Below are 115,343 nucleotides of genomic sequence, written 5' to 3' on the forward strand. Positions count from 1 at the left end.
TGAGTCTCTTTCAACTTGGCTTACGATTACTCGATCACCTCTTGGATTATGAATTACCTATCCCGGTACTATTTTATTATGCATTTGAGGCACGATTATGAAAATGTGTCCGGTAGTGAGATAGTATCCTTAAATAGTATCCTTATACGGTATTCATCGCTAAAACGTCCTTCATATCATAGAGCCCGGCAGGCTGCCCGGCTACAAACAGGGCTGCCCTGACTGCGCCATAGGCAAAGGTCTGGCGGCTGTGGGCCCGGTGGGTGATCTCGATCCGCTCGCCGTCTCCGGCAAACAGCACCGTATGCTCTCCCACGATATCGCCAGCCCGCACCGCATGGATACCGATTTCTCCGCTGGTTCTCTCACCCGGCAGACCCTCCCGGCCATACCGGGCTGCTTTGGCAAGATCGAGGTTTCGCGCCTTGGCCAGAACCTGAGCCATCTTCATCGCTGTGCCGCTGGGGGCATCCTTTTTCAACCGGTGATGGGTTTCCATGATTTCTATATCGTAACTTTCACCTAAAACCTGAGCAATCTGAGGCAGTACAGTGAATAATAAATTCACCCCTACGCTCATATTCGGAGACTGGACCACCGGAACATGCCCGGCCAGTTTCCTGATTTCGGCCAGCACATCCTCCGGCAGGGCAGTAGTCCCGATGACCATCGGCTTTCGATGCTTCTGGGCTGCCAGGACCATGTTTCTCGTTGATTCAGGCGAAGTGAAGTCAATAATCACCTCCGCTGGGCCGATAATTTCTTCCAGCCGGTCGCTGATTGTGACCTGGAGAGGGCCAACTCCGGCCACTGCTCCGGCATCCTGTCCCACTGATTTATGCCCAGGCTGCTCCAGGGCCCCAGCCAGCCCGATCCCTTCCGTATCATGAATTGCCCGGATAATCAAACCTCCCATCCGGCCCGCTGCACCGCAAACCAGAGCTTTAACCATGCTCCTTTCTCCTTGTTGAGTAGATCTTTAATGGTTTTGTCCCTTTTCATAAAGGACTTTTCCGAATTTATGCGCCGGGTAAATAACAGTACCGATAATGTCTTTGTATACCTCAAATTCATGAGGGGTTTTCACGATTACATCCACCGGAATTAATGAATCAGCAAGTAATTTCCTCACCATGTGGTTTTGCAGACGGGCGGGCAAGTCGCTGTCTTTGATTATCAGAAGATCCAAATCACTTTCCTCTGTAGGTGTTCCATAGGCGTAGGAGCCAAAGAGAATTATTTTTTGCGGGTGGAAATTTTCCACAATCTTATTGGTGATTTCATCTATTTGCTCCTGCGTTATCATGATACACCCGGCAAGCAACTGTGCAGGGCGGGGCTTTCGCCCCACCAAATATCATACTGTCTTTCCTCCAGATAATACTTTTATTCCTGTCCTCCCGGCAGCAATTGATATTTAATCAGCACCTCTTTCAGTTTACTCAGGTTCCATTCGGACATGGAGCAGAGCGGCAGCCGGAATTCTTCCCGGATCATCCCCATCAGCCAGAGAGCTGTCTTGACCGGGATCGGGTTGGTCTCATAAAAGAGGGCCTGAAAGAGCGGATAGAGAGAGAGGTTCAAATCCCGTGCCCGTGCACAGTCTCCCTTGAGGAAGGAATTTACCAGATCGGCCATTCGATCCGGAATAATATTGGCCGCCACGGAGATTACCCCTTTGCCGCCCACGGCTAAAATGGGCAGGGTCAGGGCATCGTCACCGGACAGGACGACCATTTTATCTCCGCATCGCTGGATGATTTCCGTGACCTGGGCCAGAGAGCCGCTGGCTTCCTTGATACCGACAATATTTTTTATCTGGGACAGCCTCTCCACGGTTTTCGGCTCAAGGTTCACACTGGTCCGGCCAGGTACATTGTACAGAATAAGCGGCAGGTCGACAGCTTCAGCCACCGCCTTGTAGTGCCGGTACAATCCTTCCTGGGTGGGCTTGTTATAATAGGGCGTAATCAGCAGGGCTGCATCCGCCCCGGCTGCCTTGGCCTTGCGGGTCAACTGAATGGCCTCTTCCGTGCTGTTGGAGCCGGTACCGGCAATAACCGGGACTCTTCTATGAGCCGCCTCGATAGTCAGCGCCACCACCTGGCTGTGTTCCTCATGACTCAGGGTGGCTGATTCTCCTGTCGTACCACAGGGGATAATGGCTGAGGTTCCCTTTTCAATCTGAAAGGCTACCAGTTCCTGCAATCCTTTCTCATCCACAGCCCCTTTCAGAAAGGGAGTCACGATAGCCACCATTGATCCACTTAACATCTTTTTTCCTCCTGATCGTCTTTGTTTATATCCTACTTGTTTTTTCTCTTAAAACCTTTGCCTGAACCTTTGCCTAACGGTATTTTCTTCGCCTGTTGCTGGTAAGCTAAAATCATCTCGTTGAGAGTATCCTGTACCAGTACCCGACAATCTTCGATGTCTTTCCCTTCAGTAACGATTTCTGGCCACTCAACCAGTTGCCCCATATAACCGGAGTCAATTTTTGTATATTGAGCAGTGTAATTTCGCAGCTTATTGCTCAATGCTCAATTCCTCAAGCCAGAGGTTCCCTTCAGCAATAACGCGGGCTTCGCCCTGCAAGTAGATATTGCCAAATTCACCGGCTGTCTGCTTATAATATACCTTCAATACGCAGCCGCTTCTGGTCACGACGGATACGGGCGAAGCCACCTTGCCAAGGGAGGCACAGATAATGCTTGAGGCAATGGAGCCGGTGCCGCAGGCCAGGGTTTCATCCTCCACACCCCGCTCGTAGGTCCGGATGGCAATTTCCCGGGGGCCAATCACCTGGATAAAGTTTGCATTGGTTCCCTGGGGCTGAAAATGGGCATGATACCGGGTTGCCCGTCCCACGCCGATCACGTCTTCCTGCTCCAGGTCCTCCACCAGGTAAACGGCATGAGGGACTCCGGCTTTCAGGAAGAATACCTGACGATCCTCTCCATTCACCCTGAGCGGGAATGGCGGTGCAGGGTTTAAAACATAATCCATCTTCAGCTTTACCTGGGGGCCATCCACTTCAGCCTCGATCATGCCTGCCTGGGTTTCAAAGGTCATCCGGGCAGGGCATACGCCATTCAGATAGGCAAAACGGGCCAGACAGCGGGCACCGTTGCCGCACATTTCAACCTCCCGGCCATCAGCATTGAAAAACCCCATGCCAAAATCTGCTGCCTGAGACGGGCGCAGAAAAATCACTCCATCCGCACCCAGAGCAATCCGTCTGCGGCAGACTTTCTGCACAAACTCCGAAGCCCCGGCATTATCCAGCAGGTTTTGCCGGTTGTCAATCAGGATAAAATCGTTCCCGCAGGCACTCATTTTAAAAAACCGCAGCGTTTTCGTCATAGCCTTTGTTCCTTCATCAGCCTTTGTTCCTTCTCCGCTACCAGGCGGGAACCACTTCTTTGCGGGTCAGATCATCATAGGTTTCCCGCTCCCGGATGATATACGATTGATCCCCTTTGACCAGCACTTCCGGCACCCGGGGCCGGGAATTATAGTTGCTGGACATGGCAAAGCCATAAGCCCCGGCACTCATGACCGACATCAGCTCACCGGCGAAAAGTTCGGGCAGCTCGCGATCCCGGGCCAGAAAGTCCCCGGATTCACAGATCGGCCCGACCACATCAGCCACCATTTTCGGCCGATCTTCCCTGCGGACCGGCAGTATCTCGTGATAAGCCTTGTAGAGACTGGGGCGGATCAGGTCGTTCATCCCTGCATCCACGATCAGGAAATTCTTGTCATCTTTCCTCTTCACGTACAGCACCTGGGTGACCAGGATACCGGCATTACCGACAATCACCCGGCCCGGCTCCGATATGATCTTGACCCCAAGCCCGTCAATAACCGGAGAGATGGCCTGCAAAAATTCCTGCGGTGATGGGGGAACCTCGTCCCGGTAGGTGATTCCCAGTCCTCCGCCGATATCGATGCAGCGGATACCGATCCCCTCAGCATCGAGCTTTCCGATCAGATCAATGACCTTGACCAGGCTGTCCACAAAGGGAGTAACCTGAGTAATCTGAGAGCCGATATGTACATGGATACCGGCAAGATCGATGTTTTTCAGCGACCTGGCCCGTTTATATTCTTCAAGAGCCTGATGAATGTCAAGGCCGAATTTTTCGCGCCGAAGGCCCGTGGAGATATAGGGATGAGTATCGGCGGCAATGTCCGGATTGACCCGCCAGGCTACGGGAGCTTTCACCCCAAGCTCTCCTGCCACCTGATCCAGAAATTCCAGCTCCGGCCAGGACTCCACATTGAACATCAGAATATTGGATCGAAGGGCGGATTCCATTTCCTGTCGCATCTTGCCAACACCGGCATAGACAATTTTCTCCGGCGCAATACCCGCTTTAAGGGCACGGTGCAATTCTCCTCCGGAAACAATGTCCGCACCGGCACCCAGTTTGCCGAGAAGGTTCAGGATCGCCAGATTGGAATTGGCCTTGACCGCAAAACAGATCAGGTGATCGATATCACCAAAGGCAGAATCGTAGGCCTTGAAATGCCGCTCCAGGGTCTGGTAACTATAGATGTAAACAGGAGTGCCTACCCGATCGATAATCTCCCGGACCGGCAGCCCTTCAGCATAGAGTTCATTGTTAATATACTGAAAGTAATTCACGATAACCTCACTTTATATTTTATTGCTCTGAAAGCCGCAATGGCTGCTGACTGACTTTCGTTGGCTTCAGGATACCGGGGCTTGAGCGGCCCCTTTTTCCCACAGGAAGCGCACGAGAGCACCAGAAGCACGATGAACAATCCACCCAGGCAATCCTTACGAAAGCTTCTCATCCTGCAATACCCTCTCTGCCTGCTCCAGTGCTTCCCTGACCCGGCTTGCGGCAGTGCCGCCCAGGGACTTTTTAGCCTCGACCGAGGCTTGCAGACTCAAAGCCTCAGCCACATCTTCGGTAAAGAAAGAGGAAAATTGCTGCCATTCAGCCAGAGACAATTCTGAAAATTTCCGCTGCTGCTTCAGACAATACGCCACTGCCTGTCCGATGATATGATGTGCCTCGCGGAAAGGAACACCCCGACGCACCAGATAATCAGCCAGATCCGTGGACAGCATCAATTCATCGCCGGCTGCCCGCAGCATGCTTTCCGGCCGGACCGACAGGTTCTCCCATAAGGGAGTGATAACCGAAAAGATCGCTTTTACCGTGTCCACGGTATCGAAGACAGCCTCTTTATCCTCCTGAAGGTCCCGGTTATAGGTCAGGGGCAGGGATTTGAGCAGGGTCAAAAGCCCCATCAGATGGCCATAAATGCGGCCGGTCTTTCCCCGGACCAGCTCCGGCACATCCGGATTCTTTTTCTGGGGCATCAGGCTGCTCCCCGTGCAAAAGGCATCCGGCAGGTCCACAAAGGAAAATTCCGCCGTGGACCAGAGGATCAGCTCTTCACTCATACGGCTGAAGTGCATGGCCAGGAGGGATGCACAGGAGAGAAATTCTATGCAAAAATCCCGGTCACTTACCGTATCAAGGCTGTTTCTGGTGATAGCCGGAAAATCGAGGGCCTGGGCCACAAACTGCCGGTCAATCGGCAGTGTGCTGCCCGCCAGGGCACCTGCCCCCAGGGGGCAGACATTCACCCGCTTCCGGCAATCCCGCAGCCGTGCTTTGTCGCGCTCCAGCATCTCGAAATAGGCAAGCAGATGATGGGAGAATAAAACCGGCTGCGCCCGCTGCAAATGAGTATAGCCCGGCAGAATGACCCCAAGCCACTCGCGGGCCCTGGATACCAGGACCGCCTGGAGGCCTGATGCTGCCTCGATCAACTGCCTGATCTCTTCGCGCAGGTAAAGGCGAAGATCGAGCAGCACCTGATCGTTGCGGCTCCTGGCCGTATGCAGCTTTCCGCCAACCGGCCCGATTTTTTCCAGGAGGCGGCTTTCAATGTTCATGTGAATGTCTTCCAGTTCCGGACGAAAGGAGAATTTCCCCTCTTCGATCTCGGCCCTGATTTCCTGAAGGCCGCTTTGGATTTTCTGTGACTCTTCCGGCCTAATCAGGCCTACGTGCTCCAGCATCCGGCAATGGGCTATGCTTCCCTGGATGTCGTAACTGTAAAGGCGCTGATCGTAGGTCACGGACACGGTAAAGGCTTCCACCGCCCGGTGCGTGGACTCCTGAAACCGCCCGGACCAGGGCTTGCCTGATGATGAGGATTTTGGTTCCTGAGGTGGATGTGACATTGGAGATATGGCCCTTTATATTTGCTCTTTATTATGGGTAATTCCCTGTTAAGTGCACCTCCATTTTAATAAAATACCTGAGTGAGTACAAGGCAAAAATGATGGAAATGTAGAGTCGTCAATTAATGGATTGATTTTCGTTTATTCTCATCATTACTACCCTGCCATCAACCCCTCTTGCAATCGTTTCCTGAATGCGTTATCTTTCATGGTAGAGGCCGCGAGGAATAAATGCCCTACGGAGAGTGACGAAAATGTATGGAGAGTAGAGCGTATGCAGAGTGATGAGAGCAATGATCTTGTTCGGGAAGGAACTACTCCGGAAGGAGGAGAGGGAGTTTCTACTGACTTCTGTTTGATTTTCCCCTGGTGAAATTGGTGGATTACCGGGCAAGGATTAAAGAACTTGAGGCCAGCACTAACCCTTTTGGTATCATTGTCCTGGCTCATCTTCGCAGCCTTGAGACTAAAAAGGATATGATGAGCGGACTATCCTGGAAATTGAGGCTGGTCAAGATGCTCTATGAGAAAGGATACAGCAGGCAGGATATCTTAAATCTATATCGATTTATTGATTGGCTGATGGTACTGCCGGAAGGACTCGCCCTCCGGTTTCACGAACAAATCGAAGCTTATGAGGAGGAAAAGAAGATGGCTTATGTGACTACCGCCGAGAGAATAGGCAGACAACGGGGAATTCAGGAAGGGATTCAACAAGGAATTCAGGAAGGGATTCAGCAGGGCATGCAGAAGGGCATGCAGAAGGGATTAAGGCAGGGGCTGCTCGAGGCTGTTGCCCTGGGGCTGGAATTAAAGTTTGGCGAGGATGGTTTGCGGCTCTCCGGGCGGATTGATCAGATAGACTCGATCGAGCAGTTGGAGAAGATTAAAGAAGGCATCAAAACAGCCGCGAGCTTCCATGAAATCGAATCCCTGATCATGCAAAGCTCAGGAGGCGAGAGCCGGAAAGGGTAAAAAGGATACTGATACCCCTGTTTTTATAGGAGGTGAAAATAATGCAGTGGAAAAAGTGGCTCGAAAACTGGGATATGACATCCCTCAAACTGACAGCACCATTTTTGGAAATGGAATGGCAGCCAAAGGACGAGGATAAAAATGCGGCATGGGAGCTGTATATCGAGTTGCTGACACGAATTGCCACCCAGAGACTTCCGGAAGAGCATGGTAATGAATTGACGGCCCTGAATAGCATTTATTCTCTGTTTGGATTAACGAGAGAAACAATCAAGAGAAATGGGAGACATTGCATTGAATTTGCAAAAATAGCAATTGTTGTCTTGAATCAAAAGATTAGACCATTTACAGCGAAATGGCACCGGCTTGCTGTTCAGGGTGCATTCAATGAAAAAGAGAAGTGCAAAGAATTCAGACGGGATTTGGCAGAGCTTCAGACTGTATTGAGGAATTACACAAAAATGCTGGCTGATATGGCAGGAGTTGAAGATTTAACGTCGTTAGAAGGAAATAACGTCTAATCAGGTACTCCGCCAGTAGGGGCCACAGATGTGGTGGAGGACTTCACCACCCCGATGCGTGCTCCTGAGCCCAGCCCGGACGACCCAGGGTTTTCACGCCGGGTGGGATTTTGGTTCCTGATATGAGCGAATAAAATTTTGACAAAATTTTCCAAGAGAACCGATAGATTTATATACAACCTGCCGACCCTATTACAAATCGGCCCGTACAGATTTTTCTGTTATGCTGGTGACCGTGATGAGCCATGCCACGTGCACGTTGAGCGTGATAGTAATACGGCCAAATTCTGGCTTAATCCTATCAGACTTCAGCATAGTAGGGGCTTCAGCAGAAACGAAATCAACGGGATACAAAAGCTCACTGAGGAAAACAGAGAGCTTTTATTGAGGAGATGGAATGAATATTTTAACGGCTGAAATACAGGCTGCGAGAGCACAGTATATTAGTGTTACCCAAGACACTATAACTATTGACCTTACTGATGGACGCACCATCTCAGTACCCCTTGCCTGGTATCCCCGTCTTTTTCATGGTCAGCCAGAGGAGCGGAATAACTGGCATCTTATAGGGGAGGGAGAGGGTATCCACTGGCCTGATCTTGATGAAGACATTAGCGTTGAGGATGTATTGTTAGGAAAGCCTTCCGGCGAAAGCCAGCTTTCGTTTACCCGATGGCTGGAAGCGCGTTCAAAATGCAATAAGAGCGATCCAATATAACAGAGCAGCACCGCCTGAGTAATCTGCCCCCTCCTTCAAGACATGCGGCCTGCACTTCGCCCAAATGCCCCTTGCTTACACCTGCTCGAAGTATTCCCTGACTCCCAGCTCCATGCTTCGGCCTTGCAGTCCGTAGAGGCCATCCACCGGGTCGTAGTAAAGGATATTATCATGGACCAATTGTCCCAGGACCTCGGCTGGGGCATCCATAAGCTCGCTTGCCCGTACTGCGGGCTTCTCCCTGAACATCCTGAGCAGCGGCTCTCGCCGTTCACGGTCCCGCCGGATAATGTCCACAATCGTAGCCACCCGCTCACGCCTGAGCCTGGCTACTACCTCGGTCAGAGATTTTTGAAAGAGCTGGCCAAGAATAGATTGGATCTCCCAAGGGCTGCCTCCCACCGTGTCCCAGATAATCTCAATCTCATCCTGACTGAGCGTATAGTCTCTGATAGCGCTGTAGCGCTCAAGGTTATTGAGCCACTCATTTACCTGCTCACGATCAAAGTAGTCGAGTTTCAGGAATTCACTGGTTTTACGGAGCGTGCTGTCCACATAGACTTCCTCAATGAAGAAGGCATCAGAGGAGGCAATGATCACCTGGCAGAGGTGATTTTCCTTGGTCATGGCCACAAAGAAATTCATCAACTCATCAATCAGCCTGCGCTGACCATTGGCCATGTATACTTCCCTCAATTTATGGAATTCGTCGATGATGATTACCGGCTGCTTACCCTTTTTAACCAGGGAGGAGAGTTCCTTTTTCATTACCAGGAAGGGGTCTTCTTCCTTTTTTTTCAGCACCTTCTCGGTAAAAGCATCGAGATGGAAAAGGCCAACCAGGCTGTATTTTCGTCTGGTGCCAACCGTAAGACCACTCACCTCTTCTCCTGCCTTGAAGAAAACCTTCAGGAAGTCGTCGTAGTTTTCCAGGAAAATTTCCCGCAGGTTAAGGAACTTGATCTCGTAGCGGCTCTCTTTCTCCATCTCAGCACACAGCCGGTAGAGAAGGGTAGTCTTGCCGGAGGACTTGGAGCCATAGAGGAAAAGAATGGCTTCGGGCCGGGTTTCCAGATAATTCTTCAGCTCTCCCATCTCTCTTTCGCGATCAACGAAGGCTGGTTCTTTCTTGAATTCTAACTCTTTCATCTGAAGTTATTCCACCCCTTTATCAATCACCTTCAGCCTTGACCTGAGCAGCCAGCTTCAGGGGTAATCCCCAGAGTTTGCAGAAATATTCACCGCCCCGGTGATCGAAGATATCTTTCTGGGTGTAGGTGGCAAGGTCTTCACTATAGAGGGAAAAGGGGGATTTTCTTCCCACGCAGGTGCACTGTCCGGGGAGCAGCCTCATCCGGACCTGGCCGCTGACCAGCTCCTGCAGGACCTTTGAAAAAGCATCCAGGGCCCGCCGGAGCTCGGAATGCCACAGGCCATAGTAGACAATTTCCGCATACCGGGTGGCTATTCCCTCCTTGAAGTGCATGGTTTCCCGGTCAAGGACCAAAGACTCCAGTTCTTTATGGGCAGCAAGAAGAATGGTAGCTGCCGGGGCCTCATAGATCTCGCGGGATTTGATGCCTACCAGGCGGTTTTCCACCATGTCGTATCTGCCGATGCCGTATTCTCCTCCGATCCTGTTGAGCTGCTTCACCAGTTCCACCGGACTGAAGGTCTGGCCGTCAATGGCTATTGGCGTTCCGTGGTCGAAGGTCAATTCCAGATACCGTGGAGCAGACGGGGCCTTTGACAGGGATTGGGTGATGAGATAGGCATCTTCGGGAGGCTCGACCCAGGGGTCTTCCAATACCCCGCATTCGATGCTGACGCCCCACAGATTCATGTCAATGCTGTAGGGTTTCTCTTTAGTGGCCGGTACCGGGATGCCATGCTCCTTGGCGTACTGAATTTCCTCTTCACGCGATTTGAACTCCCATCCCCGCACCGGAGCGATGATTTCAAGACGGCTGTCAAGGGCCATAATCGAAACATCGAACCGCACCTGATCATTTCCCTTGCCGGTTGAGCCATGCACCACGGCCCTGGCTCCCTCCCGCCTGGCAACCTCGACGAGTTTTTCGGCAATCAGGGGACGGCCCAAAGCGGTAGCCAGAGGGTACTTCCCCTCATAGACTGCATTGGCCCACAGGGCCGGGAAACAGTAGCGGGTGAGAAATTCCTCACGCAAATCCTCCACATAAACTTTTGAAGCTCCGATCTGGATGCCCTTGTCACGAATTTTGCCAACATCCTCTTCCTGCCCAAGATCTGCAACCAGGGCAATGACTTCTGTCTGGTATTTATCGATCAGCCACCTGATGATGACCGAAGTATCCAATCCGCCTGAATAGGCCAAAACAACCTTATCGATTTTGCTGCTCATAGGGTTTATCAATCCTCACACTCATAAATGGTTTTTTCGGTTTTTTTCTGGTGTGCTTCCCAGGGATGCACCCGCCAGGAGCTTGAGCAGGACAGCCTGCTGCAGGTAAAGGCGATTCTCTGCCTGGTCAAAAACGATTGAATTTCTGCCCTCCAGCACATCTTCCGTGATTTCCTCTCCGCGGTGGGCTGGCAGGCAGTGCATGACCAGGACATCTTTCCGGGCTTTCTTCACCAGGGCCCGGTTGATTTGATAGCCATCAAAAGCCCGCCTTCGCTCTTCCTTTTCCGCTTCCTGCCCCATACTGACCCAGACATCCGTGTACAGGACATCTGCCTGATGGGCCGCTTCCTGCGGATCATGGGTAATCACGATCCGCTTTTTGGCTATGCCCTGCGAGACATCGGCTTCCCTGATCACTTCGGGGTCAGGCTCATATCCGGCCGGGCAGGCAATCCAGAGGTGAAGATTCAGCAGTGCTGCCGCCTGGATCCAGGAATTGGCGACATTATTGCCATCTCCGATGTAGGCAATCTTGAGATCGCTGAAGCTTCCGATTTTTTCCTTTATGGTAAATAGATCGCTCAGAATCTGGCAGGGATGGAATTTGTCGGTCAGCCCATTAATAACCGGAATAGTCGCATAGCGGGCAAGCTCTTCGATTTCCTGCTGCTGAAAGGTCCGGACCAGGACAGCATCGACATAGCCGGAAAGAATGCGCGCCGTATCCATGACCGGCTCTCCCCTGCCTATTTGCAGGTCATTGGCATTCAGGTAGAGAGCATATCCTCCCAGGTGAATCATGCCCACCTCAAACGAGATGCGCGTCCGGGTGGAGGATTTTTGAAAAATCATGGCCAGGGTTTTCCCCTTCAGCGGTGCAAAGTTGATGTCCTGCTGCTTCTTCCGCTTGAGCTTCAAGTCAAAGCTTAAGGCAAGGAGACTCTCAAAATCCTCACGGTTGAGATCTTTCATACTCAATAGGTCTTTGTTCATGAGTCGATTCCCAAGCTGTTATTGACTGACATTATCTGCCTGAGAGAGTACCGCATCCAGGACAGCAAGCCCTTCATCAATCTCTTCCCGGCTGATAACGAGAGGAGGCAGAAAGCGAAGGACATTACCCATGGTGCAATTAATGATCAGGCCCTTTTCAAGGCAAGTGCGGACAATCCGGCTTCCATCTCTATCCAGCTCCATTCCCCACAGGAGCCCTTTTCCCCGCACTTCTTTGATGAAGGGATACTTTCGCTGAAGGCCCTTGATACCCTCACTCAGGTGGTTCCCCGCTTTTTGGCAATTCTCCAGGATCCCGTCCTCCACAATGGCTGAAACCGTGGCTATGCCTGCTGCACAGGAGAGTGGATTACCGCCAAACGTGGTGGCATGACTTCCGGGAACAAAAGCCCGGGCTACCTCATCCCTGGCCAGGATTGCCCCGATCGGCACTCCAGAGCCCAGGGCTTTGGCCATGCTCACAATGTCCGGCTCAAGGTCTGCATGCTGATGGCAGAAAAACCGTCCGGTCCGGCCAATGCCGGTCTGGACCTCATCGAGAATCAGCAAAATCCCCTGCCGGGTGCAAAAATCCCGAAGACCGGCGAGATATTCGATTGTGCCGACATGGACACCGCCCTCTCCCTGGATCGGCTCGATCATCACGGCAATGGTCGCATCATTCGCCGCCTCCCTGACCGCTGCCAGATCATTGAAGGGGACATGCCTGAAACCGGAAAGAAGCGGCTCGAAGCCCTTTTGAACCTTCTCCTGGCCGGTGGCGGTAAGAGTGGCCATAGTCCGTCCGTGAAAGGAGCGATAAGCGGTAATGATCTCACCCTGCTCTATACCCCGCTCTTTCCTGGCATAGATCCGGGCCAGCTTGATGGCCGCCTCGTTTGCTTCGGCTCCGCTGTTGCAGAAAAACATTTTGCCGCTGAATGCCTGCCGGACAATCATCTGCGCCAGTCTGGCCTGCTGGGAAATGGTGAACAGGTTGGATACATGAAGCAGCTTTTCCGCCTGCTCCTGAATAGCCTTGACCACCGACGGATAGCCATATCCCAGGCTGTTTACCCCCAGGCCGCTCACAAAATCCAGGTATTTTCTGCCTTCAGTATCCCACAGCCGGCATCCCTGCCCCCGCTCAAAGACAACCGCCTGCCGATTATAAGTAGGAATGAGGTATTTTTGCGTTAAATTGATAATTTCCTCTGTATCAGGCACGCTCAATTTCCTTTCACGTTCGGGAATGGTAGATCTTTACAGGATGTATCTGCTGAGGTCCTCATCCTTGATAATATCCACCAGCTTATCATTGACATATTTGGCATCGATAACTATTTTCTGCTCTTCCATTTCCGGAGCATGGAATGATATATCTTCCAATACCTTGTCCATTATGGTATGCAATCTCCTGGCCCCGATGTTTTCGCCCTTGTCATTAACCTGGGTGGCCAGAGAGGCGATCGCCTGAATGGCTGATTCCTCGAACACCAGATCGATCCCTTCGGTTTGCAGCAGGGCTTTGTATTGCTTGATCAAAGCATTTTCCGGCTCGGTCAGGATCCGGATAAAATCCTCTTTTCCCAGAGGAGCAAGCTCAACCCGGATCGGAAACCGCCCCTGGAGCTCCGGAATTAAGTCGGAGGGTTTCGAAACGTGAAAAGCCCCGGCGGCAATGAACAGAATATGGTCTGTCTTAACCATGCCGTACTTGGTGGTTACGGTGGTGCCCTCCACGATCGGCAGCAGGTCCCGCTGCACACCCTCACGGGAGACATCCGGCCCGCTCGTGCTCTTTTGACCGGCGATTTTATCGATCTCATCCAGAAAGATGATTCCGGACTGCTCTACCTGGTTGATCGCCTCGGCAATGACCTCATCCATGTCAATCAGCCTCTGGGTTTCATCCTGGAGGATCAGTTTGCGGGCATCCTTGAGCTTCATTTTTCTTTTCTTGACCTTACTGGGGAAGATGCCGGAGAACATCTCCTTGAAATTGATATCCATTTCCTCAAGGCCGACATTGGAAAAGACCTCAATCATGGGCATATTCCGTTCTTTCGACTCAAGCTCAATGACTTTTTCCTCGAATTTTCCAGCCCGCAGCTTCTCCCGTATTTTTTCCCGTGTGCCGGTCATCGAGAATGGAGCACCAGGCACTGAAAAACCCGGACCGGAGGCAGGTAACTCTTCTCCACTCTCAGGAGGAAACTGGCTTTCAGCACCAAATCCCTGGGGCTGAGGCTGCTGGGAAGGGGGGAGAAGAATGTCCAGAAGCCTTTCCTCGACCAGGGCTTCCGCCTTGTCCTTGACCTTGTCCCTGGCTTCAGATTTAACCATATTTACCGCCAGGTGAGTGAGGTCGCGGATCATGGATTCGACATCCCGGCCAACATAGCCGACCTCCGTATATTTGGAAGCCTCAACCTTCAGAAAAGGGGCATTGGCGAGCCGTGACAGTCTTCTGGCAATCTCGGTTTTGCCTACTCCGGTGGGACCAATCATGATAATATTTTTCGGAGCGATTTCATCGCGAAGATCCGGGGCGAGCTGCTGCCTCCGCCATCGGTTGCGCAGGGCAATGGCCACGGCCTTCTTGGCTGATTCCTGCCCGACAATATACTTACCCAGTTCGCTCACGATTTTTCTTGGAGTTAATGCATCTACGCTGAGCTCAATATCCATATTTTTACTTATTCTTCCTTGTTGCGTTTTTCTTAGATTTCCTCAATGGTTAAGAAGCTGTTCGTGTAAATACAAATAGAGCTGGTAATCTTCATGGCCTCCTCGACGATTTGTCTGGCTTCCATATCCGTGTGAAGCAGCAATGCTCTGGCTGCGGCCAAAGCATAAGCTCCCCCTGATCCGATGGCCATAATCCCCTCGGACGGCTCAATCACATCTCCTGACCCGGAAATAATAAAGAAGTGCTCTTTACTGGCCACGGACAGCATTGCCTCCAGCCTTCTCAACACCTTATCCATCCGCCACTCTTTGGCCAGCTCTACCGATGCCTTGGAAAGGTTGCCGCGGTATTCTTCCAGTTTGGCTTCCAGCTTTCCCAGCAGGGCAAAAGCATCCGCCGAGGTTCCGGCAAAACCGGCAACGATGGAATCCTTGTACATCTTGCGCACTTTTTTGGCGTTGGCTTTCATAATGGTCTGGCCGAAAGTCACCTGGCCATCACCAGCCATAACGACTTTTTCATTTCTCCGCACGCACAATATTGTGGTAGATCGTATTATCGGCTCATGCCGTTGCTCTGTCATGATCTTAAATTTCCTGTTTTTATGCTCTTCTATGCTTTAGGATGAGATTTATCATAAACCTGCATGAGGTGATCCAGGCTCAGGTGAGTATATTTCTGGGTGGTCGCAAGGCTGGCATGCCCCAGCATTTCCTGAATGCTCCGCAGGTCGACACCGGCATCGAGCAGATGCGTGGCAAAGGTGTGCCGAAACGAATGCGGACTGGCAGTATCGGATATTCCGTTTTCCCGAAAGTACTTCTTGCAGATTCTGGCCACACTGCGGCTCGATAATCGGGTTCCATATTTGTTAATAAACAGGGGAGTTAAATTTTTTTGTCCCATTTTCTGCTGAAATTCCCGTTTGCACGGGATGTATTCCCGCAGCGAAGATGCAGCCCTGGTTCCCAGCGGGACCACCCGCTCTTTCTTTCCTTTCCCCAGAACCCGGATCATCCGGCTGGCGAAATCAATGTGTTCTTCATTTAAAGCAGTAAGCTCAGACACTCTCAGTCCACAGGCATACAAAACCTCGAAGATGGTTTTATCTCTCAGTTCCCAAAAGCCGGGGGTAAGAGAGTCGAGAAGCCTGAATATTTCATCGATGGTCAGAAAAGAAGGTATCTTCACCCCCACCTTGGGCGATGAGAGAAGCACTACCCTGCTTTCTACCGGCATTCCTTCCCTGATGAGGTATTTATAGAAAGACTTGATAGCCGAGATTTTCCTTACAATGGTGGTTCTGGCAAGCTTTCGGTTGAAAAGCTGGTTCAGATATTCTCTCACCTGCGATAAATCGACTTTCTGAAGCTCTTGGTACAGATTATTGGTATCTTCTCCGTCCTGAATACCCAGAGCATGAAAAAACTGAAGCAGGTCGTTCCGGTAAGCCCGCAGAGTATGATTTGAATAGTTAAGCTCCACTTGGAGATAATTAAGAAATTCTTTCACTTTTCCATTCCAGACCTGGATCAAAAAGAGTTAACAGCTCCTTAGATTATAATCAAAAATTAAAAGTTAGCACTTTTTTTTTAAATTGTCAAGATCAGCAGTGGACTTCAGCGATTCAGAGAGTGGGTCGTCAGAACGAATATTCAGCGACCTGAATATCTATTGGGAAGGAAGTGCCAGACCGTTTCGAGAAGGTTCTGGCGATGGGGCCTGGAGGAGTCTACACCGGGAAAACCTATGGAGACTATCTGGCAGTATCACAGCAGTTTGCCAGGGCCATCTTTGAGGTATATCTGGAAGGCGACGGATCCATCAGGGTAAAGGCGTAATCAATTCCGTATTTCCTCGTCAGTTTATTGATAACCTGTCTTTTAATACTACGAAGAGTTGAATGTTCAACATGTTCGGGGTTAGAGCTCAGAAATGAGGGGAGAACCGAAAGCCTTTATTCTGGCTCCTGACTCCTGGATTCTCAAAAAAATTTTGAATTTTAAGCCACTTACAGTATATTATTTCAAAAGGGGGTGATGTCGAGAGAGGTAATATATGGCCTGGGAACCTTCTTGATGAATATCCCCGGCTCCTTCCTGACTACCGAATTAATAACCGCTGACCATCGGTCGATGTAACTTTAACTTGATTGATTAACCAGGAAATGGTGGAGGAGAAGCTATGAGAGACCTTAGCATGAAAAAGCTTTTCTCGATTTTGCTGGCAGCGTTCTGCATTCTTGTTTCGGCAGCAGGACTTGCCTCAGGGGCAGGACTGGCTGGCAGTGCCTGGCCTTGCAGAGGGCATGACGCCCGGCACACGGGGTGCAGTTCATATCGTGGATCACAAAGCGGCAGCGTAAAATGGAGTTATGAGGTCGGCAAGTGGATAGATTCTTCACCCTCTCTTGGTGCTGACGGTACGGTCTATGCGGGAAGTAATGATGGCAGAATCTATGCTCTCGATCCCAATGGCAAACTCAAGTGGGGCTTCCAGACCGTATCGAGTGTCAGCTCTTCACCCGCCGCAGCCGATGATGGCACGGTCTATGCCGGAAGTAATGACGGCAAAATTTATGCCCTCGATCCCAACGGCAGCCAGAAATGGGTCTATCGGACCGGAGGAGGAGTCCACTCCTCACCGGCTGTGGGCACTGACGGCACGATCTATGCCGGGAGCCTTGATTATAAGCTCTACGCCTTGAAACCGGATGGCACCCTGAAATGGAGCTATCCGACCGAAGGGGGAATCCATTCCTCACCGGCTGTCGGTCCTGATGGCACCATCTATGTCGGGAGTTATGACTATAGGCTGTATGCTGTTAATCCTGATGGTACCCTGAAATGGCGCTTTCCGACATCGTTTTATGTCTGCTCTTCACCCGCTGTCGGTGCTGATGGCACGATTTACGTCGGAGGCGGATGGTGGGGAGATGGAAAGGCGGACGGCAAAATCTATGCCATAAGGCCTGATGGCACTTCAAAATGGAGCTACCCGACTGGGGCTGATGTTTATTCCTCACCGGCCATCGGTCCTGACGGCACCATCTATGTCGGGAGCAATGATGGTCAGGTCTATGCCTTACGGCCTGACGGCACACTCAAGTGGGCCTGCAAAACCGGCGGTCCGGTCCATTCTTCACCGGCCGTTGGTGCAGACGGCACGGTTTATGTCGGCAGCGACGATGACAAAGTTTATGCCTTGAATCCTGAAGATGGCAGCGTCAAATGGAGCCACCAGACCGGCGGCGATATCTATTCCTCGCCAGCTATCGGTGCTGAGGGTGTGGTTTACATCGGCAGCCGGGATGGCAGGTTGTACGCCTTCGGCGACACTGTCTGCATGAGCAGCGCTCAGTGCGCCAGCGGGGAGTATTGCCGGAAAGAGGAAGGAATGTGTAATCAGTTGGGAATTTGCGCTCCCAGACCGCAAGAGTGCATCACGCTCTCCGATCCGGTCTGCGGGTGTGATGGTCATCCCTATTCCAGTTCCTGCGAGGCGGCTCAGCAGGGGGTGAGTGTGAATTATCGGGGAGCATGCTCATCGGGTGCTCCTTTCGACGCAACGCAAAGCCCCTGGCCGGTCAAGGGATACGATATCCGGCGCAGCGGCCAGAGCCCCTACCTCGGAGCCCAGACAAATAATCTCAAATGGAGCTCCCAGGCAGTCTACTCGATCGATTCTTCCCCGGCCATAGGAGCTGACGGCACGATCTATGCCGGAAGTTATGACGGGAAGGTTTATGCTTTTGACCCCAATAACGGCAGCCAGAAATGGGGCCTTCAGACCGGGGGCAGGATCATTTCTTCACCGGCCATAGCTGCCGATGGCACGATCTATGTCGGAACCGAGCATGGCCGGGTTTATGCCGTAAATCCCAACGGCAGCCAGAAGTGGGTATATTCCCTGCTTCCTCCCTATATCTCCCAACCGGGGCCTGCCATTTACTCCTCACCAGTTATCGGCGCTGACGGCACGGTCTATGTCGGGACCGGAGATGGCAAGGTTCTGGCCCTGAATCCGGACAGCAGTCTGAAGTGGTCGTTCAAGGCCGGTGACAAGGTCGATTCTTCCCCGGCCATAGGAGCTGACGACACGATCTATGTCGGCAGCTATGACCGCAGGCTCTATGCTCTGAAACCTGAGGACGGAACCCCGAAGTGGAGCTTTCTGGCCGGGGACCGGATCAGTTCCTCGCCAGCCGTCGGGACTGATGGAACAATCTATATCGGCAGCCTGGATGGCAGGTTTTACGCTGTCAGCCCGCAAAATGGCAGCCAGAAATGGGTTGTTCAGACCGGCGGAGGGATCTATTCCTCGCCAGCCATTGCTTCTGACGGGACAATTTACTTTGGAAGCAGCGACAGCAAGGTTTATGCTCTCCGGCCAAATGGCAGTCTGAAATGGAGTCATGCTGTCGGAGGCGCTGTCGATTCCTCCCCGGCCCTTGGATCTGACGGCACGGTGTATATCGGCTGCCGGGACGGCAATATCTTTGCACTCAACCCGCAGGATGGCAGCCAGAAATGGAGCTATCAGACCGGCGATACGGTCTTTTCCTCCCCGGCCATTGATGCCGATGGCACGGTCTATATCGGCAGCCGGGATGGCAGGCTCTATGCCTTCGGCAATCCATCCTGCACGGACAATACGCAGTGCTCATTTGGGGAGTATTGCCAGGTGAAAAGCGGCACCTGCCAGGGGAAGGGAACCTGTACCCGTCTGCCCTCTGCATGCCCTGAGTATTACGCTCCGGTCTGCGGATGCGACGGTGTGACCTATTCCAATTCATGCGAGGCGGCTGCCAGGGGAGTGAGCGTGGCCTCCGAGGGAGAGTGTTCGGCCTCCTCCTCCGGCGGGCTGGCCAAAAGCGCCTGGCCCGCCAAGGGGTATGATACCCGGCGCACCGGTCAGAGCCCCTATTCCGCTGCCCAGACCAACACCCTCAAATGGAGTCGCCCGACCGGCTACCAGGTTGATTCCTCACCAGCCATAGGGATTGACGGCACCATCTATGTGGGAAGCTCCGATGGAAAGATTTATGCTCTCGATCCCAACGGCAGCCAAAAGTGGGGCTATCAGACCGGGGGCAGGGTCATCTCCTCACCAGCCATAGCTGCTGACGGCACGGTCTATGTCGGCAGTGAAAACGGCCGGCTTTATGCCATGAATCCCAACGGCACCCAAAAGTGGGTTTACACCGTCCCCCCGACATCCGCCTACCAGCCGAACCCGCCGATTTACTCCTCCCCGGCCATTGGTGCTGACGGCACGGTCTATATCGGATGCACGGACGGCAGGATGCTGGCTGTCAATCCGGATGGCAAACAGAAGTGGACCTACAAGGCCGCAGACAGAATCGATTCTCCGCCAGCTATCGGCAGTGACGGCACGGTCTATGCCGGAAGCCATGACTGCAAACTCTATGCCTTCAGGCCTGAAGATGGCGGCCTGAAGTGGAGCTCTCCAACCGGGGACCGGATCACGTCCTCTCCAGCCATAGGGAGTGATGGAACGATCTATATCGGAAATTACGACGCCAGGGTCTATGCTTTTAATCCGGATGGCACCCTCAAGTGGACAAGCCGGACAGGATCATGGATATACTCCTCACCGGCCATCAGTGCTGACGGAACTATTTATATCGGCAGCACTGACGGCGCACTCTATGCGCTTTCCCCCCAGAACGGCGCCATCAAATGGATATATCAGACCGAAGGGCCGATTGCCTCGACTGCGGCCATTGGAGCTGACGGCACCATTTATTTCGGCAGCCATGATGACACTGTCTACGCGCTTAAGCCCGATGGCAGCCTGAAGTGGAAATACAAGACCGGGGATGATATCTATTCTTCGCCAGCCATAGGCTCTGACGGCACGGTTTATATCGGCAGCCGGGACACCAGAATCTATGCCTTCTCCGGCACCAGGGGATGCATCAATAATAGCCATTGCTCAGCCGGGGAGTTTTGTCTGAAAGAGGCGGGACAATGTGACCAGTCGGGAGTCTGCACTGCCCGGCCCCAGAATTGTATCATGCTGTATGATCCGGTCTGCGGATGCGACGGCCAGACGTATGGAAATTCCTGTGTAGCCCAGAGTCAGGGTATCAGCATAGATTACCGGGGAGCTTGCGCAGTCACTCAGACCGAAGAGTGTGATGGTCTTGACAATGACAAGGACGGACGGATTGACGAGGACCTCACGAGGCCATGCTCCACGGCTTGCGGCACAGGGACGGAAATTTGTCAGGCAGGCCAGTGGATTGGCTGTACCGCTCCGCAGCTTCAAACCTTTTATGCTGATGCTGACGGAGATGGCTACGGCAATGCATCCCGGAGCGTGCAGAACTGTGCTGCCGCTAACGGCTATGTTCTCGACAGGACTGATTGTGACGACAACGACAGAACCGTTCATCCCAATGCACAGGAAATCTCCTGTAACGGCAGGGATGATGACTGCCTGGGCGGGGACAACTGCGGCTACCAGCAATGCACGGAGCAGAATTCAGGAATGCTGGACATTGAAGGGACCAGGGGAACCATGGGGCAGGATGTCAGGATCCCGGTGAGGATCCAATCCGCACCTTCCGAGGTTTACTCCTTTGGTTTTGATGTGGTTTTTGAAGCGAGCGTTCTGGAATATACAAGCTTCGAAAAAGGCACCCTGACTGCTCAGGCCACCTATCTGGATGCCCCCCTGGCAGGCACCGGCAGGATACGGGTAGGTGGATTATTTACCGGCCAGGCCATTCCGAAAGGAGCGAGCGGCCCGGTAATCTGGTTGAAATTCCGGGTAAAAGGCGGCCAGCAAAACGAGTGTTACCCGGTCAGACTGGATACCGTAAAAGACGGTTTTGCTCAATTTTCCAGAACCGATGGATGTTTCTGCATTGCCAAAAAATGCACCGGCGACCTTACCGGAGATGGAGAGATTACCCCGGCGGATGCTCTACTGGCTTTTCGATGCTACCTTGGAACTGCTGGATCCGGTTCCTGTTCTGAATGCACCGACGTGAATGAAGATGGCGACACTACTCCAGCCGATGCTCTCTGTTTATTCCAGAAATACCTGGGAAAACCCACACCTACCTGCCCTGGCCTTAATTGATGGTAATAACTCACTCCACCCTCTTCCCCTTTTGGGGAAGAGGGTGGAGTGAAAAGAGGGAATATTTTTGACTTCTTGCCGAAATATAGGATATACTATAATAGTAGCCAGCAAGGAGAAGAACGCCATGCCAGAAGAAAAACCGGAACACGAATACTTCGATAAATACCTCGACGCCCGGTTCACTCATATTGATGCTACCATCCAAGCAGTTAATACTACTATGAGTGACCTGAAAACTCAATTCCTTACCCTTGAGAACAAATTCGATGATTTCAAGAAGGAAATTAAAGAAGAGAACCGGGCCACCCGCTGGTGGGTAGTAGGTACCGGCATGAGCGTAATTTTTGGCATCGCCGCCATATTCTTCTATTTCGCCCAAGTGCAGACATCCTGGATGCAGCAGGTTATGTCCTTCGCCATACAGGCAATAAAATAGGCTCAAAGGGCAAGCTCGGATCACTGTCTGAGTTTATTATCACCTCGACTCGCTCCACGCCTGGCGTACAAGAGGTATGTCCCTCCCTTTTCTCATATTCATGGTACTTGACTTTATAAGACGTTACCACTATCCTGTTTGTATAATCTTAATAAAGGCTTGGATATGCCAATAGTTAACAGCGAAAACAGCCTTAAGGATATTAATCTTCGTGAAGAAGAAGAAAGCATATTGCGAGAATTAAAGAAAGAACTTCATGGATTAGCAGGTAATTCTTTGGAAGGATTATTTCTTTATGGATCAAAAGCACGAGGGGATTTTAGTGACCAGTCTGATATTGATATAATGATTATTGTCCGAGGTCTGACAAGAGAATTAAAAGATAAAATACTTACCAGGATTGCTGACCTTGAATTTGAGTATCTTACCCCTCTATCAGCCATTGTGATCTTAAAAGAGGACTTTGACAACCTTAAAAAAAAGGAAAGAAGATTAGCGCTTGATATTGAAAAAGAGGGGATTGCCCTCTGAGGGTTTCTCAATATGACGGAAGAAAATCAAAAGATAAATATTCGAGAAGAGGTTGAAAGAGCGGATCAGACAATAAAGGCTGCCCGCCTTTTATATGAAAACGGTTTTTTTAATGATGCAATTTCGAGGTTATATTATTTTCTCCTCTATTACATAAGGGCATTACTTTTAACAAAGGGATTAGAGCCCAAAAGTCACGAAGGAGCATTGAGGCTTTTTAGTCTTCATTTTGTAAGAACAGGCTTTTTCAAGACCGAGTCTTCTCATATATTTTCAAAGATGATGAAATATCGAGAGGAAGCGGATTACAACCCTTCTTATCTATTCACAAAGGAAGACTTCATTACCTTTTCAAAAGAATCTGAAGAATTAACTGCCAGGATCAGAGATTACCTGAAAAAAGAAGGATACCTTTGATTACCCAGGCTTTGCAAGGGATGGAACATGGATCACTGCCTGAATCTCCTCCCCACTTGATTGGCCAGAAGATCAAACTCCCGCATGACCGTATCCATGCCGATGGATCTCATCATGTCAGCGGGTCCCTCCCGCATGCCCAGCACTTCCCTCATCCCTGCATTCAGCTCTTTCTCGGAAGAGACGTTCCGCGATACACTGTGCAAAAAGCCATTGAACAGCGCATAAAGAAGCCTTTTCTGGATCATTGATTCAGAAGCGTCCTGTTCTGAGGCCTGGAACGAATGTTTTTGATACGGGTTCAGGTAAAATTCGCGGGAATCATCTTCCATTTTCTCTCCATGATAGACAAAGAGTCCTCTTCCGCAGTCTCTTCCCATCCGCTCCTGCAGGATGAGTTTATAGAGCAGATCGGGTATGGGCATGCCACTTTTACGCACCTTGACCGTTATCTCGGCGGTTTCAATGATCAGCTTGCTTCCAATGATATCCGTCGATTCGCAGGGTCCGACCCGGAAGAAATTCAGGGCTGCCTTATCAATTTGCGAAGGAGCAGCCAGCCCCTGTTCGAGCATGTAGTATCCTTCGAAAAAATGGTAGGATAAAATATCATTGATGCCGGAAGCGGGAGCATCATTAATAATGATCGGCATCTTGCCAAGCTCACGAGCGAATGATGTAAGGAAATTTACTGTCTCGCCGGATACCCCGTCCCATTTAATGACCTCGATGAGATTTACCAGCGGAATAGGGTAAAAAAAATGGAACCCGCAAAAGCGCTCGCCATGATCAAGCTCTCTGGCCAGTTGGTTGATGGACAGAGAAGATGTGTTGGTAAGCAGCAGGGCCGATGGAGAAAGGATTGACTCCAGCCGTTTGAGCATACTCACTTTCTCATGAAAATCTTCAGCGATGGATTCAACGACCAGATCGCATCCTCTCAGGCTCTCGAGACGATCGGTAAAGGTGAGTGTGGATAATTTTTCCTGAAACTGGTCCTGATCGATTATTTCATTCTTCAAAGCTCTCCTGAGCTTTCGCTCGATCTGGATTTTAGATTCCCGGACAATCTCGCTCTTTCGCATCCAGACAATGATTTCATGGTCAAGCGAAGAGAAGAGATTGAAAATGCCCTTTCCCATTTTGCCGTAGCCTACAAGCCCTATTTTCATTTACGGTTTTCCCTCGTGAAAAGTATAAACTTTGAAGTTTTGATTGATATACCTGGACATCTTGGCCAGGGACTCTCCCGGCCCTGCCTCATAACCTTCTCCAATGTCATAGTGATTGACCAGCTCATTTATCAGGCTTCCCCACCGTACCGGAGAATAGAGATTTCTGACTATCTCATGGGTAATGGCATTCCTGCCGATCAGGCTCATGTCAAGAGGAGACAGTATCCTGCAGTGCGGCTCGAAGATCTCGCAGCTATCGAGGAAGGTGGAGAGCTTGCCGATGTTTCCCTGTAAAAAGGAGGTATGATACCCGAATTTCGTGTTAATCTGGATGGTCTTTAAGGCACCGAGCTTTCCCGCCAGGTCCAGACCCTTTCCTATGGCCTGATGCTCACCAACGATAACAAAGCTTCGCTCACCGTTCAGACAGGCAATTTCAAGAAAATGGTCGATCTTGTTGAAAATAAGGTCGATTATCTCCTGCTGGGTAAGCCCGATAACCACTCCCATCCCAAACTTCCGTTTCCTTGACGTATAAACCTGTTTTACCACCTTGAAAGCCTCTCTGAGGATCAGGAGCCCTGTTTCAAAGCTGTACGCTCCGGCAGCATAGAGAGCGCTGTAAATACCCAGGCTGTAGCCTGAGACCATTGCCGGGACGATATGCCGGTTTTGATAAAGGTCACAAATCGAGCAGCAGATTGTGTAGATAACCATCTGATTATGCAATTCACTGCCGGCTCCGGCACCAGCCTCGGCAAGGTTAAGCCGGTACCCCAGTTTATATACTTTAGCAAGGTTCTCTCTGAAGGTATCCTCCCGGCCTATTTTCTGCAGGGTTTCCCGGTAATCAATATCATTTCCCGGAAAGAGAAAAGCTGCCTTGGTATCTGGTTCCATACTATTCCCCTTTAGAATGAATGGCACTTACATAAGAATTAGTAATTCTCCCGCAGAGACGCTGAGACGCAGAGGATATCATTGAAAAGTAAAAGTAAAATAAGTTCCTCCTTGTGCCTTTTTACTTTTTGCTTGCTTCCAGGCCGTTGACACATCGATATATCCCGACTTTCATCAGGACCTTGCCGGATTGGTTGTTCTCTGCGTCTCTGCGTCTCTGCGGGAGATCTTTTTTCCCTGTGTGCTTTGTGTTCTCTCTATATTATAAGCTTGGCTTATGTAAGTGCCATTCCCTTTAGAATACATACCGAATACTGATCCATGTCCGATCGTTTTTTTCAAACTGCCTGAAAACCGATTCATCATTTCCCCAAATGAAATCAAGTCCCAGCTTGAATTCCAGCACATCATAGGGGCTGTATTGATATTCCAGTCGCAGGATATCATTCGATGTCTTTTCGAATGACCACAGATTGCCGATCTCAAAACTTGAAGAGCTGGTCAAAGTAGAGCTTAGCCGTGAGAAGAGCGAATTTTCAAAAATACGGACAAAGTCGAGAATGAGCAGATCTTCATTGACCGGTTTGTCAATCTCGGCACAATTCATATACTCACTGCTCACTTTAACGTCTTTACAAAACCACCCATCGAAGGTATAGTTCAAGCCCAGCAGATATTGAACGAACCGGCCATAAACTTCCTTCCGATCCATATCATGATACGTCGCTCCTCCGTGGAGCTCCACCCGGTCGGCCACAGTCGTTGACCATTCGATTGCCATGAGGTTCATCTTCCGGTATTTCTCCACCAGACCGGCAGAGCCAGAGCCAAAGAATCCGGCAGGAGCAAGTCGCGGAGCAGGAGCGATCATCATGCCGGGAGCGACAAAGAGATCGGATGAGTTTATGTGCAGCGGTCGAGGATTGAGCAGCAGCGTTGGCAAATCTTCCGCTCTTCTCATATAGATCATATCTATGTCCAGATTTTTCAGATAAAGGGAGTATCTGGAGGCATAGCTCTCGATTTCGGGTATCTCTTCTTCAATCTGCATATCCCGGTCAAACGCTGCCCACCGGGAGCCGGAAAGATAAATCCTGCTCCGGGTAAAGGATGGTATATAGCAGGCTTCCAGTTGTGAATTCCTGGTGAAGGAGAGCTTGAATCCGCCTAAAAAAACACCCATTTTTTCATTATCAAGAAAGTCTGTGTAATCCTTCGGATTTATTCTGTCAGCAGGATTAAAATGGTCACTCTTCCCCCAGGCAAGTATTCTCCTGCCGCAATAAAAATCAAACCATCCCAGCCGATACTCGATGAATCCCTCATGAAGGTCGAACATCCTTCTATGTTGCCCGTTATCTTCAAGGCCATCGATGGCATCCTCTGATCTCTTATCAGTATCCGCTTGAAAACGGCTGGATAATCTGAAAGATAACCGTCTGAACAGGGTCTGGCTGTACGCCAGGTCAATTCTGGTCTCCGCACTGGTATTCTTCTCTTCCCTGCCGACCCTGGGGTTAGCTGCAAAGTAGGCATAAGCCCTTCCCAGCGTATTGACATCGAACGATCCCAAAGCCCCCTCCAGGCACCGGGCATCTTGAGGGTGACTGAGGAAGAGAAAAATCGCACTCCACACAATGATGATGGTTTTTGTTTTGCTGTTCATTCTTTGGTAAGGAGTCAGAATTCAGGAGTCAGGAGTCAGAATAAATGTCTTTTGCTTTCATTCTGAATTCTGAATTCTGACTCCTGACTCCTGTCTCCTGTCTCCTTAATATTCTTTCGTCAACTCACGCTGGGTGAAAATCGAATCCTCCAGGGTATCACTGGTTACCCGCTTTTTGACCACGAGAATGGTACACTGATTTTCCCTGACCTTAACCATTTCCTCCCTGTTTGCCCGCCAGCAGTTACCCTTGACATTGGCTAAATCAGAGGCCACCCATTTTTTGAAGAACTTCCCATCCCGGTCGTAATGGTGAATCTCCACCGGAGTATAGACATCCTTCCTGATAAAGATGACCCGCTCTTTATAGCCGCTGCTTTTTGCCCTTCTCTCCAAAGGCATCGCTCTGACGACAAAACAGTCGTGGTTATCGATTTTCTTCTCACCCTGAAACTCGTACTTGAAATCGTCGATATTTTCGGCGCTCAAATCCTCAAAGGTATAATCGGTTCCCACAAACTCGCTGGTCTTGGCGGCGGCTGCTATCCGCTTGCTTTTGCGCAGGATAGGCAGGTACAGCCACTGGTCGTCTTCCTCGCCGGACTCACGCTCCAGGGAGAGCAGGCTGGTATTTCTCACCATCTGAGGGCTGGTAAAGCGCATCAGATTCCTGCGCTTTCCGCTTCTGCCATATTCATTCCAGACCTCGAGGGTTCTCTCCCTTTCCTTGCCTGCCGGGTCACGGATAATCATATTCATCTGGATATGCTCAGCCACTGACTTGGCCCTTCTTTCCACTTCCTCCATAATCGAGCGTCCCTTTTTGAAAGCATCCTGCTGGTCAGCATTTCCCTTCGGCTGTCCCCATACTATCGGAGCGGGGTCTACTGTCAGGCAGAGGAGCAGGGAAATGACAATCAAAACAATCGAAAAAGAACTGACCATGCCTGCCGCTGTCTTATTCATTGGCCATGATCCTCTCTTTTGCCGAATAAAAGCTGCAAATATCCGACAGGTTTTTTCTCTTCTTTTTCAGTGCGGTATTGTTACCATCGAGCGGATAGCCGATGGGCAGGTAGGCTATAAGTTCTCCCCTCAGGCCAAACTTTTCCGCGCACTTTTCGGAACCACTCAGACTGGCCATGAGCCAGACCATCCCCAGGCCCAGAGAGTGAGCCATAAGCCACATATTCTGCACAGCGCAGCCGATGGATACCAGTTCCGCCCGTTCATAGTTGCGGCTGAAATTCTCTCCTATCAATCCCTCGATTTTTTTTAGCCGGCTTGAAAAATGCTTCATATTCCAGGCAGTAATGATATGAGGGGCCTGGGCGGTGATCTGGGCGGATTGGAAAATAATGTCCCTGTACCCTGGCACGATCAGGCTTTGTGCTTCCTCGGAGAGAAGCTCGGATATCAGTTTTGTGTCCTGTCCGGTAAATATGGAGAAGTACCACGGCTGGCTGTTGGTCGGCGAGGGAGACATCCGGCCGGCATCGATCACCTGGTACAGAAGCTCTTCAGGAACCGGTTTATCCGAAAATTTCCTGATGCTGCTGCGGCTGTAGATAATCTCTTTCAGGCTTATTGCATCTTCGGTTTTCATGGGTATCGCTCCAGCACCAGTGAACAATTATGTCCGCCGAATCCAAATGAATTGCTCATGGCCGCCTCCAGATTTTTAACCTCTCTGGCTTCGTTCGGTACATAATCCAGATCGCATTCAGGATCCGGCTCCTCATGGTTGATCGTTGGCGGGATAATTCCCTGAGAGAGAGAAAGGGCAGTAGCCGCGCATTCAAGAACTCCGGCAGCTCCGATGGTATGACCGATCATGGATTTTTGGGAACTGACAGCCAGCCGGAAGGCATCTTCCCCAAAAACCATTTTTATGGCTATGGTTTCACACAGGTCATTATGGTGGGTGGACGTGCCATGAGCATTGATATAGCCGATCCTGGCCTTGTGAACTTTCGAATCCTGCAGGGCCAGAGACATGGTTTTGGCCATTTCCCTGCCGCTTGGCTCAGGAGACATGATGTTGAAGGCCTCCGAGGTCACTCCATGGCCGGAGATCACGGCGTAAATCCTGGCTCCTCTCCGGCAGGCCTTTTCCAGCCCCTCCAGGATGAGGGAACATCCGCCGTTGGCCAGAACGAATCCTCCCCTTTTCCGGTCAAACGGACGGCTTGCCTTTTCGGGGAATTCATTTTCCTCGGACAGGGCGTGCAACTGGTTGAAGCCATTGATACTTTTTGGGGTCAGCATGGTATCGACACCGACAGCTACCGCCATATCTCCCTTGCCTGAGCGCAGATAATCACAGGCGGCCGCTATGGCGTGACCGCCGGAAGCACAGGCAGTCGAGACATTGTATGAAGGTCCCTTGAAGCCGTATTTGATCGATATCCAGGCGGAGATGGCATTAACCATCGTCTGTAAGACCATGAATCTGTTATCTGCGTCCGCATCCTGCGGCTCTTTTCCATCCTCAAAGCTTGCTCCACCCGATCCGGTAATGACTGCACAGCGGTAAGGATCGAGTTTTTCCATTTCCAGCCCGCTATCCGCTATGGCTTCCTTCGCGCTGAGTAATCCTATCCGCGTAGCCGCGGTCGTTTGCTTGCGAAGCCTCTTGGGAAATTCCTTCTCTTCCAGCTCATAGTATTCCAGGGGAAGCTCGCCGCCTATTTTGGTTATGCAGCCGGAGGTATCAAACGAGGTAATCCGCTTGATACCCGGCTTGCCTGCAACCAAGTTTTTCCAGCATTGTGATGTAGTTATCCCCACCGGGCAGATCATTCCAATGCCGGTAATAGCTACTGCCTTGTCGCTTATCCCGCTCATGCCAATTCGACTCCTCCGGCCAGTTCTTCCCCTTCAGTCTCCTCTTCTTTCCTGGCGATCAGATCTTCTCCCCGCTCGATAATGTCATAAACGGCATTAGCTACCTCTCTTACGGTATATACCGGATGGGCGAGTATGTATTGACCGATGACTCTGACTTCGAGGCTGAATTTGTATTTCTTCTTGAACTCCTCGATCATCTCCAGATAAATGAGCGAGTCCCCTCCCAGATCATCAATGATTCTCGTTTCCGGGTTGATCTTGTCCAAAGCCACTCCCAGCTCCTCAGACAGAATTTCTCTCACCTCTTCATAAATAGTCTTTTTCTCCTCATCGCTCAGTATTTTCTGCATCTCTTCCTCTCCTCACCTGGGCACGATAACCCAAAAGCTCTATATAAAATTTTCTCATTAATCGTTTTTGGTAAACCTTCTCTTGAGTAATTCCCCCACTTTAATGAAAGATTCCCGGAGAAACAACTTGGCCATAAGCTGCTGAGCAAGCGAATGAGAATGAAAGTGCCGGTACAGGTCACCAATCCTCTGGTAAAATTTATCTTCAGGCATGGCCGTCGGGAGAACCGCGTTGGTCAGGGTATAGTAGTCCAGGTCCCTGATGATGATCCGGTCTTTCATCCGCTCGTACAACGCGGTCCCCGGCATGGGGGTCAGTACCGAGAATCCCGGGCTTTCGATTTTGTTTTCTTCCACGTACTTCCTGAGATTGTCAAAGTTTTTTTCCTGGTAATCAGGGGAAATAATAAAATCCCCAATAACAATGATGCCATTATCGTGGAGTATCCTGATGGCCTCGGTGTTGATCTTCAGGGATGTCCTTTTGTTAAAATCCGTAAGGTGCTCATCGCTGATTTCCTCAAGACCGACGACCACCAGCTTCAATCCGGCTTTCCGCCACAGGCTGATGAGCTGCGGGAAGTTTACGATCGTATCCGCCCGCGCATCGGCAATAAACACCTTGTTGATACCCTGCTGCATGATCAGCGAGGCAATCCGCTCGGCCCTTTTTTTATCCCCAAAGGTATTGGCATCAACCAGCCGGATAAAGAAATCGTCATTCGACAGCTCGATGTCCCTGACCACCGCCTCCGGACTTCTGGCCAGATACTGCCCCTGGGTGCTTTTCCACAGGCAGCAGAAATTACATTTATTCGTACATCCATAGGCTGTATCCACTGCCCCGATGGTTATCTTTGCATTGTCCAGGCGGTAGTAGGGCCGGTATTTCCTGACCAGCTCTTTATTGGGGGGAACATCGTCCACGAGGTCATCGGCGAGGAATTTGCGGTGGGAGATCTGGAATTTCCCGTCGGGGAAGCTTCCCACCCCCGGTATCTTTCTGACATCTTTCTTCTCCCGAATTCCCCTGACCAGGTCCGAGAAGGTCTTTTTCCCTAATCCCACAACAACATAGTCTACCGAAGGGTGATTGAAAAACTCCGGATCATTGCTCGCATGTACGCCGCCGACCACGGTAGTAATTCCGGAATCATACTCTTTGGTCTGTTTCATAAGCTGCAGGGCGGTCTGGGCCTCACAGGTCATGCAGGTTATCCCGACGAGGTCCGGTTGAAATTCCGACAGTTTCCTCTCATAGGAGGTGCTGTCTGCCTTCATATCGAAAATCTCAACCGTCTCCGATCCGACCACACCGGCAAGAAGCTCAAGCGACAGGGGCTCCTGCTTGAATACCTGGCGAATGATATCTACGCCATACTTTTCGATAATGATATTCTTTCCGCTATTCGGCGGGTTGACGAGTAATATCCTCAAGGCCGCTCCTTTTGGCTGCAAAACAGATATTGACAAAGCTATCGATTACTGCACTGATATTTTCCTGTTCACTTTTATTCCCGGAATTCCTGATAAGCCGGATGACATCCCGCAGGCGGTTTCGATCCGCCATGAGCAATGTCCTGGCCAGGCCAAGGACATGGCGCATAAAGTCCTCTCTGGGCAGGACCCTGTTGACGAGGTTGATCCGCAGGGCTTCGGAAGCTGAAATGACATCCCCCAGGGCAATCATCTCAAAGGCCTTGGCCTGTCCGACAGCTTTTGTCAGGCGGTGGACTCCCCCCAGTCCGGGGATAATACCCACCGATAATTCCGGAAGTCCCAGACGGGCCTTTTCCGAGCACAATCTCAGGTGACACACCAGGGCCAGTTCCAGCCCCCCTCCAAGGCAGTGACCATTGATGGCCGCAATCACAGGCTTTTCCAGACTCTCGATAAAGGCATAAACCTTATTGGTAAAAGCCAGATGCTCCCTCAGCACCTGAGGATCGCTGCAAGCCCGGATGAGACCAAGGTCAAACCCCTTGGAGAACCAGTTCCCCCGGCCGGTAAAGATGATAAGATCAACGTCCGGTGACAAGAACAGGTATCGGCAGGTATTAAGCTCCAGAAAAAGCTCGTTGTTCAGCTTGTTCTCCGGCGGATTGCTGAGGGTAACGATGAGAATCCGATCTTCCTGGGCCAATTCCAAAAACTTCTTCTGTTGGACGGGCATTTTCACTCCTGATAGTCCCAAAAGTAATAAATTGCTTTATCCGGTGTAACTACTTAGGTTCAAAGGCTGAGCAGTTATGATTTTATACATAATTAACCAACGGATTATTATTCGGCATTATCAAGGAAACTCAGCTCATTTGACACAAGTTCAACAGAGCAAAAGCTCCATCAGGAATTGCATCCTACTGCTTCACTCCCCCGATATGGCATACCGGCCCGTTCTCCGAGATCGAGATAAACCCGATGTCTGCCTGGCGAACAATGCGGGCAAGCTCATGCCGATCAAGGAAATCCCTGCTCCCGATCCAGTACACAAGGACGGTCCAGATGGAAGATCCATCGACCAGGGAAACTTCCTCTCTTATATCCCTAAATGACACCCGCCCATTACCGTCATAGATAGCCAGGGTGCCGCCGGGTTTCAGGACGCGGCATGATTCGTGGAGCCCTCGTAACGGGTCCCGCCAATGGTGCAGAGAACCAAAGCTTATGACCATATCAAAGCTGTTGTCGGCATAGCTCAGCTTATGTACATCCTGAACCTGCGGGTCGATTTTTCCGCTCAGACCATGCTGCTCGGCCTTACGCCGGGCGCGGGCCACCAGGTCCTGCGAGATGTCTGCGGTCACGATCCTGGTAAGGTGTGGATACCGCCTGGCCAGGGCGATAGCCAGCCTGCCGTCTGCTCCTCCAATGTCAAGGAGTGTACTGGCATGCTGCGGAACGGCTATTTTGCGGGCAGCCTGCGCATAGGCAGGCTCCATCAACCGTGCAAAAAACCTGCTGTAGACTGCGCTCATCGGCCAGTGAAATTCGCGGGGTTCCATCAATCCCCTCCTCTCTTTATCCATCCTTCATGGGTCCACTCATTCATCAACCACTCATTCATTGATCCTGTTTCTCATCGTCCCGGTTATATCGATGCTGCTGGCGTACCTGATGCAATACCAGGCCACGCCTGCCATCAGAACGATCATCGGAATAAATATCTTCAGGTAATCCACCAGCCTGATCTGAAGATGAAGGACGATTGAGGCTTGGGCGATTTTGCAGCAGAAAAATTTTATTATCAGGATACTGATGGGAATCGCTGCCGTAATCACGATGATCACAATAGCCAGGACTTCCCAGAAGATCATCAGGCCGATTTCCCTCTGTCCGAATCCGTTGGCCAGGAGAACAGCATACTCACTCTTTCGGTAAATGGTATTGAGGTAAAGATTGACAAAAATAATGCATATTGACAGCACAAGGCTCAACAGGCTATAGGTGTGGATAAAGGTCGAAATTTTCTTCATGTTGATATGAAAGGTCTTTCGGGCATCGTCCTTGCGGACGATGTAGCCGACAAAATCCAGCTTCTGCAGACTGCTCCTGATCTTTTCAAAGGGTAAATCAAGGGCAAGGAAAACCCCTGCGAACCGGTCCCTGTTTTCACTGATGTCCTGGGCAAATCCAGCCGGTACAAAAGCCTGTCCCAAGGTAAAGTTATTCATGATTCCAACGAGCTTACAATTCGCTTTCCTCCGGTTTCCCGCCCATACTTCCACCTGATCACCCACTTTCAAGCCATACTTGTCCCTCATCTCCATATTCAGGATAATTTCCCTGGCATCGTTGGATGAAAAAAATCCTCCCTCGATGATATCCGGCCTGATGAGAGAATGCTCTCCGGCGATACCGACTAGCTGGTAAGGCTCTCTTTTCCGGCCAATGTGCAGGGTAACCAGTTCCTTCCGGAACGGGCTGACCCGCGATATTCCCTGAATCTGTTTGATCCTGTCTATTCTTTGTCCTTCCACCAGGCCGGTAAAGGGGATGAACAGGTCCCATTTTTCCAGTCTGAAAAAATCGTCAATGGTCCGGTAAATCGAGACATTAGCGGTCAACAGCGACTCGGCAAGGGCAATACCGAGAACGATACTGAAAGCGGACAGGAGAAAAAATAGTTTTCTCCTCCACAGGTTGCGCATTCCCATTTTGAGAATGGAGCCCCGCTCAAGCACCGGATTCCCCTGACAGGTCACCGGAACGGGGCCGGTTGTGTCGGCCTTTGTCTTTCTCCTGAAGGACCATGGTTTTTCCATGGTTCTTCCCAGCATCTCGGCGATGCTCAACCTGCGGATCTGCATCAGGGAAAAACCGGCAGCTATCATGGGCGCTCCAAGGCTGAAGAGAAAGGCGATCAGGAAAGATTTCCCGTTATAATAGCGGAATACGAGCGGAAGGCCGGTTCCGGATGCATAACTGGTAACATTGATATCAGCCATAAAGTTTGATCCTGCGCAGCCGATAAGATACCCGATGAGCCCCAGCAGGGCCGCTGCACCCAGGTAAGCACTGACGAGCTGAAAAGAATTGAACCCACAGGCCAGTAAAGTTCCCAATTGAGTCATTTCCTGCTGAATCATCCGGCTGAGCGAGAAAAAGAGAATCAGGAAAGAAACCAGAATGAATATCCCGACAATGGCAGGCAGGACCATGAAAAATGACCGCATGTCACGTTCGATTACCTTGACACTGAAAAGATCGCTCTGCAAAAGCACACTGTCCAGCGCAAGGCCATGCCTGGTGAGCAGTTGACTGAACGCTCTCCTGATATCCCGAATATCGGCTCCCCGGGAGCAGGTCAGCGAGAAATTGTTGTATATCCGGTAGCCGAAAAGCTCCTTGATCATGCCCATCGGTATATAGGCGATACCCAGGGAATTCTTGACCGGCATATAGTAGTCCGGATTGGCGGCAGTCAGCAGATGTTCCGCGTTGACCACAAGCCCGCTGACGGTAAGCTCGGAAAAAAAACCCTGCACTCCCAGGGTGATCTTATCGCCGACCTTATACCCGCGCTCTCTGGCAAAGGTATAATCGAGGAGAACACAGTGGCAGTCTTTGCCCTGGAAATACGAGCCCTTCATGATTTTCAGGCTGTTGACCTGCGGCTCTTTCTCTTCATCGAGGACCACGAGCAGGGTAGCAATCAGCTCATCGTTTTTGGCCTCGATGCTTCCGGGGAGAATGAGCCGCTTTTCCAGGCGTTCGATGCCTGCAATCCGCTCGTGCGGTCTGCATGGCAATTCATCTTCGGTGGCAGGAATAAAATTGAACTGGAGGTCGGAAAGATGCATCTCCCGGTACAGCCTGGCACAGGTTTCATTGATGCTCTGCAGCGAGGTATGGGTTCCCGTGTGAATGGCTACACTGATGGCAATAGTCAGGATGATGGCCATGGTCCGGTATTTTATCCGCCAGAAATCTTTCACTATCTTGCCGAAGATTCTTTTGGGAAACATCATGCCAGACCTTCACCATGAAATCCGTCCAGGCTGTTTTCAACGATCCTCCCGTTTCGGATAACGATAACCTGGTCAGCCAGGCTGACTGCCTTCTCGTTATGGGTAGCCAGGATAAAGGAAGTCCCGTTTTTCGAGGCCATTCCCCGGATCAGGTCCATGATTACCTCATGATTAGCCTCATCCAGGTTTCCGGTAGGCTCGTCGGCGAGGACCATAACCGGATTTTTAACCAGGGCCCTGGCTATAGCCACCCTCTGCTGCTCTCCTCCTGAAAGCTGATAGGGAAACCGGCAGGCTTTATCCGCCATGTTCACGGTTTTCAGGTAATGCATGCAGCGCTCCCGCTTTTCCTTCTTACTGCCGGAACTCAGATCCAGAATAATCTCCAGGTTTTCCAGGGCAGTCAAGGTTGGCAGCAGATTATAAAACTGGAATATGAATCCGATCTTTTCCCTGCGGTAGAAGGTGAGCTGCCGGGGATCGTGAAAGGGTATTTCCTTCCCTTCAAAGAAGATCCTGCCTTTGCTGGGAAAGTCCAGCCCTCCGATGAGATTGAGCAGGGTGGTTTTGCCGCATCCCGAAGAGCCCAGAACAACTGCCAGACCTCCCCGGATGGAAAGAGTTAAGTCATGCAGCACCTTTACTTCTACCTCTCCTCCCTGGTATGACTTGGACACGTTCTCGAGATTTACCATGCACTCCTCTTTCAGTACGGGTGAACCGGCTTTAATCCGGTCGCTCTTATGGGAAAGACGACACGGCAGTGTTGTATTTCTCCCGCAGAGACGCTGAGACGCAGAGGATATTATTTTCAGTCATTCTCTGCGCCTCTGCGCCTCTGCGGGAGATCATTCTTCTATCCTTAATCAGTGTACTCCAGGATGAATCCTGCCTGCATCCATTTGCTCGATTCAGTCACCAGGCTCATCAGAAGATCACCCCGCTCCAGTTTCTGCTCCTGGCTATGCTCCTGGAAAAACTCATCAAGGGCGATTAAAATAGCAGGCGCTCCCTGATACCCCCTGTCCCCCAGCTTGGTATAGAAATTCACCTGCGGTACCTTATAGGTTTTTTTCAGACCGGCGATGATGAGATCCATAAAGTGCCTGGTTGGGATATTGGCCAGGAAGTATTTCACCCTGTTCATATCCAGGCCGGTTCTGGCCAGCATATTATCCATCCCCTTCTTGCACAGGGATGGGGCTACCTTGGCCACATTGGTGATGTTCTGGGTCAAATGGTGCCAGCCATGTTCATAGGCCTCCAGCGGCTGAGCCCGGTGGCCGCCAAAAAGGGCGTACATGTCAGGGCCTAAACCGGCCCCCACCGATTCCAGATAGGTATCCACAACCCTGAGATTAATCCCCCCCGGATTCTTTTTGTTGCTCAACACCACTGCACCGGCCCCATCGCAGAGAAACCAGCGCAGGATAACCTGATCCCTCTCAAGGATTTTCTGGTTGTAGTGCCTGGCGGACAAAAATGGAGAAGATAACTGAGAGCTCATGAGCAAGGCACTCTGATAGCGGCCATTGGCGATTAAATCCGTCCCGACCTGCAGGGCCTTATAGATTGAGGTGCAATTGGAATGAATGGACATCTCGGCACAATAGGGGATATTGAGCTTGTCCTGAATCAGGGTGCTGGTAGGCGGAGCAACCTGCTCCATCATGGCACCGCCGTAAATGAGAAGGTTAATGTCCGAGGCTTTCATCCCGGCCATGTCCAGAGCTTTTCTGGCAGACTTGACACACATGGAAACATTATCTTCAGTCGGCTTTTTCGTTACCGGATCAATGGCATAGTGGAAGTACTCCATACCCAGCATTTCCTTCATGGTAGGCTGTACCTTTTTGATCCACTTCATGAGTTTCGGGGGGGCATCGGTGATTTCACCCAGAACACCATCAATACGGTCAAACGGGATCTTGTCCCCTGGCGAAAACGAGCCTATGCCGGTAATGTAAACATCGGTTCCTCTCTGATTCATGACAATATATGCCTCCACTAATTTTCTATCGCACTATCGCAATAATGATAAATCTCCTGAGAAAGAGAGTACCAGTATTCTCGTAACTTACCTGGTTCAACTGGCTCAGTAGTGATTTAACTGTACCCGCAACTTAACTGCTTGAGTAACTAAAAACGGCGCGTCTTAGGCAGCATGTTTTTCTGCCTGATGTTAAACGTCTGCTGCCTGATGCCTGGTTCATATGAGAGTCTAACTCTTGATTTACAAAAAATTGCCTATATTTTTAATAAAAACTTATCGTCTGAAACATTAAAAATGTATTAGCAGTTTACTGATAAGGGGTAAAAATATTGGAAGGTTTATGCCCTCTGACTCCTGCCCCTGCAATCCGGCATTCCAATTGCATTTCCTCTCCGCGGAGATGTAGTTTCAGGTTTTCAGGTTGGCTCAGGAAAGGCAGAGGTTGCGGGAGAGATCTTCGAAAGAAATCCTGTAAAGAGAGATGAACAAGAAGGCTGCACGGCCGCTTGAATGCTCTAAGTATCCCATTGTTTCAAGGAGAGAATTTCATCATGAGAGAAGAGAACTCCGCCTTCCTGATGTCTCCGTCTGTCCGGATGACCATTTCATTCACCCTCCTTTTTCTTGCTGTTCTGCTCCCGGCCACGCGGCAGAGTCAGGCAGCGATCATCTACCCGTATGGCATTCGAATATTGCAGCCCCGCTATACAATCAATGGGGTCAGGCCGATAACCGCACCTCAGGAAGTGCTGATAAAATTTAGACCAGGGGTGATAAATAATCAGATCCTGGCTGTCCTCATCCGCTATCAGCTCACGGAGATTTCCTTCAGCCCCTATTCGGGGATCAGAAGATGCCTTCTCCCTGCTCAGATTCCGATCAACCAGGCCGTCTCTTCCCTGCGGGCAGAACCCTCGATCCTGTATGCGGAGCCGAATTGGCTGGGATATGCTCACCTTATTCCCAATGATCCTTTTCTGCCCTACCAGTGGCACCTGCCCATGATGAACATCAATGCCGCCTGGGACATCAGCATCGGCGGAGGGGTTGTGGTGGCGGAGCTGGATACCGGGGTGTCTTTTGAAAACTTCGATATTTACGGACTGGCTCCTGACCTGGCCGGGACCAGTTTTGTGCCGGGTTATGATTTCGTGAACGACGACCCCAACCCGGATGATGACGAGGGACATGGAACCCACATCGCCGGAACCATAGCCCAGACAACCGGCAACGGCCTGGGGTGCGCGGGAGGAGCGTTCGGAGCCACCATCATGCCGGTAAAGGTCATGGACAGCACCGGAAGCGGGACCCTGACCGACATCGTGGACGGGATCTACTATGCAGCCAATAATGGAGCGAAAATTATCAACATGAGCCTTGGGTTTGGTGACAATCCCACCCTGGCGCTGGAAGATGCGGTGAATTATGCTTACGATAGCGGCTGTCTGCTGATTTGCTCCGCCGGGAACGCCGGGACCAATACGCCAAACTACCCGGCATCCTATCCGGCTTGCATATCAGTCAGTGGAGTCCGGTATGACCTTACCCTGGGCAGTTATTCCAATTACGGTCTGGATATCGATCTGTGTGCTCCGGGAGGGGATTTGACCCTGGATCAAAACCTGGACGGCTACCCGGACGGCATCCTGCAGCAGTCCCACGACGGCACCAATTTCACGAACTTCGGGTTTTACATGGGCAGGGGAACCTCATGGGCTGCGGCTAATGTCACTGCCGTGGCTGCCCTGGTTATTTCGGCAAGCGGGGGAATCCTTGCTCCGGCTGATGTAAGGTCGATCCTGGAAACCACGGCCCGTGATCTGGGGACTGCCGGATGGGATGAGTACTTCGGCTGGGGGCTGGTGGATGCATATGCTGCTGTCAATGCGGCTGTGGCTGCCGCAGCTTCAGCTCAGGTGCTGGGAGCCCGTATTCCGTTTACCCTGAGAGCTCCGGCAACTTCACTTTTGACTGCCGCTGCCCCCTGGATATCAGCGAACAGCCTGGCGAACCGGCAATGGCAGCTTCAGCAGGCTCTCCAGCAAGGGATCCAGCAGGCAGGCCAATGGCCCTGGCAGGTGAATCAGCAGCAAGGGGGCTGGGGGATATCTTCGGGGACTTCTTCCGCGGCAGCCCGGTTCGAGGCTTCGTCCTCCCTGGCCGCGGCCCAGATCCTTGGACTTTCGGACTGGCTCTTTCCGCTGAGCATGACCGGAGTAGGAGGCCTTACGAATGCCGGTGCAGGTTCACTTTTCCTGAATTCAGCAGGCAGTCAATCGCAGAATCAATCCCGGTCCTCTTCGGCCAGCCAGCTCTGGGGGAGTCAGGGGATATTTTCCCCCTTGTCCTGGTCCCCCTTATCCTGGCCGCTCGGTTATTCCGCTGCTCAAAGTTATCAGGCAATCGATTCGATTTTCTGGCCTCTTGCGCCTGGTCAGGGCCTGGCCCTCATTCCGGCTCAAGGGTATGCAAGGCTCTTTTAGGGGAGAAACCTTCCCCGTTGCCTGTTATCAGCAAAAATGCTATCATAAGAGCATGAAAATCGATATTAAAAACCTTACGTTTCCGGAACTTGAGCAGCTTTTGGCAGACATTGGAGAAAAGCCCTATCATGCCCGGCAGATCGCCCTGTGGATTTACCAGCGGGGTGCGGTGGATTTTGCGGCCATGACGGACCTTTCCAAGTCCTGCCGCCATAAACTGGAGGAAGGGTATTATATTTCCGAGCTTCCCCTGGTTGAGGTCAGAACAGGGGAAGATGGCTGCTCCAAGTACGTTTTTCGCCTGCCGGAAGGCCTGGATATCGAGAGCGTGCTCATTCCGGATCAGGAGCGCCTGACCCTGTGCATTTCCACCCAACTGGGATGCAGGCAGGGCTGCCGCTTTTGTCTTACCAGCCGGATGGGATTTATCCGCAATCTCCTGCCTCATGAAATCTGTGACCAGGTGCTTCAGGTAAAAAAGCGCCTTCCCGACGACCGGAGAACCCTGAACATCGTCCTGATGGGCATGGGAGAGCCGCTGGACAATTATCAGAATACCGTTGCAGCCATACGTCTTTTGACTTCTCCTTTCGGGCTGAACATATCCCCGCGCCACATAACGCTGTCTACGGCTGGCCTGGTGAGGGAGTTGTATCAGCTGCACAGGGAGAAGCTGGGCATCAATCTGGCTGTCTCGATCAATGCTCCCTCTGACGAAATCCGCAGCAGGTTGATGCCGATCAACCGGCACTATAACCTTGAAGCTCTCGTGCAGGCGCTCAGGGATTTTCCCCTCCCGGCCCGCAGGAGGTTTACCATCGAGTATATCCTTATCGGCGGGGTGAACGACTCAGCCGAAGCAGCGCGGCAACTGTGCCGGATGCTGCGGGGAATCCCCTGCAAAGTCAATCTGATCCCCTACAACCCCAACCCCTTTCTCACCTTCCGGGAATGCCCGGAAGCCAGTCTGGAACAGTTCCAGCAGATTCTGGTTCAGCATCACCTGACGGTTACGGTCCGAAGAAGCAGAGGCCGGGATATCGGGGCAGCCTGCGGTCAGTTGGGCTATGTCCGCTATCGTGCCCATTGCGCTGAATCAGAGAAAAAAACCTGCATCTCGTAACCGGGCAGAGAAACTCAGCCGAAATTTGGAATTCCGGATCTTAAAATCTGGAATTATGGCCTGGATTGTATGGCCTGGAGAGTGAAGGAAATGACTTGCTGTATCCCAAGAGGTTTGGATCTGAGCGAGGGAAAAGAAAATGGCAGCGAACGGGAAAATTAAAAAAGGCCCGCTTCATCAGAATATTCACCTGAATGAAGCGGGCCTTCCGGTTTTATTGTGCAGGGTTAGATCAGGATTAGATCACAGTTCCCCCGATTAACGAGCCGTTGGTGGAAGCGGTACTGGTGTCGGTTGTACTGCTGCTGCCAGTCCCCGGAATAAAGAGCGAGGGGAAAAACTGACTATAGAGAGAGCCGATCCCTAAACTCGATGCGATCTGGAGGAACGGTACCTGGTACTGGATGCCGCCAGGTGTGGTAATAGTATAGTACAGGTTCTGAATGCCGAAGGGGCTGCCGAGAGAACCCAGCCCTCCAAGACCGTAGGAACCCAAAGATGAACCAAGCCCTCCGTACAACCCTCCCAGGCTGGCCAGACTGCTCAATCCTCCAAGTCCCCCCAGGCTCCCAAGGGTGCTCACCCCCCCAAGGCTTCCCAGGGCTCCAAGGCTTCCGAGACCACCGTATAACCCCGCGGCCGCCAGGCTATAGGCAGCGTACGGCAGCAGTCCATAGCCGATGCCGAGGCCATAAACCGACCCGCCATATCCCCCATAAAGCCCGCCATATGTCCCGTAACCAGCATAGTAGAGCGGAGAATAGCCTCCGTAGTAGGAACTGGCACCTCCGTAATAGCTGCTGCCGTAAAGGCTGCTATAGCTGGAGCTGGATGGATAGCCGTAGCTTCCATAGGTGCTGCCATAGGAAGAGTAGGCTGTTGAAGGATAGGTGCTGTAGGAGGAATAGGCCAAGGGAGTATAACTCGAAGTCGGATAGGAATAAGCGCTGCCATAGGCACTGGTGCCTGTATAAGGTGATGTATAGTATGAATAAGCCGGTGACAGTCCACATAACCACATTGTCAGCAGAAAAACGAGTACCATCCCGCCAGCCACTGAGGTGAGCTTCAAAAACCAGTTTTTTTTCATGTTCTTAGCCTTCTATAGAGTGTTAAAGAGAACACAATATACACAAGAGACACAATAGACAGATTGAGCCGCATCAATCAGGGAACGTATGTAAACGCACACAGAGGAATACGCCTCAGCAGGCTTGCATACTTCAGCCTGTCAGCCTGATATGCCAGGTGCTGAAAATCAGCACACAGAAACCTGAATACCGTAAGAATAAGAATGAGACCGAGAAAGAGAGACAAGCCCATCCGGGGCCCGCTGGTGCCTGGATAGAGTACTTTGGTATGACATGGTTGATCAATCACCCCCCCGAAATAATAAGGCCATGAGAAAATGGCTCCGGGAAAGAATCAGTGCCGGATATTCTCAATGGCAAATTGAATTTCCTTGCTTATGATAGCTGCAAACCCTGTGCCATGCCTGGCCGGGGGCATCCGGCAGGCATGGCGGGAATTATCAGGGCGGATATGGATAACCGTAAATGCAGGACAAGGTGCTCATGAATGCAGGGCGGGGAAGAGTGGTCATTAATCTCCATTACTGGAGAGGGTGACTATGACATATTTAGCACAAAGAGGCTCTACTATGAATAAATATTCATAGTATGCAATAAGTTTCAACATGCAGGCGACGCCTAACGCACCGCAACCTACGGCATCACAAATATATGGCCAGAGTGGAAAATTTTATTACCTGAAAAAGGTGTATATAATGTCCGCATATTCGGTTCTGTAGCGCGGGGTGAGGCAGGGCCGGGAAGTGATGGGGATGTCCTTGTGGAATTGGAATCCGGACGCAGTCTCTTCGATCTTGGTGGTTTCTTAATGGATATGCAAGACCTTCTGGGCTGCAAAGTAGACGTGGTGACCGAGAAGGGTCTGCACTGGTACATACATGACCGGGTAATCAAAGAAGCAGTACAGCATCCATATCTATGAGTGTATCACCCGCATTGAGGGGTATATCATGGGGGGTAAAGATGAGTTTATGGCTTCCACACTCCTTCAAGATGCCGTAATACGTAATCTTCAAATCATGGCCGAGTCCACCCAGTGAATTTCGGACTCCCTGAAGTCCTCACATCCTGATGTGCCGTGGCGAGATATCTCTGGTTTTCGGAACATGTTAGTACATGATTACCTGGGTCTGGACCCCGAATATATCTGGCAGATTGTTGAAAAACATCTGCCTCTACTCAAGCAGCGAATTATGATGACGATAGTTAAAAAATGATAAAGTATATCTGCCCCCTACTGCTCCAGCCCCCCCTGCTGCATCTGCCGGGCTCTTTCCAGCAACTGGGCAGCCATGACAAAATCCGGTTGCAGGCGCAGGGTTTCCTGATACTCCTTGATGGCCTGATCAATCATGCCCTTGGTGTCATAGGCTGTCGCCAGGTTGAAATGGGCCTGGGCATAGCCGGGAGCAATTTTGACCGCCTTCTGATACACGGCAATGGCCTGGTCCAGGGCCTGCTGGTGAAAGTAGATGGTGCCGATATTCATATAGGCATCGGCATAGTCCGGCCTGGCTTTCAGTGCCTTCTGGTAGGCATCGAGGGCTTTGTCCGTCTGGCCTTTCTGGCCGTAGGCCACACCCAGGTGGAAGAAGGCTTCAGGGTTGTTTGGATCGAGGGTCAGGGCTTTTTCGATTTCCATGATGGCCTGATCCTCCTGATTGAGGCTGTAGTAGGCAATCCCCAGATGGATTCTGGGCTTGACCTGATCAGGCTGCAACTGGACTGCCTTTTGAAGCTCGGTGACTGCCTGGGCAGGTTTTCCGGTCATCAGATAGATATCTCCCAGCTCACTGGAAATGGTCTGATAGGCGGGCTTGATCCGAAGAGCGGTCTGAAACTCTGCGATTGCCAGGTCAAATGCCCTCGTTCTGGAGAAAAGGAGCCCTAAATTATAATGGGCATCGGCAAAGTTGGGGTCAAGGGCCAGGGCTTTTTGGATTTCTGTCCTGGCCTCATCGAACTGCTGCCTGAAGAGGTAAACGCCGCCCAGCAGATTAAGTACCTCCTTGTGATCCGGATTGAGGCGAAGCGCTTCCTGAAATTCGGCCAGGGCGCGGTCCAACTCTCCCTGTGCGGCAAAAAGCGTTCCCAGTTGCCGGTGGGCATCGAGGTAGGCGGGATCAAGGCGTATAGCCTCCTGGTATTCCTGCAGGGCAAGGTCGGTCTTCTGCTGCTTCTCATAGACCAGGCCGAGCATGAAGTGGGTGGAGATGTCTTTGGGGTTCGCCTTCAGGACCTGCTGAAAGGCCTTGACCGCCTCGATGAATTGTCCCTTCGAGTAACAGGAAAATCCTGCATCGGCCTGATCCGCCACCAGGATAAAATCTTTGGGGTCGGGAAGGCTTTCCCCTTCGGGGGCGGGATTTTCGCTCCAGACGTAGCCAAGGCTTTGCAGCCTCTGCCTCTGCTCGCTGCTGAGTGCCGTCTGGGCATCTGATCCTGCCTGAAGAGCAGCGATGGATTTTCGCATCTCAAGGAGCCTGGCCTCGAGTTTTGTTGCCTGGTCAGGCTGATTGGCCAGAAGGTTGTTGATTTCCCCTGCATCCTGCCGGAGCTGATAGAGCTCCGGTTTTGGTGCCTGAATGTATTTCCAGTCCTGGGTGCGCAGGCCAAAGAGGGGACTGAGATGATGATTTAGCCTGGGATACAAAGACTCGCAATACAGATCCATATCCCGATTCAGAGGCTTGCGGTCCCTGTCTGCCGCCATTGCCGGATACAGGCTCACTCCCTGCATCTTGAGCCCTGCCGGGCTGCTGCTGCTGGTATTCCCTGCCGATACCTTCAGGACATCGAGAATGGTCGGTACAAGATCGATGGTCCGGACCAGGGATGTGACCTTGAGGCCGCGGGAAAGTCTGGCCGGATAGCGGAAAATCAAAGGAACCCGCAAGGTGGAATCGTAGATGAAAAAGGCATGGGTCCGCTCCTTATGCTCTCCGAGGCCCTCGCCATGATCGGCGGTGAAAACGACCAGGGTGTTATCGAGCAGATCGAGCTGCTCCAGTTTGTCCAACACCCTGCCCAGGCACTGGTCCGTGTAGGCGATCTCGCCGTCGTAGGGGTTTTTCTGATACCGGCTCCGAAATGGCTCAGGGGGAGAGTAATCCGCATGCGGATCGAAGTAGTGGAGCCACAGGAAAAATCTTTCCTGATGATGTTCGTCCAGCCACTGGAGCGCCCTCTGGCTGGTGTTTTCCCCGATGCGCTCATTATGAAGGATAGAGGGGCCGCCGCTCTGGTTCTGCGAGCAGTCATCGTCGTAAAACTCGAATCCCTGATTCAGCCCGAAGCATGAGTCCAGGGTATAGGAGCTGACTATGGCTGCGGTCCGGTACCCCTGCTGCTGCAAAACTTCAGCCAGGGTAGTTGCGGACTGGTCCAGGGTAAAGGTTCCGTTATTGCGCACGCCGTGTGAAGGTGGATACAGGCCGGTAAAAATCGACACATGCGATGGGAGGGTAATGGGGACCGGCGTAAATGCCCGGGTAAAGAGCACGCCATCTTTGGCCAGCCGATCTATCCGGGGAGTTTCGACCTGCGAATAGCCATAACACCCCAGGCGATCGGCCCGCAGGGTGTCAATGGTAATCACCAGAAGATTTGTCCGCTTCTCAGGCTGCGGCTGATGCCGGGAGCAGGAGAGAAGGAAAACCAGGGCCGCCATACCAGCCAGAGTAATCAAAGAATTAAAAGTGTCAAAAGCTTTCCGCCATCTCCTGGCCATAGTTTTTTCCTCCTCGTTCCACTCTTAACCTTACAGTCGGCATGGGTCATCCAGTTTCAGGGGCCGGTCAACCCAGAGCGCCTCGCCATATTTGACGTTAATCAATGAGCCAAAGTAGCGGCACCTCGACTCCACATGAAATGCATAATCGGAAACCCCTATGGTCCGATAGGGGAGCTGGCTGTCTTCTCTGGAAGGGAATATCTGGGACCGGTAGGACGAGAGGGCTTCCACCTTCCGGGGAAATTCACTGGTGATATCCACCACAAAGGTGGGAATCAGGGGCTGGTGGCAGGGGTAGTAGTAAATCCGCCGGGGGTAATGGGGCGGATAACCAAGGTCGAGTTTGGCCAGCCTGGTTTGAAAAAAAGCCTGCTTGACGATCATGCCTGCGGCTGCATGATCCGGATGCCAGTCCTCCCAATAGGGGGCAAGGAGAATCGAGGGCCGCAGCTTCCGGATGATGCGGGCTGCGGCCAGGATATTTTCGTGGCTTGCAGTAAGCCGGGTATCGCCAAGGTCCAGATTTTCACGCACATCCACGGCAAGCAGGCGGGTGGCCTCGGCCATCTCCCGGGCACGGATTTGGGCCGTTCCCCTGGATCCCATCTCGCCGCGGGTCAGATCCGCAATGCCTGTCCGGTAGTCCTGGTTTTTCATCTTGATGAGTAATCCTCCGACGCACATCTCCACATCGTCCGGATGAGCGCCAAAGGCAAGAAGGTCAACTGCAAAGGTACCAGCCTCCTGGGGCTGGAGGTCTGTAGTCATGATATCTCCTTTTGAGAAGTCAGGAGTCAAGGAGCCAGAATAAAGGCTGTCTTTTCTTCTGACTTCTGACTCCTGACTCCTGACTCCTGACTCCTGACTCCTGAATATATTATGTTCACGGCTCTGCTGAAATTTCAAGCTGATAATGGGAAAAATAATCTTCAGTCTCAAGTGTCTGGACAGCGGGTAAAAAGTCCGGGCCGTAGTGACTGAGAGGATAAAAGATATTGAGTTTTCGTTCCTGGGGATAGGTATCCTGAAGGATACCGGACCGGGCATCATGCAAAGTTGCGCTGAGGCGGGGCAGGATAATGGGCATTTTGAGCTCGAAATAATCATAGACGCCTTTAATCTGAGCAAAGTATCCAGCTTCGCCGGGGCCGGCAAAATAGCAGAGGGTGGGGAACAGGAATTCTGAAAAAACAGGCCGAAGGTAAACATTCGGGCTGAACCGCTCCGGCTGAAGCTGAATCAGCTCCAGCATCTGCTGCCGGGAATAGTCATGGTTTTTCGTGTGAAAGAGCCGTCCATCCCAGGTCACTCCCTCCCGGCCCTGATTCTCATAGAGGAAGAATGGGCACTGGTGCGGGTGAAAAGGCAATTGCCGCCGGAAGCCGCATTGCTCAAGCTCCCGGCCTGCCTGATCGACCACTTCGGGCAAATCCAGGGGATCAGCCAGTACCTTTTCCCACAGGGGGGCGGCCAGCCGCTTGATTCCGGCATGGTTGGGTTCAACCAGGATCAGGCCGCAGCGCCCGAAAAAGGTCAGCATCAGGCGGGCAAACCACTCACCCAGCGTGCCGGACCGGTTCAGGGTACTGTGAATGATGTGCGCAGCCTCTTGAGAATACCTGGCTGGTGAAAGCGCTTTTTCCAATTCCAGCATAAATGAAGATAATTTCTTTCCTTTCAGCGGAAGGAGCCCGGCCGGCTGCTTGAAATGGCCCCGCCTGGGGCGGATGGATAACACCCGGTACCCTCCGCCTTCAGTCTCAGGCCAGGAGACTGAAGCTGACTCCTCCAGGTTATGATCTTCCGAAGCGATCCAGAATACCGGAATACAGACCAGGCCGAAAGTCTGCCGGATCCGCTGCATCTGCCGCAGGCAGGAGACAGTTTTATAGATCGTGTACAGAGGGCCGGTTAGAAGGCCCGGTTGCTGACCGGTCATGATGACCAGGGTCCGGGGATCGTTCAGGCTGGCAATATGAGCCAGGGTTTCAGGCGGTGCATCAAGATTCCGGTGGTAGTCATGGAGATATTCGACCACAGCTTTCCGATGGGGGAACGACTGACTCTGGAAAGAGGCGATCTTCTCGCCTTCCTGACCTGGATGAAAGTGCAGAAATGATGAGAAGCCGGTTGGATCCCTGGCGTAGTCACTGAGGAATGTACCTTTGGGGAGGATTTGGGAAAAATCGATCTTTGCTTCTATCCGCAACTGCATATGAGCCTTATAAAGAAGGTATCAGTTTCAGCTATCAGTTTTCAACTTTTTGCCTGGCGCACACTGGCCACTGACCACTAATACCTAAACCTTTCCCCCTTTGCGGGCATCATTGGCCAGTTCGATAATTTTGCGGTAAACCGCATCGAGAAAAGCCGGAACGTCCTTAACTTCAAATTTCAATGACTTTACGATATCCAGTGCCTGATTCAAGCACCATTCCCTGTTCATCCGCCAATCTTCAACCTCCGGGACTGCACAGGAAGGCTCCGGATGTCCGGCTTGTGAGGGGCCTTGAGATGGCTCAAGAGCCACTCCCTGAGATGGCTGCTGGCTGCCTTGTTGTGTAATACCCGGCTGTGTGCTTTTTTCCTCGTTCATGGTTTTTCCCCTCTCGTTATAAGCTTGTAAAGCTTCATCTTCTCCCTTGTCCACCTGAGGGTTCAGTAGCGGACAGTTTTAATTTATCCGGAGGCAGCCCCTTACTTTTTATGCCATGATGGGGCGCATGCGCCTACTAATCCCTCCCCCTATTGAGGGGGGATGTTAGGTGGGGGTGAACAAATTTGTGCCTGAGTAGTTACGGTAACTATTATATAACCATATTCCCCTGACTGACAAGAGGTATAAATACCCGGCTGGAGTTCCCTTTCTCTTTGGAACGGCTGCCGGGCGCAGGGATCGCACGGGACTCTACTATTTTTCACGATCCTGAATGGATATTTGACGATAAAATAAGGGAAGGGTAGCCTTTCGAGCAGGAATCTCTAGGGGAGTTACTGTGGAGGGCGACGGCTATCCTTCGTGCCGCTCACATCCCCACCCGGGAGGAGCGGCTTTTTGTTTCTTGAGTATAGGGGGATTAAGTTCGCACACCAGGCGGATGTTCTTCAGCCTGTTTTGGCTCACTCAACGATCCTGCCCCGGTCGTTTTCATTTTTCTTGATCACAACCTTCTCTTTGTGATATCTTAAGTGACAGTGTTTTATCAGAAGGGAGAGTATTCGAAGATGCGTACTAACATTGTTCATATCGGTGCCGGAGAGCTCAGTTACGAGATCCGGGGGATCGTAACCATAGCTCAGAAGCTCCAGAGACTGGGAATTAAAATCATCTGGGAAAATATCGGTGATCCTGTGGCCAAGGGAGAAACCATTCCTGACTGGATAAAATCCATTGTCCATGACATCGTCCAGCAGGATTGCTCTTACGCCTACTGTCCCACCAAAGGTCTTGACCATACCAGAGAGTACATAGCTGCGTTAAACAACAGCCGGGGCGGAGCCCAGATCACAGCGGACAATATCCTGTTTTTCAATGGTACAGGCGATGCCATCACCAAGGTTTACAATCTTCTGAGACGGGAGGCACGGGTCATCGGCCCTTCGCCTGCCTACTCAACCCACTCTTCGGCTGAGGCTTCCCATGCAGGGATGCCGCCAATTACCTATAAGCTTGACCCTGAGAATAACTGGTACCCGGACATCGATGACCTGCGGAACAAGATCAAGTATAACAGTGCCATCTCCGGCATATTGATTATCAATCCGGATAATCCCACTGGCGCGGTTTACCCCAGGGAAATCCTTGAGGAAATGATCGGGCTGGCTAAAAAATATGACCTTTTTGTCATCTGCGATGAAATTTACCAGAATATTGTTTACAATAATAAAGTAAATGTTCCTCTCTCCCTGGTGATCGATGATGTCTGTGGCATATCCCTGAAAGGGATATCCAAGGAAATCCCCTGGCCCGGCTCCCGGTGCGGCTGGATGGAAGTTTACAATGCTGGCAAGGATCCGTGCTTTGATCGCTATATCGAAAGTATTCTCAATGCCAAAATGGTGGAAGTATGCTCCACAACCTTGCCTCAGAAAGCTATCCCCAAGATCATGCAGCATCCCAACTACCGAAGCTATCTGACAGAAAAAAATGCATTTTACGAGCAGGCTTCCAATCTTGCCTACGAAATTCTCTCTCCCCTGCGAGATATAATTATCGTCAATAGAACCAACGGGGCTTTTTACATGAGTATCGTTTTCCGGGAGGGTGTATTAAAACCCGGCCAGCGACTTCCGATCCCCAACTCGATGGTTGAGGAGTTTGTGGAAGGACTGGTAGTCAATGTCCCTCTTGATAAGCGATTTGCCTACTTTATGCTGGCTTCAACAGGAATCTGCATTGTTCCGCTTTCCTCCTTTTGCACCGATCTGTTCGGTTTTCGGGTTACCCTTCTTGAGAAGGACCCTGCTGTCTTTCGCTCTACTTTTGAAACCCTGAAAGAGAACATCGATCGTTATGTTCACTCATAATGCCTTTATCTTCAGGCTTTGTAATGCCGAGGAGGAATCCCCATGACCGCTGACGAACTGACCATAAATTATGAAGAAGATGGAACGGTGAAGGTGAAAGAGCTCGATAAGGTCTTTCTGTCGAAAGGGGCCTGGACCACCATTATGTTCCTCTATCAGGAGCTCGACACCCGGACTGGTCAGATGAGTGAGCCGAAAATTTCGATTCGACGATATAAAAAGTCCGGTGATGTCTACCGGCAGCAGAGTAAATTCAACATCACGAATCAAAAGCAGGCTTTCCAGATCGTTGACTGTATTAAAAAATGGTTTGGGACGTGAAAGCCAAAGGGTAACTGTTTCCCTGAAAAAACCTGCACAGGCAGTGAATTCTGATTTTGAGTGATAAGTTCTTAAGTAAGGATTTTTCAGAATTATGCCGATATTATTCTTGCAGTAACAATTACCATCAATGGGAATATTCCCGGGTTATGTTAGAATAAGCAGGAGGAATTATGCGTTACCTGTTGGGAAACTTTATCGAAAAAATAAGCTTAAAAAGCAGCCGATTAAAAATTATTGATCATTCCACGTTTCACCTTCTCCATTTAGAAAGAATTCCCCAGGAAAAGAAAATCCTTAAGACCATCGCGAATAAAGACCGTTATAACCTGGAAACCTATTCACTGCAAAACAGATAAAAACATGGGGAATTGAGCACAACTACTCAGGCTGAGAGAAAATTAAAGTCCAGCAGGGGATATCTCCTCATTTGCTATGAGGGAGGGGCTTATTCGCAAGCCTCTCCTGCTGTTTGAAAATAAGACAGGATGTCAGATTAAAATTTATACAGAATTTTAAAATCTATACAGAATTCCCAGACTATCCCGTGCTTTTTACCCTGAAAAACCATCCATAATTTCTCCTCACTCCGCCCTGTATCAGGGTCTGCACCACTTATCTCTGCATTTTGGAAGACCTGGAATATTTCTTGAAATACTCAAATCCAGCTCTTGAAATTACTGCTACGGTCATACGAGCTACAGCCCTAAAACAGCAAAACGCGGGGTAGTCAGAAAAGGGCATTGAGGGAGAAAAATCAATGCTGAGTAATACCACTCTCGGTGTACTTGCTGCTTTGTTTTCCATAGGGATTTATGCTGGCGTGCTCCTGGCCGGTTATTTTGCCGGTACCCTTTTGAAAAATTAGGAGGTAATCTACGGGGTCGCAACGTGATCAAACGGTTTTCCACTGGTAACTTTTATGACTGTCTGAATAATTCTTATGAATTATGAATAAGGTTCCAAGGCTCTTTTCTGACTACCCCTGAATACCAGTAAGCTGGAAAAAGAGCATGGTCTTTACCGGGATGGAGACCACGCCGATCAAGGCTGCTCCGTCTGAAACCGTTCAGGATGGATGGCGCGGCAGCACTTGCATTTAAACCGGAAATCCAGGCCGTGCTCAAGAATCAGATTCCGGTCAAAGAAGAAATCCTTCATCGAGCAATCCCGGATAATCTGGCCGCTGACCATGATCACTACCCGCTGACAGATCTGAAAGAGGATAGGCAGATCATGGCTGATAATGATCTTGGTGCAGGGCAGGGAATTAATCAGGTCAAGGAGCACTTTTTCGTTCTGCGGGTCCAGATTGGCTGTCGGCTCGTCCATGATCGCTACTTTGGGATGCATGGCCAGAGTGGCGGCAATAGCTACCCGCTTCCTCTCACCACCGCTCAGATGATGAGCGGGTTTCTGAAGAAGGTGATAAACATTCATGGTCCGGGCTGATTCGGCTACCCGGGCCTGAATTTCCCGGTCTGACAGTTTCATGTTAATTAACCCGAATTCGATCTCCTCCCTGACAGTCGGACAAAAGAGCTGATCTGCGGGATCCTGAAATACCAGGCCGACCAGGTCACGGATGCGGTTCAGGGTGCGGGTGGAAACTTCGATGCCGTCAACGGCGACTGAACCGGACTGAGGGAGGTGAATGCCGATGAGGTGTTTGACCAGGGTCGATTTTCCTGCCCCATTCGGGCCGATAATGGCCACGGATTCTCCCTCGCGGATCTCGAGGTTAACACCATCCAGGGCCTTTTTCTGATTTCGGCTATAGGCAAAGGAAAGATCGTGGACGTGAATCAGCGCTTTTTGAGTCCTGTGAGCATCCATAGGTTATCATACACAGCTTGTTGAAGGTTCGGAAGTTTTTTCCATCGGGTACTCCCCGGTAAGGTAGTGATGATGGTCACGGTCCTGACAGCAATCGCACCGGAAGGTAAAATCCAGCCCATTGTTTCTGAGCAGATCGACATCGGAAATAAAGTCTTTCATGGAGATAATCTGATCTACCTTTCCCCCCTTCATGATGACCACCTTTTGACAGGTTTGATAAAGAATGGGCAGATCATGACTGATCAGTATCATGGTAGCGGGGAGGCTGCGAAGGATATCGGTCATGATGGCTTCGTTTTTCGGATCGAGGTTACTGGTCGGCTCATCGAAAATCATGATTTTCGGCCGCATGGAGAGAACCGTGGCCATAGCTGCCCGCTTTCGCTGGCCAAAGCTGAGATCATGGGGTGGACGGTCCATCAGCTCCAGAAGTCCCATTTTATCCAGCGCCTCCCGAACCCTCTGCCTGACGAGTCCATCTTCCATGTCCATGTTGATTGGCCCGAAGGCCACGTCATCGTAAAGCGTAGAGCAAAAGAGCTGACTGTCCGGGTCCTGGAAGACCATGCCCACCCGTGCCCGGATTTCCTTGAGGTTTTCCCTGGTAACCGCAAGGCCATCGACCATGATCTCTCCTTCCTCAGGCCGATAAATGCCATTGATATGCTTGATCAGGGTAGACTTGCCCGATCCGTTCTTTCCTACCAGGGCAATGGTCTCACCCGCAAAGACTGTAAGGTCCACTCCTCGTAAAGCCACAGTTCCGTCAGGATAGGTGTAGTGAAGGTTTTTTATGGTAATTATCGGCGTTTTCTTTTCCAAGATCAGAACCCTCTGAAAAACCGGTCAAAGTAAATAATACCGAAAACCGTTATAAAAATCAAACTGCTCTTTATCAAGTCCCGGGGACGCGTCCGATAGTCAAAGCGGGTTTTCAGAGTACCCGTATACCCCCTGGCCAGCATGGCCTGGTAAACATCCTCAGCCCGCTCGAAACTTCGCACCAGCAGCGTACCGACAAAATTCCCATAGGTCTTCAGGGTATGAAAATTGGTGGAGGGAGTGAATTTGCGAACCCTCATGGCCAGGGACATACGCTTTAACTCAGCCAGAAAAACAAAAACGTACCGGTAAGAAAAAAGGATCATCTGAATAATGCTGTTTGGAACCTTCAGATGCTCAAGGGCCTTGATCGATGTATCGAAGCGGCTGGTGCCAAACATGGGGACCACCAGGAGAACTATGGATACCGCCTTGAGATATACCCTGCTGGCCAGAACCAGCCCGCGGGCATTGATTTCAAGAAAACCCAGGTGCGAGAAAAAGTACAGGGTATCACCCGGCTGTGCCTTGATGGTCAAGGGCATGACGAGGAAGAAAGGACCGATGAAGGTAGTCACTGCAGCCAGGCGCTTCAGGGAAAAGGAGAGGGGAATTCTGGTCAGCCGCAGCACAATGCATGATATCAGAAGGCAGCCCAAAATCGTCGGCAGACGCTGGGCTGAAGAAATGGTAAAGGCAAGAACGAGCAACGACAGGATTTTCAGGCGGGGATCCCAGGAATGGATCGGGGATTTCAATTCCCAGTAACGATCGATATCCGGCCTCATGACTCTATTCCCTTGTGCATGACTCAGTCTCCTTCGTGGTGAGTTTATTCCGGGTAATAGCGCTCCTGCCGAGGCTCAGTGATCGTTGTCCTCGTGGTGAAAAATTTCAATAATCCCCCAGGTGATCAGGGCAATTCCGAGAAGAACGAAAATGAGATAATAAGTTGGCAACTCGATACGGGTCACTCCCAAAACCTGGCTGCTCTTTTCAAGAGCATAAACCACCTGTGCCCCTCCGGGAAAATCAAGAATCGAGAGAAACAGAAGAATTAAGGCAATCATTTTTCAATCTGACTCCAATAAGGTCTGGTTTTACTTTCAAGAGAAAAGCCACGGCGACTCCGGTCACCGCAGCCTCGATGATTATTACTGGTACATGGGCGGCCAGGGCAACCTTGGCCACGCCCAGGAAATTTTCCCCTGCTGTGACAAGAAGTAAAGCAAGTATTATGCCAGCCAAAAGCGTTCCCAGTGCTCCGCACAGGGCACCGGCAGCGATGATCAGCTTGCGGTTGTTCGAGCGCCTGACCTGATGGAATATCAAGCCGGCAGTCAAAGCCGGGATCCCCATCATCAGGGTATTGGCTCCGATCGTGGTCAGCCCTCCGTGCTGAAACAAAAGGGCCTGGAGGATGAGGCCGAGCATGATTGACGGAAAGGCCATGGCTCCCAGGGTAACTCCCACAAGACCCGGCAGGATCAGGTGCACACTGGTAGGTCCAAGGGGCACACTGATGATCGAAGCTACAAAAAAAACCGAAGTCATGACCGCAATCTTGGGAAGGTCCTCAGATTCCATCGTTTTCCTGATACAGATGGCTGCTGCCCCGATGGCGACCAGGTAACCTCCGATGCAGACCGGATTGGATAATACTCCATCAGAAATGTGCATAACCGCTCCTTATCAAATTAGTGGCCAGTGGCCAGTGGCCAGTGGTCAGTAAGAAACTGAAAACTGGTAATTTCTCCGCTCATGTGTGTTATGCAGCACACAGGTAAAAACCTTCAATCCCGTCATTCCCGCGAAGGCGCGGGAATGACAAAGAATGAATGCAGTGGCTATCCCGGATGAGCGAGCTTCTTTTTCAAGGCTTAGGCCTTCTTCTTGGTAAAGAACAGTATCAGGCCAACGAGGCCGAAAATATAACCGATCCCGCCAAAAATCTGAGTAGGAGATACTTTTTCCTGCTGGGCCCTGGCCAGCTCCCGAATGATCGGAGCCAGCTTCTGGTCCAGGGACTGATCGATAATTTTTTTGATTTCCTGGACATCCACCTGCCCGGAGGCCGGGCCGGTACTGACTTCGGCGCTGGCAGGCTGGCCGCTCTCCTGCGGGGCTGCAACTTCGGATGTCCCCTGGCCGCCCTGAACAGTGCCTGACCCGCCTGCCGCTCCTTCAGTGGATGCAGCGGTGCCGGTAATACCCGACAGTTCTTCGGCTGAGAGGAGGTAGCTGTTCTTATGGCCCATGGTGGCAATCAGGACGATCTTTAAATTATCCTTCTTGGGAGGGACAAAATTGAATTTTCCTTCCCTGTCGGTGGTGCCGGTGAGAAGCTTGTTCTCCTGACTGTCGTAAATCTCTATGGTTCCTCCCTCAACTTTGCGGCCATCGGGAAAGTAGCTCTCCGTATAAACCTGATTTCCTTCCACATAAGCAAAGATGTTCACTTTATGGGCAAAGGAGGTTGAGCTTATGATCAGCAGGATGAAGGTGAAGGCTGCAAATCCGAGGAACTTTGTGCCTTGAGCAGCGAGGAATTTGTTCATAGATTATCTCCTTCAAAAATGCAGTCCTGGTGGGGCATATGCTGCCCCACCATTCTGTAAGGCATTGCATCATTCATGAAAGATAATTGCATCATTCATGAAAGATAAATGTAAGACAGGTCATGTCCTTTATTTCATGGCTGCGGCTTTTACCCAGTATACGGCACCGATTTCGACGGATTTTGATTTGCCGTCCGGCCCCTTGATTTTCTCAGAACCCTCGTTGAGGGCGGCAAATCCCCACCATCCAGCTTTGGGCATGGCGTAGGTGAACACACCATTTTTGTCCGTCTTGACGACCTGGGTTACATAGGGATCGGAAGGAGTTGGAAGAACTCCACCTTCGGCAGCTTCATTGAGATATTCGACCTCCACATCACAATTCGGGACCGGCTTGCCATCAACCAGTACTAAGCCGGTAAAGACATTTCCTGCCCAGAATCCGTAGGGTCTGGTCAGAGGAACGATTTCCGTTTTTAAGCCTACCGGCTTATCCCATCCCTCTTCCAGTCCCAGCGCATCGACACAAACCTTGGTGTAGTGGATGATAAAACAGTCCTCAGCCGGTTCCCAATAGGGGGCAGGTTCAACATAAAAGGTATAGTCACCGGGTCTCTTAATTGTATAATCGGCTTTCCAGAAGGTAAACTCCTGTTTCTGGTCTGTCCATTTTCCCCTGGCAGAATTCAGACTGCCCAGAAGATCGCTTTTCTGGCCGCCAACCATAACCCCGAACTGCTTGGGTTTGGCCATTTCCATGTAGTGTCCTTCGTGGGGATGAATGAACTTTACTTCGAGCTGGATGGTCTTTTTATCCTCCTGGGTGATGATATCATCCGAAGGTTTTACTACTCCGAAATGGGCAGAAGCCAAATTGGCTGCCAACAAGGCGAATACCAAAACACTGATACTGAAACCTGCTTTTTTCCCTTGGTTCATGATGAACTCCCCCAATAGGTTTTTCATAGTCAATATTCCCGTTTTCCGGAATTGTCTGGATAGAAACGCCACCATACCGAGAATTAAACCCTGCCTGATAGATTATCTTGCTCAGACCACCTCCTTTTTCGAAAAAAAAACCACGAAAGTCCTTACTGCATTTTTATCAGGACCTTCGTGGTTCCTATTTTTTATCGATACTAAAAGCGTGTACTGACCTGCCCTAATGGAAAAAACTCTTGTTTGTCACGCTGGCTTCCTGCCAGCATTTCCTTCCACTGTACATACAGGCTGAATTAATTATTACCTCGACTCAGGAATTCTGTCAAGGGAATTCTTCAATCTTCAGATGTTCCCCATCTTGTATGAAAGCCTCCGTAACTCCCCTCCCCCCTGAGGGGGGATGCCTGGGTGGGGGTGTTAGTAATAATAATACTGGCTTATTTCATCCGGCTTCCAAAGGTGTATTTCCCGGGCATTCAAGTACGGATAACGATATTCGATTTTGCCAAGTGGCATTACTTTCTCTCCCTCGATAATTCCGGCAACCGTAATTATTTCCCCTTTTCCGTAAACAGCCGGATCCAGAAACCCCTGATAAATTACCAGGAACCGCCCTTCGGGCTTGCTGTCTCGAAGTGGCTGCTCAGAGCGGTCAAGAGGTTTTTGCAAAACTGTTACCAGGGTACCTTCCGGCAGATTCTGAGTCTCGATAATCTGCCCTCCCCAGATCACCATGATTCCCCGGTATCGTTCAGGATTTTGAGCGATCCACTGAAACGGGATATTTTTAGCAGCCAGTCTGCGGGATTCATGCGAGATCACATGGGCACACCCGGCGATAAGGAGAGCCACGAGGGTAAAGAACAGGAGAAACCTGTTATGTTTTTTCATCGTAACTTCACCTCCCTAGTTCGATTATAGCACCTTTTGATGGTTTCAAGGTAGAGACAAGAGAAAATTTCACCAGTGGCTCTTTTTCCTCTTGACATACCACTCGTACGAGTGGTATTTTTGACGAATGAAAGATCTGACTCCTATCCAGAAGTATCTCTTAGGGATTATTCAGCAATATAATGACGAAGGAAAGCCTGCTCCGACCTACCGGGAGTTGTGCCGTCAATTCGGCTGGACATCCACGGCCACAGTCAGAGATCATCTGAAGGCTCTGGAAAGAAAAGGCTATCTTCACTTATCAGGGGGGCGCGCCCGTTCTCTCGAAATCGTCCGCTCACCCGGCAAGCTTCTGCTTGAATTCTCTCTCTCTTCTCCGATATCTGCTCATCCTCCTGATGATGCAGGAGGGTTTCACATTGTAAAAAACAACCGGAAATGCTATGCGGTCCGGGTATCTGACAGTTATGTGGAGGAGTTTGGCATCGGACAGGGAGACCTGGCCGTCATTAATACGGAAAGGGATTTCAGGGAAGGGGATATTATCCTGATTGAGTTCGACACCGACCAGGTTTTTCGGCGGATTCAGATGCAGATGGGGCGAGCCGCGCTCTATGATTTTCTTACCCGGAAAACAGAGAGCTTTTTAGCCAGTCAGGAGCATGTTATCGGTGTTGTAGTCGGGTTTATCAGGTATCTGAATATAGATTTTTTCAACAATAAGTAAGGTAAAGCGCACAAGCTGTAACATAATATAACTTTAATGGAGGGTAAAATGCCGGTATACGAGTATAGATGCAAAGACTGTGGTTGTACTTTTGAGGCTGAGCAGCGAATTATTGATCCGCCTCTGAATGCCTGCCGGATGTGCGGCGGATCTGTCGAGCGGCTTATTTCCCGCTCCTCTTTCGTCCTGAAGGGAGACGGGTGGTATGTATCCGAACATCCTTCAACCGCCAGGAAGAAAGCCCTGGAAAAGGAAAAGAAGCCGAATGGCACATCGGACAGCACGGGTGGAGACAAGATCAAAGAAGCATCATCATGCCCGGCTCCGACCGCAACTCCAGCTTGAATCAGGGACCAGTAAAAGCAAGTGGTCAGTGAAGAGGAGTTAAAAGGCAGAAAGACCGATAGTCCTTATCGAGAATCGAAGATCGGGGGCTGGCGCATTCTCTGTGCGCCAGCCCCCGATCCCTTTACTGCACGGTGTCTGTTTTTCAGCTCTTAAGCGAAATCATACAACAGGTGCACCCAAGGTAGCATTAAAGCTTCCGGTATCGATAACCGAGGAGCTATTCGTCATGGTATAGGTACCGGTCATGGTCGTGGTTGAGGTCAGTGTGCCGACTATATCAAGACCAATGGTCTGGCTGCCGATACCAATACCTGCTCCATCGAGGAAAATCTGGGCGTTCAATTGAGTACCAGTAACATCAACCAGGGCTCCAAGATAGGGGTTACCCAGCAACTGGACGTAGCCGCTCAGAGTTCCAAAAAGCGGGTCCGCGACCAGGTTAAGAGTTATGGGGCCGTTGACCAGGCCTGATGTCCAGGTTCCTGACCAGGTACCGGTCTGCTCAGTACCTGCCGGAACGCCAGCATTAAATAAATTGGGGAACAGAGAATTGTACAGCCCGGCCACGCCAAGCATCGGAGCGATTTGCAGGAAAGGCACCTGATAGGATAATCCTGTTCCTGTCGGGATCGAATAATACATATTCTGTAACCCAAAGGGATTGTACAGGCCGCCATACAATCCGCCATAGAGGCCGCCGCCGTACAGTCCATAGAGGCCGCCGTACAGGCCATAGAGGCCGCCATAAAGGCCGCTCATGCCATAAAGGCCGCCCATCAGGCCATAGAGGCCGCCGCCGTACAGGCCATAGAGGCCGCCATATATTCCGCCATACAATCCACCCAGGCCATAATAGGCATGGGCTGTTCTCTGTAATCCAGCAAATACCAAAACGACTAAGAATAAGGGAACCATCAGGGAAATTTTAACCTTAGACAGACTCATAGCAGGACATTCCTCCTTCTCTCCCAACCCGCAGTTGTAAGAACATGAATATGCAAATACTTGTTATACTGGAGAAACATAAGAACATAGAGTATAGATACAATTGTATTGCGCGGATACTCACCTCCTTAACCTGATCTGAATTAAATACTGGCTCCTGTCTGAAATCACAAGCAGCCAATAATCGAGCTATAATGGACCTCCAGCAAATTAACTCTCCGGAACCATTTTTGGCATTGATTCATAACAGGGATAAGCAACTTCCATGCCTGAAAGAAGATAGGCACAAACAAAAAGGATGATGAAAGGATCATACGCGGAAAAGCCTTGCAGCCCATAAAAGTCTTAACCGCTCGAAAGAGACACTACCAGAATAAAGCAAGCAGGACCAAGGGAAAGGGATCATGAAAGAAAAGGTCAGGATAGGACCTGACAGGGGGCAGGGTGGAACTTGGTTCAGGATATCAAAGGGTTGCAGCAGCATAAAAAGTATGTGGCGAGTGTATAAGCTTTACATATTCTTTTATCGAGTCTGGAAAAACTGATTGAACCAGGGGAGCAACTGGTCGCCGTAGAACCGATGGCCGCCCTCTCTGATGACCAGTTTTACCTTGTCTGCATTTCCCGACCGGGTGTAGGCATTGTTAACCTGCTCGAAAGCTGTCCTGGCCATTTCAGTCGGAAATTCCCGATCGGGGGTTCCGTGCTCGATGAGTAATGGCCGGGGAGCAATCAGGGCTGCCACGTCGGCCAGTTCGCCAAAGGTTTTGATGCCGGGGATATAGTTGTCGGTACTCTGGCGCACGGCCATGATCGTTCCCTCGTAAGTGCCAAAATAGCAACTGATATAGGAAAGCTTGATTCTCTCGTCGATGGCGGAAAGGTAAAGAGCGAGTCCTCCGCCCATGGACCATCCAACTACGCCGATCCGGTCAGGATCGGCCTGATCGTGATTTCGCAGGAAGGTGATGCATCGCAGCATGTCACTCAGCCTCTCTCCGGTCAGAGATTTCCCGATCAGCAGAAGATTCAGCCCTGCCGGATCTTCAAGCCGCCATATATCCTGTGAGTACCGGACATCGGGAATAAGCGCCATATAGCCATTATTGACCAGGGTATATCCATAATTAATATTGAACGGAGATGGAGTTATGCCGGCAACATTTTCCTTGGTGGAATGGTGGCCGTGAATGCACAGGGCGGCTGGCAGTTTCCGGGAAGTTGAGGATTTGGGGATAAGCAGATAGGCAGCCAGAGGTTCACTGTTTCCCTCGCCGGTAAACTCCAGGAGTTGCTCCGTGTAGGTCGCATGATCGGTTGTTTTCTGGATCTGAATGCGGGACCAGGCTGTAGCTCCCGATGGATTCAGGATCGCTTTCAGCTTCTTTCGCTGCATGGTTTGCTGGGAGACAAATCCGTTGAGAGCGGCCTGGTAGAGGCTGTATTTGCCCTCAATCAAAACTCCCAGGCCAAAGGCGATTATTGCCAGGAGAAGAGACAGACCGGTCAGGCCGGTCCTGGGTTTTGGGGTTGCCGAAGTTTTCTGGTGGTCTTCTTTTTTCAATTTTTTCCCATTCCTTTTCAAGATTAACCACGATCAATAACTATATCAGAAAACGATGAGCAAGACAAATTGATTTTTTTCTCTTCTGTCCTGCTATTTCTTTAACATAAAATCAGTGCTGAATTCGGCAAAGAATTGCATACCCTTCTCCAGTGTTTTGATTATTGCTTTTTTCCCCGATTGCTGATAGAATAGCAAAAGCGCAGCAAATTATATAAGGAAAACAATCAACTATAGACTCTCACCGGGACCTCAGCGGGGTTTTTCACTTTTTTCGGCTCATTTGGGTTGTGGTGTACTATATGCAGAATTGGGAAACTTTACGGCGATCAAGGATTGAGAACATTCTGATAATCCGGTTGTGGTCGGCGGCTGAGATTCTGGCTGCTACTCCGCTGGCCAGAGTTCTTCGGGATTGCTTCCCTGAAGCCCGCATCAGTTTTTTGCTGGAAGAAAGGTTCTCGGAGCTTTTAGCAGGCTGTCCCTTTATCGATCAAATCATCTCCTGGCGGGTACGGGGAGAGCAGCAGACGATAAAAGAATTTTTTGATCTCTACCGGAAAGTAAAAAAGCAGCACTATGATATAATTATCGACTTGCAGGGAGAAAAGCGAAGCCGTCTGCTCACCTTTTTAAGTCGCGCTGGGTTCCGGATAGGATACGAATCGCCGGACCGGGGCGGCAAAGCCTATAACATCAGGCGGGAGGTTTCCCCAATCAAGAAGCACCTGGTTTTATCCTATCTTGATCTGGTCAGGGAATTGATAGGATGCAGCGGCAACCCTTTGGATTTAAGCCTGTTTGTGGCCCAGGACAGGGAGAACCAGACAGTGCCGGCAGCTCAGGATATCCCTGAGGGGGGAAAAAGAGTCCTGATCCATCCTGCGGGGGAAAGACCAGCCGAGGTCTGGCCAGGCGAGAAATTTGCCCAGTTGGCAGACCGCCTCATTCAGGAATATGGAGTCAATATCATCATTGCAGGTTCGGATGAGGATGGAGACCGCGAAAGGGTCAAACAGATCAGCCAGTTGATGTCACTGGCGGGCCATATAACTTATCATTCTACCTGGCGGCAGTTAATCTCTCTGCTGAATACCGTGGATATTTTCGTCGGTCACGACAGCGGCCCGATGCATATAGCCGCTGCCTTGGGGAAGCGGGTAGTGGCCCTGTTCGGGCCTTCTGATCCCAGGGTGCGGCATCCCTGGGGAAGCGGGCATGAAGTGGTCTGGCATCAGTTCCCCTGTTCTCCCTGTGACCGGAATGACTGCTTCAAGGGAGCGGGAGGTTGTATGGCCAGCATCGAAGTAGCCGAGGTGCTGGAGGCAGTGGCTGGATTTTTGAGCAATGCATAAGCAGTCAAAATTTTAAAGATAAAAGACAGAAGACAAAAGACAAAGATATCACCAAAGACACAGAGGCACAGAGAAAAGGAGAGAGTTACAAATTCCTGTGTCTTTGACATAAATGCGGGGAGAAAGAGATGGGGCAAAAGATTATTCTCGTATTGGATTCAAATCCGACCATTCAAAAGATTATCGGATTGGCCTTTGCTGACACTGAATACCAGGCCATATCCCTGAATGTGAATCTGGCTTCAGCCGAGGATGCTCTGGAAAAAATTCATAACATTTCGCCCCACATGATTCTCCTGGATATGGATCTGCCTGGCATTGGAGGGAAGAACCTCTGCAGGAAAATTAAAGAGGATCCCTCTTTGACCCATTTGCCGGTGATTTTACTGGTTCGGGAGCTTGACAGATACCCGCTCGAAAATTTTCAGGAGTATGGCCCGGCAAGGGTCCTGGGAAAGCCCTTTGAATCCGCTGATCTGATCCGGGTGGTGGATGAGTGCTTCCATCCGGATAAGCGGGGAGATACTGCCGACCGGCTGCCGCCGGCCGTAAGCCTCGATGTTGAGAAGTGGCTTCGTCAGGTTATCGAAGACAAGGTGGAAGAATTCCTCCAGGCTCATCTGGAAGAAATCATTGCTGACCGGGTGGACAGGTTTCTGCAAGGTGATTCCTGTTCCCGCCAGCTTCAGGCAATTTTCACCGAGGAAGGCGTTACCCGGCGCATCATGGAGAATTCTAAAAATATCATTGAAAATATTGCCGGAAAGGTTGTCCCTGAGCAGGCCAGGGTGATGATTCAACGGGAAATTGATCGGATTAAAAATGGCGGATAACCTTAATCAGGAGCCAGAAGCCAGGAGCCAGAAGAAAAGCATGAATTCTGAATTTCGAACCAGAGGAGGACAATTACTTTTTATGGAGAACGAATCCTTATCGAAAGCATATAACCCCCAGGATATCGAAGGGAAATGGTTTACCTTCTGGATGGAGAATGGCTTCTTCAAACCCGACATGGAAGACCCGGGCAGGGAAACCTATTCGATCGTCATTCCTCCTCCGAATATTACCGGATCACTGCATATCGGACATGCCTTGAATAACACCCTGCAGGATATTCTCATCCGGTGGAACCGTCTTTCGGGGAAGAATACCCTGTGGCAACTGGGCATCGATCATGCCGGCATAGCCACCCAGAACGTGGTCGAGCGGCAGTTGGCCGCTGAAGGGCTGCGCAAGGAAGACCTTGGCCGGGAGGCCTTTGTTCAGAGGGTCTGGAAATGGAAAGGCGAGTCGGGCGGCACGATTGTCGAGCAGCTCAAGCGGCTTGGCTCATCCTGCGACTGGGAGCGGGAGCGGTTTACCATGGATGAGGGGTTATCCAGGGCTGTGCGGGAGGTGTTTGTCCGCCTGTATGAGGAGGGGCTGATTTACCGGGGTGATTACATGATCAACTGGTGTCCCCGGTGCCGGACCGCTCTCTCGGACCTTGAGGTGAATTTCGAAGAGCAGGAGGGGCATCTGTATTATCTGAAATATCCTCTCCTGGCCGATGAGAGCCGGTCGATCACCGTGGCTACCACCCGGCCTGAAACCATGCTCGGAGATACGGCCGTGGCTGTCCATCCGGAGGATGAGCGCTATGCTGATTTGATTGGCACAACCATCCGTCTTCCCCTGATGAACAGGGAGATTCCGATCATTGCTGACACCCGCGTGGACCGTCAGTTCGGCAGCGGGGCAGTCAAGGTAACTCCTGCCCACGATTTCAATGACTTTGACATGGGCAATCAACACCGTCTGCCGATGGTCAAAGTAATCGACGAGCAGGGGAATATGACTGCTGAGGCCGGTAAATACCAGGGACTGGACCGGTTTGCCTGCCGGAAAAAAGTGCTCAAGGATCTGGAATCGTTAGGCTACCTGCTCAAGACCGACGCCTACCGCAACGCTGTAGGCCACTGCTACCGCTGCCAGACGGTTGTCGAACCCTTGATTTCCAAACAGTGGTTCCTGAAAATGAAGCCCCTGGCCGAGCCGGCCATCGAGGCGGTGAAAGAGGGGCGGGTCCGCTTTATTCCCGCTCATTGGGAAAACACCTATTTCGAGTGGATGAATAACATCCGGGATTGGTGCATCTCCCGCCAGATATGGTGGGGCCACCAGATTCCTGCCTGGCACTGCCAGGATTGTCAGGAGATTACCGTAGCCAGGGAGAATCCTTCTGCCTGCCGCTCCTGCCACAGCACCAACATCAGGCAGGAAACCGATGTCCTGGACACCTGGTTCAGTTCCGCCCTGTGGCCCTTTTCAACTCTCGGCTGGCCGGACCAGAGCCGTGAGCTGGCGCTTTTCTATCCTACCTCGGTCCTGGTTACGGCCTTTGACATTCTGTTCTTCTGGGTAGCCAGAATGATCATGATGGGCCTGAAATTCACCGGCACTGTACCTTTTGCCGATGTGTATATTCATGCTCTCATCCGGGATGAGCACGGCCAGAAGATGAGTAAATCGCGGGGCAATGTCATCGATCCTCTCATCATGATCGATCGGTACGGCACCGACCCTTTTCGGTTCACGCTCGCGGCTCTTGCTGCTCAGGGAAGGGATATCTGCCTGTCCGAGAAGCGGATCGAGGGCTACCGTCACTTCTGCAATAAGATCTGGAATGCCTCTCGATTCGTACTCATGAACCTGACTGATTTCGATCCCGCGATATCGATTGCCCAAATGCCCCGGATGCAGGGTCTGCCCCTGTCCGACCGGTGGATACTGAGCAGGGCGAATAACCTGATCATCCAGGTAGATCAGGCCCTGACAGAATATAAATTCAACGATGCGGCCAATGCTATTTACCAGTTTTTGTGGCATGAGTTTTGCGACTGGTATATCGAGCTGGTCAAAGGGAGATTCTTCAGCCAGACCGATACCCGGTCAAAGGCCCTGGCCCAGGCTGTCCTGGTCAAAGTCCTGCGGGACACTCTGGTTCTCCTGCACCCGATCATGCCCTTTATTACCGAGGAAATCTGGCAGCAACTGCCGCCCCGCAGTGAGGATAACGGCAGGGAAGCCGCCAAGCAGTCGGGCTATACTGAGGCTGCCGCCAGTATTATGGTTGACCGCTGGCCCGTCTTTGACCCGTCGCGGGAAGATAAAGAGGCGGAAGAGAAGATGGGCCTGATCATGGATGTGATTAAAGGCATCCGCAATGCCCGCGCGGAGATGAACCTGCATCCGACCCTCAAAGTTGCGGTTCTGATCAAAGCCAGGGGAAGCGAGCAGCAGGATATCCTGTCAGAATACAGCGGATATATCGAGCTTTTGGCCCGCTGCGATGGCGTCCGGATTGCCACGGATCTTGAGAAACCCAAGAATTCCGTGTCTCTGGTAGTCCGGGACATGGAAATCTATATTCCCCTCGAAGGACTGGTCGATTTCGAGGAAGAGCAGAAGAAACTGCTGCGGGAAATCGGCAAGATCGACGAGAAACTGATCTTCCTCAACAAGAAGCTGGCCAATGAGGACTTTATTCAGAAAGCACCAAGCCACATCGTGGCCAAAGAGCGCGAGGCGGTGGAGCTTTTGAATACCCAGAAAATCAAGCTCCAGCAAAACCTCAAGCTGATCTCAGTCGAGGGGTGAAAGAAGTGGTCAGTGATCAGTGGTCAGTGGCCTTAAAACAGGCAATAGGTTTCCCATTCTGACCAGGGAAGGGTAAAGGATAGACGAGATGTATCTGTCGCTGAAAGATCAGATCATTATTCTGGCTCTCCAGGAGGACATCGGCCACGGTGACCTGACTACGGAAAGCATTGTCGCGGCAGAAAGGCAGGCAACGGCAAAAATTCAGGCCAAGGAGGAACTTTTGCTGTGCGGCCTTGAGGTTGCCGCCAGAGTCTTTTATCTGCTCGATCCCTCGCTCCGGTTTCAGGCCAGGGCCTGCGATGGGCAACGGGTGCAGGCTGGAAGAGTAGTGGCCGAGATTGCAGGAAGCGCCAGAGCATTATTGACTGCCGAGCGTACGGCCCTCAATTTCCTCCAGCGCCTGTCCGGGATTGCCACCAAAGTCGCTCAATATGTGGACTTGCTCCAGGGAACCAAAGCCCGCCTGGTGGATACGAGAAAAACCACGCCCGGTCACCGGGACCTCGAAAAGTATGCGGTCCGCTGCGGCGGAGGGCACAACCACCGCTTTGGCCTGAGCGACGGTATCCTGATCAAGGACAATCATCTGAAAATCGCCGGAGGAATCGAGCAGGCAGTCCGGCTGGCCAGAAAAGCCGCTCCGCACCTGACCAGGATCGAGGTCGAGGTCGATTTCCTGGACCAGATCGATGAGTGTCTGGCTGTCGGAGTGGATTGCATTCTGCTCGATAATATGAACCCTGATGAATTGCGCAAAGGAGTAGAGCTTATCAACCGCCGGTGTCTGACCGAGGCCTCCGGCGGGATTCAGGGAGAGAATATCCCTGAAATCGCCGCCACCGGCGTGGACCTGATCTCCGCAGGAGCCCTGACCCATACGGTCAAGGCTGTTGATATCAATATGGAGATTGTCTAGGGGGGTGTGAGGATCTTTTCGGGGAAAATTGACATCCTGATTATGATGCCCTATGATAATTCCAAGGGAAAGCAAAGGTAATATCACAGCTTAAAACGAGAAGCAACGAGGGCAGTAAGAATGAAAACAATTACCGTGAGAGGTATCGATCCTGATCTTGCAGCGAAATTAAAGCAGGTCGCGTCTGAGCAATCCAAGAGCATTAATCAGATCGCTCTGGAGACATTGAAAAAGGGTTTAGGTCTGGAACCACAGGAGAAATTAGCCAAAATTTATCATGACTTGGATCATCTTTTCGGAAGCTGGACAGAAGAAGAATTCACGACTATTGAAGATAAAATAAACCGCGAAAGAAAGATTGATGAGGAGTTGTGGTAGTGCAGGAGTTGCTGATTGATACCAATATCTATGCTTATGCTATGAAGGGTGATCCAGAGATAACTTCGGTCTTACGCCGATGTTATAAAATTGGGATTTGTGCTATCAGCATCGGAGAACTTTTATCCGGATTTAAAGGTGGCAGTAAGGAAGAAAAAAACAAAGAAGAATTGAAGCAATTTTTAGACTCGCCACGGGTTTTTCTTTACCCTATCGATGAAAATACTGCTGAATTTTACAGCTCCGTTTTGAGTGAGCTGAGAAAAATAGGCAAACCAATACCTACCAATGATATCTGGATAGCATCTGTGGCCTTCCAATATGGGCTCAAGGTATTTACCAGAGATGCTCATTTTAGCCATATTTCCGGTCTGATGGTCGTTGGAATTCGATCCCAATAGAGCACATGAACGTAGGGTGGGGGCTTTTCGCCCCACCAAATACTGCACGCGATCCCATCACCAATCCTAACTGGCCGCGTTTTTAATGTGCAGTGTACTGAGATTAATGTGCAGTGTACTGGGAGCTGTGTTTATATGTATGGATAGGAGAGTAGATAACCAGTGCTGTTAGTCATTGATGTCGGAAATACCAATATTGTTCTGGGAGTGTTTCGGGGGGATGAGCTTTGGGGGCAGTGGCGTATCTTTACCAACAAAAGCAAGACATCCGATGAGATCGGCCTCCTGATGACCCAACTGCTGGCTACCAGAGGGATTAATAAGGGAGAAATCTCCGATATCATTGTCTCCTCGGTGGTTCCCTCGATGGATGATGCCCTCCTGAGATCATGCCGGGACTATTTTACCCTTGAACCCGATTTTGTGCGGCCAGGGCAGGAAGAATACCTGTCCATTGCTTATGAAAAACCCGCTGAACTGGGGGCGGACCGGGTAGTCAATGCGGTAGCTGCCCTCCATCTGTATGGAGCCCCGGCCATTATCATCGACTTTGGAACCGCTACCACGTTCTGTGTGCTCTCGCGGGAAGGAAAATACCTTGGCGGCTGCATTTTCCCTGGAGTGCAGATTTCTTCATCCGCCCTGTTTAAGGCTGCGGAAAAGCTGGTCCCCGTAAAGATCGAGGAACCTGCCAGGGTCATTGGCCGCACGACCACAGGCGCTATTCAGTCCGGTTTTTTCTGGGGATTTTCAGCCATGGTGGAAGGACTGATAGCCAAGATTACCGAAGAGTTGCAGGATACCCCCCTGGTTATTGCCACCGGAGGAAATGCCCACCTTTTTCAGCGCGGATGTCCGGCTATTGACGTGTTCGACGAACAGCTCACCCTGAAGGGACTGCACATTATTCACCAAACCAAGCGGGGGCTGGAAGGCATGCCCCACTGATCCCACTGCCCACACTGATCAGGTTTCGCTGACCAGAGAGAACCTGCTGGTACTTTCAGTATTTTCATTCCTACCGCTTGGTGATATGATTATCGATATTACAGCATGTGGACGGGGAGTGCCTACATCTTTCCTCCAGATGTAAGCTCTCCTTCAAAACGCTCTATGGAGAAAAAAGATGAAAAAGGAATATTTTGAGATATTATTGGAAGACATTAAAAAGGACATAGGCTTGGTAGCAGAGAGCTATCAAACTCTGGATAAAAAGATTGATGATGTCAAGAATGAGCTTAATCAGAAGATCAATGATACGCAGGATTTCATGCGAGCTATGTACAAAGGTTTGGACAGGAAGATAGATCAGACGGCTGAGATGTTAGATAAGAAGATTGATCAGACTGCTGAGAGGTTAGATAAGAAGATAGATCAGACTGCTGAGAGGTTAGATAAGAAGATAGATCAGACTGCTGAGAGGTTAGATAAGAAGATTGATCAGACGGCTGAGAGGTTAGATAAGAAGATTGATCAGACGGCTGAGATGTTAGATAAGAAGGTTGATCAGACGGCTGAGGTGTTAGATAAGAAGATAGCTCAGACGGCTGAGATGTTAGATAAGAAGATAGATCAGACGGCTGAGGTGTTAGATAAGAAGGTTGATAAATTTTCGGAGAAGCTAGATAAACTAGATAAAAAGGTAGATAAGACAACGGGGAGCTTAAGCAAGAGAATAGACCAATTGGATGAGAAGATGGATATCCTCCATAAAGAGTTAAAAGGAGATATTCAGAGAGTGGAAACCAAGGTAGATAGGATAGCTGATACCTATACGAATCATGAAGAAAGAATAACTTCTGTTGAGAGAATAATCCATAATTGATTTTAGGGTTTTAGTGTCTGGCTGAAAATTTAAGATTTAGAAAGAAAAACTGTCCAAATGGTTTTAGGAAGTATAGATAAGATTGAGAGTAGCTTGGTTGATTTCGTTGAGAAATTAACAGACGAATATATCCAGAACAGTGACCTGCGGGAAAGAAAATCCAAAAGACAATTCTTTACTCCGCCACAGGTAGGCATATTTATGGCAAACATGTTTACTATCAGTAAGTCTGATATCCATTTGCTGGATCCTGGGGCAGGAACGGGGATGCTCAGTGCAGCCTTTTGCTGCCGTATCTTGAACCTGGATAGACCGGTCTCCCTCTCGATAGATGCCTTTGAGAATGATCCGAAATTAATTCCGGTGCTTGATACGGTATTTGGAAACTGTAAGTCGGAATTAGAAAAAAAGGGGCATACACTTGTATACAATATCACTCAGAAAGATTTTATCCTGAATAGGGTTAGCCTCCTTAAACAGAAAAGCCTTTTTGAGGATAGCAGATCGCCTCGTTATGATTTCATTATTTCCAATCCTCCTTACTACAAGCTCAACAAAAGCTCACTGCAGTCTCAGCTCATGGATGAATTTACCTCTGGACAGCCGAACATCTATGCTTTCTTTATGGCATTATCCTTGGAAATGCTCAAACCTGGCGGGCAGATGGTTTTCATCACGCCGAGAAGCTTTTGTTCCGGGCTGTATTTTAAGAAATTCAGAAAATGGCTTTTACAGCACAGCCGGATAACTAATCTCCACATATTTGAATCAAGAAGCAGCGTCTTTGATAAGAACGAGGTTTTACAGGAGAATATCATTATAAAAATTGCTCGCAATGATAATACCGAGCATACTGAGCATACTCAGCATACCGAGCAGCCAAAAGAAGTTGTTGTTTCAACGAGCAAAGACAAGTGCTTCCATAGTCTGGAAGAAATAAGAATTGACTATGAAGATGTTTTGCAGAGAAGGAATGGAGATATATTCATAAAAATTCCAGCCAAAGAGACTGATTTGAGGGTCCAGCACATCGTGAATTCCTGGGATCATACGCTGAAAGATTTAGGAATGAAAGTCTCCACAGGCCCTGTAGTCTCTTTCCGGGCCAAAACCTATCTCTCCCCGGAGTTTATCGATAAAAGGACAACATCACCCCTTTTATGGATGCATAATATCCAGGGCATGGACGTGATCTGGCCATTAATAAAGAAAAAGAAGGAAATGGCAATCAAGATAGAGGAGAGAACAAGACCCCTTTTAGTTCCAGCAGGTAATTATGTTCTCATAAAAAGGTTCAGCTCTAAAGAACAGAAGAGAAGGCTCTATGCGGGTGTGTTATTGAAATCGGAATTTGATTTTGAAAAGATTGGTATAGAAAATCATCTCAATTACCTATACAAATGTGACGGAATGCTCTCGGTTGAGGAGGCGTATGGTATCGCCGGCATCCTGAATTCGTCGCTCATGGATATATTCTTCCGGATGATAAACGGCAATACTCAGGTGAATGCCGTGGATATTTTAAACCTTCCCCTGCCTTCGATCGAATTGGTAAGAGAAATAGGAAGGTTGATTAAAAGGGATAAGCCACCAATAGGCAGGGAATTGGATATGGCTGTTGCGGAGGTGTTAGGCATAGATGGAAATCTGGCTGAAATAGTAAATGGCAAGGCCCAAGAGCATGACCGAACTCTACCAGAGGTGGTCACGGCTTACCAAATCACCAAGAAGATCGAAAGATACTGGGAAAAAGGGATATGAAGGTCATATATGACCAGAAGACTGATCCTATGACTATCATCTTCGTAGAAGATGTATCTATAGCCGAGAGCGATGAAGATAAACCGGGAGTTATCCTGGACTTATGATGCATCAGGAAACTTGGTATCACTGGAAATCCTCGATGCATCCCGCCGGATAAAGTCACCAAAACAGATTGATTATGATGATGCTGTTGAATTATTTAACCAGAAAAGGTTCAATAGCTCTGCATCAAGGGCGTATTACGCATCTTATCAAGCCATGTGGTCTGCTTTAGGTGATCCCAAAGATGGAGAGAGTTGGAGGCATCTTGCTATAATAAAGCACTTTGTGAGGGGATACCGGTTTGAATCAAACCATCCCAAGACAGGGCCAGGTCTATTGGAAGACAAACGCGACTGCCTTTAAGGCGAATGGCACTTACATAAGCCAAGCTTATAATATAGAGAGGACACAAAGCACACAGGGAAAAAAGATCTCCCGCAGAAGACGCAGAGAACAACCAATCCGGCAAGGTCCTGATGAAAGTCGGGATATATCGATGTGTCAACGGCCTGGAAGCAAGCAAAAAGTAAAAAGGCACAAGGAGGAACTTGTTTTACTTTTACTTTTCAATGATATCCTCTGCGTCTCAGCGTCTCTGCGGGAGAATTACTAATTCTTATGTAAGTGCCATTCCCTTTAAGGCGGCTTTACTCTTATAGGATAAGGAGTGATTATGACGTCGTAGATATTGATCAGCATAACTTAAAGGAATTACTAAAGATAGTAGAAGAGGTAATAAGTATTATTGCCGAGAAGGGAAGATAAACACAAGATGGCAGAGGCAATAGCAATTGAAAAGAGTCTGGCAAGGGCAGTTACAAAACTGGTAGACTCTCTTCATCAGAAATATCCAGGAATAAATATAAAGCCTATCCCCAGCTATGAGGATGAGGATTTTACGTTTGAGATAGCGATTCCCAAAGATATCCCTATTGATCAGGTCGAGGAAACTTGTCATAGGGAATGTATCAAGATTGAAGATGAATACGATTTATTTATCCTTCCCAAGGTTGTTTATAAGAAATAGCCTCAATGGCTGACATATTGCGGTTCGTTAACCAGCAGAAGAAATTATTTATAATCCTCCTGAAATTGAATACTTAACAATACCCAACGCGCTTCAATGGCGATTACACAGTATATAGCCATATCATCGATAAGGCCGACCTGGTTGATGATGTCATAGTGTCATGATATCTCATGAGCCAGAATTTATTATGTACAAGCATACAAAGCCCAAAGAGAAAGCCCGAATAGAATTTGGAGATTTTCAAACTCCGCAGGAGTTGGCTTTCCTGATTTGCAGGTTTCTCAGGAGCACGGGTATTGCGCCTTTATCGATAGTCGAGCCAACTTGTGGACAGGGCAGTTTTCTCATCGCTGCCCTGGAGACTTTTACCTCGGCCAGCCAGGTGCTGGGGATTGATATTAACAGCTCCTATCTCAATAAGGTACGCGATAAGTTATTGAATCATCCATTCTCAGGCAAGGTCGAGCTCAAGCACGGGGATTTTTTTGCCCTGAGATGGAGAAACATAGTAGACACCTTGCCTGAGCCTTTATTGATAATAGGAAATCCACCCTGGGTAACGAACTCCGAATTGGGAAGTATCGATGGCGGGAATCTTCCCTTGAAGTCTAACTTTCAACATCATGGAGGACTTGACGCCATTACGGGTAAAAGTAATTTCGATATCTCGGAATGGATGCTGATTCAATTACTTACCTGTATCAGGCATAAACAGGCGATACTGGCTATGCTGTGCAAGACTGCTGTTGCCCGTAAGGTTCTCAAGGATATGTGGCAGAATAACCCTGGGATAGCCAATGCCGCAATCTATTTGATTGATGCAAAGAAATACTTCAATGTTTCTGTCGATGCATGTTTGCTCATATGTCATGCCAATAAAAGGCAAGTTACTATGGATTTTCTCCATTTCCCCTACTATAAGGGCTCCCTGTTTCTCGATGAGGAGGGTGGAAATAGCCATCACCCCCACCCAACCTCCCCCCTCAAGGGGGAGGAGCCCAAAGATGCCCCCCCTGACACAGGGGCTCCCTGCCTCAAGGGGGCGGGGGGGAGGGAAAGCTCTCTCCTTAAGGGAGATAGCCAAGGCCCTCCCCTCAAGTGTGATGGTGAATGCTCCCACACAAGATTGGAAACATCTGAAGTTTCCAACCATGCGTATGTCTATCCGTGTCTTACCCAAAACTCACCCATTGCAGCCATTGGTATCAGAGATTCCCGGCTCATCGCTGACATAACAAAATACACCCGGTGGAAGCATCTTGAGCTTGAAGGGGAGGAGTTGTATACATGGCGATCCGGGATAAAGCATGATTGCAGGAAAGTGATGGAACTCATCCAGGAGGAGAATTCCTATAGGAATGGCTTAGGTGAATGTTACGACCTTGAGGATAACTGTATCTATCCATTCCTCAAAAGTTCTGACCTTGGCAGGCGGGAAGATAGTGCTTTTTGCAAGGATGGTGCTTCTTGTATTGTTCCTCGTTGTTGGGTTATAATTACTCAGGAATTTGTCGGGCAGGACACTTCCACTATCCGCCATAAGGCACCAAAAACATGGCGTTATTTAGTAGACCACAGGGATTTCTTTACTCAGCGTAAGAGCTCGATTTATAAAAACCGTCCCCCTTTTGCTATTTTTGCCATAGGGGATTATGCATTTTCACCCTGGAAGGTAGCGATATCCGGGCTCTATAAAAAGCTTTATTTTGTTGTCATCGGCCCCCATGCTGGTAAACCCGTTATGGTAGATGATACCTGTTATTTTATTTCATGCCACAGTGAAGGTGAGGCTAACTTGATTGCAGAGTTATTAAATTCATCTCCTTCGCGTGAGTTCCTGTCGTCGTTCATATTTTGGGATGCAAAAAGGCCGGTTACAGTCGAAGTTCTCAGGCGAATAGATATTGTTAAGCTTGCTGATGTCTTAGGCAGGAAGGAAGAGATTGAATTTTATTTAGGCAAGAAGAAACAATAGGGTTTGGAAGCGGGAGTTATCGAATGCGGGAGTACAAGGATAGAGTCAGGGAGTATTTTTCGCATAAGAAGGGGGAGGGATTGATTCTTTCCCCAATCAATTGGCTGGTGATTGAAAAATGGGAGAAGATGGGCATCCCTTTGCATGTTGTTATCCAGGGGATAGATAAAACCTTTGAGCATCTTCGCTCAAGCGGCCTTCAGCAGAAAAAGGTTCACCATCTTGCCTATTGCGAACCGGAAATCATGAATTTATGGAAGGCGCATCAGAAAAAGAGCTATATTGGATCGGGCACCCATAATGAATCAGGTATCCAGAACGGATCAGGTATCCATGACGGATCAGGCAATCAGTATGAAGGAGCAGCCACCCATGTGGATCAGATGCAGCAGAGTTCTGGTGAGGAGCAAAAAAAGCTTCGGGAGTATATTGACCGGAGGATATCCCTGGCAATCAGGGAGATAACGCGGGCAATGGAAAAGCTGAACAAAGGCGCAGGCAGCAGCCAGGGGGCTGATGCCAGTATGGGCCAGGAGTCCAATTCCGGCGAGCCACTGACAGATGTTTTTGGCCGCATCGTTGGTGATATCCACCTGGAAGAGGAGTTAGCCAGTCTTCAGCAGGAAATCCGGGCATGTCACCGCATTGACGCAGAGGCAATCGAAAAGCGGCTGCAGGGGCTGGACGAGCGGCTTGTGCAAGGTCTCCTGGATGCTCTTCCCGCAGATAAAAGGGATGCTCTTCTCCTGGCTGCCCAGAGGCAGACCCGAAGGTATAAAAACCAGATGGAAAGTGATGCTTATCAGGAAACGGTTCGGGCTTGTTCCATTGAACTTCTGAGGGCAGAGTTAGGTATCCACCAACTGAGTCTTTATCAATGAGCGGGGTTACCTGCAACGAAGCTCGATTCGATATAAATGAGGATTGATCAGCCATGAATGAATCTCAAGAGATACAAGGTGAACAGCAGCCTATGTTCGATGAAAACTGCCCCACCTGCGAGGGGACCGGGTGGGAGCGGGTTATCGAGGATGGTTTCGAGAAGGTCAAAAGGTGTAAGTGCTACTATCAGGCGCGGCGAAAACGGCTGTTATTGGCGGCCCGGATACCCCGCAGGTATTCACACTGCACACTGGACCGGTTTATCGTCAGCGATGTCGATTACGAGGAATGCTCCAAGGGCTTATCCAAGGGCAGGGGTTTGGATCCCTATAAGAACCATGTCAATATTGCCGGGGCTAAATTCGGGGCTGAAAATTTTATCCGGAAATATCGGACTACCCAGCAGAAAGAGGGTATTTTCTTTATGGGTAAATGCGGTGTGGGAAAGACACACCTTGCGGTAGCCATTATCCGGGAGCTTATTGAAAATGGGGGAGTCCCCTGCATGTTCTATGATTTCCGGGACCTGCTCAAGGAGATTCAGGCATCGTACAACCCGCAGTCTCAAATCTCTGAATACTCGGTCCTGGAGCCGGTATTGACGATAGAGATTTTACTTCTGGATGAGTTGGGAGCGGCCAAAGTGACAGACTGGATGCGGGATACGTTGACCTATATCCTCAACACCCGCTACAATGAGAACCTGACGACCATTATCACTTCCAACTGGCTGGATGAGAAGAAAGATAACAATGATGAGATACTGGAGGAGCGAATCGGGGAACGGTTGCGCTCCCGGCTCTCTGAGATGTGCAAGGTCTATGAAATTATTGGCCAGGATTTTCGGAGAAAGAGCGGCCGTGCTTACTCGTGAATCCGGGATTCGGGGTTGGCAGGAATAGAGAACATCTGGCAATGTAACCATAACATATAACCGGAGGAGAAATACATCATGGGAATGTGGGTTGGCAGAGGCAGAAAAGCCAGGCGATGCTATGGCTTTGATGAGATTGCCCTGGTACCGGGAAAAATTACTATTAATCCAAACGATGTCGATGTAAAATGGAAATTGCGGGATCTGGAGTTTGAAATTCCGATTATGGCTGCGGCCATGGATGGAGTGGTAGACTGCAGGTTTGCCATTGAGATGGGAAAACTTGGAGGTCTGGCTGTTCTGAACCTGGAAGGGGTGCAGACCCGCTACGAGGATCCGCAGGAAGCGATTAACATGATCATCAATGCGGAGATGCAGGAATCCACGCGGGTGATCCAGGAGGTATACAGCAGGCCGGTGCAGGAGGAATTGATCAGCAAAAGGATCGGGGAAATGAAAGCTGCCGGAGTGAAGGTCGCTGTTTCGAGCATCCCCATGAATGCGGAGCGCTTTGGCCGGATCGCCCAGGAAGCGGGAGCGGATGTGTTTGTGGTCCAGTCCACCGTCACCACGGTGAGACACTACTCTACGGAATATGAAACCGTTGATTTTTTCAAGCTTCGCAGGCAGATCACTATCCCTCTGATCATCGGCAACTGTGTCACCTTTGATACCACAGTGGAGCTTATGGAGACCGGAGCGGATGCCCTGTTGATCGGGGTTGGGCCGGGTGCGGCCTGCACCACCCGCGGAGTACTGGGTATCGGAGTCCCCCAGGTAACAGCTACGGCGGACGCTGCGGCGGCCCGGGATTTTTATTATAAGCAATCAGGAAGGTATGTTCCGGTTATCACGGACGGCGGCATGTCGGTCGGCGGGGATATTTGCAAGGCCTTTGCCAGCGGAGCGGATGCGGTTATGGTGGGATCAGCTTTCACCCGGGCTCAGGAAGCACCGGGCAAGGGGTATCACTGGGGAATGGCCATGCCTCATGCAGCCCTGCCTCGAGGCACCAAAATCAAGACCAGAGTCTCAGGCACCCTGAAGCAGATTCTCTTTGGACCTGCCGAACTGGATGATGGATCCCAGAACCTGGTAGGCGCGCTGAAAACCTCGATGGGTAACTGCGGAGCCAAAAACATCCGGGAGATGCAGATGACGGAGTTGATCATTGCCCCGGCTATCAAGACCGAAGGCAAGATCTTTCAGCAAGTTCAGCGCGTTGGGATGGGGAAATAATGACCGGCATTGACCAGAAGATTTTAATCTATGATTTCGGATCTCAATACACGCAGCTTATTGCCCGCTGTATCAGAGAGAGCAAGGTTTACTGTGAGATCGTCCCCTATACCTTTGACCTGGAAAAACTGCGGCAGGCCAATCCCACCGGACTTATCTTCTCCGGCGGGCCATTCAGCGTCTTTGACCCGCAGGCACCTCTGGTGACCGGGGAAATCATGGCTTTGGGCATTCCCATCCTGGGGATCTGCTATGGCATGCAGTTGATTGCCCATCTGTCAGGAGGAGAAGTAGCTCGCACACCCAAGCGGGAATATGGAAAAGCGGAGCTTCAGGTGGATAATGCCGGGGATGATCTGTTTCAGGGGTTTGCGATTGAAAACAATGTGGTCTGGATGAGTCACGGGGACCAGATCGTTCATCTGCCCCACTGCTTTACTCCTCTGGCTCATACGGCCAATGCTCCCTATGCGGCCATCAAACACCGGGACAAGCCTATTTATGGTGTGCAGTTTCATCCGGAAGTCGTTCATACGCACCAGGGAAGAAAAATCCTCCAAAATTTCGTTCACCGGATCTGCCAATGCGCTCCGGATTGGACCATGGCCTCATTCATCACTCATGCCATTCACACCATCAGGAAGAAGGTGGGGGACAAGCGGGTAATATGCGCCCTGAGCGGCGGAGTGGACTCATCGGTAGCCGCTGTCCTGACCCATGAAGCCATCGGAGACCAGCTGACCTGCATTTTCGTGGATAATGGTCTTTTGCGCAAAGGGGAAGCGGAAAAGGTGCAGGATGTCTTTGGGAGGTTTTTTCACATCAGGCTGGTCCACTGCCATGCTGCAGAGCGGTTCCTGAAAAAACTGGCCGGGGTCACTGACCCGGAAAGGAAACGCAAGATTATCGGCAATGAATTTATCTTCCTTTTCGAAGAGGAAGCCGGTAAGATTCAGGATGCGGAATTTCTGGTACAGGGGACTCTCTATCCGGACGTGATCGAGAGCGTCTCGGTCAAAGGGCCTTCGGCCACGATCAAGAGCCATCATAACGTCGGAGGACTGCCGGAGAGGATGAATCTGCAAATTCTGGAGCCGCTTCGGGAATTGTTCAAGGATGAGGTGCGCCTTGTCGGCAAAGAGCTGGGAATCCCGGAAGAGATTATCTGGCGGCAGCCTTTCCCGGGGCCGGGTCTGGCTATCCGGGTAATCGGCGAGGTGACCGAAGAGCGGCTGAAAATTTTGCGGGAATCGGATGTCATCGTGCTGGAGGAAATCCGGGCCGCCGGTCTCTACCGGCAGATATGGCAATCCTTCGCTATCCTGCTTCCCCTGAAAACCGTCGGAGTTATGGGGGATGACCGGACCTACGAGAATGTCATTGCCCTTCGGGCAGTCAACAGCCTCGATGGCATGACCGCTGACTGGGTAAAGCTGCCCTATGAAGTGCTGGAGCGGATATCCAACCGTATCATCAACGAGGTGAATGGCGTCAACCGCGTGGTTTACGACATCAGCTCCAAGCCGCCAAGCACCATCGAGTGGGAGTGAGGGAAAAGGCAAAAATACAAAAGAAAATACAAAGGACACCACAGAGACACAGAGGCACAGAGAGACACAGAGAGTGGTAGTAGCCGCTCTTTGTGTGATTGCCTAGGTCTTTTGAGAGTTTTCGAGCTGCTGTTGAGAAGCTTCGCTTCTGACTTCCGATTAACTGCAACCCTACCAACCAGGGATAATCATACGTTATGAGTAACTCAAATTTCGTCCATCTTCACGTACATACCCAGTACAGCCTGCTGGATGGTGCCTGCCGGATCAACCGGCTGGTTGACAGGGCCAGAGAGTGGGGAATGCCTGCTCTGGCCATTACCGATCATGGCAACATGTTCGGGGCAATAGAGTTTTACCAGGCGGTCAAGAAGGCTGGTTTAAAACCGATTATCGGCTGCGAGGTCTATGTGGCCCCCAAAAGCCGGAAAGAGAGAAGCTCGCGGGGCATCACCGATGCCGCTTATCATCTGGTTCTCCTGGCCAGGGATTGGTGCGGCTATCAGAATTTAGTGCGTCTGGTCACAGCCGGGTATCTGGAGGGATTCTATTATAAGCCCCGGATTGACAAGGAGATTTTACAGCAGCACGCTGAAGGATTGATAGCCATGAGTGCCTGCCTGAAGGGGGAGATTCCCCACCTTTTAGCCCGGGGAATGAGGGATGAAGCCCGGCAGGTTATCGGCCAGTATACGGAAATCATGGGAAAGGAAAATTTCTTTCTGGAGATTCAAAGCAACGGGATCCCGGAACAGGCGACGGTGAACCGGGAACTGATCGAGCTGGCCAGAGAGATGGACCTTTCCCTGGTGGCCACCAATGACTGTCACTACCTTGAGGCCAGGGAGGCTTTCAGCCATGAGGTGCTTCTGTGCCTTCAGACCGGAAAAACGCTGAGCGATCCCAAGCGGATGAAGATGTCCACGGACCAGTTTTACTTTCGCTCTCCCCGGGAAATGGCCGCCCTCTTTCAGGATATTCCGGAGGCAATCAGCAATACCCTGTCCATTGCCGAGCGATGCAACCTGGAATTCAAGTTTGGTCAGTATTACCTGCCCAATTACCAGCCTCCTGCCGGAAACACCCTGGAGAGTTACCTTGAGGAGCTTGCCTACCAGGGGATTGCACGGCGGTACGATATCCTGCGGGATTGCGATCTAACGCCACGGCTGGAGCGGCTCAAGCAGGAAAGGGCGTCTTCGGGAAACGGGCAGGATGCGCCCAAGATACCCCTGCACGAAACACCACAGCAGGCAGCTATCCTGGACCGGCTCGACCTTGAGCTTCGGGTGATCGAGAAGATGGGCTTTCCCGGTTATTTTCTGGTCGTCTGGGATTTCGTTCATCATGCGCGCAGCCAGGGAATCGCTGTTGGCCCCGGAAGGGGCTCGGCAGCCGGAAGTCTTGTTGCCTATGCGCTTGGCATCACCGATATCGACCCTCTGGCCTATGGGCTGCTCTTTGAGCGGTTTTTGAATCCAGAGCGGGTGAGCATGCCGGATATCGATATTGATTTTTGCATGCGCCGCAGGGATGAGGTGATCGATTATGTAGGGACAAAGTATGGCCGCGATAATGTGGCCCAGATCATCACCTTCGGAACTATGGCTGCCAAGGGAGTGGTGCGGGATGTGGGACGGGTCCTGGGTATGGAGTATGCCGAAACGGACCGGATCGCCAAGCTCATACCCAATGTTTTGAACATCACCCTGGAAGAGGCACTGCAGCAGGAGGAGCGCCTGCGAAACCTGATCCAGGAGGATGAGAAGGTAGCACAGTTGTTCGAGATTTCGAAGGTCCTCGAAGGATTGACCCGCCATGCCTCGACCCATGCGGCCGGCATTGTGATCAGCCCGCGTCCGCTGGTGGAATTTCTTCCCCTCTACAGCGTGCAAAAGGAAAAAGGCGACGGTGTGGCAGCCAAGGGGGATGTAGTCTGCCAGTTCCAGATGAAGGATGTTGAAAAGATCGGCCTGCTGAAGATGGATTTTCTCGGACTGCGCACCCTGACCCTGATCCAGGATGCCCTGCAGTTGATTCAGGAATCTCGCGGACTGCACCTGGATCTGAACACCATACCGATGGATGACGAGGCTACCTTCAACCTGCTGAAGGAGGCCAGAACCGTTGGAGTGTTCCAGCTTGAAAGTTCGGGGATGAGGGACCTGCTGCGGAGAATGAAGCCGGACCGGTTTGAGGATCTGATCGCCCTGGTGGCTCTTTTCCGGCCCGGACCCCTGGGCAGCGGGATGGTGGATGATTTTATCCAGCGAAAGTTCGGCAAGGTCGAGATCCGCTATGATCATCCCTGCCTGGAAAGCATCCTGAAAGAGACCTACGGGGTTATTGTCTATCAGGAGCAGGTCATGAAGATTGCCAGCGAACTGGCCGGATTTACCCTGGGTGATGCGGACCTGCTGCGCCGGGCCATGGGAAAAAAAGACCCGGAGGTCATGGCCAGACAGAAAAGCAAATTCATCGACGGTGCCACGGCCAGGGGAGTTGACCCGCAAGTTTCGGATAAAATCTTCAATCTGATCTTTCATTTTGCAGGCTACGGGTTCAACAAGTCTCACAGTGCAGCCTATGCCCTTATTTCCTACCGGACCGCTTATTTGAAAGCCCATTATCCGGTCGAACTGATGGCTGCCCTGATGACCAGTGAAAAGGAAGATACTGATGAGGTAGTTAAATTCATCAATGAAGCCAGAGAGATGGGTATCGCCATTCTGCCGCCTGAGGTGAATGAAAGCCAGATCAACTTTAATGTGGTTGACGGCCGCATCCGGTTTGGCCTGGCAGCTATCAAGAATGTGGGAGAGAATGCTGTTGCCGCCATTATCAAAGCCCGGCAGAAGGGTGGCAAATTTTCGGACCTGTTCGATTTCTGTCGCCGGGTGGACCTGCGGACGGTTAACAAACGGGTCATGGAAAGCCTGGTCAAGTCGGGGGCTTTCGACTCCCTGGGAGGCCACAGGGCACAATTGATGGAAGCCCTTGACGAGGCAGTGGAATTTGGGCAGATGATGCAAAAAGCCAAAAGCAGCCGTCAGACCTCGCTGTTTGACTATGATGAAGAGCAGGGAAATGGCCAGAACGATGGCAGTGGCAGCAGCCAGCCCCATGCCCTGCCCCGGACTGAGGAATGGCATGACAGGCAGCGTCTGCAATATGAGAAGGAAGTGATCGGCTTTTACCTCACCGGGCACCCCCTGAACCGCTATGCCCTGGACCTGCAATCACATACCAGCCACACTACTCAGGATATTCCCTCCCTGCCCGCCAAACAGGCGGTAAGGATTGGCGGTTTACTGAAACTGGAGCGGGAAATTGTGACCCATAAAAAGGGGGAGAGGATGGCTTTTGCTCTTCTTGAGGATATCTCTGGTACGGTAGAGATCGTTCTTTTTCCTGATGTATATAAAAGTGCGGCTGAATTCGTGAACCAGGACATTCCCGTGCTGATTAAAGGTCAGGTGGATATCAAGGGGGAAAAGGCGGCTGTTGCGGCCGATGAGGTTGTGTCCCTGGATGAGCTGCGCAAAAAACTGGTGAAGGAGCTTCATCTGCGGTTGCCCGTTCAGGGTTTCGGTTCGGAGGATGTGAAGGATCTGTATCAGCTTGTTCAAAAACATCAGGGCCGGTGCAGGCTCTATCTGCATTTTTTCCCCGAAGGGGGAAAGGAGTTCGTCTTTCTGGCTGGTTCCGATATTCGGGTTGAGCCTTCGGAAGATTTGATCATGGAAATCGAAAAACGCCTGGGAAAGGGATCGGTCCTGCTGGAAAGATAAGCAGTAGGTAGTTACAAGAAAGATAGACAAGGAAATTGAGAATATTGGAATTTTAGGGTCAATTTGATTCCAAAGAAAAGCCGAATGAATATGGGCGGGGAATCAGGAGCCGGAATCCGCGATGCGGAAAAAAGTATTTCTCCTGACTTCTGGCTTCTGGCTTCTGGCTTCTCGATTGACCTGTAAGCTTAAAAGGGAGCAGAGAAATAGGTGGCTATTCTGGATTTTGAAAAACAATTCATTGAATTGGATGGCGCTATTCGGGAAATGCGGAATCTGGCTGCAGAATGGGGCGATAATGCCCGCCAGGAGTTGAAGAGGCTGAAGAAAAGGCGTCAGAAGATTTTTTATGAAACCTATGCCAAATTGACACCCTGGCAAAGAACACTCCTGGCCAGGCACCCTGACAGACCCTATACGCTGGATTATATTAATTTGATCTTTTCCGATTTTATCGAATTGCGCGGAGACCGGAAATTCAGCGATGATCCAGCCATTGTTGGAGGATTTGCTCAACTGGAGGGGCAGAAAGTAATTGTCATCGGTCATCAGAAGGGGAGAGGGACCAAGGAAAACATCAACCGGAACTTCGGCATGGCAAGCCCCGAAGGGTTCCGCAAGGCCCTGCGGATTATGAAACTGGCTGAAAAATTCCGCAAGCCGGTGATTACCTTTATCGATACACCCGGAGCCTATCCGGGCCTTGGTGCGGAAGAGCGGGGGCAAGCCGAGGCTATTGCCCGCAACCTCTATGAGATGATTTTGCTCCGCGTGCCCATCATTTCAGTTGTCACTGGAGAGGGAGGAAGCGGCGGAGCACTGGCTCTGGGGGTTGCCGACCGGCTGCTGATGCTGGAAAACAGTGTTTATTCCGTGATTTCTCCTGAAGGCTGCGCTGCTATTCTCTGGAAAGATCATACCAAAGCCACTGATGCAGCCAGTGCCCTGCGAATGACTGCTCAGGATTTATTGAAGCTTAAGGTTGCCGACGAAGTCCTGAAAGAGCCCATCGGCGGAGCGCACCGCAATCCCGCAATGACTGCCCATATCATTCGGCGGGCTATCATGCGGAGTCTTGCCCGGTTATCCACTGTTTCGGAAGACAAACTCCTGGAGGACCGGTACCGGCGATATCGCCAGTATGGAGTGTATCGGGAACTGGTGGAGTAGATCCTTCGGGCAAAAGCCCCCTTCGTCGTTCGAACTCGGATGTATCATCCTCAACTGAACTGTGGTTTGATCCTCAGAGGTGGAGTTTGAAGCAAAATCAATGGCTTACGGGAAGGAATCCCTCAAGCCGGATTGGATAATGGCTTCATTATGATGCATTTCTTCTATCTTTGCCTGGAGAGGGGTCTCAGGAGCCAACCATAGATGGCAGGTACCCACTGAGGCACCATGATGAGCCGGGTGTTCCTGGCTCGGTATCGCTTGAAAAATTTTTAATTTTTCAGTAAGTTACGCTCGATTGTTGAATATCAGCTCAGATGTTGAAAAATTTGTTACCAGTTGATCGATGGCCAGGAACCAGAGAAGATGTGCTTTCCATTTATGGCCGATACCAAATGATCAGCAATAAATCTAATCTTCAAGTTGTAGATCAATTATAATATTTCCAGGGATATCCTTAACTTGCTAACATAAAACCTGTTTTATTTGGTTGATCATAGTTCTGCAACCTTTATTGTCCTCGTATCGCCCTTCCACGTTTTTACCCTCATCGGCATTATTTGCACAAAAGAAAAGCATCTCAGGAGGATCTGAATTTATCAGTTCTGAAGAGGAGAGGTTCAACTAATTGATTTATTTAATTTAATCTTTTCCCTGATTTTGGCAGTAATTTTGCAAGGTTATCGTTATGGTTCCGTTACTGTTCTCTAGCTGGTTTTATTAACTGCTAACCGTCAACCTTGTTTGGTCCCCTTTTATACCGAGGGGAATTGAAGGAGGGGAGAATCTTGAAAGAAAAACATCTTTTCCTTTTCGCTCTGTTCAGTATGGTGCTGATATTCTCTTCCAGTATTTGCTTCGCGGCAGTGGGCCCTCAGCAGGTTAAATCTTTTAGCAGCTCTGGTGGAGAGATGAAATCAGCATCCTCAGTTTCAGGATCCGGAACTAATGGCGTCCCCAAAGCCTTTTTGACCGCCAGGCAGGGAGGAAACCGCCAATTCCGGTGGACCACAACCGGCAAGGTTCCCGGTGACAGATCAGCCAGAGGAGCCCTCGATGGCTCATCCTACTCCAGCAAAGATAATACCTTCACTACCACGGTACTCTCAGATACCGTGAAGATTGGTCAGCAAAGCCAACCTCCCAGCTATAATGTCTATAAGGCCTTCCTGTCCTTCGACACTTCCGGCATTCCCCAGGATGCCACCAATATTTCCGCAAAACTGGTTTTTTATGGGAAAAGAAAGGTGCTGACCGGGACGCCAAGCCCGGATTTTTCCATCCATGTGTTTAAATCGGTTTATGAAGAACCTCTCTGGAACTCGGATTGGGAAGCGACCACAGGGGCCCCATTCGAGGATGCCGCCAAATATGCGAGCGATGCCAATGTCCCTGTCAATCCCAATGCATCCCAGGAGGAAGTAGCCCTAAATTCTGAACTTTGCCGTAATGAGATTGCCATCAGTGATGCTTCCTTACTGATCACCAAGGGGGGAATTACCAAGCTGGCGCTGGTAAGCTCCAATACATATGCGGGATCTGCCCCTTCAGCCGATGAGTATATTGAGATCTATTCTCCCAATGCAGTGAAAGAGTTACGGCCTCGCCTGGAAATCAGCTATGATGGAAGTGCGATGGAAATCAAGCCGGTATTGAGATGGCTTGCCGGGGACGCGTACTTTAAGGATACCGGTGCTTATCCTGATCAGATATACACCGGAGCAACGTCCGTAACTTTTCGGGTGCGCTATTTCAGTGCTGATGCAAATGGAGACTCCGGCCCTGCACCTGAAGTCCATCAGGTGTTGATCGATATCAACAGCGATGGAGATTATGATGATCCGGGCGAACAGGTAGATATGGAGGCTTTGCCTGATCCAGGAGATGATTACAGCGATGGAAGAGATTACGGAGCGACAGTCACCCTGGTCGGCAATGGGAAAAACATCAAGTATCAATTCCTGTTCAAGTCCGATGCAGATAGTACCGTTGAAGCAGGAGGTTCTCCCGCAACGGCTCAGGTGATTACTGCCATCCAGGCTGAGAAGAAGTCAAAAAGTGATAGTAAATCCTGTTTTATTTCCTCTCTGTAAGGGGGAGTTCACTTACCTGAATTTTTACAAAAAGGGCTGCCGTGGAAGGCAGCCCTTTTTTGTTTCAGCCGGTTTTGTACGCATGTCTCGTCTCTGGCTCCCTAAAACCGTCATTCCGATTCAGCCGCAAGTTGAAAGATTTATGGCAATAAGATATAATAACACTGATCTAAGCCTGATTTTAGGGTTCATTCAAGGCTATATTACCAACCCATGCCATCAACGGGCAGGAGAAATTTTCCCATGCACGAGCTGTCGCTGGTCCAGGAGTTGATTGGAGTATTAGAGGAGCAGGTGAGGGTTCATACGGTAAAAAAGGTCCTTCGCGTAAACCTGAGGGTAGGGAAAATGACATCTGTCGTGCCTTCTTCTCTCGCCTTTTGCTTTGAGGTTTTATCCCGCGGCACCAGCCTTGAAGGGGCGGTACTTGATATCGAAGAGATTCCGGTAAGATGCCGGTGTACCACGTGCCAGGAGGAATTTGAGGTTGAATCCTTTACCTTTTTCTGCCCAAAGTGCGGGGGGAATAACCTTGAGCAGCTCTCAGGCCGTGAATTTTTGATTCATCATCTGGAGGTCGATTGAGTGGAAATCAAGGTATTATCCAATATTTTAAAGGCCAATGAGGCTATTGCCGAGGAGAACCGGCAACTGTTTTCACAAGAGGGGATTCTGGTTTTCAATTTAATCAGTTCCCCGGGCTCGGGGAAGACATCGATACTGGAAAAAACGATTGAGCATTTGCTTCCTGACTTTCGGCTCGGTGTTATCGAGGGAGATATCCAGACCAGCAGGGACGCAGAGCGGATCCATGCCCTGGGGATTCCGGTAATTCAGATTAATACTCAGGGGGGATGTCATCTTGATGCCAACATGGTCAAAATGGCCCTGCCCGCGCTGCCGCTGAAGGAGCTTGATTGTCTGATCATCGAAAATGTGGGCAACCTTGTCTGCCCGGCTGACTACCAGTTGGGGGAGCACATGAAGGTCGTGGTCCTGAGTGTCACCGAAGGTGATGACAAGCCCAGTAAGTATCCGGCGATATTCCATGAAAGTCGAATCCTGATCATGAATAAAATAGATTTATTGCCATTTACCAACTTTGATCTGGCCGCAGCCAGAGAGTCGGCCTTGCAGATCAATCCTCACCTGAGGATATTCGAAGTTTCCTGCAAGAGCGGTCAGGGGATCGATTCATGGACGGGCTGGCTGAAGGCAGAGATAAAAAAGCATCGTTCAGCACAGTAGAGTGGTCAGTGGCCAGTGATCAGTGATCATTATGAGGTTAGCATCTCCCATGAAAGGTATAGTAAGCTCCTGTGCCCGTTGTGCAGAGTATGGCGGGCACGGTGATTCCCGCCGGGAAAAAGTACGGGCCAGGCTGCTGGTCAAGGGTGTGGTTCAGGGAGTGGGCTTTCGTCCCTTTGTGGGCCGCTTTGCTCAGGAAAACCATGTATCCGGCTGGGTTTTGAATTCTTCTTCCGGCGTTGAAATCGAGGTCGAGGGACATCGCGGGGATGTGGAAAAGTTTGTGCAGGGGTTTGCTGAAAGAGTACCTTCCAGGGCATTGATAACCCGGCTCGATGTTTCCTATCATCCTCCGGCAGGATACCTTGGGTTCACTATTCAGGAGAGTATTGTTCAGCCCCAGGAATTCACCCTGATTTCGCCGGATCTTGCTATCTGCCCCGATTGCCTCCGCGAGCTTCGAGACCCCCGGAACCGGCGGTATGGCTATCCCTTTATCAACTGCACCAACTGCGGTCCGCGCTACACCATCATCCGGGATATCCCCTACGATCGCGCCAGAACAACCATGCAAAAATTTGTTATGTGTCCTGCCTGTGAGAGGGAGTATGGCGATCCCGCTGACCGAAGGTTCCACGCCCAGCCGAATGCCTGCCGGGACTGCGGCCCGAAAATCTGGCTGACTGACTCGAAGGGTAATCGATGCTCCGGCGATGCCGGAGCTGGCGACACTATAGTCAGGGCCAGGGACCTTTTGGCCCAGGGGAAGATTCTGGCCATCAAGGGGCTGGGCGGCTTTCATCTGGCCTGCGATGCAGGCGATGAAGAAGCTGTGCGGGCTTTACGGTCGCGGAAGAGACGGGAGGAAAAACCCTTTGCCCTCATGGCCGGAACGGTCGCGGATATCAGGCTGTTTTGCCATGTTTCCGAACAGGAGGAGCAGAGTCTCACATCTCCCCGGGCGCCGATCGTCCTTCTCAAGAAGCGGGATGATTCACTTCTTGCACCCTCCGTGGCCCCGAAGAGTGAGCATTTTGGGGTCATGCTTCCCTACACTCCGCTGCATCATCTGTTGATGGATGGTCCCTGTCCTGCCCTGGTCATGACCAGCGGCAATATCAGTCAGGAGCCGATTGTGATTTCCAACGAAGAGGCTCTGGCGAGGCTTTCAGGGATAGCCGATTATTTTCTCTTCCATGACCGGGATATTTATACCCGCGCCGATGATTCGATTGTTCAAATCGTGGAGGGAAAAGAAGCCCTCATTCGCCGGTCACGGGGATATTGCCCCCTGCCGGTTCATCTGGGGAAGCATTTCCGGCAAAACATCGGCCACCAGGGATACCGGGAAGTGCTGGCCTGCGGTGCTGAATTGAAAAACACCATTTGCCTGACCAGGGAGGAGGATGCTTTTGTCAGCCAGTACCTCGGTGATCTGGAAAACCTGGAAACCTTCCGGTTTTTTGAGCACACGGTCAATAAAATGAAGCGCATCCTGAAAGTCGATCCCAAAATCATCGCCTATGACCTGCATCCGGATTACCTGAGCACCAAGTATGCGCAAGCCGCCGCCGGATTCGATCTTCGGGTCCCCGTGCAGCATCATCATGCTCATATAGCCAGTTGTATGGCAGAGAATGGACTGGATGGCAGGGTAATCGGGATCGCCTGGGACGGCACCGGATACGGCGAGGATGGATGCATCTGGGGAGGTGAATTTCTGGTTGCCGATTTTGCCTCCTTTGAGCGAAAAGCCTTCTTTTCGTATGTTCCCCTGCCGGGAGGACACATGGCCATCAGGGAGCCGTATCGCATGGCCTTCAGCTATCTTTACCAGGTGTTCGGAGAGGGGCTGATGGACCTGGACCTGAACTTTCTGCGTCAGATCGACCGGGGTAAACAGCGGGCGGTTATGGAAATTATTCGAAAAGGAATCAACTCTCCCCTGACTTCCAGTGCGGGGAGGATTTTCGAGGCCCTTGCCAGCATCCTGGGAGTAAGGCACCGAAACACCTTTGAAGGGCAGGCAGCCATGGACCTTGAGTACCTTGCCTCTTCAGCGAAGGTCAGGGAGGGGGTATCCTCATACCCTTATATCATCAGGCAGGCAGCCAGCCAGTACCTGATCGAAACAGCGCCCATGTTTGAGCGGATCGTGCATGACCTCGTTGACCATCAGGATCCGGCCCGAATTGCCTTCCGGTTTCATTCGACGATGGCTGATATTGCGGTTGAAGTTTGCCGGAAGATCAGAGAAGAATATGGCCTCAGCAGAGTTGCCTTGAGCGGAGGGGTCTTTCAGAACCGTCTTTTGACCTCACTCCTGCTCGGAAAGCTGTCCGACCAGGAGTTTGACTGCTATCAGCAGTGGAAGGTTCCCCCCAATGACGGGGGTATCTCTCTGGGACAGGCAGCAATTGCCATTGGCAGATCTTGCTAAGTGTACACAACGCGGCAAATCCCCATCATAAACCTTCCTGAGAGTTGAGCTGTCATTATTTGTCATTTTCAGGCTGTGCTTTTCTTGACTAAACAAAACAGCCACGGTACAATCTGATATATTGCACATTAAGGATTGCCTTTAATATTTTATTTCACAAACTCCCCAATTTTTTAAAATTATTTTTATTTATATATGGGAAAATATAAGCTAACCATTCTGGGTTTAGGGAATCTTTTACTGAAAGATGAAGGCTTTGGCGTACATTTTGTCCGTCACTTTCAGGATAAGTATTGTCTGCCTGAGAACATGGCAATCATTGATGGAGGTACGCTCGGTTATGCGCTGATGGACGTTATCTGCCAGACAGAACACCTTTTGGTAGTCGATACGGTCAAGGCGGACGATAAGCCGGGATCGATTTACCGCTTCTCTCCAGAGGCAATTCCAGCCTGTCTGGATTATGCAACCAGTGCCCATGAGGTGGAATTTCTGGATGTTCTGCTCAAGGCCGAGATGCTGGGAGAGGCACCATCGACAGCCATCATCGCCGTAGTCCCGGAAGATATGCAGGGAATGGGAATGGAATTAAGCAAGGTCATGCAGGCTGCGCTTCTCACAGTAGAAGATGTGGTCAAAAAGGAGATTGAAAATCTTGGTGGAAGTTTTTCGCTTTTGGTCGTTCAATAGGTAATCCCCAGCTCAACCGGCACTTATAGTCGGTTAGGAAGGAGGATTTTTATGGCCTTGGATGAAATGTTTTCAAACAAGGGTGAGCAGCTGAGGGCCTGCTATGATGCCTTAATGAAGAAATGCGACTCTCACCTTGAGAAAATGCACCAGGAGCTGCCGCTGCCTCAAGACAAGTGGAATGAGGCCCTGATTTCTCGCGGGGTGAGCAGGCGTGATTTTCTGAAATGGTGTTCGATTATGACTGCCGCCCTGACACTGCCACCTGCTTTTACCCCCAAAGTGGCTCAGGCTGCCGAGATGGCCAGCCGTATCCCCGTTGTCTGGCTCAATCTGTCCGAGTGTACCGGCTGTACCGAAGCTTTGCTTCGAAGCTCCTATCCGAACATCGATGATCTAATTCTGGACACGATCTCGCTGGAGTACCACGAGACCCTGATGGTGGCCTCCGGACATCAGGCTGAGGAATGTCTGAACGAAGCCCTGGAAAAATTCGCCGGACAGTTTGTCTGTGTTATCGAGGGGGCCATTCCTCTGGGAATGAACGGGAAGTACCTCACTATTGGAGCCAGGGGGAAAACCGGGTATGAGATAGCCAAAGAAGTAGCTTCGAAAGCGGCTATGGTCATCAGTATTGGCTCATGTTCTTCCTTTGGGAATATTCCGGCAGCCAGACCGAATCCAACCCAAGCCCGGGGGATCGGGGATGCGCTGAAAATCCCGACGGTCAATATTGCCGGATGTCCCCCCAATGCCACGAATTTTGTCGGTACCCTGCTGCACTACATCCTGTTTGGTGCGCTTCCTGCCCTTGACAGGCTGGGCCGTCCTCTGTGGGCCTATGGGAAGCGGATCCACGATTTTTGTGAGCGCCGTCCCCATTACGATGCCGGAGAGTTTGTGGAGGAATGGGGAGACGAGTATGCCAAACGGGGATTTTGTCTCTACAAGGTTGGATGCAAAGGGCCGTATACCTATGCCAATTGCAGTCAGGTCCGGTTCAACCAGGGCTCCTCATGGCCGGTGATGGCCGGGCATGGATGCATGGGGTGTACCGAGCCGGGATTTTGGGACAGGATGGCCCCCCTCGAAAAACCGATGGCCGACCATGCTCCTCTTCCCCTGGCTGGAGTTGAAGCGACGGCTGATGAGATCGGTATCGGATTGGCGGCGGTAACACTGGCTGGAATCGGTGTCCATGCTGTAGGAAGCGTGCTCAGAGGAGTTGGAAAAGAGAAAGGAGGCGAGGAATAACATGGCCAGGCGCATTATCGTCGATCCGATTACCAGAATCGAAGGGCATCTTCGAATCGAAGTGGAAATAGATGACAATAATCGTGTTATTGACGCCTGGAGCTCAGCTACCTTATGGCGGGGATTCGAACAGATTTTACAGGGAAGGGACCCCAGGGATGCAGGGCTGATTACCCAGAGATTCTGCGGCGTATGCACCTATTCCCATTACGAGGCAGCCACCCTGGCTGTAGAAGATGCCATTGGTGTGGTGCCGCCGAAAAACGCCCGGATCATCAGAAACCTCATCCAGGGAGCGCAATACCTTCATGACAAGATGGTGCACTTTTACCATCTTCATGGCCTTGACTGGGTGGATATTGTCAGCGCGTTGTCAGCCAAACCGGGTGATGCCGTGGATCTGGCCCGCAGTGTCTGTGAAAACCCGTACAACTGCTCGGTCAGTCATTACGAGGAAGTCCAAAAACGGCTGACCGCCTTTGTCCAGAGCGGCCGGCTCGGCCCCTTTGCCCACGCTTATTGGGGCAATGCATCCTATAAGCTTCCGCCTCCCGCCAACCTGGTCATCGCCTCTCACTACCTGGATGCTCTGAGCGTCCAGCGGGTGGCGGCTCAGATGATGGCTCTGTTTGGCGGTAAGAATCCCCATCCGCAGACTCTGGTCGTCGGCGGTGTGACCAGCGTGATGGATGCCATGAATGCCGCCCGGCTGGGAGAGTATCTCTACCGGCTGAAGGAGGTGAAGAAATTCATTGAAACTGCCTACTTCCCTGATGTTCTCCTGGCTGCTCAGTATTACAAGGATGAGGGAGCGGCAGGTATCGGTGCTGGAGTGAAAAATTACCTCAGCTATGGAGGATTTCCCCTCGACGATCAATGGCAGGGAAAGCTCTTTCCCCGCGGAGCGATCCTGGGAGGGAATTTGAGCCAGGTTTATGATATCGACGAGAAGAAGATCACCGAGGAAGTGACCCATTCCTGGTATGAGGGAAATGGTGCTGTGCACCCCTATGAGGGTGAAACCAGACCGGATTATACCGGCTTCGATGCGCAGGGGTACCTCAAAGGGAATGAAAAGTACAGTTGGGTCAAGGCTCCCCGCTATGACGGAAAGCCCATGGAAGTTGGCCCCCTGGCCAGGATCCTGGTCGGCTATGCCGGAGGGGACAAGAAGATCAGAGAACTGGTCGATGGCTTGATCGGCAAAACCGGCATCCCCACCGATGCCCTTTTCTCGACTCTCGGACGGACAGCAGCCCGCTGTCTTGAGGCCAGGCTGGTGGCTGACCATGTTGAAGGGTGGGTTTACGAACTGGTGGGTAATATCAAGGCCGGTGACCAGAGGACCTGGACCCGGTGCGATATCCCGCAATCAGCTCAAGGCCGGGGAATGACCGAGGCCCCGCGGGGTGCTCTGGGACACTGGATAAGGATCGAGAACAGGGCCATAGCCAATTACCAGGCTGTTGTGCCCTCAACCTGGAATGCCTCGCCACGGGACGCAAAAGGGCAAAGAGGCCCGTATGAGGAATCTCTGGTCGGAACCGTGCTGGCCAACCCGGATCAGCCCCTGGAAATTATCCGCACTATTCACTCCTTTGATCCCTGCCTTGCCTGCGCGGTCCATATTATCGATCCGCGAAGAAGCACGATCAGAGAATTCAAGATCCAATGAGGAGGAAGGGAGGTCAAAGGTTCGATGAAAGATGCAATAAGGAATCCAGTGAGGAACTCAATAAGGGAAAAAAGAGCGGGGTTAATACGGCCCCTGATAGCGAGAAGACAGTGGTCCGTGGCCATGTGCATCAACCATTGGGCTATGGCCGTCTGTATCGTGATTCTGGTTATCAGTGGATTGTACATTGGCCGCCCTCTTACCATAGCGGCAGGGGAGACCTGGCAGAAGTTTTCCATGGCCCAGGTCCGCTTCGTTCACCTTCTCTTTGGCTTCATCCTGACAGCGCTTCTTGTCTGGCGGGCTTACCTGGCGTTTTTTTCACGCTTTCATGCAGACTGGAAAGATTTTTTTGCCTGGCTCGATCTGCAAAATGTCTATAAGCAGGTCAAGTTTTATACCCTCATTACCACCGAGATGCCGGAGCATACCGGATTGTATGGTACCTTGCAGGCTGCGGCTTATGGCTTTTTGCTGGTTATGGTCTTTGTGGTTGTCATAACCGGCCTGATTCTCTACGCTGCCCTTTACCGGGCAGGACTTGGGGGGATTGTCTATTCGGTTTCCCGGTACCTGGAAGGCGCTTTCGGCGGTCTGGCCGGAGCCCGCTTTATTCACCATATCCTGACCTGGGGCTTTGTATTATTCATCTTTGTCCATACCTATCTGGCATTCTGGTATGATATCGTTTCCCAGAAAGGTACCATTTCCTCGATTATCAGTGGCCGGGTATTTGAAAAGGCAGGGGAGCATTAGTCCCGCTGGCTGACTGCTGACCGCGGGAATTGCGTGGCCCCGGTCAGGGGCAGCAAACAGATTGCGGAGTACAGATTGCGAAGTATTGGGTGGGACTTTTGCCCACCCAATACTCCGAAGAATGCACTTGATTTCCTCGTCATTCCCGCTTTCGCGGGAATGACGGTTGAAACTCTTCCTTTGACACAGTTTCCCATCGTGCCTGAATAGTATCGGCAGAAAGGTCTGCTCCGCAGTCCCATTCGATAAAGTATTTGCCGTTATGAATTCGTTCAAACTCACTTCTGTCTTTGAGCGGTGCGAAGACTTCGGATTCAAGATACGGCTTTACGTCAAATAAACCTGTTTTCCCATCTTCGGCTTTGATGTACAGCATGTAATTATCTTTTGGAATAATTTCTGCAATAATCATTGATCAAGCCCTTGTATTGGAAAGGGTTTCTTGCCGCTATTAGAATCTATCTACCATGCGTTTCTGTAAGAATACGCCGAATTTGATCTGCTGACACATCTCCTTGATCCAATTTGGAATAGATTGTCACCAGAATAATCTGGTTTGGAGACTTAAGATAATATATCAAGCGATATCCAGAACGTTTACCCTTTCTAATATCACCATTTCTAATCCGTACTTTGAATACGGTATAAGCTGTTCCCTGTATACGATCACCAACCGCTTCACCTTTACAGAGCGCATCAATTATCGGCTGAACATCAGACCGAATCTGAAGGTATTTCTTAGCCAAGTGGCGAAGGTTACGTTTAAACTCAGGAGTATACTCTACAGAGGTTGATTTTGAAGCCTCATCCGACATCAATATCATCCCATAAATTAGATACTGAGCTTGTTTCACCCTCTAGAGCTTCTTTTAAGCCCTGGTGGAAACTCGCCTTCGCCGGCTTTAAGGTTACGCTTTCACGAAATAGGTGGACAATCTGAAGTAAGTTCGGGAGATATTCCTCTGGAGTCTCCCTAATTTCACGAATCAATTGTTCCTCATAACTGGATGTTTTGATAGACATAATCATGATTTCCTTCTTTAACTTATTATAACCTGAACAATGTAATGTAGTCTTTCATTTAGGATTTGTCAGTAAATAACCTGAACATTTCTATGTATACAACTGCCTGAAAGGGGCGGAAAATTCAAGCTATATTCTGAACACCGTTCAACTTAATTCTGGACAGCTCCTTAGTCTTTCATTTAGAATTATATATGAACTATGGTTAGTCGATTAACACTTAACTAATGAAGTTTCCATACCTTTCAGGTATTATATCAAATGAAAAGATATTTTCAAATTTTTTATCAAAAGGGGAAATCAGGGGGGAAATTCATCCACTACTCTTTGCAAAAAATACTGACCACCTCTAACTACTTATTTTCAATTATTTTTAATAACTTAAATAATTGGGCGCTATCAACCTTAATCAGTGGTTCCTACCGTGTGAAGGCATATTCACAGGGGGCTTGATCAATCCCATATCCTGTTATCTCTTTGAGTTATTTAATAAAATTCTATTATTCCTTTCTGTGTGCCATTCTTTATATCATGTTATATTATGATTGTCAGGGGGGAATGAAAGGGGAATATGTTACCATAAACCAAGACTACATACCGGGCTGGACAAGAATATCTGGTAATGTCAACCCGAAAATCATTCACTCCTGCACACTCATGGCATCTATAGGTAATTATGCCATATATAAGCCTGGAAGATAATGCCTGTTTGCTCTTGGCATTCTTCACACACCACCCTTCATCGCCCTTTTCCCCCTGACTTTTTTAGAAGGTCAATTTTTGGTTAGAAATTGCCCTTCTAAGGACAAAAATAAATGTCTATTTTGTAGTTATCTATTTTAATTTCATATGCTTGCCGTGGTCCGACTCGGTAGCCCACGGTAGCCCTGGTAGCCCGTATGGCGGACAGGGCATTCACCCCCCTGACTTCTGTCATGCGAAGGAAGTGTCCTCCGAGCTAATCCTTTCAAAAAATAACCCTTGACCTTTTCTAACCAGTCCATTAAACTGGTTGTTATGAAAACAATAAAAGATTCAAAGAAAAATTCAAACAACACAATCAGTGCCTTTGACGCCAAGACACATCTATCCCGTTTATTAAAAGAAGTTCAGGATGGGCAAATCTTTACCATCACCAAAAGAGGGAAACCCGTTGCTCGTCTGGTTCCATTTCCGGAAGGTAAAGAAAAGATGGGAAGGTATGAAATTTTAAGAGAATTTGATTCTATCAGAGAAAAGATCGAGGGGAAAGTTGATATTCAATCTTATATCGAGGAAGGCAGAAAGTATTAATGGACTGGGTAATAGATTGCTCCTGTACTGCTGCATTGTTTCTTCCTGATGAGTCTTCTTCAAAGGTAAAATCTTTTATTTCAGATTTGGCTGAAGACTCTACCCTATGGATTCCTGCTCTGTGGTGGTATGAGATGACAAATGTATTGACCGTTGCGGAAAGAAGAAAACGGATAAGTCATTCCGAGATTTTAAAAATCATTCACTTGTTTGATCAGTTTAATTTGAATACCGATAATTCAAATGGAGCCAAATTCTCTAATCAGGTTTATGAATTGGCCAAATTATATAAATTGAGTGCTTATGATGCCACATACTTGGAACTTTCAATAAGAAAAGAGGCAGGCTTGGCAACTCTGGATAAGCAATTATTAACTGCAACAAAGGAAGCCGGTGTTAAGGTATTTGACCTGTGATCATTCCCTTGCTTACTTCAGAAAAGCCAACACCTGACCAAAATCACCTTCTGCAGCCATAATCAGGGCTTCTACCTTCTCCGCGTCAGGATCCCGGAGAAGGAGAAGTGATTGCCGGATAGCCTGGCGTGCCTCCCCCGGTTTCCTTTCTCTGAGAAGGCAGACAGCCCGCCTCTTCAATTCAGCGGCCTGGTCCTGGATAACCAGCAGCTTGCTCAGGTCGGTCTGACAGCGGTAGCATTGGCTCCCTCCCCGGTAGGGAGCACGGCAGGTTGGGCAGCGCCATTCCATACTATCTATCCCTCCTATCCTTTCTATCCCTCCAGGTAAAAGAGGATCTCGGATAGATTCTCGATACTGCTGGTAAGAGCCTCGTAGTCTGAGTTTTGGATACTGTCCCTGATCTCCTCGATAAGGTTGATAACCTCTTCCTTGTCCTCTTCGGGAATATCGGGCAGCATCTTTTCGGCTTTTTCAACCAGGGCTCTTCCCTGGACAATCTTTTCTCTGACTTCTCTGGTCTGAGCGGATTCCAAAGGAGGCAGGTACTCGGCCTCTGCGGTCCTGAACAACTGGTCAATTCTTCCCCTGGCTTTTTCCTTTTCCACTGCCTGGAACTGGGAGATGGCATTCTCGATGGTGATGTTTTTCTTGAGGCCGGTCTTTTTTTCGGTAGCCGAGACCCGCAGGATGCCGTCAAGATCCAAATCGAACTGGAAGACAATTTCATTGCCCGCGGGTACGGCGCTCAGGCCTTCCACCATAAACCGTCCAATCAGGATGTTCTTGGCCGCATCCGGATCTTCACCCTGGTAAACCTTTACCTCCACGGCCTTCTGCCGGTCAAACATGGTATAGAAGACTTCGCTCTTCGATGCCGGAATGGGTGTGTTCTTTCTGATGATCGGAGCATAGACCAGCGGATAAAAGGGAATCCCGTCCATATCTCCCACGTAACTGGTTCCAAAGGTGTAGGGGGTGATATCGACCAGTACGGCGGACACTTCCTCTCCGCCAATCATTCCGGCCTGGATACCGGCTCCCATAGCCACACACAGGTCCGGCTCAAGTTCCTGCCTGGGCTCGATATTCAACCGCTCCTGAATCATCCGGCTGACCAGGGGAGTCCGCGTTGCTCCGCCTACCAGCAGCAACTGGTCAATCTGATAAGGGTTCAGGCTGGCCCCTTTCAGGGCTATATGAATCGCCTCCAGGGTTTCTTCAATGAAGGGTTTGATCATGTCCTCATACTCAGTCCGGGAGATTTCCAGGGAAAGATGGTAAGGCAGGCCATCTTTCTGCATCAGGTACTCTTCTTCAACCGTGGCAAAGGGCCGGTCGCTCAGCTCCCGTTTGGCCTTTTCAGCAGCCCGCAGTAACCTGGCGTGGAATCGTGGCTCTCCTTTTAATCTTTCTACTTCATTCTCGCCAATCTCTTTCCTGAGATGTTCAATGATAAAGGAGTATATCTTCTCGTCAAAATCATCTCCGCCCAGATGATTATTCCCGTGGCTCGATAATACCTCCACCAGACCGGCATGAATGCTGACTACCGAGACATCGAAGGTTCCTCCTCCAAGGTCATAGACCAGGACCTTCTGCTCAGTCCGGTGGCCGGTTTCATAAGCCAGGGAGGCGGCTGTAGGTTCGTTGATGATGCGGACCACCTCCAGACCGGCAATTTCTCCGGCGTCACGGGTCGCCTGGCGCTGGGCATCGCTGAAATAAGCGGGCACGGTTATGACCGCTTTTTTGACTTCATGGCCCAGGAACTTCTCTGCCCTTTGCTTCAGAGCCCGAAGAATAATGGCTGATATTTCCTGGGGGGTATAGAGCGTGTCTCCCAGCGAGACTTTCTCGTCAGTGCCCATCTTTCGCTTGATCGACTTGACGGTTCGTTCAGGGTAGAGCACGTATTGGTTTTTGGCCGGTTCTCCTACCAGAATCTGGCCATCTTCCGACAAACTGACAAAGGAGGGCATGATCTTATGATTATGTTCATCGGCAATAACCACCGGCTGTCCGTTCTGGATCACAGCCGCTTCCGAATTGGTGGTTCCAAGATCAATTCCAATAATAGTTTCCATAGCTTTCTTTGTTTTTCCTTTCTTTCATTACCCCTTATCATTCCTTATATTATATTGGTAATTTTTCTCTTTTATTTACTTTCACTTCCGCTGGCCGCAGGATCTCCCCATCCAGCCGGAAGCCCTTGCGGATTTCCTCTATCACCAGGCCATTGGGCAAATCATCCCGCTTTTCCACTTCAAGAGCCCGCATGATGAATGGATCGAAACTCCCTCCCGCAGCTTCGATCGGTGATACTCCATAGGAAGTCAGCAGGCGGTCGAGGTGCCTCAGGGTCATTTTCTGCCCCTCGACGAATTTCTCCTTCCATGAAGCCCATCCTCCTGTCAGCCGGATCAGCCCGGTTGGCCGGATGCTTTCAGCAGCTTTGATCCCCTGCTCCAGGCGGTCCCGGATGTCCAGCATGCCATGCAGAAGGGGACGAAGGGAGGCGGCTTGCAGTTCTGCCGCTTCCTTGCGCCGCTGTGCCCGGTCCTGTTGCAGGGTCTCCAGTGCTTCCTGCAAAGTCTGCGAGGTCTTTTCCCACTGATCTGCCCCTGCTTTCCATTGACGGGATGCGATTTTGGTCTCCTGCCGCAAAGCCGCAAGTTCGCTGAACAGGGAAAATAGATCCATCTGTACGGAAGGAGAAGCTTCGGTGCACTCCGGTCCCTCTGTGCAGGCCGCCATCTGGTCGGCAATCTGGTGAATGTCCTGCTCCTCCAGCCAGCGCTGGAATTTGGCAGTCAACTCCTCTTTAAAACTTTGAGTCCATTCTTCTTCATTCATTCCTTATCTCTTTTCCCCTGATGATTGTGATTTCTTATATTCCTTAAGGGCAATGTCAATCAATTTCTTCGGGGGAATCCGCTTTCTTTCACCACTGGCCAGTAAATTTCCCGCCAACTCCTGGGGATCAGGCTCTTCAAGGTGAAAGAGCTTGTAAGCCACCCGGCTCCGGGGAGTGGCAATCGCTTCATAAGCCTCACGGATTTCCTTGAATTCTTCCGGAAATCTCTCCGGCGGATATTCTTTAACCTTGCGGACGTAAGCCTCCTTGATTGCGAGGTCGCTGGCCGATGGCGAAATCTGCAATGCCTTGTAGGGATTTTTCATTCCCTCGTATGAATTTTTCATTCTTCCACCCTCTCTCTTTCACCTTTCTTCAGAAAAGACGCATCTGCTTCAGACGAGACCTTAATCCTCCCCTGCGGCCTCTTTTGGTATCAGGTAGAGTATCGGCAGCTACTCTCTCGGCATGCGTCGGGGAGTACAAAGGATGAATCCCATCGATGAATTCACTGACTTCCTTGCTCATTTTCAGATCTGCGGCCTCCCGAAACTTTTCTTCAAGATTCGCAAGCTGTTCGTAAAGATCCATACTCCAGAGCATGGGTATTTTCCCTTGAGACCGGCCAACAAGAGCATAAAACCGGAACCGGAGATTCTGACTGAACCGCTTCTCCGCCTCTCTGGCATAGTGGACCAGCAGGGGATAGAGGCGGACCATGGCCAGAAAATGGCAAATTTCCAGCAATTCACTCTCGGTAGATTGGATCTTGTGAATGGCCTTTTCCACAAAGGGACCAACAATGCCTATTCTTTTTCGGGTATCGGGTTGAACCTTGATGCCGGACCGGAAATAGGCAAGACCCAGGTGAATGAGCTGCCTGATCTCTTCAGCCGTTGGCTCCTGCCGGAGCTTTCTGTCCAGGACCTCTTTATACGGAGCGATTTCGCTATCAGGAATGCCCCAAAGATTTGCTTCAATAAAAATATGAAAGTAAATCCCTACCCCATCCCTGCCAAGCTGGATTCCTTCCCGGATAAGGGAGTGGCCCCTGGTCTTGTCAGCCATAATTATTTCAGCCATCCCCCAGGTTACCTGGAGACGGCCATTGTTTGTCTTTGAGGTCAGCAGGGTTTGAGCATATCCAAAATCCTTTCTGGCCAGGGCAAATTTTTTCTTCCATATCCGCTGGTGAGCGGAAATAATGTGAATCATAATCTTGAGATCCCGGGCCTTCTCGTTGAGAGGATCATGCTGCAAGGCCGCATCCAGAAAGCGAAGGGCTTTTTGCATGGCCTTTCTGTTAAAGGCATCGATCGCTAATTCGATCAGGGCATCGATCTGTCCGGGAAAGACCTGGATAAATTTCTCCAGCCATTCGGTAACCTCTTTTTTCCGCCCCCGTTGGCGATAATAATCAATAACCTGCTGATAAGTTTGTATATCCTGTGGATCATATTCAAGGCTCTCGGTGAGATACTTGATAAATGGCTCTTTCGGCCCCGGTTTGTCTTCCGGACCAAACCCGAACAGGGCGCGGAAGAACATGTCATCAGGGTTAAACATTTTTGTGGTATGTTCAGCCATCCTCCTGAGGATTTGGGCCAGGGCCAGATTTTTTTCCTCCTCGGTCGGAAAATGACTTGCGGCCTCGTCATTCTTAATCACATCGAGGCATTCCTGCCAGGAACGATTCGCCTGCGCCCATCCATTTTTCCGCTCGTGCATAATAGCTGATAGCCTGCACCGCTCGAAAGGATCCGGCTCAACACCCCAAAGGGCCTGGTAGCTTTTGGCAAATCCTTTCACGGTTGATGAGCGGGCCAGAATGCCCATACTGCTTTGTCTGAGTAGTTCCCGGTCCTCATCCGCCGGCAGATAGTCAGCCAGCTTTCGCAGGATTCTGGCCATTGCCGGGCCGCTGTCAGATTGACTCGCCTGTTTCAGAGACCGTAACAGTGACAAAACTTCGGCCCGATTACCGAGCATTTCCTTTAAAAAGGAGATCTCTTCGGGCTGAAGGGAAATGGATTGTGCTTTTTTGTGGTTTCCTTCATCCGGCTGCATCGCCAGGTTAAAGAGGGGGATAACACCGGCTATGGGAGAATCCTCCACCGAGATGCGGTTGAAGATTCCCTGTGCCTCCTGGTCCTGACGCTGATAAAAAGCGGTCAGCCCCTTCAGCAGTACCTTCCAGTCGCGGTATGGAGATCGGAGCCCGATGGGCTGGAGAATCTCGGCTACCCGCTCCTCCTGCCCCTCAGCCAGGACCCGAAGGGCTTCCTGAACCAGGTGCTTGTGCTGGACAAGGGGGGAGTCCGGAGGGACCGAAGCCAGGATCCCCGGAACCTCTGCCAGGGCAAGTAAAGCCAGGGTCGATTCCTGCTTCTGGAACCACTTGGTATCCCTGATCTTTTCCTGATTCCGGTATAAGACCTGGCTGGCCTTCGGATACTCGCCTGACTGGAAGAGCTGTTCGAGGTAAAAGGGAAGGTCCATCTCACGGCCGTAACTTTTGGCCACATGCTCCCACAGCTCAATCGCTTCCCGGTGCATCCCTTTGTCACCCAGTTCCTTCATCCTGCCCTGGTATGCCTGAACCAGTTTGTCCAGAGCATCTCCATGATCACCCGGCTGGGAGAGAATGGTCTTGTAATTTTCAATAGCCTTCTTGTACTGGCCCCTTTCCAGGAAGAGCTGCGCGTTTTTGTACAACTCTTCACGGGGAATTGCGGCCAGATCGGGGTGTTGAGTTTTCTTTTTGCTTTTGGCAGCTTGCTTCGCCTGCTTCTTTTTGCTCATCGCTCATCAACCGCCACGCTTGTGTATTTTGGATTATGATTTATTGATATATTAAAATTGCCAATGGCTTATTGATACTAAAATCGGCACGATTTTACAAGACATTATATCGTGCGCTCGGCACAAAAGTTAGTATAAGTGATATAGCTTTATTTGTCAATCAGTTAGTTGCTTGCTCTAGGTGGGTATTCTCCCCTTGAGAAAAGGAGAGAGGTAAGATTTTCAGTAACTACTCAGGTACAGAGGCACAGAGGGACAAAGGCACAGAGGGGAAAAGAAGATACCATGCATATTGAGCACTGTAATCGGGCAGTTGAGCATCGAATAGCCAAAGGTAACTTTGTGCCTCTGTGCCTTTGCCCCTTTGTGCCTGAGGAAATGTTACCCCTCCAGCCCGAATGCCCCCTTTGTTTTGTATCATCAATGCCTTGAATTCTTTATTTCCTCCCAAATTGCACGGTATGTCTCCTGTTTCCCCAGATGCCATTTTTCCCATCGGAGCAGCTATCAGGAAACAAATTTCCTTTTTTTCTCATGAACAGTTCTTCGAATGGCATTACGAATAGCGTAGGGATTTATTCTCAGTATCCCACAGATATTGCGGAAGCTGAATGGATAGTCAAAGTTATCTATGGATATCCAATAGGCCGCTGCATCTCTTCCATCGTTATTAACAATATCCAGCAGGGCCTGATCCAGGACTGCTTCGGCAAGGGCTTTGATCTCCGGCGGTATGGAGTCTTGCCGAAATTCAGCCAGGTATTCTTTTTCAAGTTGAATAGGTTCAATGGCATCGATCGTCATAGTCATGTTTCTCTCCCCTCGAAAATAAGTTCACCCCTAAAAGGGTTCCCCCTGAAAAACTCTCCCTTAAAAAGACCTCCTGAAGGCTCCTGGTAAAATGCCTCTCTTCGGTCTTTCTATCTCTCTATCCATCTTCAGCTTCTGCTGAATGTGTTCCTCCCACCAATTCTCCAGCATTTTCTGGTCAGCCTCATAGACGGAATTCTGGCTGTCTCCTTTGATAATAGGTGCACCCTGGGCTATGTAGGTTATAACTTTTCTCCATCCGGTGCCGAAAAAACCGGCAATTGCCTGTTTACCAACCAATGGACGGCCCATGAAATCATCCCTCCTTCCCTCGGTCTGAAGGACCGCACAATAGACTGCACAATAATCTGAAACTTATCTTACCAATCTTACCAACCCTCATCAAAGCCGTGCCTTTTCCCTAGTACAGGTCGCGGGAATTACAAAGCCCCCTCACCCCGGCCCTCTCCCCTTCAGGGGCGAGGGAGTTAAAGGGAGTTAAAATGGCTCCATCCCCTGCGTTTGGCCGCTGCCCTATCCAGTTAGAGAGAGAACTATTTAAATCCGCGATCGGGCTTTTTGCACCACAGTTGGATCATCGAGGCTTTCCAATACCTTTTGTCTGATAATCTGCCCATCGACAACCACATTAATGGTGATCTGACCTGATTCTTTCAGGTCAAGCAGCATGGGAGCAAGGGCTTGACTGACTTCCCGGCCAATATCCCGGGCCGAGTTTGCGGATATGCTCTCCCATTGTGCCTGCTGTCCCCCCAATCCCCCTGCTCCCGTTATGCCGAGAGATTTACTCCGTATCTCCTGCACCCAGGGAATGCTCTCGACTCCGGCCCTCACTGAAGCAACTTCGGTACTGTAGTCAGTGCTCACTTCCTGCCGCCAGGGCAGATATTGTGAAGTCATGAACCTGGCGTAGCTGGAAAATGCCTCTGGGTCTGCCAGGGCACTGGCGTAGAGCTCACCTCTGAGAGTCTCAAGCCTGGCCATGCTTTCGGCAGGAGCGAGTGAACCGGTGTCGAGGCTCATCAGAAAATTATCAACTGTCCCTGTAAGGGCGGTGGTGTTCTGACCCAAGGCTTCGGTGTTGAGGCCAAGAGCTTCCCGAAGGCCCTGAAACGCTGTATTCAAGGTTTCCCAGAAAGGCTGAAAATCCAGGAGAGCAGACGACAGCTCACCTGCCATCTGGGTCAAGAAGCCCTGGGCCTGGTCCAGAGGCAGATTGCCGCTTATATACTGCTTCAGCACTTCACTCAGGGCAGGCCGGGAATCCGTCCCATAGAATGGCTGAAAGATTATGGGTAAAAATTCCTGCTCGGCAAATCCCTTGATGAGAGATTGCTGCACACTGTTCAGGATACTCTGCTTGAAATTCTCCTCAAATGTCTGAAACTCACCGGTCTTGAGAGAAGCGGTAAAAGCTTGGCCCATCCCGGCAGTGACCAGATCGAAAATCCCATTGACCTGCTGGTTGAGATCGGTGAAAAACTCCTTCCAGGGAGTTTGACTTTCCGCTGAACCAAGGGCAATTTCTCCCCGGTTGAACCAGCCGGGAATCACGCTCCTGGCAAACTGCTCGAGCTGGGGGAATATTTCCTCGGTGATTGCTACTCCGGGATGACGGGTCAGGAACAAGTCGAAAATTGAATTTGACAGTATCCCCGGTCGGCCAATCGGTGAGAAGATGTCCTGGCTGTTCATCCAGTCTTCAAAGGCAGACATGGCCTGTCCAGGCGGCAGTCCGGTGAACTGGTTGAATTTCCAGTCCAGATAGGACTGTAAGACATCTCTGTTGTAGCCGTAAACGAAAAGGCCAAGGTTTCCGGTCATGGTCTCCATGAATATATCTTTCAGCTCTTCCTGGAAGCCGGTGCCGAAAACCTCCGAAAGCTGCCCAAAAGAGCCAAGAGCAACCTTGATCAGCCCCTGCACGGTCTGCTGGTTGAGAATATCCTCGATCGATCTTCCTATTCCCCCCAGACTGAAATCAACGTCAGGAACTTCCTCTCCACCTGCTACCACAGCCAGTTTTTTCATAAAGTCCAACTGGCTTTGCCAGACCTCTTCGACCGCGGCTACGATTTTGGGATCGCGGCCCATATTCTGCCAGGTTTCGGCCACACTCGCAATCTGCCCGTCAATGGTCTTCCAGAGCAGATTAAAGGACGGAAGCTCAGGCTCACTTTCCTCTACCCTGTGCATGAGCGATCCCATAAGCCCACTGACTGCAGCACCGAAAGGTCCCGCAACCAGCCCGGAGCTGAAGGTATTCAATACTGCATTTTCAAAAGTGCTGGAAGCAGTCCCTGTACTCCTACTCTGTCCTTTTTGATAACCCACAAGGCCGGTAAAGTAATTGTCCAGGGGTGACGATTTCAGACCTGCAGAAGGGGCAGCCTGCGGCAGGGTTCTGGCGGTTGAATTCTGGGCTGAGGACAATCCTTGCCCTCCGCTGATCGGAGGATCAAGATTCAGCGATCTGAGGGCCGCAGCCAGCCCGGCTGCGGCCCTTTTCTGAAGGAGGAGATTCTCCCCGACTCCGGTGAGAGTCGTCTGGAGCCTCTTGAGTTTTTCTGATGTTTCATCAGTTCTTTTTCCCGTATCCTCAATGGCCTGCCCAAATTCTCTGACCACCCTGACTGAATTACCATTCTCTAATTTGAGGTTTAAGCCTGACTCACGATTCATGGTCTTGACTGTTCTCCTTCAGGAAACTTTCCACTTTCCTGACCTTGTAAATAATATCCAGTTGCTCTTCAGCCTCGATAGCCATCAGGTCCATGACCCTGGCTAAAAATCCATAATCCAGTTGGCCGCTCATGTCTCCCCTGGCTCCGAAGCACAGGTCATGAACCTCAAGGCAGGTTTCATTGACTGCCAGAAGTCGCGGCGGCCTTCTGCCAGGATATCTGGTCTCACAGCCATCACAGGGCGGATTGATACCCTGCCGATCGAATTTCTTCCGGCATCTGGCACAGTAGGTTGGGTTCTCTCCGTTATTCCTCAGTCGCCAGCGCCAGAAGTCAATGAGTTTTTTACCTCTTCCTCACGTGCCTGGCTTGCCCTGGCCTGAGCATCGAGGCAGGCGGCAGCTACAAGATTGGTGAACCCGGGAAATTGTTCGACTAATATCTTTTTATTCTCCTCGTTGAAAGGGATCGGCTGGCCGGTACCATCCTTAAGCTCCCAGTCAATAACCTGGCCCAGGAAAATTTTTGGCAGATAAATATCCTGGTCAAAGCTGCTGCGGGAGGTTTCAGCCTCCCTGCGGATGTGGCGAAGCTCGGTTCTGGTCAATGGCTTAATCCTGACTCTGAAGCTAAGTCCTTCAAATTCCGATTTTTCAAAAACCCGATGACTTCCGTCAATCCACACTCCATCCCTCTGGTTTAAATCTAACAGTAAATCCATAGTTCATTCTCCTTCCTGCACTGACCACTGGCCACTGACCACTGATCACTTTCTTTATTACGCATAACTTGCCTGGCTGTTGATCAAAATCACCCGAAAGTCACTGGCTGCCGCCGCGTTCTGGTAATAACCGATAAAACTCAGGTCCAGATAGGCTCCTCCGGGTCCCTGGATTGCCGGTGATTCATGGCTATATTCAAGCTCGTCAGCCAGAAAGGCTATGGAATGAGTTCCCAGAGTGCAGGTTACCGAGAGCGAACTTTTGGTGTGATTTCTTCCTTTGGCAATAAGGGTATCAGCATCGAACATGCCCTTGATTTTACCTTCAAGAGCGGGAGTCCCCTCGCCTGCTATGGTCCCCTCGCCGCTGCCAGCCAGGCCAAAACCCATAACCGTATTATTTTGAAAGTTGAAACTGATCTCCTCCAGGGTATCGATTGCCGATCCGCCTTCACTGGCGGCAGCATCGCAGTTATGGAATATTGTGGCAGGTCTGCTGACATCAACGGTCGGCGACTCCTGATATGAGCTTGCGCTGTACTCTTCTTTCGCTCCGATTATCGGCACGGTATAGCGCAGCTCGCCATTGCCGCCAAAGCTGATGCTGAACCCGCCAGCCTTGCAGCCGGTATAGAGATAAAACCTGCTCTCGTTTGGCCAGCCCTTTTCGAGCAGAAACGAGGGAGTCAGGGCTCCTATTTTGAATGTATGCGTATATGGATCGCTGGATCCGGTTGTAGTCGGTGCTCCGAAAACCATCTTGAGAATATAGCCGATAGCTATCAGATCAACCGGCCCGGTCAAATTACCGGTTACTGTTTTATTCCCGTAAAATGGCCTGGCAGCATGACGGCCAGCCCCCAGAATGGTTGAGGATTGAGGCTTCTGGTCCACTTTCAGATCGCATGAGCCAAAGGGAAGTTTAATGGCCGCCGCTGAAACCGGCGGTGTTTTAAATGCTGTTTCAAAATCAAGCAGCAACTGACTGCTGGCATTACTTGCCCAACCCATATATCAAGCTCCTTCCTGTTCCTTCCCCTTCCCCTACCAGCTCCTGTGCCTGGTAAAGACAAAGGTTATGGTTTTTTTCTGAATCATCTCTTCCTTATCCCCGTACAATTGACTGGGATCTTCTGAGACCGGAAAAACATTCTGCACACCGGGAAGATTCAACTTCTGATCAATCAGGCTGGTTACGACATCATTGGCCACAGCCAGAACGCCATGAGTGCCCATGACCGATTCTTCAGGTTTTAATATCCGCTGGTACACGGTTATCCTGACCTCAGCGTGCTGGAGGTAATTCCTGGCCAGCATCTGTTCATTTCTGATTGGGCCATCCTTGATGACAATGGCTGGAAAATTGCCAGCGGCTGGAATTGAATTCTCATCGCTGATAATGGAAATATCTCCATCCCGCACATAGCTCAGGGTGTCATCAGCCTGAAGATGTGTTTTGATTGCCTTCAGCAGTTCTTTCATGGTGTTAGTCTCGTGTAAAGACAGTTGTCAGTCCGCGATCACATAAGATGGATATAAAGCTTTCCGCCGTCAATGGTTAAGATGTTGATCCCCTGGACTCCCCGCCGCTCAAGTCTTCGCTCTTCAATGGCCTGGCTTTCGCTGTGAGGCGCACCAGCCAGAGCCCGTATTTTCCACAGCATGTTTCCGAGACTGTCCCGTACTTCAAGATCATCATTGGCAGCTCCCGGATGCCACTCCATGCTTTTGATGTCATAAACACCCGGCTTATTTTCAACCGTGTCGATTTCCATTGGGTTCTTACTCCAATCATTAGCCATAGGGCTTCTCCTTTCTATCGATGCCGTTTATTTCTGGCCACTGACCACTAATAATTATCCAGCGTTCCGCTTGAAGCATCGGAGATGCGGCCCATTGAGAATATCCGGTCTCTTTTGCTGCCGGTTGTCATTGGCCCCGGATAATTTTCCGTATCCGGTGCATCAGCACCCAGCGAAACAACCCCTCTGGCCACATTCTCAAGGAACTTGAGTGCGGATATATACCGGTCCCGCCGTTCATCCGGAGCACCTTTTCGCCGGGCATAGAGATTGTAGAGGGTAATATCAACACTGATCTTGCGGATCATCACCGGAACGCCGGTAAAGGGCAAATTCGTATACCGGGCTGCACAATAGCTGTCAATCTCAGCACCGGCGTCAGCAATAGCCCGCTCAATCACCGAGGTGCTGATGGTGTTCAACTCTGTGACCGCAGTTCCGCTCTGGTGAGGTGCAGCCGTGGTCTTATTCACCCCTCGTACGCAGCCGGTCAACTGGTTGCCGATCTTTTCCGTATAGTCAATCTGCTCCGAATCGATCTCAATCCTGCCGCCGGATTCCGAAAACCTGGAAGCATCCGTGAGGATAATACCTGTTTCTGCTGCATCGATCTCCCCAGCCAGGGTACCGGAAGCGAGATTGCTCCGGTCGTCGGTCAATTGAATGAGATCATCTTCCTGCATCTGCTCTTTCAAGTCACTCAGGGTACAGTACATCATGAAAGTTACTCCTGTGGTCATTATAGTGGTCAGTGGCCAGTGGTGAGTGGTCAGTGATCAGTGGTCAGTAAAGGAGAAATGGCACTTTGATTGCCGGGGCGGCACTGCCACTGTGACCGCCCCGGCGATCACAAACCACCTGTGTAAGACCCATTCTCCCCTGGCCCCGAATAATCCAGTGGATATCCCCCTTGCTAACTGGCGATGGTGTTGTACCACAAATAGCCAAGATCCGCGCCGGTCTGGAGAATACAGACATTCTCCTTTACTTCATACACGTCCTGATTTTCAGCAGGCTCATTCCATGTCCTGGTGCTTCGGGGAAGCCCGTTCGGATAAGGGACCCTGACCTGATAGCCGGAGCTTGGGGTCTTGAGTCCCGGAACCGGTGGCCGGTAGAAGAGAAAAGCCGAGCCTTTACCGGCATTTTTCTCCCAGATTCTGGCAGCCGTAAACTCGGAACCAGCTTTCTTCTCCTTGGCGGAGGAGTAAATAGCCCCGCCAACCAGGACTTCATCCAGGTCAAAGAGGGCAGCGATCAGCTCAGCCGAGATAATGCCCCGCTGCGTGTATTTGATTCGCTCAAGCACCGTGGTTTCCATTTTAAGCTCTTTCAGGGTGTTTGCAGAGAGCAGCAGCACATTGGGCCGAAACCCGGTATTGCTCTCGATCCGGTCAATGGCAGTCTCAACATCCCTGATAAAGGTATTGCCTGCACCTGCGGCCCACAACCCTTGAGCATCCTCGCCTCCGGAAAGATCAGACCAGGTGCTGGTGAGGACGATCTCGGCCACCCGGCGCTCTTTTTTCAGGTCGATCTTCATGGTGCAAAATTCAATGGCATCCTGCTCCGGCTGCAAGGGGGGAGTATTGGGCAGAGCAGCCAGTTGCCGGTCCTCTTCGGTAACTTCCTTGGCAAAGGCATACTCCGTGGCGTTGATAGACACGGTATCGATTTTATAGCCGCCTCTGGCTGACCTTGTTCCGGGTGCCCTGATAGCCGCCTCATCACGAAACCAGTCACTCTTCAGATAGCGGCCAATTTTGGCTTCGGGCGAAGGGCTGTCAATGACCGGAAAGACCCGGTCCGCAATGTAGGCACGATTCCGGTAAGCAAGAGAAATATTGGCCAAAGGCCCTGAAACCAGTAAACCTCTCACATTTGGCTGTCCCATAGCTATTTTCCTCTCTTCTTATGTAGGCAGCGGGTTGCAGGATAGAGATTCCTGCTCCACTGATACCTGCTGATTGAATGATTAATGGACTCCGGTTCCAAGACTGTAAATAGTTACGCTCGAACCATCGTTTATAACGCACAAAAAGCGCCGGCTGTTATTCTGGGCAATAGTCATGGTGCCGGACAGGGTTATATTTGCACCAGCAGTCAGGGTAATGGTTTCGGCAGCATCCGCTGTGTTGCGGATAGTAAACTCAAAGGAATTGCCCGCACTGGCCTGAGTCAGGGCAGCAATAATCTGTGCTGCATCGGGAAAGACATCAGAGCGGTCAGCCCCGTTCGGATCGCGCAGGATCAGGCCGCCAAGCAATTGCTCAGCAGTATAGGTAGCGGCCCCGGCCTCAGACAGGGTGGTCACGGATATCTGGCCGATGATGGTTCCGGCACCATAAGGGAACGGGCCGATCAGTTCCACGGCACACAGGTCATCTTCAGCGTCAGCAGCCTCAAGAACACGGGCCCGCGTATACTTCCAGTTAGCGCCCGCATCCTCAGCCTTGCCTGCATCAGCGGCACTGACATATTCAGGCTTGACGAACTTGCCAATGCTGAGGGCCGCACCGGCTACCAGCTTGCTCTTGCCAAGCAGCATGACACTGCCTGCCTGACCGCTGGCCGGTGCATCCTGCAGGATGCCAAGGGCCACTTCCGCGCTTGAATCCGGTAATCTTATCTTACCCGTGGCCGGATCCAGAACCACGAAATGGTATTGATAATTCGAGAGATCTTCCGCTGCCTGAAAGGGAAGACGAAGAACAGCATTTTCTGTGCTCATATTTCTTTCTCCTTGTTATAGGTGGTCAGTGATCGGTGATCAACAGCAGGATAAAAATTTACCGGCTCCTGACTTCTGACTTGTGACTTCTGACTCCTGAAAATGAATTATCTGGCAAGGTGGATTTCCTGCTCATACTCTCTGACAAGATCAGGATTTTCCCGCTGAACCTCGCTGAAGGCGGCCATATAATCAAGTTTTGGATTCTCTTTCATCTTCCCGGCAACCAGATCGTTCAATTGCTGGCCTGCATTGCCGGAGGCGGCGATATTTTTAGCCCTGGTGGCAAATTCACCGAAATTGACTGTCCTGGGCAGCTCAGAAAGAAAGTTGCGAAACCACTGGTACGGAGTTTCTTTTTTGCCTTCGGCAAAGTTGAAATTCTGATCAGTCCCCAGACTCTCCATGAATTGAGCGAGACCCAGTTTTTCCCATGCTGGCAGGATGTGGCCAAACTGAATGCCAGTGGTGATAAACTCTCTGATTTCCTTCCTCCTGGCCGCTTCTCCATCCTTCCGCCGCTGCTCGGCAAAGTCTGCCGTGGCCTCTTTCCGGCCCTCTTCTCTGGCCTCCTCGATTTTCCTGGCTGTCTCATCACTGATTTGATTCAGCCGCTCGGTAAACTCTCCAATGCTTTTTTGCAGCTTTTCCTCGAATTCAGCCGTAATCCGCTCCCGCTGCTGATCGAGGAGAGCCTGCATCTGCTCCTCTGTGTAAGACATATTCTGACCCTCCTTATGTTGAGTAAAGTTTTCGTCCTCCCTCTGTTGAGTAGAGCTTTCGCTCAACGCCGGTGCAGCACCGGCATTTTCTCCTGTCGATGCGCTGCTGCCCTCCTCAGATGTTCCCCATCTCACCTGAGAGCCTTCACCATCTCCCGTGAGGAGAGAGCCTTCACTATTCTCCTCCCCCTTGAGGGGGGAGACTGGGTGGGGGTGATGGCCATTGTCATCCTCCTCACTGTTCTCTGCCCCAAGAGCATCGGAAAAAAGCATGCAGTGCTCACCTTCTCCGAACTTGAGGTCAGCCAGCCCCTTGACAGCGGGAGGCATGCCACCCAAAAACCCGACATGCCGAAGGCGGCCGTCGGGATAGAAACTGGCCGAGCGCTTTTTGTACAGGCCCTGCCTGACTGCCTGAGCAAACTCCGGCACCACATCCTTGAATTTGGCCATAAGTACATTAACTTTGCTTCCATCATTGAGCTTCCGGGTTACCTTCCTGAGAGCTTTCACCCAGCCAAAGGCCGGAGAGTTATCGTGAGGATGTCCAACCGTTATCGGCGGCTCATGGTATTCGGGATCGAAGAGCCGTATTGCCTTGTCAATCAGCTCATCCCCCTCATGCTCGGCACCCTGACTGTCGATTTGCTTTCCTCCGGCAAAGATTGGCACCCAGTCATCGAAACCTGAAAAATCCCTGTTCATTATCCTATCCTCCTTTCTTTTTCACTGGCCACTGTTTTTACTAACCACTTCCTCTCCCTCCAGTGGCTGCGGCAGGCCGTAAGTTTCATAAAAATACGATTTGGCTATCGGCAGGCCGATCTCGGTCACTAATGTCCTGTCAATCTGACTTCGATCTGCCAGGTCCGGCTTTTTACCGGCGTGGGTCACCAGGCGGGGGTAGCTGGTCACGCCCGGAAAGTTGTAATCAACAATCCAGGGTATCAGGACCTTATTCAGATATCCGTCGAGCAGGTCCGCATCAGCTTCGATGATATCCTGCCTCACTTCATCATGGATCTGCGAGGCGGCGTAAGAGCCCCTGCTGCCGACATCGGTGGTCAGGGTCTGGCCAAGTGCGGTTTTCGATATTTGCCGGTCGAAATACTCACAGGCTGCCAGATATGAGCCATCACCCTGCCGGGAGGCTTCCATCAACTCTATGGACATGGAGTCCGGAATAACGATCCCGGTCTCGGTTCTGATGGCATCGATGGCTTCAAGGAGTTTTGTCCGCTGCTCCCTGGCCTGGGCCGGGTACTTGCCGATGGGGGTTGGCATGCTGAATTTCTCCATAAAAATGACCCAGAATTTGATGCCATGCTTCTTGAACCAGACCGGCCACCAGAGCTTTTGCCCCAGGCCCTGGCCATACGGGTTGTCGCTGTCGCCGTACTGGAAGATGAGGAATTTACGGTCCGGAAGCGGATCTCCGTTGATCATCGAGGCTGGGGTCAGTAAGCGCGGCTCCCGCTCCAAAGTAAAGCAGAAACGCCTTGGATGCTTGCCAAGGAACCGGTCGATAACGATATTCCCGTTTTTCACTTTCCAGATGATTTCAGCGCCATAGTAGCCGTAGAGAATTGCCTGCAGGATTTCAAGCCGCAGTTGATCGAAGTTACAATCCATGAGCACGGATTCGACGAATTGGGCAATCTGCACATCGGGCAGGTCACGGCCCGACTTTGAGGCCCGGCGGTGATTTCCCGCCGGGACCACACTCCACTCCTTGCCGACTACGGCCAGATAGCGGGTCTGCAGCACGGAAAAAGCATGCGGATCGCGGACAACCTCATCGTAGAGCCTGATTCCCTTCCCTCTGGCTTCGGTAAGCAGCACCGGGTCCGGATTTTCCAGGCGGTTGATCCAGCCGCCGAAAACGTCAAGGTCTTTGCCGGTCGTGGCAATTTCCTTCTCAACTGTTTTTGGTATCTTTATCTCATTGAATTCAGTTGTCATGTGCCTGACTCCTTAAGTTCAATAGCAGTTCATTGCGGCCATATAGTCACACTTTCGGCCAGTGCTGTCGAAATCAAAACAGGCAGTGCGGGTGCGAAAATACTTGAGCGCCATGCTCAGCATGTCCGCCTGGTCCATGGTCGCCCCAAGCGGGAAGTGGCCGATTTCCTGCAAAAAATCAGACAGCCAGGGTGCTGAATCAGGCAGCCAGACATTGCCTGCCTCGATGGCCGGGCTCTCGATGGCCAGTCTGGTGATTTTGTCCGATTCAGGCGCGAATGGAATCAGAGGGAGCGCAGTTTCCAGCGGCAGATCCTGCAGCAGGGAAGAGCCGGTTGACTTATCCTCAATCAGAATGACCTGAGGATTGAATTTTTCAGCCAGGGCTTTGACCATCCGCTTGCCGAGAGGATAGGTCAGCCATTCCCGAAAGACATCGACAAGGTAATAGCCGGTCTTGGTTCTGACCCAGGTTCCGCAGACCCAGGGGCAGTTGAGCAGCTCATCCGCCTTCTGGGCCGTATCCCAGCATTGCAGTACCTCTATCCACTGATCCCGTGAAGGGATGGCCCGGTAAGTACGAAACCAGTCAAGCCGGACCAGGCCGCCTTTTGACGGAACAGGGTTTTGCTGCAATTGCCCGGCTGTGCCAAAGGTACCAAGCACTTTTTTCTGCTGATCAAGCCAGTCCCGGTCAAAGCGGGCCGGCCACAGCAATTCTCCCTCCACCTCACGCGGGTCCTGCACTCCCAGGCAGGTCACGCACCTTCTGTCCGGCTCAAACTCCATGGGAAAGCACAGATGCTCCCAGCCGCCGTCCTTGAGCACATGACCGGTCAGGTCATCCTCGTGAAGACGCTGCATAATGATGACAATGGCCGACTTTTTCGGATCATTGAGCCTGGTGAAAAGCTCCTGATCAAAGGTATCGAGGGTGTTCTGCCGTTCCGTATCGGAGAACATGGCTTTTTTGGCATTGTGAGGATCATCGATGATCAGAATATCCCCCCCCTCTCCGGTCACTCCCGAAGTCATGCCAAAGGCCACCCTGCAGCCGGTACGGTTATTCTCGTACCTCGTCTTCTGGTTCTGGTCCGTGGTGAACCGGAAGCGGTCTGCCCAGCCGGTTTTAAACCACTGGCTGTCGATGATCCGCCGTGACTTCAGGCAATCGCG

General features: G+C 50.6%; 112 protein-coding genes and 1 pseudogene (1 of these 113 running past the window's edge). 47 read left to right on the plus strand and 66 right to left on the minus strand.

What is annotated here, in order from left to right; all coding sequences use genetic code 11:
- Window positions 1-142: 142 nt before the first annotated feature.
- From dapB to argH, 8 genes are all read right to left on the minus strand, one after another.
- Window positions 143-952, minus strand: coding sequence for a 4-hydroxy-tetrahydrodipicolinate reductase (dapB, locus tag AB1611_00005; protein MEW6377966.1), 810 nt, complete (start codon window positions 950-952; stop codon window positions 143-145).
- Between the two features lie 27 nt (window positions 953-979).
- Complete coding sequence (locus tag AB1611_00010; GenBank protein ID MEW6377967.1) at window positions 980-1,306, minus strand: nucleotidyltransferase domain-containing protein; 327 nt, start codon at window positions 1,304-1,306, stop codon at window positions 980-982.
- Between the two features lie 80 nt (window positions 1,307-1,386).
- Window positions 1,387-2,274 (minus strand): 4-hydroxy-tetrahydrodipicolinate synthase, encoded by an 888-nt coding sequence (dapA, locus tag AB1611_00015; GenBank protein ID MEW6377968.1) that lies wholly within the window; start codon window positions 2,272-2,274, stop codon window positions 1,387-1,389.
- 32 nt (window positions 2,275-2,306) lie between these two features.
- A complete protein-coding gene (locus AB1611_00020) occupies window positions 2,307-2,480 on the minus strand; it encodes a type II toxin-antitoxin system HicB family antitoxin (protein MEW6377969.1) in 174 nt (57 codons plus the stop codon).
- Window positions 2,481-2,526: 46 nt separating this feature from the next.
- On the minus strand, window positions 2,527-3,363 hold the full coding sequence (gene dapF / locus AB1611_00025) for a diaminopimelate epimerase (protein ID MEW6377970.1): 837 nt from the start codon (window positions 3,361-3,363) through the stop codon (window positions 2,527-2,529).
- Window positions 3,364-3,400: 37 nt separating this feature from the next.
- On the minus strand, window positions 3,401-4,651 hold the full coding sequence (gene lysA, locus AB1611_00030) for a diaminopimelate decarboxylase (protein ID MEW6377971.1): 1,251 nt from the start codon (window positions 4,649-4,651) through the stop codon (window positions 3,401-3,403).
- Window positions 4,648-4,824: a hypothetical protein gene (locus AB1611_00035; protein ID MEW6377972.1), complete on the minus strand. Its 177-nt coding sequence runs from the start codon at window positions 4,822-4,824 to the stop codon at window positions 4,648-4,650. Before AB1611_00035 ends, lysA begins: the two co-directional genes overlap by 4 nt.
- Window positions 4,808-6,232: an argininosuccinate lyase gene (argH, locus tag AB1611_00040; protein MEW6377973.1), complete on the minus strand. Its 1,425-nt coding sequence runs from the start codon at window positions 6,230-6,232 to the stop codon at window positions 4,808-4,810. The genes AB1611_00035 and argH overlap by 17 nt, the downstream gene beginning before the upstream one ends.
- A 369-nt stretch (window positions 6,233-6,601) precedes the next feature.
- Between argH and AB1611_00045 the strand changes: the two genes are divergently transcribed.
- From AB1611_00045 to AB1611_00060, 4 genes are all read left to right on the plus strand, one after another.
- On the plus strand, window positions 6,602-7,207 hold the full coding sequence (locus tag AB1611_00045; GenBank protein MEW6377974.1) for a hypothetical protein: 606 nt from the start codon (window positions 6,602-6,604) through the stop codon (window positions 7,205-7,207).
- Between the two features lie 41 nt (window positions 7,208-7,248).
- Window positions 7,249-7,728, plus strand: a complete 480-nt coding sequence (locus tag AB1611_00050; GenBank protein MEW6377975.1) for a hypothetical protein — start codon at window positions 7,249-7,251, stop codon at window positions 7,726-7,728.
- Between the two features lie 252 nt (window positions 7,729-7,980).
- Window positions 7,981-8,145 (plus strand): DUF4160 domain-containing protein, encoded by a 165-nt coding sequence (locus AB1611_00055; GenBank protein ID MEW6377976.1) that lies wholly within the window; start codon window positions 7,981-7,983, stop codon window positions 8,143-8,145.
- Window positions 8,126-8,446, plus strand: coding sequence for a DUF2442 domain-containing protein (locus AB1611_00060; protein ID MEW6377977.1), 321 nt, complete (start codon window positions 8,126-8,128; stop codon window positions 8,444-8,446). Before AB1611_00055 ends, AB1611_00060 begins: the two co-directional genes overlap by 20 nt.
- A gap of 75 nt (window positions 8,447-8,521) precedes the next feature.
- Here AB1611_00060 and AB1611_00065 read toward each other — a convergent pair whose 3' ends face one another.
- From AB1611_00065 to xerA, 7 genes are read right to left on the minus strand one after another with little or no spacing between them, the layout of a single operon-like run.
- On the minus strand, window positions 8,522-9,595 hold the full coding sequence (locus AB1611_00065) for an ATP-binding protein (GenBank protein MEW6377978.1): 1,074 nt from the start codon (window positions 9,593-9,595) through the stop codon (window positions 8,522-8,524).
- A gap of 22 nt (window positions 9,596-9,617) precedes the next feature.
- Window positions 9,618-10,829, minus strand: coding sequence for an argininosuccinate synthase (locus AB1611_00070; protein ID MEW6377979.1), 1,212 nt, complete (start codon window positions 10,827-10,829; stop codon window positions 9,618-9,620).
- Between the two features lie 21 nt (window positions 10,830-10,850).
- The gene (gene argF / locus AB1611_00075) at window positions 10,851-11,825 is read right to left on the minus strand and encodes an ornithine carbamoyltransferase (protein MEW6377980.1); all 975 of its coding nucleotides are present in this window, start codon (window positions 11,823-11,825) and stop codon (window positions 10,851-10,853) included.
- Between the two features lie 18 nt (window positions 11,826-11,843).
- Window positions 11,844-13,052: an acetylornithine transaminase gene (locus AB1611_00080; protein ID MEW6377981.1), complete on the minus strand. Its 1,209-nt coding sequence runs from the start codon at window positions 13,050-13,052 to the stop codon at window positions 11,844-11,846.
- Between the two features lie 36 nt (window positions 13,053-13,088).
- Complete coding sequence (hslU, locus tag AB1611_00085) at window positions 13,089-14,516, minus strand: ATP-dependent protease ATPase subunit HslU (GenBank protein ID MEW6377982.1); 1,428 nt, start codon at window positions 14,514-14,516, stop codon at window positions 13,089-13,091.
- Window positions 14,517-14,548: 32 nt separating this feature from the next.
- Complete coding sequence (gene hslV / locus AB1611_00090) at window positions 14,549-15,100, minus strand: ATP-dependent protease subunit HslV (GenBank protein MEW6377983.1); 552 nt, start codon at window positions 15,098-15,100, stop codon at window positions 14,549-14,551.
- Between the two features lie 29 nt (window positions 15,101-15,129).
- Window positions 15,130-16,029 carry a site-specific tyrosine recombinase/integron integrase gene (gene xerA, locus AB1611_00095; protein ID MEW6377984.1) on the minus strand — a complete coding sequence of 300 codons (900 nt, stop codon included), beginning with the start codon at window positions 16,027-16,029 and terminating at the stop codon, window positions 15,130-15,132.
- A 173-nt stretch (window positions 16,030-16,202) separates the two neighbouring features.
- Between xerA and AB1611_00100 the strand changes: the two genes are divergently transcribed.
- From AB1611_00100 to AB1611_00120, 5 genes are all read left to right on the plus strand, one after another.
- Window positions 16,203-16,358 (plus strand): hypothetical protein, encoded by a 156-nt coding sequence (locus AB1611_00100; protein ID MEW6377985.1) that lies wholly within the window; start codon window positions 16,203-16,205, stop codon window positions 16,356-16,358.
- 343 nt (window positions 16,359-16,701) lie between these two features.
- Window positions 16,702-21,630: a PQQ-binding-like beta-propeller repeat protein gene (locus AB1611_00105; protein ID MEW6377986.1), complete on the plus strand. Its 4,929-nt coding sequence runs from the start codon at window positions 16,702-16,704 to the stop codon at window positions 21,628-21,630.
- 127 nt (window positions 21,631-21,757) lie between these two features.
- A complete protein-coding gene (locus AB1611_00110) occupies window positions 21,758-22,069 on the plus strand; it encodes a hypothetical protein (protein ID MEW6377987.1) in 312 nt (103 codons plus the stop codon).
- 165 nt (window positions 22,070-22,234) lie between these two features.
- Window positions 22,235-22,600 carry a nucleotidyltransferase domain-containing protein gene (locus AB1611_00115; protein MEW6377988.1) on the plus strand — a complete coding sequence of 122 codons (366 nt, stop codon included), beginning with the start codon at window positions 22,235-22,237 and terminating at the stop codon, window positions 22,598-22,600.
- Between the two features lie 12 nt (window positions 22,601-22,612).
- Complete coding sequence (locus tag AB1611_00120) at window positions 22,613-23,017, plus strand: HEPN domain-containing protein (protein MEW6377989.1); 405 nt, start codon at window positions 22,613-22,615, stop codon at window positions 23,015-23,017.
- Between the two features lie 32 nt (window positions 23,018-23,049).
- Here AB1611_00120 and AB1611_00125 read toward each other — a convergent pair whose 3' ends face one another.
- The 13 genes from AB1611_00125 to AB1611_00185 all read right to left on the minus strand — a co-directional run bounded on the left by AB1611_00125 (window position 23,050) and on the right by AB1611_00185 (window position 37,416).
- On the minus strand, window positions 23,050-24,189 hold the full coding sequence (locus AB1611_00125; GenBank protein ID MEW6377990.1) for a 3-hydroxyacyl-CoA dehydrogenase NAD-binding domain-containing protein: 1,140 nt from the start codon (window positions 24,187-24,189) through the stop codon (window positions 23,050-23,052).
- A complete protein-coding gene (locus AB1611_00130) occupies window positions 24,190-25,092 on the minus strand; it encodes a hypothetical protein (GenBank protein ID MEW6377991.1) in 903 nt (300 codons plus the stop codon). It abuts the gene before it with no gap.
- A 295-nt stretch (window positions 25,093-25,387) separates the two neighbouring features.
- The gene (locus AB1611_00135; protein ID MEW6377992.1) at window positions 25,388-26,758 is read right to left on the minus strand and encodes a hypothetical protein; all 1,371 of its coding nucleotides are present in this window, start codon (window positions 26,756-26,758) and stop codon (window positions 25,388-25,390) included.
- Between the two features lie 105 nt (window positions 26,759-26,863).
- On the minus strand, window positions 26,864-27,724 hold the full coding sequence (locus tag AB1611_00140; GenBank protein ID MEW6377993.1) for an outer membrane lipoprotein-sorting protein: 861 nt from the start codon (window positions 27,722-27,724) through the stop codon (window positions 26,864-26,866).
- On the minus strand, window positions 27,717-28,364 hold the full coding sequence (locus tag AB1611_00145; GenBank protein MEW6377994.1) for a nitroreductase family protein: 648 nt from the start codon (window positions 28,362-28,364) through the stop codon (window positions 27,717-27,719). Before AB1611_00145 ends, AB1611_00140 begins: the two co-directional genes overlap by 8 nt.
- Window positions 28,361-29,605 carry a beta-ketoacyl-[acyl-carrier-protein] synthase family protein gene (locus AB1611_00150; protein MEW6377995.1) on the minus strand — a complete coding sequence of 415 codons (1,245 nt, stop codon included), beginning with the start codon at window positions 29,603-29,605 and terminating at the stop codon, window positions 28,361-28,363. The genes AB1611_00145 and AB1611_00150 overlap by 4 nt, the downstream gene beginning before the upstream one ends.
- Window positions 29,602-29,958, minus strand: a complete 357-nt coding sequence (locus AB1611_00155) for a phosphopantetheine-binding protein (GenBank protein ID MEW6377996.1) — start codon at window positions 29,956-29,958, stop codon at window positions 29,602-29,604. Before AB1611_00155 ends, AB1611_00150 begins: the two co-directional genes overlap by 4 nt.
- A gap of 57 nt (window positions 29,959-30,015) precedes the next feature.
- Window positions 30,016-31,431: a radical SAM protein gene (locus tag AB1611_00160; protein MEW6377997.1), complete on the minus strand. Its 1,416-nt coding sequence runs from the start codon at window positions 31,429-31,431 to the stop codon at window positions 30,016-30,018.
- Window positions 31,364-32,131: an enoyl-CoA hydratase/isomerase family protein gene (locus AB1611_00165; GenBank protein MEW6377998.1), complete on the minus strand. Its 768-nt coding sequence runs from the start codon at window positions 32,129-32,131 to the stop codon at window positions 31,364-31,366. The genes AB1611_00160 and AB1611_00165 overlap by 68 nt, the downstream gene beginning before the upstream one ends.
- A 184-nt stretch (window positions 32,132-32,315) precedes the next feature.
- Entirely contained in the window at window positions 32,316-32,960 is a 645-nt protein-coding gene (locus tag AB1611_00170) for a class I SAM-dependent methyltransferase (GenBank protein ID MEW6377999.1), read from the minus strand.
- A gap of 54 nt (window positions 32,961-33,014) precedes the next feature.
- Window positions 33,015-35,426, minus strand: a complete 2,412-nt coding sequence (locus AB1611_00175) for an ABC transporter permease (protein ID MEW6378000.1) — start codon at window positions 35,424-35,426, stop codon at window positions 33,015-33,017.
- A complete protein-coding gene (locus tag AB1611_00180; GenBank protein ID MEW6378001.1) occupies window positions 35,423-36,121 on the minus strand; it encodes an ABC transporter ATP-binding protein in 699 nt (232 codons plus the stop codon). The genes AB1611_00175 and AB1611_00180 overlap by 4 nt, the downstream gene beginning before the upstream one ends.
- Before the next feature lie 167 nt (window positions 36,122-36,288).
- Complete coding sequence (locus AB1611_00185; protein MEW6378002.1) at window positions 36,289-37,416, minus strand: hypothetical protein; 1,128 nt, start codon at window positions 37,414-37,416, stop codon at window positions 36,289-36,291.
- Window positions 37,417-37,970: 554 nt separating this feature from the next.
- Between AB1611_00185 and AB1611_00190 the strand changes: the two genes are divergently transcribed.
- Both AB1611_00190 and rlmN read left to right on the plus strand, forming a co-directional pair.
- On the plus strand, window positions 37,971-39,902 hold the full coding sequence (locus tag AB1611_00190) for a S8 family serine peptidase (protein MEW6378003.1): 1,932 nt from the start codon (window positions 37,971-37,973) through the stop codon (window positions 39,900-39,902).
- 52 nt (window positions 39,903-39,954) lie between these two features.
- Window positions 39,955-41,025 carry a 23S rRNA (adenine(2503)-C(2))-methyltransferase RlmN gene (gene rlmN, locus AB1611_00195; protein ID MEW6378004.1) on the plus strand — a complete coding sequence of 357 codons (1,071 nt, stop codon included), beginning with the start codon at window positions 39,955-39,957 and terminating at the stop codon, window positions 41,023-41,025.
- A 238-nt stretch (window positions 41,026-41,263) separates the two neighbouring features.
- On the opposite strand, the gene AB1611_00200 is transcribed toward rlmN, so the two are convergent.
- Window positions 41,264-42,115, minus strand: coding sequence for a hypothetical protein (locus tag AB1611_00200; GenBank protein ID MEW6378005.1), 852 nt, complete (start codon window positions 42,113-42,115; stop codon window positions 41,264-41,266).
- 378 nt (window positions 42,116-42,493) lie between these two features.
- Here AB1611_00200 and AB1611_00205 point away from each other — a divergent pair, with 378 nt between their 5' ends.
- The 3 genes and pseudogenes from AB1611_00205 (at window position 42,494) to AB1611_00215 (ending at window position 43,333) form a co-directional block, all read left to right on the plus strand.
- A complete protein-coding gene (locus AB1611_00205) occupies window positions 42,494-42,631 on the plus strand; it encodes a hypothetical protein (GenBank protein MEW6378006.1) in 138 nt (45 codons plus the stop codon).
- A gap of 125 nt (window positions 42,632-42,756) precedes the next feature.
- Window positions 42,757-43,038 (plus strand): nucleotidyltransferase family protein, encoded by a 282-nt coding sequence (locus tag AB1611_00210; protein MEW6378007.1) that lies wholly within the window; start codon window positions 42,757-42,759, stop codon window positions 43,036-43,038.
- A gap of 4 nt (window positions 43,039-43,042) precedes the next feature.
- Window positions 43,043-43,333: pseudogene (locus tag AB1611_00215) on the plus strand (HepT-like ribonuclease domain-containing protein).
- Window positions 43,334-43,350: 17 nt separating this feature from the next.
- On the opposite strand, the gene AB1611_00220 reads toward AB1611_00215, so the two are convergent.
- From AB1611_00220 to AB1611_00235, 4 genes are all read right to left on the minus strand, one after another.
- A complete protein-coding gene (locus AB1611_00220) occupies window positions 43,351-45,846 on the minus strand; it encodes a tetratricopeptide repeat protein (protein MEW6378008.1) in 2,496 nt (831 codons plus the stop codon).
- 30 nt (window positions 45,847-45,876) lie between these two features.
- On the minus strand, window positions 45,877-46,617 hold the full coding sequence (gene bshB1 / locus AB1611_00225; GenBank protein ID MEW6378009.1) for a bacillithiol biosynthesis deacetylase BshB1: 741 nt from the start codon (window positions 46,615-46,617) through the stop codon (window positions 45,877-45,879).
- 115 nt (window positions 46,618-46,732) lie between these two features.
- On the minus strand, window positions 46,733-48,064 hold the full coding sequence (gene bshC / locus AB1611_00230) for a bacillithiol biosynthesis cysteine-adding enzyme BshC (GenBank protein ID MEW6378010.1): 1,332 nt from the start codon (window positions 48,062-48,064) through the stop codon (window positions 46,733-46,735).
- An 84-nt stretch (window positions 48,065-48,148) separates the two neighbouring features.
- Window positions 48,149-48,445: a hypothetical protein gene (locus tag AB1611_00235; GenBank protein MEW6378011.1), complete on the minus strand. Its 297-nt coding sequence runs from the start codon at window positions 48,443-48,445 to the stop codon at window positions 48,149-48,151.
- Between the two features lie 629 nt (window positions 48,446-49,074).
- On the opposite strand from AB1611_00235, the gene AB1611_00240 reads away from it, so the two are divergent.
- From AB1611_00240 to AB1611_00250, 3 genes are all read left to right on the plus strand, one after another.
- Window positions 49,075-50,376: a pyridoxal phosphate-dependent aminotransferase gene (locus AB1611_00240; GenBank protein MEW6378012.1), complete on the plus strand. Its 1,302-nt coding sequence runs from the start codon at window positions 49,075-49,077 to the stop codon at window positions 50,374-50,376.
- Window positions 50,377-50,412: 36 nt separating this feature from the next.
- Window positions 50,413-50,697 carry a hypothetical protein gene (locus AB1611_00245; protein ID MEW6378013.1) on the plus strand — a complete coding sequence of 95 codons (285 nt, stop codon included), beginning with the start codon at window positions 50,413-50,415 and terminating at the stop codon, window positions 50,695-50,697.
- A gap of 173 nt (window positions 50,698-50,870) precedes the next feature.
- Window positions 50,871-51,056 (plus strand): hypothetical protein, encoded by a 186-nt coding sequence (locus AB1611_00250; protein MEW6378014.1) that lies wholly within the window; start codon window positions 50,871-50,873, stop codon window positions 51,054-51,056.
- 685 nt (window positions 51,057-51,741) lie between these two features.
- On the opposite strand, the gene AB1611_00255 is transcribed toward AB1611_00250, so the two are convergent.
- The 8 genes from AB1611_00255 to AB1611_00290 form a co-directional block, all read right to left on the minus strand.
- Window positions 51,742-52,533, minus strand: coding sequence for an ABC transporter ATP-binding protein (locus AB1611_00255; protein ID MEW6378015.1), 792 nt, complete (start codon window positions 52,531-52,533; stop codon window positions 51,742-51,744).
- Window positions 52,534-52,539: 6 nt separating this feature from the next.
- Window positions 52,540-53,358, minus strand: coding sequence for an ABC transporter ATP-binding protein (locus AB1611_00260; GenBank protein MEW6378016.1), 819 nt, complete (start codon window positions 53,356-53,358; stop codon window positions 52,540-52,542).
- Between the two features lie 2 nt (window positions 53,359-53,360).
- A complete protein-coding gene (gene cbiQ / locus AB1611_00265) occupies window positions 53,361-54,146 on the minus strand; it encodes a cobalt ECF transporter T component CbiQ (GenBank protein MEW6378017.1) in 786 nt (261 codons plus the stop codon).
- Between the two features lie 75 nt (window positions 54,147-54,221).
- Window positions 54,222-54,428 (minus strand): hypothetical protein, encoded by a 207-nt coding sequence (locus AB1611_00270; GenBank protein MEW6378018.1) that lies wholly within the window; start codon window positions 54,426-54,428, stop codon window positions 54,222-54,224.
- A complete protein-coding gene (gene cbiM / locus AB1611_00275; GenBank protein MEW6378019.1) occupies window positions 54,391-55,038 on the minus strand; it encodes a cobalt transporter CbiM in 648 nt (215 codons plus the stop codon). Before cbiM ends, AB1611_00270 begins: the two co-directional genes overlap by 38 nt.
- Before the next feature lie 200 nt (window positions 55,039-55,238).
- Window positions 55,239-55,916 (minus strand): hypothetical protein, encoded by a 678-nt coding sequence (locus AB1611_00280; GenBank protein MEW6378020.1) that lies wholly within the window; start codon window positions 55,914-55,916, stop codon window positions 55,239-55,241.
- A 129-nt stretch (window positions 55,917-56,045) separates the two neighbouring features.
- Window positions 56,046-56,855: a DUF4198 domain-containing protein gene (locus AB1611_00285; GenBank protein MEW6378021.1), complete on the minus strand. Its 810-nt coding sequence runs from the start codon at window positions 56,853-56,855 to the stop codon at window positions 56,046-56,048.
- Window positions 56,856-57,275: 420 nt separating this feature from the next.
- Window positions 57,276-57,749 (minus strand): Slp family lipoprotein, encoded by a 474-nt coding sequence (locus tag AB1611_00290; GenBank protein ID MEW6378022.1) that lies wholly within the window; start codon window positions 57,747-57,749, stop codon window positions 57,276-57,278.
- Window positions 57,750-57,876: 127 nt separating this feature from the next.
- Between AB1611_00290 and AB1611_00295 the strand changes: the two genes are divergently transcribed.
- On the plus strand, window positions 57,877-58,476 hold the full coding sequence (locus AB1611_00295) for a S24 family peptidase (GenBank protein ID MEW6378023.1): 600 nt from the start codon (window positions 57,877-57,879) through the stop codon (window positions 58,474-58,476).
- 48 nt (window positions 58,477-58,524) lie between these two features.
- Window positions 58,525-58,821: a zinc ribbon domain-containing protein gene (locus AB1611_00300; GenBank protein ID MEW6378024.1), complete on the plus strand. Its 297-nt coding sequence runs from the start codon at window positions 58,525-58,527 to the stop codon at window positions 58,819-58,821.
- A gap of 162 nt (window positions 58,822-58,983) precedes the next feature.
- Here AB1611_00300 and AB1611_00305 read toward each other — a convergent pair whose 3' ends face one another.
- Complete coding sequence (locus AB1611_00305) at window positions 58,984-59,769, minus strand: hypothetical protein (protein ID MEW6378025.1); 786 nt, start codon at window positions 59,767-59,769, stop codon at window positions 58,984-58,986.
- Window positions 59,770-60,292: 523 nt separating this feature from the next.
- Window positions 60,293-61,333 carry a dienelactone hydrolase family protein gene (locus tag AB1611_00310; protein ID MEW6378026.1) on the minus strand — a complete coding sequence of 347 codons (1,041 nt, stop codon included), beginning with the start codon at window positions 61,331-61,333 and terminating at the stop codon, window positions 60,293-60,295.
- 302 nt (window positions 61,334-61,635) lie between these two features.
- Between AB1611_00310 and AB1611_00315 the strand changes: the two genes are divergently transcribed.
- The 26 genes from AB1611_00315 to cybH all read left to right on the plus strand — a co-directional run bounded on the left by AB1611_00315 (window position 61,636) and on the right by cybH (window position 94,323).
- Complete coding sequence (locus tag AB1611_00315; GenBank protein ID MEW6378027.1) at window positions 61,636-62,688, plus strand: glycosyltransferase family 9 protein; 1,053 nt, start codon at window positions 61,636-61,638, stop codon at window positions 62,686-62,688.
- A gap of 128 nt (window positions 62,689-62,816) precedes the next feature.
- Window positions 62,817-63,521, plus strand: a complete 705-nt coding sequence (locus AB1611_00320) for a response regulator (protein ID MEW6378028.1) — start codon at window positions 62,817-62,819, stop codon at window positions 63,519-63,521.
- Between the two features lie 82 nt (window positions 63,522-63,603).
- Window positions 63,604-66,327 carry a valine--tRNA ligase gene (locus tag AB1611_00325; GenBank protein MEW6378029.1) on the plus strand — a complete coding sequence of 908 codons (2,724 nt, stop codon included), beginning with the start codon at window positions 63,604-63,606 and terminating at the stop codon, window positions 66,325-66,327.
- Between the two features lie 88 nt (window positions 66,328-66,415).
- Complete coding sequence (gene nadC, locus AB1611_00330; protein MEW6378030.1) at window positions 66,416-67,246, plus strand: carboxylating nicotinate-nucleotide diphosphorylase; 831 nt, start codon at window positions 66,416-66,418, stop codon at window positions 67,244-67,246.
- Between the two features lie 120 nt (window positions 67,247-67,366).
- Entirely contained in the window at window positions 67,367-67,624 is a 258-nt protein-coding gene (locus AB1611_00335; GenBank protein ID MEW6378031.1) for an antitoxin, read from the plus strand.
- Window positions 67,624-68,025: a type II toxin-antitoxin system VapC family toxin gene (locus AB1611_00340; protein MEW6378032.1), complete on the plus strand. Its 402-nt coding sequence runs from the start codon at window positions 67,624-67,626 to the stop codon at window positions 68,023-68,025. Before AB1611_00335 ends, AB1611_00340 begins: the two co-directional genes overlap by 1 nt.
- A gap of 162 nt (window positions 68,026-68,187) precedes the next feature.
- Window positions 68,188-68,973 carry a type III pantothenate kinase gene (locus AB1611_00345; GenBank protein ID MEW6378033.1) on the plus strand — a complete coding sequence of 262 codons (786 nt, stop codon included), beginning with the start codon at window positions 68,188-68,190 and terminating at the stop codon, window positions 68,971-68,973.
- A gap of 178 nt (window positions 68,974-69,151) precedes the next feature.
- Window positions 69,152-69,850 carry a hypothetical protein gene (locus tag AB1611_00350; GenBank protein ID MEW6378034.1) on the plus strand — a complete coding sequence of 233 codons (699 nt, stop codon included), beginning with the start codon at window positions 69,152-69,154 and terminating at the stop codon, window positions 69,848-69,850.
- A 57-nt stretch (window positions 69,851-69,907) separates the two neighbouring features.
- Window positions 69,908-71,611, plus strand: coding sequence for an Eco57I restriction-modification methylase domain-containing protein (locus tag AB1611_00355; protein MEW6378035.1), 1,704 nt, complete (start codon window positions 69,908-69,910; stop codon window positions 71,609-71,611).
- A gap of 72 nt (window positions 71,612-71,683) precedes the next feature.
- Window positions 71,684-72,019: a hypothetical protein gene (locus AB1611_00360; protein ID MEW6378036.1), complete on the plus strand. Its 336-nt coding sequence runs from the start codon at window positions 71,684-71,686 to the stop codon at window positions 72,017-72,019.
- A gap of 409 nt (window positions 72,020-72,428) precedes the next feature.
- Complete coding sequence (locus AB1611_00365) at window positions 72,429-72,683, plus strand: hypothetical protein (GenBank protein MEW6378037.1); 255 nt, start codon at window positions 72,429-72,431, stop codon at window positions 72,681-72,683.
- A gap of 190 nt (window positions 72,684-72,873) precedes the next feature.
- Entirely contained in the window at window positions 72,874-74,661 is a 1,788-nt protein-coding gene (locus AB1611_00370) for an N-6 DNA methylase (GenBank protein ID MEW6378038.1), read from the plus strand.
- Between the two features lie 23 nt (window positions 74,662-74,684).
- Entirely contained in the window at window positions 74,685-75,542 is an 858-nt protein-coding gene (locus AB1611_00375) for a hypothetical protein (protein MEW6378039.1), read from the plus strand.
- A gap of 53 nt (window positions 75,543-75,595) precedes the next feature.
- Window positions 75,596-76,417, plus strand: coding sequence for an ATP-binding protein (locus tag AB1611_00380; protein ID MEW6378040.1), 822 nt, complete (start codon window positions 75,596-75,598; stop codon window positions 76,415-76,417).
- Between the two features lie 78 nt (window positions 76,418-76,495).
- Window positions 76,496-77,656 carry a GuaB3 family IMP dehydrogenase-related protein gene (locus AB1611_00385; GenBank protein MEW6378041.1) on the plus strand — a complete coding sequence of 387 codons (1,161 nt, stop codon included), beginning with the start codon at window positions 76,496-76,498 and terminating at the stop codon, window positions 77,654-77,656.
- Window positions 77,656-79,206: a glutamine-hydrolyzing GMP synthase gene (gene guaA / locus AB1611_00390; GenBank protein ID MEW6378042.1), complete on the plus strand. Its 1,551-nt coding sequence runs from the start codon at window positions 77,656-77,658 to the stop codon at window positions 79,204-79,206. The genes AB1611_00385 and guaA overlap by 1 nt, the downstream gene beginning before the upstream one ends.
- A 197-nt stretch (window positions 79,207-79,403) precedes the next feature.
- Window positions 79,404-82,997, plus strand: coding sequence for a DNA polymerase III subunit alpha (locus tag AB1611_00395; protein ID MEW6378043.1), 3,594 nt, complete (start codon window positions 79,404-79,406; stop codon window positions 82,995-82,997).
- Window positions 82,998-83,207: 210 nt separating this feature from the next.
- Entirely contained in the window at window positions 83,208-84,167 is a 960-nt protein-coding gene (locus tag AB1611_00400) for an acetyl-CoA carboxylase carboxyltransferase subunit alpha (GenBank protein MEW6378044.1), read from the plus strand.
- A 911-nt stretch (window positions 84,168-85,078) separates the two neighbouring features.
- On the plus strand, window positions 85,079-86,260 hold the full coding sequence (locus AB1611_00405; protein MEW6378045.1) for a hypothetical protein: 1,182 nt from the start codon (window positions 85,079-85,081) through the stop codon (window positions 86,258-86,260).
- 243 nt (window positions 86,261-86,503) lie between these two features.
- Complete coding sequence (hypA, locus tag AB1611_00410) at window positions 86,504-86,845, plus strand: hydrogenase maturation nickel metallochaperone HypA (protein MEW6378046.1); 342 nt, start codon at window positions 86,504-86,506, stop codon at window positions 86,843-86,845.
- On the plus strand, window positions 86,846-87,508 hold the full coding sequence (hypB, locus tag AB1611_00415; GenBank protein ID MEW6378047.1) for a hydrogenase nickel incorporation protein HypB: 663 nt from the start codon (window positions 86,846-86,848) through the stop codon (window positions 87,506-87,508).
- Window positions 87,509-87,557: 49 nt separating this feature from the next.
- Complete coding sequence (gene hypF / locus AB1611_00420; protein MEW6378048.1) at window positions 87,558-89,948, plus strand: carbamoyltransferase HypF; 2,391 nt, start codon at window positions 87,558-87,560, stop codon at window positions 89,946-89,948.
- Window positions 89,949-90,143: 195 nt separating this feature from the next.
- Complete coding sequence (locus AB1611_00425; GenBank protein ID MEW6378049.1) at window positions 90,144-90,638, plus strand: HyaD/HybD family hydrogenase maturation endopeptidase; 495 nt, start codon at window positions 90,144-90,146, stop codon at window positions 90,636-90,638.
- 51 nt (window positions 90,639-90,689) lie between these two features.
- Window positions 90,690-91,892, plus strand: coding sequence for a hydrogenase small subunit (locus tag AB1611_00430; GenBank protein ID MEW6378050.1), 1,203 nt, complete (start codon window positions 90,690-90,692; stop codon window positions 91,890-91,892).
- Window position 91,893: 1 nt separating this feature from the next.
- Window positions 91,894-93,567 carry a nickel-dependent hydrogenase large subunit gene (locus AB1611_00435; GenBank protein MEW6378051.1) on the plus strand — a complete coding sequence of 558 codons (1,674 nt, stop codon included), beginning with the start codon at window positions 91,894-91,896 and terminating at the stop codon, window positions 93,565-93,567.
- 48 nt (window positions 93,568-93,615) lie between these two features.
- A complete protein-coding gene (cybH, locus tag AB1611_00440; protein ID MEW6378052.1) occupies window positions 93,616-94,323 on the plus strand; it encodes a Ni/Fe-hydrogenase, b-type cytochrome subunit in 708 nt (235 codons plus the stop codon).
- A 139-nt stretch (window positions 94,324-94,462) separates the two neighbouring features.
- Here the strand turns inward: cybH and AB1611_00445 are convergent, their stop codons facing one another.
- The 4 genes from AB1611_00445 to AB1611_00460 form a co-directional block, all read right to left on the minus strand.
- Window positions 94,463-94,735: a DUF2442 domain-containing protein gene (locus AB1611_00445; GenBank protein MEW6378053.1), complete on the minus strand. Its 273-nt coding sequence runs from the start codon at window positions 94,733-94,735 to the stop codon at window positions 94,463-94,465.
- Window positions 94,736-94,781: 46 nt separating this feature from the next.
- Window positions 94,782-95,138 (minus strand): type II toxin-antitoxin system RelE/ParE family toxin, encoded by a 357-nt coding sequence (locus tag AB1611_00450; protein ID MEW6378054.1) that lies wholly within the window; start codon window positions 95,136-95,138, stop codon window positions 94,782-94,784.
- Window positions 95,128-95,346 (minus strand): hypothetical protein, encoded by a 219-nt coding sequence (locus AB1611_00455; GenBank protein MEW6378055.1) that lies wholly within the window; start codon window positions 95,344-95,346, stop codon window positions 95,128-95,130. The genes AB1611_00450 and AB1611_00455 overlap by 11 nt, the downstream gene beginning before the upstream one ends.
- 799 nt (window positions 95,347-96,145) lie before the next feature.
- Window positions 96,146-96,283: a hypothetical protein gene (locus AB1611_00460; protein MEW6378056.1), complete on the minus strand. Its 138-nt coding sequence runs from the start codon at window positions 96,281-96,283 to the stop codon at window positions 96,146-96,148.
- 80 nt (window positions 96,284-96,363) lie between these two features.
- Between AB1611_00460 and AB1611_00465 the strand changes: the two genes are divergently transcribed.
- Both AB1611_00465 and AB1611_00470 read left to right on the plus strand, forming a co-directional pair.
- Window positions 96,364-96,639 carry a type II toxin-antitoxin system prevent-host-death family antitoxin gene (locus AB1611_00465; protein ID MEW6378057.1) on the plus strand — a complete coding sequence of 92 codons (276 nt, stop codon included), beginning with the start codon at window positions 96,364-96,366 and terminating at the stop codon, window positions 96,637-96,639.
- Entirely contained in the window at window positions 96,639-97,055 is a 417-nt protein-coding gene (locus AB1611_00470) for a type II toxin-antitoxin system VapC family toxin (GenBank protein MEW6378058.1), read from the plus strand. Before AB1611_00465 ends, AB1611_00470 begins: the two co-directional genes overlap by 1 nt.
- Window positions 97,056-97,067: 12 nt before the next feature.
- Here the strand turns inward: AB1611_00470 and AB1611_00475 are convergent, their stop codons facing one another.
- The 19 genes from AB1611_00475 to terL all read right to left on the minus strand — a co-directional run.
- Window positions 97,068-97,346, minus strand: a complete 279-nt coding sequence (locus AB1611_00475) for a hypothetical protein (GenBank protein MEW6378059.1) — start codon at window positions 97,344-97,346, stop codon at window positions 97,068-97,070.
- 23 nt (window positions 97,347-97,369) lie between these two features.
- A complete protein-coding gene (locus AB1611_00480; GenBank protein ID MEW6378060.1) occupies window positions 97,370-99,142 on the minus strand; it encodes an Hsp70 family protein in 1,773 nt (590 codons plus the stop codon).
- A gap of 49 nt (window positions 99,143-99,191) precedes the next feature.
- Entirely contained in the window at window positions 99,192-99,911 is a 720-nt protein-coding gene (grpE, locus tag AB1611_00485; protein MEW6378061.1) for a nucleotide exchange factor GrpE, read from the minus strand.
- Between the two features lie 3 nt (window positions 99,912-99,914).
- On the minus strand, window positions 99,915-100,259 hold the full coding sequence (locus AB1611_00490) for a DnaJ domain-containing protein (GenBank protein MEW6378062.1): 345 nt from the start codon (window positions 100,257-100,259) through the stop codon (window positions 99,915-99,917).
- A gap of 28 nt (window positions 100,260-100,287) precedes the next feature.
- On the minus strand, window positions 100,288-102,714 hold the full coding sequence (locus tag AB1611_00495) for a hypothetical protein (protein ID MEW6378063.1): 2,427 nt from the start codon (window positions 102,712-102,714) through the stop codon (window positions 100,288-100,290).
- 507 nt (window positions 102,715-103,221) lie between these two features.
- On the minus strand, window positions 103,222-103,524 hold the full coding sequence (locus tag AB1611_00500) for a hypothetical protein (protein MEW6378064.1): 303 nt from the start codon (window positions 103,522-103,524) through the stop codon (window positions 103,222-103,224).
- A 60-nt stretch (window positions 103,525-103,584) separates the two neighbouring features.
- Window positions 103,585-103,836: a hypothetical protein gene (locus AB1611_00505; protein ID MEW6378065.1), complete on the minus strand. Its 252-nt coding sequence runs from the start codon at window positions 103,834-103,836 to the stop codon at window positions 103,585-103,587.
- Window positions 103,837-104,082: 246 nt separating this feature from the next.
- A complete protein-coding gene (locus AB1611_00510; protein MEW6378066.1) occupies window positions 104,083-106,227 on the minus strand; it encodes a hypothetical protein in 2,145 nt (714 codons plus the stop codon).
- Window positions 106,217-106,360 carry a hypothetical protein gene (locus tag AB1611_00515; protein MEW6378067.1) on the minus strand — a complete coding sequence of 48 codons (144 nt, stop codon included), beginning with the start codon at window positions 106,358-106,360 and terminating at the stop codon, window positions 106,217-106,219. The genes AB1611_00510 and AB1611_00515 overlap by 11 nt, the downstream gene beginning before the upstream one ends.
- A 182-nt stretch (window positions 106,361-106,542) precedes the next feature.
- Window positions 106,543-106,950, minus strand: a complete 408-nt coding sequence (locus AB1611_00520; protein ID MEW6378068.1) for a hypothetical protein — start codon at window positions 106,948-106,950, stop codon at window positions 106,543-106,545.
- A gap of 57 nt (window positions 106,951-107,007) precedes the next feature.
- Entirely contained in the window at window positions 107,008-107,961 is a 954-nt protein-coding gene (locus AB1611_00525) for a phage tail tube protein (protein ID MEW6378069.1), read from the minus strand.
- A 33-nt stretch (window positions 107,962-107,994) separates the two neighbouring features.
- Window positions 107,995-108,432 carry a hypothetical protein gene (locus tag AB1611_00530; GenBank protein MEW6378070.1) on the minus strand — a complete coding sequence of 146 codons (438 nt, stop codon included), beginning with the start codon at window positions 108,430-108,432 and terminating at the stop codon, window positions 107,995-107,997.
- A gap of 38 nt (window positions 108,433-108,470) precedes the next feature.
- Window positions 108,471-108,752, minus strand: coding sequence for a hypothetical protein (locus AB1611_00535; protein MEW6378071.1), 282 nt, complete (start codon window positions 108,750-108,752; stop codon window positions 108,471-108,473).
- A gap of 47 nt (window positions 108,753-108,799) precedes the next feature.
- On the minus strand, window positions 108,800-109,471 hold the full coding sequence (locus tag AB1611_00540) for a DUF1320 domain-containing protein (GenBank protein MEW6378072.1): 672 nt from the start codon (window positions 109,469-109,471) through the stop codon (window positions 108,800-108,802).
- A 194-nt stretch (window positions 109,472-109,665) separates the two neighbouring features.
- Window positions 109,666-110,646 (minus strand): hypothetical protein, encoded by a 981-nt coding sequence (locus tag AB1611_00545; GenBank protein MEW6378073.1) that lies wholly within the window; start codon window positions 110,644-110,646, stop codon window positions 109,666-109,668.
- 81 nt (window positions 110,647-110,727) lie between these two features.
- Window positions 110,728-111,483: a hypothetical protein gene (locus AB1611_00550; GenBank protein MEW6378074.1), complete on the minus strand. Its 756-nt coding sequence runs from the start codon at window positions 111,481-111,483 to the stop codon at window positions 110,728-110,730.
- A 107-nt stretch (window positions 111,484-111,590) separates the two neighbouring features.
- Entirely contained in the window at window positions 111,591-112,910 is a 1,320-nt protein-coding gene (locus AB1611_00555) for a hypothetical protein (protein MEW6378075.1), read from the minus strand.
- Window positions 112,911-112,931: 21 nt separating this feature from the next.
- Window positions 112,932-114,167, minus strand: a complete 1,236-nt coding sequence (locus tag AB1611_00560) for a DUF935 family protein (GenBank protein MEW6378076.1) — start codon at window positions 114,165-114,167, stop codon at window positions 112,932-112,934.
- Between the two features lie 18 nt (window positions 114,168-114,185).
- Window positions 114,186-115,343, minus strand: the 3' portion of a protein-coding gene (gene terL, locus AB1611_00565; GenBank protein ID MEW6378077.1) for a phage terminase large subunit. 378 nt of this gene lie beyond the right edge of the window; only the last 1,158 of its 1,536 coding nucleotides appear in the window; its start codon lies beyond the right edge, outside the window — the gene reads right to left on this strand; it ends in the stop codon at window positions 114,186-114,188.

This window comes from bacterium, from assembly GCA_040755755.1.
Classification (GTDB): Bacteria; SZUA-182; SZUA-182; order DTGQ01; family DTGQ01; genus DTGQ01.

Excerpts from the sequence above, each read along its gene's own strand:
- AB1611_00305 (MEW6378025.1), bottom strand. The coding sequence starts at position 59,769 with ATGAGTCTGTCTAAGGTTAAAATTTCCCTGATGGTTCCCTTATTCTTA.
- AB1611_00295 (MEW6378023.1), top strand. The coding sequence starts at position 57,877 with ATGAAAGATCTGACTCCTATCCAGAAGTATCTCTTAGGGATTATTCAG.
- AB1611_00370 (MEW6378038.1), top strand. The coding sequence starts at position 72,874 with ATGTACAAGCATACAAAGCCCAAAGAGAAAGCCCGAATAGAATTTGGA.
- AB1611_00385 (MEW6378041.1), top strand. The coding sequence starts at position 76,496 with ATGGGAATGTGGGTTGGCAGAGGCAGAAAAGCCAGGCGATGCTATGGC.
- AB1611_00375 (MEW6378039.1), top strand. The coding sequence starts at position 74,685 with ATGCGGGAGTACAAGGATAGAGTCAGGGAGTATTTTTCGCATAAGAAG.
- AB1611_00470 (MEW6378058.1), top strand. The coding sequence starts at position 96,639 with ATGGACTGGGTAATAGATTGCTCCTGTACTGCTGCATTGTTTCTTCCT.
- argH (MEW6377973.1), bottom strand. The coding sequence starts at position 6,232 with ATGTCACATCCACCTCAGGAACCAAAATCCTCATCATCAGGCAAGCCC.
- AB1611_00050 (MEW6377975.1), top strand. The coding sequence starts at position 7,249 with ATGCAGTGGAAAAAGTGGCTCGAAAACTGGGATATGACATCCCTCAAA.
- AB1611_00365 (MEW6378037.1), top strand. The coding sequence starts at position 72,429 with ATGGCAGAGGCAATAGCAATTGAAAAGAGTCTGGCAAGGGCAGTTACA.
- hslV (MEW6377983.1), bottom strand. The coding sequence starts at position 15,100 with ATGACAGAGCAACGGCATGAGCCGATAATACGATCTACCACAATATTG.
- AB1611_00435 (MEW6378051.1), top strand. The coding sequence starts at position 91,894 with ATGGCCAGGCGCATTATCGTCGATCCGATTACCAGAATCGAAGGGCAT.
- AB1611_00460 (MEW6378056.1), bottom strand. The coding sequence starts at position 96,283 with ATGACAGAAGTCAGGGGGGTGAATGCCCTGTCCGCCATACGGGCTACC.
- argF (MEW6377980.1), bottom strand. The coding sequence starts at position 11,825 with ATGAACAAAGACCTATTGAGTATGAAAGATCTCAACCGTGAGGATTTT.
- AB1611_00480 (MEW6378060.1), bottom strand. The coding sequence starts at position 99,142 with ATGGAAACTATTATTGGAATTGATCTTGGAACCACCAATTCGGAAGCG.
- AB1611_00505 (MEW6378065.1), bottom strand. The coding sequence starts at position 103,836 with ATGGGCCGTCCATTGGTTGGTAAACAGGCAATTGCCGGTTTTTTCGGC.
- AB1611_00405 (MEW6378045.1), top strand. The coding sequence starts at position 85,079 with ATGAAATCAGCATCCTCAGTTTCAGGATCCGGAACTAATGGCGTCCCC.
- cbiQ (MEW6378017.1), bottom strand. The coding sequence starts at position 54,146 with ATGAGGCCGGATATCGATCGTTACTGGGAATTGAAATCCCCGATCCAT.
- grpE (MEW6378061.1), bottom strand. The coding sequence starts at position 99,911 with ATGAATGAAGAAGAATGGACTCAAAGTTTTAAAGAGGAGTTGACTGCC.
- AB1611_00170 (MEW6377999.1), bottom strand. The coding sequence starts at position 32,960 with ATGGAACCCCGCGAATTTCACTGGCCGATGAGCGCAGTCTACAGCAGG.
- AB1611_00060 (MEW6377977.1), top strand. The coding sequence starts at position 8,126 with ATGAATATTTTAACGGCTGAAATACAGGCTGCGAGAGCACAGTATATT.
- AB1611_00135 (MEW6377992.1), bottom strand. The coding sequence starts at position 26,758 with ATGAACAGCAAAACAAAAACCATCATCATTGTGTGGAGTGCGATTTTT.
- AB1611_00475 (MEW6378059.1), bottom strand. The coding sequence starts at position 97,346 with ATGGAATGGCGCTGCCCAACCTGCCGTGCTCCCTACCGGGGAGGGAGC.
- AB1611_00360 (MEW6378036.1), top strand. The coding sequence starts at position 71,684 with ATGAAGATAAACCGGGAGTTATCCTGGACTTATGATGCATCAGGAAAC.
- AB1611_00520 (MEW6378068.1), bottom strand. The coding sequence starts at position 106,950 with ATGGATTTACTGTTAGATTTAAACCAGAGGGATGGAGTGTGGATTGAC.
- AB1611_00515 (MEW6378067.1), bottom strand. The coding sequence starts at position 106,360 with ATGAGCGGCCAACTGGATTATGGATTTTTAGCCAGGGTCATGGACCTG.
- AB1611_00220 (MEW6378008.1), bottom strand. The coding sequence starts at position 45,846 with ATGGCCAGGAGATGGCGGAAAGCTTTTGACACTTTTAATTCTTTGATT.
- dapA (MEW6377968.1), bottom strand. The coding sequence starts at position 2,274 with ATGTTAAGTGGATCAATGGTGGCTATCGTGACTCCCTTTCTGAAAGGG.
- AB1611_00255 (MEW6378015.1), bottom strand. The coding sequence starts at position 52,533 with ATGGATGCTCACAGGACTCAAAAAGCGCTGATTCACGTCCACGATCTT.
- AB1611_00425 (MEW6378049.1), top strand. The coding sequence starts at position 90,144 with ATGGGAAAATATAAGCTAACCATTCTGGGTTTAGGGAATCTTTTACTG.
- AB1611_00540 (MEW6378072.1), bottom strand. The coding sequence starts at position 109,471 with ATGATGTACTGTACCCTGAGTGACTTGAAAGAGCAGATGCAGGAAGAT.
- guaA (MEW6378042.1), top strand. The coding sequence starts at position 77,656 with ATGACCGGCATTGACCAGAAGATTTTAATCTATGATTTCGGATCTCAA.
- AB1611_00035 (MEW6377972.1), bottom strand. The coding sequence starts at position 4,824 with ATGAGAAGCTTTCGTAAGGATTGCCTGGGTGGATTGTTCATCGTGCTT.
- AB1611_00125 (MEW6377990.1), bottom strand. The coding sequence starts at position 24,189 with ATGAAAATAGGGCTTGTAGGCTACGGCAAAATGGGAAAGGGCATTTTC.
- AB1611_00240 (MEW6378012.1), top strand. The coding sequence starts at position 49,075 with ATGCGTACTAACATTGTTCATATCGGTGCCGGAGAGCTCAGTTACGAG.
- hslU (MEW6377982.1), bottom strand. The coding sequence starts at position 14,516 with ATGGATATTGAGCTCAGCGTAGATGCATTAACTCCAAGAAAAATCGTG.
- AB1611_00165 (MEW6377998.1), bottom strand. The coding sequence starts at position 32,131 with ATGCCCGTCCAACAGAAGAAGTTTTTGGAATTGGCCCAGGAAGATCGG.
- bshB1 (MEW6378009.1), bottom strand. The coding sequence starts at position 46,617 with ATGACTACAGACCTCCAGCCCCAGGAGGCTGGTACCTTTGCAGTTGAC.
- AB1611_00185 (MEW6378002.1), bottom strand. The coding sequence starts at position 37,416 with ATGAATCAGAGAGGAACCGATGTTTACATTACCGGCATAGGCTCGTTT.
- AB1611_00320 (MEW6378028.1), top strand. The coding sequence starts at position 62,817 with ATGGGGCAAAAGATTATTCTCGTATTGGATTCAAATCCGACCATTCAA.
- dapB (MEW6377966.1), bottom strand. The coding sequence starts at position 952 with ATGGTTAAAGCTCTGGTTTGCGGTGCAGCGGGCCGGATGGGAGGTTTG.
- nadC (MEW6378030.1), top strand. The coding sequence starts at position 66,416 with ATGTATCTGTCGCTGAAAGATCAGATCATTATTCTGGCTCTCCAGGAG.
- AB1611_00490 (MEW6378062.1), bottom strand. The coding sequence starts at position 100,259 with ATGAAAAATTCATACGAGGGAATGAAAAATCCCTACAAGGCATTGCAG.
- AB1611_00535 (MEW6378071.1), bottom strand. The coding sequence starts at position 108,752 with ATGGCTAATGATTGGAGTAAGAACCCAATGGAAATCGACACGGTTGAA.
- AB1611_00500 (MEW6378064.1), bottom strand. The coding sequence starts at position 103,524 with ATGACTATGACGATCGATGCCATTGAACCTATTCAACTTGAAAAAGAA.
- AB1611_00250 (MEW6378014.1), top strand. The coding sequence starts at position 50,871 with ATGCGTTACCTGTTGGGAAACTTTATCGAAAAAATAAGCTTAAAAAGC.
- AB1611_00395 (MEW6378043.1), top strand. The coding sequence starts at position 79,404 with ATGAGTAACTCAAATTTCGTCCATCTTCACGTACATACCCAGTACAGC.
- AB1611_00010 (MEW6377967.1), bottom strand. The coding sequence starts at position 1,306 with ATGATAACGCAGGAGCAAATAGATGAAATCACCAATAAGATTGTGGAA.
- AB1611_00380 (MEW6378040.1), top strand. The coding sequence starts at position 75,596 with ATGAATGAATCTCAAGAGATACAAGGTGAACAGCAGCCTATGTTCGAT.
- AB1611_00550 (MEW6378074.1), bottom strand. The coding sequence starts at position 111,483 with ATGAGCACAGAAAATGCTGTTCTTCGTCTTCCCTTTCAGGCAGCGGAA.
- hypF (MEW6378048.1), top strand. The coding sequence starts at position 87,558 with ATGAAAGGTATAGTAAGCTCCTGTGCCCGTTGTGCAGAGTATGGCGGG.
- AB1611_00145 (MEW6377994.1), bottom strand. The coding sequence starts at position 28,364 with ATGAAAACCGAAGATGCAATAAGCCTGAAAGAGATTATCTACAGCCGC.
- AB1611_00445 (MEW6378053.1), bottom strand. The coding sequence starts at position 94,735 with ATGATTATTGCAGAAATTATTCCAAAAGATAATTACATGCTGTACATC.
- AB1611_00495 (MEW6378063.1), bottom strand. The coding sequence starts at position 102,714 with ATGAGCAAAAAGAAGCAGGCGAAGCAAGCTGCCAAAAGCAAAAAGAAA.
- rlmN (MEW6378004.1), top strand. The coding sequence starts at position 39,955 with ATGAAAATCGATATTAAAAACCTTACGTTTCCGGAACTTGAGCAGCTT.
- AB1611_00290 (MEW6378022.1), bottom strand. The coding sequence starts at position 57,749 with ATGAAAAAACATAACAGGTTTCTCCTGTTCTTTACCCTCGTGGCTCTC.
- AB1611_00110 (MEW6377987.1), top strand. The coding sequence starts at position 21,758 with ATGCCAGAAGAAAAACCGGAACACGAATACTTCGATAAATACCTCGAC.
- AB1611_00450 (MEW6378054.1), bottom strand. The coding sequence starts at position 95,138 with ATGTCGGATGAGGCTTCAAAATCAACCTCTGTAGAGTATACTCCTGAG.
- AB1611_00105 (MEW6377986.1), top strand. The coding sequence starts at position 16,702 with ATGAGAGACCTTAGCATGAAAAAGCTTTTCTCGATTTTGCTGGCAGCG.
- AB1611_00140 (MEW6377993.1), bottom strand. The coding sequence starts at position 27,724 with ATGAATAAGACAGCGGCAGGCATGGTCAGTTCTTTTTCGATTGTTTTG.
- AB1611_00120 (MEW6377989.1), top strand. The coding sequence starts at position 22,613 with ATGACGGAAGAAAATCAAAAGATAAATATTCGAGAAGAGGTTGAAAGA.
- AB1611_00200 (MEW6378005.1), bottom strand. The coding sequence starts at position 42,115 with ATGAAAAAAAACTGGTTTTTGAAGCTCACCTCAGTGGCTGGCGGGATG.
- AB1611_00560 (MEW6378076.1), bottom strand. The coding sequence starts at position 114,167 with ATGACAACTGAATTCAATGAGATAAAGATACCAAAAACAGTTGAGAAG.
- AB1611_00235 (MEW6378011.1), bottom strand. The coding sequence starts at position 48,445 with ATGAACGAGGAAAAAAGCACACAGCCGGGTATTACACAACAAGGCAGC.
- AB1611_00545 (MEW6378073.1), bottom strand. The coding sequence starts at position 110,646 with ATGGGACAGCCAAATGTGAGAGGTTTACTGGTTTCAGGGCCTTTGGCC.
- AB1611_00205 (MEW6378006.1), top strand. The coding sequence starts at position 42,494 with ATGATAGCTGCAAACCCTGTGCCATGCCTGGCCGGGGGCATCCGGCAG.
- AB1611_00350 (MEW6378034.1), top strand. The coding sequence starts at position 69,152 with ATGAAAAAGGAATATTTTGAGATATTATTGGAAGACATTAAAAAGGAC.
- AB1611_00325 (MEW6378029.1), top strand. The coding sequence starts at position 63,604 with ATGGAGAACGAATCCTTATCGAAAGCATATAACCCCCAGGATATCGAA.
- AB1611_00430 (MEW6378050.1), top strand. The coding sequence starts at position 90,690 with ATGGCCTTGGATGAAATGTTTTCAAACAAGGGTGAGCAGCTGAGGGCC.
- cbiM (MEW6378019.1), bottom strand. The coding sequence starts at position 55,038 with ATGCACATTTCTGATGGAGTATTATCCAATCCGGTCTGCATCGGAGGT.
- AB1611_00315 (MEW6378027.1), top strand. The coding sequence starts at position 61,636 with ATGCAGAATTGGGAAACTTTACGGCGATCAAGGATTGAGAACATTCTG.
- AB1611_00115 (MEW6377988.1), top strand. The coding sequence starts at position 22,235 with ATGCCAATAGTTAACAGCGAAAACAGCCTTAAGGATATTAATCTTCGT.
- AB1611_00530 (MEW6378070.1), bottom strand. The coding sequence starts at position 108,432 with ATGAAAGAACTGCTGAAGGCAATCAAAACACATCTTCAGGCTGATGAC.
- AB1611_00335 (MEW6378031.1), top strand. The coding sequence starts at position 67,367 with ATGAAAACAATTACCGTGAGAGGTATCGATCCTGATCTTGCAGCGAAA.
- hypA (MEW6378046.1), top strand. The coding sequence starts at position 86,504 with ATGCACGAGCTGTCGCTGGTCCAGGAGTTGATTGGAGTATTAGAGGAG.
- AB1611_00270 (MEW6378018.1), bottom strand. The coding sequence starts at position 54,428 with ATGATTGCCTTAATTCTTCTGTTTCTCTCGATTCTTGATTTTCCCGGA.
- AB1611_00510 (MEW6378066.1), bottom strand. The coding sequence starts at position 106,227 with ATGAATCGTGAGTCAGGCTTAAACCTCAAATTAGAGAATGGTAATTCA.
- AB1611_00455 (MEW6378055.1), bottom strand. The coding sequence starts at position 95,346 with ATGTCTATCAAAACATCCAGTTATGAGGAACAATTGATTCGTGAAATT.
- AB1611_00300 (MEW6378024.1), top strand. The coding sequence starts at position 58,525 with ATGCCGGTATACGAGTATAGATGCAAAGACTGTGGTTGTACTTTTGAG.
- AB1611_00190 (MEW6378003.1), top strand. The coding sequence starts at position 37,971 with ATGAGAGAAGAGAACTCCGCCTTCCTGATGTCTCCGTCTGTCCGGATG.
- AB1611_00525 (MEW6378069.1), bottom strand. The coding sequence starts at position 107,961 with ATGGGTTGGGCAAGTAATGCCAGCAGTCAGTTGCTGCTTGATTTTGAA.
- AB1611_00465 (MEW6378057.1), top strand. The coding sequence starts at position 96,364 with ATGAAAACAATAAAAGATTCAAAGAAAAATTCAAACAACACAATCAGT.
- dapF (MEW6377970.1), bottom strand. The coding sequence starts at position 3,363 with ATGACGAAAACGCTGCGGTTTTTTAAAATGAGTGCCTGCGGGAACGAT.
- AB1611_00285 (MEW6378021.1), bottom strand. The coding sequence starts at position 56,855 with ATGAACCAAGGGAAAAAAGCAGGTTTCAGTATCAGTGTTTTGGTATTC.
- bshC (MEW6378010.1), bottom strand. The coding sequence starts at position 48,064 with ATGCAGTTGCGGATAGAAGCAAAGATCGATTTTTCCCAAATCCTCCCC.
- AB1611_00355 (MEW6378035.1), top strand. The coding sequence starts at position 69,908 with ATGGTTTTAGGAAGTATAGATAAGATTGAGAGTAGCTTGGTTGATTTC.
- AB1611_00020 (MEW6377969.1), bottom strand. The coding sequence starts at position 2,480 with ATGGGGCAACTGGTTGAGTGGCCAGAAATCGTTACTGAAGGGAAAGAC.
- AB1611_00130 (MEW6377991.1), bottom strand. The coding sequence starts at position 25,092 with ATGGAACCAGATACCAAGGCAGCTTTTCTCTTTCCGGGAAATGATATT.
- AB1611_00180 (MEW6378001.1), bottom strand. The coding sequence starts at position 36,121 with ATGGTAAATCTCGAGAACGTGTCCAAGTCATACCAGGGAGGAGAGGTA.
- AB1611_00150 (MEW6377995.1), bottom strand. The coding sequence starts at position 29,605 with ATGAGCGGGATAAGCGACAAGGCAGTAGCTATTACCGGCATTGGAATG.
- AB1611_00555 (MEW6378075.1), bottom strand. The coding sequence starts at position 112,910 with ATGAACAGGGATTTTTCAGGTTTCGATGACTGGGTGCCAATCTTTGCC.
- AB1611_00175 (MEW6378000.1), bottom strand. The coding sequence starts at position 35,426 with ATGATGTTTCCCAAAAGAATCTTCGGCAAGATAGTGAAAGATTTCTGG.
- AB1611_00280 (MEW6378020.1), bottom strand. The coding sequence starts at position 55,916 with ATGAACAAATTCCTCGCTGCTCAAGGCACAAAGTTCCTCGGATTTGCA.
- AB1611_00065 (MEW6377978.1), bottom strand. The coding sequence starts at position 9,595 with ATGAAAGAGTTAGAATTCAAGAAAGAACCAGCCTTCGTTGATCGCGAA.
- AB1611_00155 (MEW6377996.1), bottom strand. The coding sequence starts at position 29,958 with ATGCAGAAAATACTGAGCGATGAGGAGAAAAAGACTATTTATGAAGAG.
- AB1611_00070 (MEW6377979.1), bottom strand. The coding sequence starts at position 10,829 with ATGAGCAGCAAAATCGATAAGGTTGTTTTGGCCTATTCAGGCGGATTG.